Source organism: Weizmannia acidilactici (assembly GCF_008974185.1).
Classification (GTDB): domain Bacteria; phylum Bacillota; class Bacilli; order Bacillales; family Bacillaceae_C; genus Weizmannia; species Weizmannia acidilactici.
The window spans coordinates 1-114269 of sequence record NZ_BKZP01000002.1 but is presented as its reverse complement, the minus strand read 5'-3'; the positions used below and the strand labels follow the sequence as shown (position 1 = coordinate 114269).

Below are 114269 nucleotides of genomic sequence, written 5' to 3'. Positions count from 1 at the left end.
GCGGAAGGGGAGTGAAGATCGCCGAGCCTGACCAGATTTGTTTTATCCGCGGCAATAATGCCTGCGCTGCGAAGCCCGATAAAAGCGATAAATAAACCGATTCCTGCGGTAATTCCCGAACGCAAATTGTCCGGAATCGCCTCGACTAATTTTTCTCGGAATGGGGTGAGCGACAAAATAAAGAAAATGATACCTGCAACAAAAACGGCGCCGAATGCGGTAACATATGTAATACCGCCGTGCGTGCCGACAACGGAATAAGCAAAATACGCATTCAACCCCATGCCCGGTGCTACGGCAATCGGATAATTGGCAGCCAAGGCCATCCATAAAGTGCCGGCAACCGTACCGATAATCGTTGCTATAAATACTTGGTCAAACGGAACGCCGGTGCTGGACAGGACGGCCGGATTAACGACTATAATATACACCATCGTTAAAAAAGTGGTGAAACCCGCAAGAATTTCTGTTCTGGCATCCGTGCCATTTTCTGTCAGATTAAACATATTGAAACCTCCAAAAACACGAACATTTTAAAAACACATTTTCTATAATATTCGTTTCAAATACGCACTGCAACTATTTTCTTTAAAATAAGCCGGAGATTTGAACAAAATGTGAAATATCAGCTGTTATCATAGTTTTTGCAAAACCCTCATTTCAATACCGTCCAATAAAAAAAGAGCAAGCTTTTCGCTCCGCTCTTTTGTTTTATTTGTTAAATTGAATGATCGGAAAGCAGGGTGGACCGCCTGCCTGAACAAAATGGAACCTTATAAAAAGATATTGACAATATGATACACCACGGCTGCTAAAGCGGCTGCAATCGGCAGGGTAATTACCCAGGTGACGATCATTCTTTGTGCGGTATCCCATTTTACACCTTTTATACGATGGGCCGATCCCACCCCGAGAATGGAAGAGGAAATCACATGAGTTGTGCTGACCGGCAAGTGAATGTAAGTCGCGCCGAAAATAACGGCGGCCGAACTCAAATCAGCAGCTACTCCGTTAATCGGGCGGATTTTCATGATGTTTGCACCGACGGTTTTAATGATCCGCCATCCGCCGATTGAGGTGCCTAAGCCCATGGCCAGTGCACAGCCGACCTGAACCCAGAACGGAATGTCGCTTGTTGAGATGTAGTGATTGGTGATCAAAGCCATTGTGATAATCCCCATCGATTTTTGGGCATCGTTCGTCCCGTGGGTGTATGCCTGGAGAGCGGCGGTAAAAATTTGGATAAAACGGAAACGCCGATTCGTTTTGGCAAGGTTCAAGTTTTTAAAAGAACCTTTAAAAATGCTGTATATAATAAATCCGACTGTAAAAGCAAGGATAGGGGAAAAAATTAAAGCTTCAATAATACCGATAAAACCACGAAATTCGATAACATGAAATCCCGCAGAAGCAATCGCCGCTCCGGCAATAGCCCCGATAATGGCATGGGAAGAACTGCTTGGAATACCAAAATACCACGTCACAAGATTCCAAATAATGGCTGCGAGCAGGGCGGACAAAATGACGACCTGACCGTTTGCGAGCGTAAACGGGTTGACGATGCTTTCCGTAATGGTTTTTGCAACCCCGGTAAAAGAAATCGCCCCAAGGAAATTCATTGTAGCCGCAAGGGCAATGGCGAACCGCGGTTTTAGCGCTTTTGTCGAGACGGCGGTAGCAATCGCGTTTGCTGTATCGTGGAATCCGTTAATGAAATCAAATGCAAAAGCAAAAATCACAATTAAGACTGTCAAAACTAAAATGCTATCCATTCGTCAGACTCCTTAAGCATTTTTCATAATAATCGTTTCCAGAATGTTGGCCACTGTCTGGCAATAGTCAGCCACATCTTCCATATTTTCATACAGGTCTTTATATTTGATTAAGCGGATCGGGTCTGATTCATTTTGGAAGAGGTGAATTAAAGATTTTCTTAAAATTTCATCGCAATGGGATTCGTATTCTTTAATTTTGATGGCGTGCGGGCGAACCTTGTCGAGTTTTTTTGTAAATACAATATCAATGGCTTTTTCAATCTCTTCGGCACAATTGCGGATCATTTCGACAAACTCAATCATAAACTCGTCAGCCTTTGTGATGTTATACAGTTCGAATAATCCTGAACATTCTTCAATTCCATCGAGCACATCATCCATGCTGTTCGTTAAAGCAAGCAGGTCTTCACGCTCAATTGGCGTAATAAAGGCATCATTCAATTCCAGAATCATATCGTGGACGTATGTGTCCCCGTTACGCTCGTACTCCTTCATTTTTTCGGTAAAAATTTTTAAATCATCTGTATTCTGAAGTTTATAATCGGCAAAGTAATTGGTGGCTTCCCGGAGGTTTGTCGAAATATGCCCAAGCAGCACAGCAAACTTATCTTTCTTGTTTTTAAATACCATGTTTGAGCCTCCTAATATGCTTTAAATTATCAAACGTCTTTATTTTATCTGATTTCAGGCGAATATAAAAGAAGAATGTCGAAAATAAATAGATGTATCCGGTTCCATTTTGTTTTATTACATTACCCCATTTCAGGAAAAACATGTGGGGGGAAGCTCTTTCGTTGGTGCGGCAAGCCGGCTTCAACCAAGCATGGTCACATTTACCATGCTTTTTTTCTATTTGCATATGTTATTCTAAAAATACACATACGGTGCGTTTTTTGGCATACATAACATAGTGCGTATTTTTTTAAAAGGGTGGGACTGTTGTGAAGGTTGTTTATGCGCCTACGGAAGACCAAATGGATAAGATTGAGGAATTGGTGCAGCATATGTTCACGGAAGTTTTTCCTGATTATTTTTCCGATGAGGAAATCATTGGATTTCAGCGGGATCATGTACTTGCCCTGAACGACCCGGCTGATCAAATCGGAACGTTAAAAGCAGGATACCAGATTATTTCCAGTCTGCAGACGATCATTTCCATATTGGAAACGGATAGCCGTAACCGGGATCTTCATTATGCTAACCTGTTCGAATTTAATAAATTTACCCTTGAACAATACGGCTTGCACTTTCCGTTTTCATACTCCCGGTTTGCCGAAAAGAGAACGGATTCATTCAGTATTTTTAAAAAAGCATACAACCGCCTGCTCGTCTGAAAAAATAATGCCCGGAAGTGCCGAGCATTATTTTTTAACATATTTGCTGAACCACTGCCGGAATTCCTGCTTCGTATGTTCCCCTACGATACGGGCGGCTTCTTTGCCGTCTTTATAGTGCACAATTGTCGGTGTCGCTTTGATTTTATATTCATCCCAGCCGCTTTCAAATTCAGTCAGGTTAAATTCTTTCAAATCGATCCCCATATCTTTTGCAACCGGGGAAACAACTGGGGTTGTCCGTTTGCAGTGCGGGCATGTCGGCATGAAAAAATAGACCGTAACGTCTTTCCCTGCTTTTAAATCGCTTTGCAGCTGCTTCGGCAAAATGATATTTTGGTACAAAGGATTATCCAATTGGTCCCTTGTCGCGGTCGATAATTCGCTGACGCTTTTTGCGCCTGCATACGGGTTATGCTTTTTCTGTTTGTTTTGCTGGTACTTTGTGATGCCTGCAATTCCAGCAAATAATACGATGATGATGGCTAAAAAAAGTATAATTTTTTTCATGATGGCCCTCCTGTCGGCATAATTGAAAAGTATTCATCCGGAAGTTTTTGTCCACTTCCAAACGAGAAGACTTGAGATAAAAATGAGGATAAAAGCGGTTAACGCGAGAAAGGGAATGGTAATGAATCCGAACCAATTGATGTATTCCGCTGTGCACGGGATGCGGCCGCAAGCAGGCAGCCTATCCGAAAAAAAGGAAATTTTTTGCAGGCAGTAATGGTAAAGCGAAACAAACATGCCAATTCCGGATAAAACAGCCGTATACAGGGATAACCGGTAATCTTTTCTGGCAACCGCGATGCCGATCAATACGGTCATCGGGTACATTAAAATGCGCTGGTACCAACATAATTCGCATGGTTCATAACCCTTGATTTCCGAAAAATAGAGGCTCCCGAACATTGCGATCACGGAAACGGCCCAGGCAAAAAACCAAACATTCTCCCTCTGAGTTGCTTTCAAATTTTTGCCTCCTTTTGATAAAATACTTCTTTGTAAATTATAGTATCCAGCCGGGTAAAATGTAAATGAGAAAAGCGAGGGCGCTCGATTATCGGCGTACAGATATTTTAGTCCTCTGACTCAGATAAAGGAAACACGGTGATCTTTTAAGGCGAACCGATGTTGACTGATCGCATGGAAGAGGGAGTAAAATCCGCCAGCTGAGCGCCCGCAGCTGGACAAATAGAAAAGCGGAGGGCGCGCACAGGCCCGCTCTCCGCTTACCATCCATCGGAATGAAACAGGGGATCCGCCCCGCTCCATTTCACCATTTCGTTCGCGTGGTCGATATACCGTAATAAGGCGTATAGACAACTTTCAATCACCGTATAATCACGTGAAAAATGATAAGCATGCAAGACATGCTCGATTTTTTTGGAAAGGAAATCATCCTTCGTCCGCACCATGAGGATCAGCAAATTATCCCATTGGGAACGATGCGTATAATATAAGGCGCGGTCATAGTCAACGGGATTCATCCCGGTTCCCCCTTTCTTATGCATTTGCTTCTGTTTAAGCAAATTTCATAAAGGAGTACCATTAGTGTATGTGTTTTTTTTGTTTTTGCCCGCTGAAAAAGTTGGCTGGCGGAAAATATAAGATTGTTATCATTTGGAACGTATTTTAGGCAAATACATGCTCCGACGCTGATTTTTATAAAACGGCCGCTTAAATATGATTATTGCAAGGAAACGGTTCTTAGAAGCATTGTAAGGGGACACAAAAATGCTTTGGAACGGCCTTTAGATGCATTGCAAGACCATTTGAAAAATTGGTAAAAAGCGGCCGTTTCTGATTGTCTAAATGGTGCTTCCTTTCCGTAAAAAGTTTATCTGTTGATGATCGCGGAATTTGCGGGAATGAAAATTACGTTCACAAAGCTATTTGAAGTAAAAATCCTTTTTTACGTCCTCATGTTTTTTCCTTTTCGTTCATACATTGGAAAAAAGGGTGAACTTTGAAGGGGAGGAAAAATTCATGAATGATCATGAAAGCCTGCAATATGCGATTGAAGAAATTACAGAAATCGCGTCCGGGTTTGGGCTTGATTTTTATCCGATGCGCTACGAAATCTGCCCGGCCGACATCATTTATACATTTGGCGCTTACGGGATGCCGACACGGTTTTCGCATTGGAGTTTCGGCAAACAGTACTACAAAATGAAACTGCAGTACGACCTGGGTTTGAGCAAAATATACGAACTGGTCATCAACTCCAATCCATGTTATGCATTTTTGCTTGATTCCAATACGCTCGTCCAAAATAAATTGATTGTGGCGCATGTACTCGCGCACTGCGATTTCTTTAAAAACAATGTCCGTTTCCAAAATACGAAAAGGGATATGGTAGAAAGCATGGCGGCGACGGCGGAAAGAATCCGGGCTTACGAACTCAAATACGGCAAGAGAGAAGTGGAAAAATTTATCGATGCGGTGCTGGCTATTGAAGAGCACATTGATCCTTCTCTGATACGCCCGAAGCTGAGTTGGACGATGGAAGATGAAGAGGAATGGGAAGAAGAGGAACCAAAGCGGGCGCCGGGACCGTATGAAGAATTATGGGCGCTCGATGAGAAAAAGCCGGAAAAGAAACCGGCGAAAAAAGCCAAAAAGTTCCCGCCACATCCGGAAAAAGATATCGTGCTGTTTATTGAGCAGTACAGCCGGGAACTGACGGAATGGCAGCGTGACATTATGACGATGATCCGCGAAGAAATGCTGTATTTCTGGCCGCAGCTTGAAACGAAAATCATGAACGAAGGCTGGGCATCGTTCTGGCACCAGCGCATTATGCGCGAACTCGATTTGACGACGGACGAGGCGATTGAATATGCCAAATTAAACGCAGGTGTCGTGCAGCCATCAAGGACCGGCATTAACCCGTATTATCTGGGGATCAAAATTTTTGAAGATATTGAAGAACGCTGGAACAACCCAACGGAAGAGATGAAGAAGCGCGGCGTAAAACCGGGGACGGGCCGTGAAAAAATCTTTGAAGTGCGCGAAATTGAATCCGATATTTCATTTTTGCGCAATTATTTGACGAAAGAATTGGTTACGAGGGAAGACATGTATTTGTTCCAGAAACAGGGCAGGGATTATAAAGTGGTCGATAAAGAATGGAAAAATGTCCGCGATCAGCTGGTCAACATGCGCGTTAACGGCGGCTTCCCGTATTTAACCGTAACGGACGGCGATTACCAGAAAAACGGGGAACTATATATCAAGAACTGGTATGAAGGAATTGAACTGGATTTAAAATATTTAGAAAAGGTTTTGCCTTATCTTTACCAGTTGTGGGGAAGAAACGTTCACGTCGAAACGGTTGTGGAAGAAAAACCGATGCTGTTCAGCTATGACGGGAGAAGTGTACAGCGGAAATATTTGTAAAAAAGCATCCCGGGTCATGAGCCAGGAATGCTTTTTCCTTGAGAACGTGTTTAATTTATTGTTTGCGGTACTCCCACGGGTCAAGCGATCCAGGCGAGATCCCGAGGACGCATGGAGCGGATTCCGCAATCATCAAACAGATCCGGCAATAAATCCTCCCTTAAAACCGGAGTTCAATAATCGGTTTGGTAAATTTCCGGATATAATAGCTGCCGAGAAACAGGCAGATGCCGAGGGGAACGGCGATCAGCAGCAGGTAGTTGCCTGCAAGCCATTCAAGGACATTGTCGGAGGCGAATACCTCCATCGTTTTAATGATGAATCCGTGGAGCAAATACACATACAGCGTTCGCTCGCCGATATTGGTCCATTTGTAGCCTTTGCTCGGAATTAAAAGGAAAAATCCAAGAATAACAATAATCGTTAAGCCATACTGCCCAAGCCTAATTAGCCCGTCAAACCAATGTTCCGCGCCCATGCCGGCATAAGAAGTATCGCCAAGGAGCCATGGCACAGCGTCTTTCGGAAAAGAGAATCCGGCGGCCAGCAGCGCGGCACTCAGGATGAAAATACCGATCACCGAGCCATGTGGAATATTTCTGATTTTTTGCAGATGCTGCGGCTCAAGCAAATGCCCTAGGAGAAAATACGGGAAAAAAACGAAAGTCCGGGACAGGCTGAGGTAACTTCCGGCATCATCCCAATATCCGATCCCGATCCCGATTACCGATGCCGCCGCCAAGCCTGCCCAGCGGAATCGGGCAAACAGGTGCAGCAAAAGGTTACAAAAGAACAGGCTGAGCAAAAACCATAATGTCCAGTGCGGTTCTAAGTAATTAAATGTCAGTTTAGATTCTTCCCCCGTACAGTAATAATAAATGGAATAAATGCTTTGGAAAATAAAATACGGGACAAGGATTTTTTTGAACGATTTTAAAAGATGGCCTTTCTTTTTGTATCCTTTTGAAAAATAGCCCGAAATCAAAATAAAAGCGGGCATGTGGAACAGGAAAATAACGGTATACAAAGTAAAAAGAAAATTGTCCTGGCTTTTGAACGGGCTGATCAGATGCCCGAGAACAACAAGATAAATCAAAATAAATTTTGCGTTATCAAAGTAAGAACTTCTTTGTGAAGCGGACATCCTTAACCTCCGTAAAGCATGTTTATTCCGATCAATGAATTACCCTTTTTCCGGTGTAAAGGCCGGTTTATGGGTGTATTATTAGCGATTTACATTATACAATTTTTTTGTTACAGATTTGTAAAAATGATTTTAAGGAATTTTGATAAAGGACAAAGCACATGCAAGGGTGCTGTCAAAAAGTCGGTAGATTGACGTGGGGGCACCCCCTTTCTTTATGTAAGGTAATGTTATCTGAGAATGTTGATGATCGCGAAATTCACTCGCTTTCCGCACGCGTCGCGAGCCTCCTCGCTCCTCTCTCAGCACGAGGGGTCTCGCCTGACTCCAGTATGGGTTAACACGTGGCTTTAAAATTGATGAGTGTGAAGACTGTACAGGCTGTAAAAGAGAGGTGTACGAAAGCAAAAGCCAAAAAGAGCCTTTGGTCTGACGAGGACGCGCAAATTTATGCTCGGAGAAAAATCGAGGTAGAAAGCGTGTTCAGTCATATCGAAGCAATCGGTCGTTCCGCAGATTTTCATTGCGGGTGTTGGCCAAGGTAAACATCGAATTCGTGCTGGTCCCATCGCCCACAACCTTCTGAAGCAGGCGGAAAAGAACCACCTGCTTCAGAAAGAAGATCCGTTTGCATACGGTATATTCGGCCGGATCCACTGAATTCAAATTCCGTTTCCAGCTTTTTGGCTCGTGAACTGTAATGCAGTTAAATCGTTAAAAATTTTTTTTGCCATGACTATGTATCCTTCGGCAGTTAAGTGGATCCCGTCATCGCTGATGAATTCCCTTAAGTTCCCTGCCCCTTTGATCGCGGTGCGGACGTCAATGCTGGGCACACTCAGCTGTTTCATCAATTTTTTCAGGCTGCGGTTATAATTGCCGTGCCAATGCTCAATTCCGCCCGTCATTCCGATCCAATGGCTGATATTCTTGCCGAACCGTGTACTGATGGACTGGTAATAGCGTTTCGGATCAAGAGGGGGCAGCGTCAGCAAAACAGGAGTAATGCCATGATCCTTTATTGCTTTTACAATCTGCTTGATATTGTTGATGTAACGTTCAAGCGGTACAATCGGAACATGCGGTTCATCCGGTCTTTCCACGACTTCGTTCCATTTAAAATTGCAGTCGTTTCCCCCGATGCAGATGAGCACGGCGTCGGGATGCTCGCTGATCACATCTTTATCCAGGCGTTTGATGAGCAGGTCGGAATTGTCATTAAAGACACCTCTATTGACGATTTCCGTATCTTTCTGGGCAAAAAAATGTTGAAGCACCGCAGGATAATTTTCCTTAATGATGCGGAGCCTTCCCCTAATGCATGTTACACCTCTTGTAATACTATCCCCGAAACAGACAATTTTCATATGTGGGCCTCCCTGGAATTCATGTAATCATTCAAAAAATTAGAACGATTTAACCATTTTTATTGTAAACCTGCCCGGGATTTTCGACAAGCCTTTGCGCTGTTTGTCAAATGTCCTCCGCTTTTCTTATTTCAGCCAACCTTTTTTGATAAACCAGTACGTCATGCCGGAGCCGATGAGGAACATGACGATCAGGGTGGCGAAATAGCCGTATTTCCATTTCAGCTCGGGCATGTATTCAAAATTCATACCGTAGACGCCGGCAATAAATGTCAGCGGCATAAAAATGGTGGTAAAAATGGTCAGGATTTTCATAACCCTGTTCGTCTGGTGCGAGTTTAAAGACAAATAACTGTCCCTGATATCAGCCGTAAATTCGCGATTCGATTCGACCATGCCGGAAAGTTTTATTAAGTGGTCATGGATGTCGTGAAAATAAGCCATTTTTTCCTGAATCCCGGGAAGCCGGTGGGAATTCAACATCCGGTAAACTAAATCGGTCATTGGCGTAATCGTATTCCTTAAAACAAGCAAATCATGCCGTGTCGAATAAAGGCTTTCCAGCAAAGCTTCCATCGTTTCGTTCTTGGAATTGTCCTCAATTTCATTCAGGCGGTCTTCGATTTTATATAAATAAGGAAAATAATCATCCACGATTTTATCCAGCACTTCATATAAAATAACCGCCGGCCCCCATCTTTCAAACTGCTCCGTTTTTTCCAGCTTATCCCGTACCTCGCTGATTTCCTTTGATGGCAGGTGGTGGAAGGAAACAACAAAATGGTCCCCTAAAAACATATTCAATTCTTCTTTGTGCAGCTTATGCGGATTAAGGCTTTGGAATACAAAAAAAACATGGTCCTCATAATAGTTCAGTTTCGGCCTCTGTAATTTATGGATGCAGTCTTCAATCGCAAGCGGATGGAAATGAAGCGGTTCGCGCAGTTTTAATATTTCTTCTTCCGACGGCCGGTCAAAATCGATCCAATACCACTTCCAATCGCCTTCCAGAAGTTCCTCAATGCTTTTGGCCATTTTCAGCTCATTTTCTTTTGTCATTGCCATAATATGTATCATGAAAAGACACTTCCTTTTTTCATGGTGTTTGCCGCAAGCACCTGTCAAGCAGGGAGCGGCAAATCAATATTTTACACTATTTTACTATGGCATTGCTTATGCTGCCATCCATAATGAAAGGGCGGATTGCAAAATGAAGCCGGTGATTGGCGTTACATGTAGTGTAAATCACAAGTCACACTATTTGGCGGATGATTATGTGTTGGCCATCCGCTATGCCGGCGGCGTCCCGGTTCTGCTGCCTGTAGGGGGAGAAGAAGACATACCTTTATTATTGTCCAAAGTGGACGGAATTCTGCTTTCGGGAGGAGGGGATATCGATCCGTTTTGGTTTGGGGAAGAGCCGGTGCCCGGACTTGGGGAGATCGAACCGGGGCGGGATGCTTTTGAAATCAAGTTGTGCAGGCAGGTGCTTATAAAAGACATGCCGCTCCTTGCTATCTGCAGGGGGATGCAGGTGTTAACAGTGGCGGCAGGGGGGGATATGTTCCAGGATATTTACAGCCAAATGGATGCCAAGCTGTTGCAGCATAGGCAGCAGGCGGCCCGTACTCATTTGTCCCATACTGTCAAGCTATCGCCCGGCAGCCTGTTGGAAAAACTGGCGGGATGCCACTTTATTAAAGTCAATTCTTTCCATCACCAAGCCGTCCGAACGGTGCCAAAACCGTTTGAAGTTTGCGGCCGAGCGTCTGACGGGATCATTGAAGCTGTGGAAAATTGCGCCGCCCGTTTTGCGATCGGTGTGCAGTGGCATCCGGAAGCGCTGATCGGAAAAAACGACCTTGTGTCAAAAAATATTTTTTCTGCTTTTATCCGTGCCTGCCGTGGGAATTAAACCTATTTCAAATGTAAAAACGCTCATTATATCAAATAATAAAAACATCATTAAATAGAAATAAAAATTAGATGGTATTGAATTTTTTGCATTTTTATTATATAAAAGAAAATATAATGCAAAATTGGAAGCTATAGTACACGTATTTTCCATAAGAAGGTGTTCGCAAATGGCAAGGTACATACTCAAAAGATTGGCTGCCATGGTTGTCACATTATGGGTGATTACGACGCTGACTTTTATTTTAATGCATGCGATCCCTGGTTCGCCTTTTAACCAGGAACGCAATACGTCAGAAGCGGTGCAGCAAAACTTGAAAGCGCAATACCATTTGGATAAGCCGATGTATGTACAGTATTTGTACTACTTAAAGTCGATTGTGCTTTTTGACTTTGGCCCGTCCATTAAGCAACCATCCCAGACAGTGAATGACATGCTTGGCAGAGGGTTTCCTGTTTCGCTTGAGCTTGGCATGACTGCGCTCATTGTTGCCATTTTTTCCGGCATCCTGCTCGGGGTTTTTGCAGCGCTGAAACATAACGGCGTCATTGACTATTTGGCCATGACCTTCGCCGTGCTTGGCATTTCCATACCGAACTTTATCCTTGCGACATTGTTGATCCAGGAGTTTGCCGTCAATTTAAAAATTCTTCCCGCCGCAACATGGACATCCCCATCCCATATGATCCTGCCGACAGCCGCCTTGGCGGTCAGCCCCATGGCCATCATTGCCCGTTTAACAAGGTCCAGCATGCTGGAAGTGCTGACACAGGATTATATGAAAACCGCCCGTGCGAAAGGGCTCTCCCCCGTAAAAATTGTCATCAAACATGCCCTGAGAAATGCGCTGATGCCGGTCGTTACGATTTTGGGGACGCTTGCGGCAAGCATATTGACGGGCAGCTTTGTCATTGAGAAAATATTCGCCATTCCGGGCATGGGAAAATATTTTGTCGAAAGCATTAACAACCGGGATTATCCGGTTATCATGGGGACAACCGTATTTTACAGCATTTTTTTGATCATCATGCTGTTTTTGGTCGATATCGCATACGGAATCCTTGATCCGCGGATTAAATTACATAAAAAAGAGCAATAGGGGGTGGTCGGTATGCAAGCAGCCAATCAAGAAAAAATCCGAACCGCTTCAGAGATTCCCGATGAATGGTTTGTCCCGAAAAAGAAGGACGGCCACATGCAGGAAGCCGTAGTCAGGCCGAGCATTTCTTACTGGCGCGACGTCTGGTATCGGCTCTCGAAAAACAAGCTGGCCATGCTCGGGCTTGCTGTGCTTATTTTTCTCATTATCATGGCGATTTTCGGCCCGATGATTGCGCCGCAAAGTGTAACGAAACTTTCATTAACAAACCAAAATCTTCCGCCTTCAAAAGAGCATTGGTTCGGAACCGATCAGCTCGGGCGCGACATGTTTTCGAGAACATGGTACGGCGCTCGCATTTCGCTGTTTGTCGGCTTTATGGCGGCAATCATCGAATTTTTTATCGGCATCATATACGGGGGAATTGCCGGCTATAAAGGCGGCAGGACCGACCAGATTATGATGAGGATTATTGAGGTGCTGTACGGTCTTCCTTACTTGCTTGTCGTCATTCTGCTGATGGTCGTCATGGGGCCAGGTCTCGGGACCATCATCGTAGCTCTTACGGTAACGGGCTGGGTCGGCATGGCAAGGATTGTGCGGGGCCAGGTTTTGCAAATTAAAAACTATGAATTTGTTATGGCGTCTAGGACATTTGGGACCAAAACTCCGCGGATCATACGCAAACATCTTCTGCCAAATACAATGGGGCCGATCATCGTACAAATGACCTTGACGGTGCCGAGCGCGATTTTTAGCGAAGCCTTCCTCAGCTTTTTAGGATTGGGCGTCCAGGCACCCCATGCGAGCTGGGGCGTAATGGCGGATGACGGTTTGTCGGCCATCTTGACGGGACAGTGGTGGCGCCTGTTTTTCCCTGCCTTCTTTATTTCGCTGACAATGTTTGCCTTTAATGTGCTTGGCGACGGCCTGCAGGATGCGCTCGATCCAAAGCTGAGGAGGTGAGGGATTTGGAAAAGATTTTGGAAGTGGAAGACCTGCAAGTTTCTTTTTCCACCCATGGCGGAACCGTACAGGCCGTGCGCGGGGTCAGTTTTCAATTAAACAAGGGGGAGACGCTGGCGATTGTCGGAGAATCCGGATGCGGCAAAAGCGTGACTTCCCAATCGATTATGCAGCTTCTGCCGGCTTCAAATGTAAAGCGCTTAAGCGGATCCGTACGTTTTAAAGGCACGGATATTTTAAAATACAGTGAAAAGCAAATGCGGAAAATCCGCGGATCCGAAATTTCGATGATTTCCCAAGATCCGATGACAGGGCTGAACCCGACGCTTACGATCGGGAACCAATTGCTTGAAGTGGTAAAGGAGCACCAAAAGCTTTTCCACGAGGAGGCCGTTCAAATGGTGGTGGACATTTTACATACAGTCGGCATCCCAAGCCCGCATGAACGGATGAAACAGTATCCCCATCAATTCAGCGGCGGCATGCGCCAGCGTATTATGATCGCTATGGCATTGATCTGCAACCCGGAAATCATCATTGCGGATGAACCAACAACCGCTTTGGATGTGACTATTCAGGCGCAGATTTTTGAACTGTTTAAGAAAATCCAAAGGGAGACGGGTGTCTCGATCATTTTGATTACCCACGATCTGGGGGTGGTTGCCCAGGTTGCTGACCGCATCGCTGTCATGTATGCCGGAAAAATTGTTGAAACCGGTACGAGGGAAGAAATTTTTTACAATGCTGAGCATCCTTATACGAGAGGCTTGCTGAATTCGGTGCCGAGGCTTGATATGGAAGAAGGGGAGCTCATCCCGATTCCCGGCACGCCGCCCGATTTGTTTGCGCCTCCTCCGGGCTGCCCGTTTACGGCGAGATGCCCGATGGCGATGGAAGTGTGCAGCCGCGTTGAACCTTTCCATTCCAAGAAATCAGCGTCCCATTCTGTTTACTGCTGGCTCCAGGATGAACGGGCGAAATATGCGTTTTTAACTATGGGCGGACGCCTGTAGATGAAATAAATGACCATATATATGCATTTACGGGCAGCCGATGCACCAGACGATCTTCAGGGAGAAAGCTTTCCGTAATGCGGAAAAAGAAAAGGGGGAAAAGTATGAAAAAGTTTTGGGGCATTCTCGCCATGATTGCGCTTGTTGTCTCGCTCGCCGGGTGTACGACAAGCCAATCCAGCTCAAAAAACAGTTCAAGCGGCAATAGCAAAGAAAAGGTATTGAATTTAAACAACGGTGCCGAACCGACTTCATTTGATCCGCCTATCGGGTTTGATTCGGTTTCCTGGAACGCCCTGAATAATTTGATGGAAGGGCTTGTCCGGCTCGGCAAAGACAATAAGCCGCATCCGGCAATCGCAAAAAACTGGGATGTATCAAACGGCGGCAAAACGTATACGTTCCATCTCCGCGAAAACGCAAAATGGTCAAACGGCGACCCGGTCACGGCAGGCGATTTTGAGTACGCATGGAAAAGGCTGCTTGATCCGAAAACCGCATCCCCTGCAGCATTTTTAGGCTATTTTATTGAAGGAGGGGAAGCATACAACACCGGAAAAGGGTCAAAAGATAATGTAAAAGTCGAAGCGTTGGATGATAAAACTTTTGAAGTCACCTTAACAGGTACGCAGGCTTATTTCCTGAACGTCATTGCCAACCCGGCCTTTTTCCCGATTAACGAAAAAGTGGCACAAAAGAATTCGAAATGGTATGCCGAAGCCAAGACATATGTTTCTGACGGCCCGTTTAAGTTATCGGATTGGAAACATGATGACCATTTTACGATGGTGAAGAACGAAAATTACTGGGATGCTAAAAATGTAAAAATTGACAAAATCAACTGGGCCGAGGTTGACGACCCGAATACCGAATACCAAATGTACCAAAACGGCGAACTTGACGTTTCGGATGTACCGTCCGACCTGGCAGAACAACTGTTTAAAGAAGGAAAAGTTAAAGTTGAGGACCAGGCGGGCACATACTTTTACCGTTTTAATGTCACAAAAGAACCGTTCCAGAATAAAAATATCCGGAAAGCATTCGCCATGGCCATCGACCAGAAACAAATCGTCAAATATGTTACGAAAAATAAAGAAAAACCGGCTTACGGCTTTGTTTCTTACGGCTTTACCGAGCCGGACGGCAGCGACTTCAGGAAAAAAGGCGGCAACCTGTACTCCACGAATGTGAAAGAAGCAAAAGCGCTCTTGAAAAAAGGGATGCAGGAAGAAAGCTACACGAAACTTCCGCAAGTGACGCTTACTTACAGCACGGATCCTGTCCATAAAAAAATCGCCGAAACGATCCAGCAAATGCTGAAAGAAAATCTAGGGGTCCATGTAAAGCTAGCCAATATGGAATGGAATGTATTCCAGGACGAACAGAAAAAACTGAAATTCCAATTGTCCCGCAGTTCGTTCCTCGCCGACTACGGGGATCCGATCAACTTCCTGGAAAATTTCCAGACCGGGCATACGATGAATAGAACCGGCTGGAGCGACAAAAAGTATGACCAATTGATAAAAGAAGCGAAAAACGAAACAAACGAAACGAAACGATACGAATTGATGCATGAAGCGGAAAAGATCCTGTTTGACGATATGCCAATTTTCCCATTGTACTTTTATAACCAGGTGTATTTGCAAAATGACAATGTGACCGGCATCGTCCGGCACCCTGTCGGCTATCTTGAGTTGAAATGGGCAGATGTTAAATAAATTAACCGGCATTCAGCGGGGCACCAGGCTTTTCCACGTTGAATGTTTTTAATCATGATTTGCATTTACGAAGTATCCTCTATGCAAGGGGATTTCGCATAAAAAACTTTGTACGGCCATTCAACCTAAATGGGGGGCAAACATGGACGCAAGGCAGGTTTATTTGATCAGTACCGCTGTTGCGACACTTTGGACATCAAAACAATCTCCAGATGAATGGGATGCTGAAGCGCTCCAAAATCCGGCTAATATGAAAAAATGGCTTAGGAACCTCACTGTGGAACAGCGGCTTGAATTTTGGCGTAAAAATAAAATCCAGACGCAGGCGCTTTACGGGCAGAAAGCAGTGGTCCATCAGATAGAAGGGGAATGGGCATACGTTTCGATTCCTGAACAGCCTTCCGTCAAACACTTAGACGGCTACCCCGGCTGGATGCCCCTCCGACAGCTGAAAAGAGCGGAAGGGCCGCTTGCAGGCTCCGGTTTCGCTGCTGTCAACAAGCCGACCTCCCCTTTATACGATGAAAATCAAATGCCTGTATTTGAAGCAAGTTTCCAAACCTGCCTGCCGGTAATGGATGAAAACACGAGCTGGGTAAAAGTCAGGACGGTTTCGGGCACCGGATTTTTCAAAAAAAGTGATGTACAGTTCGGCGGCAGTAGTCCGGGGCAGCAAAACCGGCATATTTTGAAAGCAGGAAAAATGTTTCTCGGCCTTCCGTATTTATGGGGAGGCATGAGTGGATTTGGTTATGACTGCTCGGGATTTTCCTATACGATGGTGAGGGCGGCAACCGGAATGATTATACCGCGGGATGCCTGTGAACAGGCGGAAAGCGGTGAAGATGTCCCACTTGAAAGGATTACGCCGGGGGACCTTTTGTTTTTCGCGCATGAAGAAGGAAAAGGTGCCATCCACCACGTCGGTATTTATGCGGGGGACGGGAAACTGCTCCACTCCCCGAAAACGGGAAAGTCCGTTGAACTGCTGGCACTGGAAGGAACCATTTATGAAAAGGAACTTTGCCGTGCAAGGCGGTACTGGAAATAAAACAGCCGGGATGAAAGGAGTGCACCATGATGGAAAAACTGCTGGAAGTTAAACATGTGAAAAAATATTTTGATATGGGAAAGAAACAATTTTTAAAAGCCGTGGATGATCTCAATTTTGATATTTATAAAGGGGAAACGTTTGGTCTTGTCGGCGAATCCGGGTGCGGGAAATCAACTGCAGGCAGGCTCATCATGGGGATCTATACGCCGACCGGCGGGCAAATCCTCTACAATGGAAAAGACATCCATGCACTGGACGAACATGAAAGTTTCCGAATGAAAAGGAACGTCCAAATGATTTTTCAGGACCCTTATGCTTCCCTGAATCCCCGGGCGACAGTCCGTGAAATTATTGCTGAACCGCTTGAAGTCCACGGCATTTATAAAAATAAACGGGAAGAGCTCGAAAGAATTTATGAATTGCTGAAAGAAGTCGGGCTAAACAAAGAACATGCAAGCCGTTACCCGCATGAATTCAGCGGAGGGCAGCGGCAAAGGATCGGCATTGCTAGGGCGCTGGCGCTTGACCCGGAATTCATCATTTGCGATGAGCCGATTTCCGCACTGGATGTTTCCGTTCAGGCGCAGGTTGTCAACGTATTGAAAAAACTGCAAAGAGACAAAAACTTAACTTACTTATTTATTGCCCATGATTTATCGATGGTCAAGCATATCAGCGACCGGATCGGCGTGATGTACCTCGGCCATCTAGTCGAATTGACGGGGAGCAAAAACTTGTACCGCAAACCGCTTCATCCTTACACCGAAGCGCTGCTGTCGGCGATTCCAATCCCTGATCCGAAAATTGAAGATAAAAGGGAACGGATCATTTTAAAAGGGGAAATCCCGAGCCCGATCAATCCCCCAAGCGGATGCGTGTTCCGGACAAGATGCCCGAAAGCGATGGACATATGTGCAAGTGTGAAACCGCAGTGGCTGGAAGTGGAAGAACTCCATTATGTCGCATGCCACCTTTATGATAGGAAAGGCAAACCGATGGAACGGGTTGAAGGCGCAGCAGTTCCGCGAAAAACTGCCGGCACTGGTTCGCTATTAAGAAATGGAAATTATCAGTAAAACATATAGAATTGGTCGGCGTGGAGAAAGATGCCGGCATTTTTTATGGGAAAAAGTATCGTATGTATGCAGCATAACTGGAAGAAAAGGCTAGATCCATTTATGAGGATCGGCATTTGCTTGCAAGTATGTGAAAATATTGGAGGAAGCGCTCCTTACCTAGAGTCAAAGGGCTTAAGCCCGGGCTTTTTAACTGAGCGCCGGGCCCGCCCATTCTTTATCACTTAGAACATAAAAGCAGAGCCAACAATGATCAGCAGGATAAACAGCACAACGATCAGAGCGAAGTTGTTGTGGCCGTAACCGCCAAATCCGTAGCCGCCGTAACCATAACCGCAGCCCCAGAAGCCCATTTTCTTCACCTCCGTCTTTCCATAATGCATTGTTAATGTATGCGGAAATGCAGTAGGAGGTTTGGACTTATAGCGGAAAGAAACGCAAAAAAGCTTTTGTGTCAAGTTCCTTTCATTTCGGCAGACAAGTCGCCCTATTTTACAACAAGAACTTCCGCGCTTTTAACAAGGCTTTGGCTGACATTTCCGAGAAGCGGGCTTTTTACGCCGATTTTTCCGCTGTTGCCGGCAATAATGTTTACGGATAAAATCACAAATACTTTCGGTAACTTTCCCCTTCAAAATATGATAGTCGGCCTGGATTACGATCACTTCCAAAAATTCTCTGGCATGATGAATCGTTTCTTCGGCATCGTTCATGATGATCTGCTGTGTGGCGTGTATTGCCGCATCAATCGGGTATACCCTTTCATCGAGACCGGGGACGGAAACCGTTGGAGGAACGCTAATATTTTCATCCGGCACCGGAGCTGTTTCTTCGCTTCCCAGATTGACATGGATAACGGTTAATTTAACCCCATTACAGCTAGCACAAATTCTGCAGCCCTTTCCAGCGCTTTTCTGCACCCATCCGAATCATCGTATGCAATGACAATATGCTTGTACATTCACCATCATCCTCTCGTATATGGCTTTCATCACCCTTTTTATTCTTTAACCGAAATTGGCATCAAAAATAACGTTTTTGCGGGAAATGCAAAAAATATCCGCTGTTTTAAGTCGCACTCCACAGATTGCATTGATTTTTCCCTGCATTCATACTATGCTTTTGCATAAGAGCACAAAAAAAGATGCTTGAGTAGGAGTTTTTCAGATTGTGGAAAGATGAGGCAGGATCATAAATGGACAGAATCAAACCTTTTTGGAATATTATAAAAGAATATTGGAAAAAGGCACATATGACCCAGATCGTTATTTTACTGGCCTCCGTCTCGCTGCTTGCCTTTTTGGCTTTTTTTGCTTACTACGCAAAAAGTGCGAATGTCGGGCAGCTGAAAAAAGGGCTCGAGCAGGCAACCATCATCTATGACAAGGATGGGGACGTCGCAAGTAAAATCTCGGCGAATCGCTCGGAAGGAGTCTCCATTAAAAAAATGCCCGAAGATCTTCAAAATGCGATTGTAGCGATTGAAGACCACCGTTTTTACAAACACCACGGTTTTGATATTATCGGCACAATGAGTGCCCTTTTGAAAGATATCAAAGCAGGAGGGGCGGCCGCCGGGGGGAGCACCATCACCCAGCAGTTAACGAAAAATGCGCTCCTTTCCCCGGAACGGACGTTAAAAAGGAAAATACAGGAGCTCTTCTTGGCAATTGAAATTGAAAAACATTATACAAAAAAAGAGATACTGGAAATGTATTTGAACCAGGTGTATTTCGGCGAAGGGGCATGGGGCGTCCAAAAAGCGGCCAATAAATATTTTGGCAAGGACATCCAGGACCTTGATTTATCCGAATCGGCAACATTGGCGGGGCTCGTCAATTCCCCGAGTGCACTGGACCCTTACCACCATTACGACCGCGCCATCCAGCGCCGCAATGTTGTACTTAGCGTAATGAAACAGTACGGAATGATAACCGAAGCAGAGTATAAAGCCGCAAAAAGCGAAAAGCTCGTGCTGAAAGACAAAAAGACCGATGCGCTGAAAGGCAAATACCCGTATTATGTCGATGCGGTTTTGGATGAGGCGATCAATCAGTACGGCCTTACACAGGAAGAGATTTTGACAAGGGGATATAAAATTTATACGGAAATGGACCAAAACATCCAATCTTCTTTAGAAAATGTTTACCAGCAAAATTCACTTTTTCCGGCTGGAAAATCCGACCAAATGATCCAAAGCGGGGCCATTCTTGTTGACCCTAAAACCGGCGGCGTGCGCGGCCTTGTCGGGGGGAGAGGAGAGAAAGTGTTCCGCGGCTTTAACAGGGCGACGCAGCTGAAGCGCCAGCCAGGGTCGATTATGAAGCCGATCACCGTGTATACCCCGGCGCTCGAAGAAGGATATACTCCCGATTCCATGTTAAAAGACAAAGAAATGACGTTTAGGGGCGGCTATGCACCGAAAAACTATAACAACCAGTATTTGGGCGAAGTACCGATGTATGAGGCGGTGGAAAAATCGCTGAACCTTCCGGCTGTATGGCTCCTGAACAAAATCGGTGTGGAAAAGGGATATGAATCGGCCAAAAAATTCGGCATCCCGTTGACAAAAGGTGATAAACAGCTCGGAATTGCGCTCGGGAATATTCAAAATGGCGTATCCCCGGAAGAAATCGCCCAAGCGTACACGACTTTTCCAAATAATGGAAATCGGTCCGATGTACACATCATTAAAAAAATTGTCAGCCCGACAGGACAAGTTATCGTTGAACATAAAGACAAGCAGGAAAGGGTGACTTCGAAAAAAGTTTCCCAGGAAATGACTTCCATGCTGTTGAATGTTGTCGAATCCGGGACGGGCAAAGGCGTGAGCGTGCCGGGATACAAGATTGCCGGCAAGACAGGTTCTACGCAGCTTCCCTTCAGTGGCGCAGAAGGGACAATGGACCAGTGGTTTGCCGGCTACACGCCAAACCTCGTTGGTGTTGTATGGATGGGATATGATAAAACCAACCGCAACCATTATTTGTATGGTTTAAGTGAACAGGGAATCGTGCCGGTTTTTAATGCAGTCATGAATGCCACATTAAAATATACGAAGCCCGGCGATTTCGGCGTGGAATCGATTAACGAGCAAAAGAAAAACGGCAGCCCGCTAAAAGAAAAACTGCAAAATATCGATGAGACGATTAAGGAGCAGGCGGATAAACTAAAAGAAACGATTGAAGAGAACAAAGGCTTCTGGAAAGACGCCGCCGATAAAATCAAGGAGCAGTTAAAAGGCATTTTAGGGCAGTAAACAGGAAACACCTGCACATTTTGGAAGCTTGCAGGTGTTTCTTTGTAAGAATTTATAGTAAAATAGATTTGCAAATACATAATGGCACAGTGGCCGCCATTTTGCAAAAAAGAAAATGAAAGCACATACAGGAGGGGAAGAAAGTGGAATACCGCATTGAAAAAGACACTCTCGGAGAAATGAAGGTACCGGCAGACAAATATTGGGGGGCGCAGACGCAGCGGAGTAAGGAGAACTTCCCGATCGGCGGGGAAAAAATGCCGATGGAAGTGATCCGCGCTTTTGCGCATTTGAAAAAAGCGGCCGCAATCGGCAATAACCGTCTCGGCAAATTGTCGGATGCCAAAAAGGATGCGATTGTGCAGGCGTGCGAAGAAGTGCTGGATGGGAAATTTGACGGCCATTTTCCGCTTGTCGTATGGCAGACGGGTAGCGGCACCCAATCGAACATGAACGTCAATGAAGTTGTTGCAAGACGTGCGAATGAAATTCTTGCGGAACAAAACAGCCAGGAACATGTCCATCCGAACGACGATATCAATATGTCGCAAAGTTCGAACGATACGTTCCCTACCGCAATGCATATTGCCGCCTATCACGAACTGCAAACGAGGCTGCTGCCGCCGCTTGAACAGTTAAAGCAAACACTTATTGAAAAAGAAAAAGCATATATGGAAATCATTAAAATTGGGCGCACCCATCTCCAGGATGCCACTCCGCTTACTTTGGGCCAGGAAATTAGCGGCTGGCGGGCGATGCTGGAGAAAAGCGAACAAATGATCAGAGAAAGCGCCAAACATATTTTGAACTTGGCTATCGGTGGCACTGCCGTCGGTACGGGCATCAATGCCGATCCGACTTTCGGGGACAAAGTTGCTGAAGAATTGGAAAAGCAGACTGGCTACCCATTCCGTTCTTCGGACAATAAATTCCATGCACTTACAAGCCACGATGAGCTTGTCCATGTGCACGGAGCTTTGAAGGGGCTTGCTGCCGACTTGTTGAAAATTGCCAATGACGTGAGATGGCTTGCAAGCGGCCCGAGAAGTGGAATCGGGGAAATCACAATCCCGGCCAATGAACCGGGTAGCTCAATCATGCCGGGAAAAGTCAACCCGACCCAATGTGAAGCGGTAACGATGGTAGCGGTACAAGTATTCGGGAACGATGCCGCGATCGGGTTTGCGGCAAGCCAGGGCAACTTTGAATTAAACGTGTTTAAACCAGTGATCATTTATAACTTTCTGCAATCGGTCCATCTGCTCGGCGATGCGATGAAGTCGTTTGATGAAAGATGCGTCCGCGGCATTGAGCCGAATGTTGAAACGCTACGTGAAAACGTCAACCGTTCGCTCATGCTTGTTACCGCTTTAAACCCGCATATCGGTTATGAAAAAGCGGCGCAAATCGCAAAACTAGCCTTTAAAGAAGGGACCACGTTAAAAGAAGCCGCCATTAAAACGGGTTATGTGACAGAAGAACAGTATGATAAATGGATTGTTCCGGAAAAAATGGTAAATCTGAAACAATAACATCGAAGAAGGGAGGCGCAGGACTCCCTTTTTATCCATTCTTTATTAAGATTGTCAGTGATGGATAGTGCCGCCAAGCTGCTGTTCGGCCATTTGGACAAGGCGTTTCGTAATTTCTCCCCCGACAGACCCGTTCGCGCGGGAAGTTGTATCTGCGCCGAGTTTCACGCCAAATTCCTGCGCAATTTCATATTTCATTTGCTCAAGCGCTTGTTCAGCTCCATCTACTAACAATTGGTTTGAACTATTGTTGTTTGCCATAAGGTGTCATCTCCTCGTTGTATGGTTTATGGTTGGGTCGGCTGGAATTGCACCAGCAAGCGGACTGTTCGCCCGCCACCTTCTCGGTTTAACCCAGCGGGAACTTGTTCTATGTACTATGTATTATGCGGAATTGCGGTGCAGTTATTCTTTTTTCGTACTGGTAAAAATTAGGTACCACCCTTTGAATAAGCTTTTGGTTTTCCGTACATTTTAAAATTGAAACATGGGCTGTTTCCGTGGTTAACAAATATAACACAGCCCCTAAGAATGTCCGGGAATGTTGGTGAACAAGATGAAAATTTGCCTGATATGCAATGGGCTGGGTGAATTGCAGGAGGAGTGTCCGAATTTCCGGAAAGCGCTGGCGGACGGCGGAAAGCTGTATGATTATTTTGATGATTACAGCCCGTATATGGAGATTGATTTGGAAAAGCTTGAGGATGGCGACCCTGCCAGCACAAAAAAAGAAACGTGCGTCCATCTTTACTATTGTGTGCACTGCGGCTATGAAGAAAAGAAAGAAATCGCATATAGAAAAGTTTAAAGCCAGCCGCAATCAGACGGCTGGCTTTTAGGGCATTAACCGATTCTCAATTCAGTTTCAGCATCAAAGAAATGGGATTTATTCATATCAAGACCGAGGGTGATCTCATCGCCGGGTTTAACAATGGTTCTTGAATCAATCCGGGAAATAAAATCTTGGCCGTTAATGTTCGAATAAAGCATCGTTTCGGCGCCGTGCAGTTCGGAAACTTCAATGACAGCACGGATGGAAGCACCCGGGACCGCCTCAATAAAGACAGGTTCGTCGTGAATGTCTTCAGGACGGATGCCGAGAATGACTTCTTTACCGACATAGTCTTTCAAGTGTTTCATTTTGCCTTCGGGAACATCAATTTGAACGGAGCCGTTCAAATGGAATTTGCCGTTATCCATTTTGCCGCGGAAAAAGTTCATGGCCGGTGAACCAATAAAGCCGGCGACAAACAGGTTTGCAGGTGTATCGTATACTTCGCGCGGCGTTCCGACCTGCTGGATGACACCGTCTTTCATGACTACAATTCTTGAGGCCATCGTCATCGCTTCTGTTTGGTCGTGGGTGACATAAATCGTGGTCGTTTGCAGACGCTGATGGAGCCGCGCAATTTCGGCACGCATCTGTACACGCAGTTTCGCGTCCAGGTTGGACAACGGCTCGTCCATCAGGAAGACTTTCGCATCGCGCACAATCGCACGTCCAAGCGCAACCCTTTGCCTTTGCCCGCCTGATAACGCTTTCGGTTTCCGCTTTAAATACTCTTCCAGCCCGAGGATTTTCGCTGCTTCATGTACCCGTTTGTCAATTTCCGCTTTCGGCACTTTACGCAGTTTCAGCCCGAAGGCCATATTATCATAAACGGTCATATGCGGATAAAGTGCATAGTTTTGGAACACCATTGCAATATCCCGGTCTTTCGGCGCCACATCATTGACCTTTTTACCGTCCATGTACAAATCGCCTTTTGAAATTTCTTCAAGCCCTGCGATCATCCTTAACGTCGTTGATTTTCCGCAACCGGATGGCCCGACAAATACGATAAACTCCTTATCCTTAATATGTAAATTAAAGTCGGACACAGCCGTCACGTTATTGTCGTAAATTTTATAAATATGGTCAAGTACCAGTTCAGTCATTGTCAAAAGCCTCCTTCAATTTGTTACCTTTATTATAAAGAAAGCCTTTTCAATAAGTTATGGGCAAGGTGCACAAAATTTTGAAAACATTTTCGGCACCTTGCCCATTTTCTGTTATTGGATTTGCAGGCATGCAAGGTATGCGAGCATGGCGCTTGTAAAATTTTTTAAATTCAGGCCCGATTTTTCTTCAAATTTTTCAATACGGTACTGCAGGGAATTACGGTGGATAAACAGCTGTTTTGCCGTCAGACTGGCATTTGTAAAGTTTTCCAGGTACAGTTTGACCGTTTGCAGCATATCCCGGTCCTCTTTAAAGATTTCAAGCAGTGATTCGAACAGAAGCTTCTTTTCACCTTCAGGCATATGCTCCAGCAAATAAAGGGGAAGCACGGAATGCATCGTATATAGAGCGGGTTTTTTATGACGGCTGAGGGCAAATTCAAAAAGCTGCTGCTCGAGCCGGAAATACGGTTTGATCGTTTTTACTGTCTTAAATTCCCCCAAATACAGCGAAATCGGGATATAAAAATCGCTTTCGAATGCATGGATGGAAGCTTGCAGATCGTCTTCAGCAGCCGCTGTTTGATTTTTTTCTTCAATAATGATGCCCTCACGCTTGTTTATCATGGCAACCGTGACATTGTGCACATACATATTTTTTAAGGCTTCCTGGACTTCGGAACTGTCCGTCACCTCTTTTGCAATGGAAAATTGGGTGATGCGGTACATCGCATTTTCATTTTCAATAGGAGCCTGCGCTTCAGGCAAAAAAAGATATTCATACCATTTGGAAGCCTCTTCGCCAAATAAAGCTTGTTCTTCGTAAAATTTTGGGAAAACCGTTTTAAGAAGAAGCATTTCTTCACGGGTCAGTTCCCCGGGATCGATTCCTATATACTGGTTTTCTTCTTCCAGCCAAAACCAAACCATATGTTTCATCGGTATCGGGGCATCTGCACAGCAGGCGTTCGGATAACGCGCTTTTAATCTTTCCAGCATTTGTCGGATCCCCCTATATCTTGATCGAATATAGTCTATTTTAATCAATTTTTGTAAAACGGGAAATGGTTTCAATCGGGAAGATTGGAAGCAGCCAGAGAACCAGGACAAAAAGGGGCAGGGGAAGAATTCCGGGGGAGAATGGTGCCGGAGCGGTTAATCATCCGGCCCATATCCCGAAAGCATATAAAACAAATCCACAAGTTTTTCCGTTTTTTTCTCTTCTATTTCCGGTTCATCAAATTCCATCGGTTTGGCATTCAATTCAAACAGGTAAAGACTTCCGTCAAGCCCGGGCGCGATATCGGCGGTGAATTCTCCGAAAAAACCGTATGCTTTTGATAAAGCCGTGCCGCATGCCGCAATAAGCGGCGTGATCTCCTTGACAATGCTGGTGTTGGCGCCGGGCGGAAGCGGTGCGGCTTCTCCGCCTTTTGCTGTATGGGTGGTGATCCCCCCGGGGCGGGCCAACCGTATGCCGACGCCTGTCACCTCGTACTGTTTTCCGTTAAAATGGGTGTGGACGCGGTAGTCGTATTTTTTTCCTTCAAGAGGCACAGTCTGCACAGTTTTTTGGGCAAGGTAAGCCTCTTTTTCAAGGAGCTTTCCAATTTCCCACCATACTGCCGCGAAATCAGTAAATTTCCGGCTCGAATAGGGGCATGCGTATTCAAACTGCCCATTTTCATGCTGAATAACGCGCCTGATTCCGTAACCTTGCGAGCGGGCAGCAGGTTTTACATACACATCGCGGTGCTGCTCTAGAAAGCAGTAAAAATGATTCTGATCCGTAACCTGCACCGTTTCCGGAAGAAAAGGGGCAATCTCCGGCTGCTGCAGCAGTGTTTCGTACAAATGATATTTATTTAAAAAATGCGGGTTGAAAAAAGGGATGCCCTTTTGCTTGAGCAGGGCGGAAAACTGAAGAAAACTTTCCGCCAATTCCTCTTCCCGCGAAGAGATGCGGTTGTAGACTGTATCTGGAAGGGGAAAAATGGCACGCAGCCATTTTCCATTTCCTGTATCCCAAAAAAGGCCGTTGATGGTTTCCCCCCGGATGTCTTCCAAGCTGAATAAAAAAGAAAGGCCCCCCGCTTTTTCCTGCAGTTTTTGCTGGATACGGATATAAAAATCCCGGCTGCCTGAAATCACCCCCTTTTGCGATTTTGTAGCCAATATGCCGATAATCGGGCCGGCTGCTTCGCCTTTTAAGACAAGGCGGAAACTGCATTCCCTGTTTAGTTGGCCTGAAAAAGGAAGAAGTTCTTTGTCCTTCCCCCAAAAAAGCGGGGTTTTTTGCCGCCTTGCAAAAATTTTTTTGGAACGGTCAAAATAGACGACTGTCATGGGAACATTTCCCCGGGCGCTTCCACCTGCCGTTCCGTTAAATAAACAGCAAATGATAAGCTCATTTTTCGCGTCAGCAAATCGCATTCCTTCAACGAAGGATTTGAAAAAATAGAGCGGCCGGGCTTTGAATTCGCCTCAAACAGCCACACTTTGCCATCCGTTCCGATCCCAAGGTCAAAACCGATTTCCGCAATGATGCCGTCGATATGTTCATCAATCGCACGCGCCAGTTCCAGCGCCGCTTCCGAAAGCACGTCCCGGTAGTTTTTTCGCTGCTCCTCGTTTTCGGCAATCTCGTCCAGTGTTTTTACTTCACCGCCGTTTTTTATATGAGTCGTCGGGCTTCCCGGGCCGGCCACTTTCGCTGCAACCGCTGTCACATGCCAATTTCCTTCCTCGTCTTTATTCGTATGAATACGGAAATCCACCGGCCGCCCGTTATCGGTGATCAGGAAAATTCCCTGCTGGACGATCAGGCGGTCCCACTGTTTTTTTGAAAAAACATGGTTCATTAGCGTTTCCAAGCGCCCAAATTTTAACAAACGGTTGCAAGTATTGCGGTATCTGCAAAAATACGCCCCGGATGCACGGTCATAAAGAATTTGGTGTACGCCGAGGCCGAGGCTCCCGTTCATTGGCTTAATGTATACCATCCCGTAATCGGCCAGCATCCGCTCAATTTGGTGGAATGATGTAAGGGGGTGGGTTTCCGGCAAATAGCGGCTTGCCCACACGTCCTGGAACAGCTGTTCGTGGATCTCCAGCTTATTGAAAAATCCCGGATTATACCAAGGGATAAAGTATTCTTTCTCCAATTTTTCTTTGACTTCCCGCGAATTTTTCAGTTTCTCGCTTTTCCGGTTCGGCAGTCGGTCATAAATTGCATTTGGAAACGGGACGGTGCGGCTTTCCCAGCCACCTTTTCCGTAAAAAAACCCGTTGATGAACCCCTGCTCCCAATCGATATGCTTTTCCCCAAACAAGAACGGCACGACTCCCGCAGCAGATTGGGCGGACAGCAGCTTTGCAAACATATTACTCCTTGCCCCGGCCGGCCGGGTTTCAAAAGGCGTGAAGCCGGATGTAAAAATACCGACGAGCGGCCCGAGCAATAGCATGTGGTTGCTTTGAAAACAATGGATGTCTGTTAAAAACGCTGGCATGTGCAATTCGTTCGCGAGACCGGTACTGGCGGCAAAAACGGTGCGACCGTTCGGGTGGGGTTCAATTTTTGCCCGCACGATTTTTGAACCGAAAGCTGCTTTGTTTATATTTTTTGGCAAAGCAAGGGTTGAAGGGGTGTAGAGGATTGAGGCGGATTCGTCAAAAAACTCGATTTTATATTTTTTTGCCATTTTTAAGCACCTCATTTCGAATGGAAGACGGCGCGGCCAATTCCGCCCCAGCCTTTTTTACACATTATTTCCCGGCTGGCGCAGTTTGGCTGCTGCCTTCTTTGCCAATGGCTGTTTCCTGTAAAAAGCGGCAGTATGCAAGTGGCGCTTCATACATTTGCCCGAGTTTTTCCGGGTAAAGGAGGCCGATCATTTTTCTTCCCGGTTTTGAATTGATATCCAGTATCCAGATCGACTGGTCATGCGCAATGATGATATCAACGCCAAGTTCGAACAGCGGGTGGAAAGCTTCTTCAAGCGCAAGCGGCAACTGTTTCATTAAGTCGGCAATTCCCTGTTCGATATAGGCATGGTTGAAATATGGTGTCTGCCGCTGCCATGTTTCAAATGTTGAAACCACGGCACCCGCGCTCATGTTCGTCAAAATGCCGTTTTCAACCCCGGTCCGGATGCCCCTTGCCACTTCACGCCAGTGCCCATTTCTATCTTTCTGCAAAAAAACGCGGAGGTCAAACGGCCGGTTTTTCCGGTCGGTATTTCCAAGCTTAGCCTGAATCAAAAAGTTGTGTTTGGAAAGGAGCGTTAAAAGCCAGCTTTCGAAGGTGTCAAGACTGATAAAATCTTTTGAAACAAGGTTCCCGTTTTTCGTCGTTTTAACGGTAATGGCGTCATTCCTTTTTTCGAGGGAATAAACGGCATACCCGTGCGCGCCGTTCGCCGGTTTTAAAATGACGGAAAGGTATTTGTTCAGCTCACGCAACACATCATCGGAACCGGTTGCTTTCACGGTTTCCGGCAAATACGGGGAAATTCTGGAATCAAATTTCAACCGGTCATAAAGGATTCCTTTATTTGGAAGCCCGTAACCTAAAAACGTAATGTCCATCCGTTCTTTCAGCCATGACACGATTTTTTTGGCATCTTTCGAAAACTGGTCTTCGCCGTAAAAACACCGGTCATAAAGGCAGTCGGGAATCGGGAATGCGCCTTCCTTCCATTCGCCGTCTGGTGCATTAAATTTCAGGCCCTTTGCCATCTGCGTTCCGGGGATGACTTCAAGCGGAGAAAATAAATAAAGCTCTACATCATATTTTTGCGAATACTGCGCGATTTGTTCAAAATAATCCTGCTGGCCCGCAGGATCTAGTGTGAGAATGCCAAGTTTATCCGGCATGTGACGTTCTCCTTTCTGTCCACAAAAATAAACAATAATGGTATAGTGCTTTTACAGAAGGGCGGATTCCGCGGGCCGGTCCGAATGCGGATTTCGAAGGCTTGATATTTGCTTCAATGATCCATGGTTTGCCGTTCCTATCAGCCCCGATGTCAATGCCAAGTTCCGCGAAATGCCCGTCTGCATTGGCGTCGATTGTTTTTGCGGCTGCTGCCGCCAATTCATGCATCAATCCCCATACGAACGTCCCTTTTTTATTACCGAAATTGCTAAGCAAAAGCGGCAATGGTTTTACCGCAAGTCCGCCCTGCGAGAGGTTTGATACCATTGCGCTTTCTGCAGCTATTCTTGCAACCGCGGAGATAATGTGCCAATCAGCAGCGCCGCTTTTAAAAGCAAGAAACCGGAAGTCGGTTTTCCTACCGCCAGGGCTGACAAGCGGAATGCCCTGCTGGATCATATAAGGGCGCCGCCCGATCAGCGCTTCCGCTTTCATGGCGGCCTCATCCATGTTTTGCAAAATGATCGGCACGCCATCTTCTTTGAGATTATGCTCGAGGAGAAAACCGCTTTTCATTTTGGCGAGCCGGATGATGCCGCGCCCCTGGCTCCCATTTTCCGGTTTTACGTACAGTTCCCCGAATTCATCGAGCTTTTCGGAAAGCAGGCTTGCTTCATACCGGAACGTTGCGGGCAAAAAAGCTTGTAATAAAGGGTTTGCTTTCAAGCATTCGTAAACTTCCCATTTTGTTAAATAATTTGAGTTAAAAACATCAATTCCCTTTTCTTTCCAATCTGCCGTTTTTTGTTGGAACAGCCGGCTTTTCTCTGTCTGCCTGGCATGGAGACGATTATAAACGATGTCAGGGGCGGGAACATTGCCCTTTAACCATGATGTGCCCGTAAACCGGTATCCTGTGCCGGGACTTGCATTCAAGCCCGCAACATAAAGGCAGCCGCCTTCTTTTTCGACAAACCTGTGCAGTTCTTCGGAAAACGCTTGGATGTTTTCGGAAGGACCATTTTTGCCCGTTTCTGTAAGGACGGCAATGACCGGGCCGAGATGCAGCATGCCTTCGTGAAAAATGGCTTTCATCCGGGTGGGCGGATCCGGGAGCATAAGGCTTCCAAAGTACTCCCGGGAAAGAAGGAGGATGGCGTCTTCCCCAGCTGCTGCTTTTACTTTAACGTCCACCGTTTTCCCGCCGAACCGGAGTGCGAAATGCCCACCATTAGGAATGCGGAGGGATGCCAAAAGCTTTTCCGGCATTTCTGCCGATCCACGTTCACGATCATGCGGCCGGATTTCAATGGTGCATTCCACCGCGGTCCCCTCCCTGTTCCGCAAAGAAGCGTCTGCCATTCTCCGCAAGGATCCGGAACATTTTTGACTTCTTTGGGCTTTTGCTGATATCTTATGATTAGTACTGGAAAAGGGTTCGAAGAAAAAACGCATTTTTGAATACCCTGCCGGAAAAAGGGTATTTTTTCATTGGGCCGGGTTCTTCCGAGATAATTAGTGATTGCAAAATTGGCGAAGGATGGAAAAAGCCCGTACCGCTTTAAGGCGAATCACTGAGCCTTTTATGAAACGAATTCAACAGAATAGGATGGTTGCACATGCATGCATTATTGGAAATCCTTTTTATGGCGGTCGTGGGGGCGGTGATCGGCGGATTTACGAATTATTTGGCCATCAAGATGCTATTTCGGCCGTTTCAGGCGGTTTATATTAAAAAATGGAAGCTTCCGTTTACGCCCGGTTTAATTCCGAAACGCAGGGACGAAATTGCGAGGCAGCTCGGGGAAATGGTCGTCCGCCATTTGGTCACGCCGGAAAGTATTGAAAAAAAGCTGCTGTCGGCGCCGTTTCAAAACGAGACGAAGCAATGGCTGAAGGATGCTTTTTTGCAATGGCTGGATTCAAAATGGACAATTCCGCAAATGGCCGCTTTTTTTAACATTGATCTGCAGGAAGAAAAAGTGAAAAGCTGGATAACAAAAAATATCCGAATCCGGTACGGCCAGGAGAAAAAATCGCTTTTTTCACAAAACCTCTGGGAGCTTTTGCCGGAAGCGGTGGTCGAAAAAGCCGGGAAAAAAATCCCGGATCTGGCCGATTTGATCATTGGCCGGATTTGCGATTACATTTCCAGCTCCCAAGGACACGGAAAAATAGAAGGGATGATCGGCCATTTTCTAGATGACCGCGGCATGATCGGCGCCATGGTAAAAAGGTTCATCGGCAATCTTTCCATCGCGGATAAAATCCAGCCGGAAATCGTCAAGGCGCTGCGGGAACCCGGCACGAAAGCGACAATTGTGGAAATGCTTGAAAAAGAATGGTCCGGTATCAAAGAAAAGCCGATTGGGGAACTCTTGCCGGATCTCCCCGATGAAGAAATCATAGGTTGGCTGGATGAAAAACTTTTTTCGCTTGTCCCTGTTGGGCGTTTATTGGGCATACCGGTACAGGCGTTTGTATCCCGTTATCAGGAAAAAATTTTGGATGAATGGATCCCGAAATTAACGGAAAAAGGGCTGCTCTTTTTAAGCGGAAAGGTCTATCAGATTATCCGGAAACTGCAGGTGGCAGAACTTGTACGACAGGAAGTGGAGTCCTTTCCGCTTGAGCGGCTTGAAATGCTCATTCTCGGCATTACCTCGCGCGAATTTACAATGATTACGTACTTAGGGGTATTATTGGGCGGCCTCATCGGCATCATCCAGGGCATCATTGCGCTGATTGTGTAATCATTTGTAGCAAAACGACGGCAAAACCATACTGTGTATGGAAAGCATGATTGACAGGGGGTTTTTGAGTGCCAGCGAATTTATATGAATATGCTTATATGCTCGAAAAAGGGATCAGAAACAGCGGCGAGTTTGCCACACTGAAGCAGGCGTATGAAAACGTCCAGGCAAATAGCGGGGCAAAGGCGCTATTTGACCATTTCCGCCATCTTCAGCTCAAGCTTCAGGAGAAACAGGTGCAGGGCCTGCCGATCACAGAAGAGGAGGCAAAACAGGCGCAGGCATCCATGGCTGCCGCCCAGGCAAATCCGGCGATTGTGCAGCTGATCAACGCCGAACAGCGGCTGAGCGCCGTTTTGAATGAAATCAATAAAATTTTGGTAAAGCCGATCGAAGAATTGTATGCCGGGAAATAAGGGCAGGCGGAACAAGCGGAAGTTCTATTTTTCCCCCTTCTCTCATACATCTATAAAAGAAGCAGGCTGTTTGAAAGATTTTCTCAAGCGCTTGAGAGCATCTTGAAGAGGGGGAGCATCCATGATCTATAAAATGTTGGCCTTGAATATTGAGGGGACATTGCTGCAGGACAACGGCCGCATCAGCAGAGCGACAAAAGAGGCTATTGAGTATGCGGGCGGAAAAGGTATCGCGGTTACGCTGATCACTTCAAAAAACTTCGCATCGGCCCATCGCATTGCGAAAATGTTGAAGCTGAATTCTTCGCTGATCACGCATCAGGGAGCTTATATTGCAAGCGAACTGGATAAACCAATTTTTGTCAGGAGGATCAGCGAAGAGGTAACCCATGACCTCGTGCGGTTTTTGGAAGGCTTTCAGGCGCAGGTCCGGCTCGTTTCCGAGAGATTTACGCTGTCCAATAAAGTGAGGCAGCCGAATAGATTGATTGGAAGGGTGATTTACCAAACATCCAATCCGTTTTCCTACGCCGAACAATATGTCGATTCTTTGAGCGAGAAATTGGATCAGGCGCCGCTGTCCCCGCCAAAAATAGAAGTGACATTTTTCAATGAACAGGATATTCAAGATGCGAAAAAAGCTATTTCCAATATGTTTGATGAAGTGGACTGCATTGTTTGCGAAAACGGGAAGCTGGATATCGTACCGGCAGGCATTTCCAAGCTCCGCGGCCTTTTATACGTGTGTGACCGCATGAACATCCGCCGTGAAGAGGTCGTTGTCATCGGGTCAGGCCTTGATGATCTGCCGCTGATCGAGTGGGCGGGGCTCGGTGTCGCCATGGGCAATGCACCGGCCACTGTCAAGAACGCTTCTGACTGGGTGACGCGCTCCAATAATGAAAACGGCGTTTCCTATATGGTCAAAGAACATTTCCGAAAACAGCAGCCGATCGAATTTTTAAAAAAACTGAAACTGCTGAAATAGCGAATAAAAATGGAAGGCTGTTTTGCATGAAAACAGCCTTTTTGTTATAAAAATTCAAAAATTTAAATTTCAAAAAAACAATACAATTGTATTGGAAAATGCCGAATATTCCGCTATTCTAGTAATAGGGAAGAAAAAATCAAAGGGAGTGGGATTTCGGTGATTTCAACGTATGAAACGATACAGCTGGAGATAAAAGACGATACAGCCTATCTGCATTTCAATCGTCCGGATTCTTTAAATGCATTGAACACGGAGATGATCAGTGAATTAGCGGACTTATTGAAAGCGATTACTATGAATGATGACATCAAAATTCTAGTCGTTTCAGGAAATGGCCGGGCATTTTCAGCCGGCGGGGATATCAAAGAAATGTTAGCGATGGAGGAAGAAAAAGGCTTTGCGTCTTTTATGGACCAAATTAATGAAGCCGTTTCCATACTGACGGGCATGCCGAAACTCACCATTGCAGCCATTAACGGGCCAGCAGCAGGATTAGGATTAAGCCTTGCGCTTGCGTGCGATTACATTATGAGTGATATGGACAGTAAAATTGCCATGAATTTCATTGGGATCGGCCTTGTGCCGGACGGCGGCGGCCACTACCTGCTGCAGCGCCGGATCGGCCAGAATAAGGCCAAAAAATTGATTTGGGAAGGAAAAGTGATGGCGGCGGAGGAAGCAGCCGAGCTCGGGATCATCGATGAAGCAGTGCCACAGCTGGAGCTTGCGGTTGAGCGGAAGATAGCGGAATGGAAAAAGAAACCGATCCTTGCGATGATCAAAACGAAAAAAATTTATACTGAACTGAACCGTCCGGATTTTAACAAGTCTTTGGAACTGGAAAAACACGGACAATGGAAAATGCGTCAGACGAAAGATCATCTGGAAGGCATCCGGGCTTTCGTTGAAAAAAGAACACCTCAATTCACAGGGGAGTGAAAGCGATGGGCGTATATAAGCTAACTGCCTTTGAACCAACGGGGGAAAAAATTTTGGATGAAGGATTCGAAGCAACAGACGACCGTGAAGCAAAGGAGAAAGGGGAAACACTTTTAAAAGAAAAAGGCGCTTGGGATAAAACGCACCGGTGCACCTCCCCGAAAGGAAAATTAATTTTGTTCCACCGATAAATGTTTTACCCTCCATCCTTTTGAAGTCTATAGAGTCAGAATCCGGAGAGAAGATTATTTTTAGATTCCAGAAGCTCCTTGATGGGGCTTTTTCTCTTGGATTTTCCGCTGAAATCATTTGAAAGAAAAATTGAGATAATTTTGGCCTTAAAATGGAGTATAGTTAAAGAACAAAGGATTATATTGGACAAGAACAGGGGCGAAGTTCTTTCTGGATGAAAAAAGAGGTTTATTTTTAAAAATACTATTTTGACGAAGGAAATTTATTTCCTTGTTATTTTGCTTCAAATTGACACACTCATTTAAAGCTACGTCGATAATTTCTTGTTTTTTGTCTTTTTAATTTGTCTCAGTATCATTTGTAGCTGAACCCTGATATATCTTTGATGGCGATTCCGAACTTCTTCCAAAAAGGATTTCGCTAGCTCACCATCCGTAAAATATCCGGAGACTGTATTGATGTAAGTATCAATTCCTTTTGAACGATCCCGAGTATGCTGCTGATCCTGGATTTTAGGAGCCATCTAAAGCCCGTTTTAGCAACATTTTATCCCAGAACCGGTCCTTTAAAAACCTTTCAAAAACGCTTTGCTGCCATATTGCTTAAAAGGGGCCGCCCCAAAAGCACGTGAATAGGCTTTTGGGACAACCCCTTTCTTACCTGCGTCAGTTGATATGCGCATGCTGCTGCACTTCTTGTTTCGTTTCCGTCCGTCTGTTGGAAAGCCAGCCAAAAACTAAAATCAAAGCCGTTAGTGCGCCCCCGATCGTGTAAGTTACCGGTCCGTGGGAGATGTTGAGCCAATTCAGCAGCTGCTTATCTTTCAGCAGCATTTCCGCAGCCGTCCAAGCGAGGATGCCCGAACCGGCGTAAGCAATCCAGCCGTAACGGTTCATAGCCTTCACAATCATTTTCGACCCGAAAATCATCACCGGGATGCTGATGGCAACGCCGAGCGCGATCATGCCGATATGGCCGTTTGAAGCGCCGGCCAGCGCAACAACGTTATCAAGGCTCATGACCGCATCCGCTACAATAATTGTGCTGATCGCTTTAAGCAATCCGTTTGTAGGCTTGACATGGACATCTTCATCCCCGCCCGCAAGCACTTTGTAAGCGATCCACAGAAGCAGCAGCCCGCCAATGATATTTACATATGGAATTTTCAGCAAAGCCACAATGACCATTGCCAGCAAAATTCTTAAGATGACGGCACCGGCAGTTCCCCAGAAGATCGCTTTATTTTGCTGTTCATGCGGCAATTTCCTTGTGGCCATCGCGATCACAACGGCATTATCGCCGGATAAAACGATGTCGATCATAATAATTTTCAGTAATGCAATGAACGCGCCCGCAGAAACGGCCAAACCGAGTGCAAAAATGGAAACAGGCAATCCAATTCATTCCCTTCAATTTGCGTTCGCAATACAAGTTCATTTGACCTATGTATCTATCATAACATATTCCCGGACAAAAAGTAATAGAATCATACCATTTCATTAAAATGGAATTTTTTGCCGTTCTAATACCTATTGGCAGCTTTTGCGGGCAGGGTGGTGTATTCGAATCCATTTACGCCGGCCGGCACTTATAGTATTCTAGTTGGGAGAGTTTTTTGAAAGTGATTGATGAGAAGGAGTGCGATATACTGTTATGGGCCAATCCTTATTACAAATGAATACCATTTTTATCAGTATTATCATTGAGGCGCTGCCTTTTATTGTACTGGGTGTGTTGATTTCAGCCATCATCCAGATGTTTGTCACCGAGGAAATGATCGCAAAGGTTATGCCTGCCAACCGTTTTTTGTCTATTGCTTTCGGAACGGGGATTGGCGCGCTCTTTCCCGCCTGTGAATGCGGAATTGTCCCGATTACCGAAAGGCTTGTCAGAAAAAATGTTCCGCTTTATGCAGCGATTGCTTTTATGCTGACGGGGCCGATTATTAACCCTGTAGTCATTTTTTCAACGTTTGTCGCATTCGGGGACAGCTGGAAAATGGCGCTGCTCCGGTGCGGTCTGGCGATTTTTACCGCTGTCTTAACAGCAATCGCCATCTCCTACTTATTTAACGAGAATCAGCTGCGGGAATTTGTCGACCAAAAATTGCATCACCACGGGCATCATCATGAGGAACAGCCCCTCCGCTTCCGCGAAAAAATCACGGGCGTCATTGACCATGCCATTGATGAATTTTTCTCCGTCGGCAAATTTCTTGTGTTTGGCGGGTTGATCTCATCGGCGATGCAGACGTTTTTCCGGACGAGCACGCTTCTCCAGCTTGGCCACACAAAAGCGACCGCCATTTTAATTATGATGCTACTTGCTTTTATTATGTCGATCTGCTCAGAAGCGGATGCGTTTATCGCCTCTTCTTTCAACGGCATGTTCGGAACTCCGGCCATTCTTGCTTTTTTAGTATTCGGCGCAATGGTCGATATCAAAAATTTGCTCATGATGCTGCATTCGTTCAAGAAAAAATTTGTTTTTTCAATGATCGGACTGATTATTTTGTTTGTATTCACAGGCACACTAATCTTGTAAGAAGGTGTTGGCAATGCTGCGGTTTATTGTGTTATTCGGTTTCGCCTATTTTTTTATGAAATTGCATGCAACGGGCGATATCAGCAAATATATCAATATGAAATATTCTTACTTGTCTTTTTCGATGATTTTTGCAATGGGTTTTTTAAGCCTGTACCAGCTCGTAAAATGGGTCAAAGCGGGAAACAAGGGGCAGGAAAACAGCCATGTCCATCACCATCATCACGGCCACTTGCATGAACAGGATGAAAATACATGGTACAAAAAAGTGTTTACGTACGGGATGATCCTGATTCCGATTGTGACGGGCATTTTTCTTCCGGTTGCCACTTTAAATTCAACGGTAGTCAAAGCAAAAGGATTCCATTTTTCGATGATCGATAATGACAAGGACCAGTACGCAAACCATCAGATCCTCCGCCCAAACTCAAGCCTTTACTATGACCAGAACCAATATGCGGAAATGGAAAGCTCAGACTTGAAAAAGTACAGCAAACTCAGCCATATTGTCCTTGACGATAACCATTATTTTCACGGACTCGAAACGATTTACAATTATCCGGGCAGCTTTATCGGCAAAAAAGTGACCATCGAAGGCTTTGTGTACCGGACGAAAGATATCAAACCGAATCAGCTGTTTGTGCTTCGTTTCGGCATCATCCACTGCATTGCAGATGCCGGCGTGTACGGGATGCTCGTTGATTTTCCGGATGATATGAAAGGATTGAAGGAAAATACGTGGATCGAGGTAGAAGGACAGCTGGATACAACTTACTACACGCCATTTAAGGAAAATATCCCGTATTTAAAAGTTACAAGTTATAAAAAAATCAATGAGCCGAAAGATCCATATGTTTACCGGCAGTATAATTAACCAGGTTTAGCGGCGCAATGCAATTTTTCGGACATCTATATATTGTATTGCGGCGGCAAACCTTTTATAATGAAAACAGAACATACATTCGAAAGAGCGTGATGGTGTTGAAGTGCATTCGATTTATCCATGCAGCCGACCTGCATCTGGACAGCCCGTTTGCCGGACTCAGGCAGCTTCCGCAGGCGTTGTTTGAACGGGTGAAGAACAGCACATTCCGGGCATTTGAAACACTATGTGATTTGGCGCTTGCAAAAAAGGTGGATTTTTTGCTGATTTGCGGCGATTTATATGATGGGGAAGACCGCAGCCTGAAAGCCCAGATCAGGCTGAGAAAGCAGTTTGAGCGGCTTCAGGAAGCAAATATCACAGTATTTGTGCTTCACGGAAATCATGACCATTTAAGCGGCACCTGGACAAAACTGGACATGCCGGCGAATGTCCGTTTTTTTTCCGCGAATGTGGAAACGAAAAGTTTCACCGCGGAAAATGGGGCGATAGTCCATTTGTACGGCTTTAGTTACCCGAAACGACATGTATTTGAAAAAAAAGTGGATGAATACCGGAAAATTGGGGAAGCCGATTTCCATATCGGCATGTTGCACGGCTATCTTGAAGGCGGGAACAGCTTGCACCAGCCTTACGCCCCTTTTGCACTGCGCGATTTGCTGGAAAAAGGCATGGATTATTGGGCGCTCGGCCATATTCATCAGCGTTTGATCCTCCATGAACATCCTTTTGTCGTTTACCCGGGGAATATCCAGGGAAGAAACCGGAAAGAAACAGGCCCGAAAGGCTGTGCTATTGTCGAAATGGATGAGTTCAGCACAACTGTATCGTTTCTTGAAACGGCCGATATTTTATGGGAAAAACGCACCGTTTCCGCAAAAGGGGTGGAGGATTTTAACGCCCTTTATGCGGCATGCAGGCGCACAATGGAAGAGGCAAGGAAAGATGCGCAAGGTACATTTCTGCAATTGGAGCTTCAAGATGTGGAAAATTTAAATGGAGAAACGCTCGAAAAAACGAAAAACGGTGAACTGATGGAAGTGCTGCAGGAAGGCGAAGAAAGCGAGCAAAACTTTGTCTGGGTCCACCATTTGGAGCTGCCCGATTTATTATCGGCGCCCAAGATGAAGGAATACGAATTTATCCGGCAGGAAATGCAAAAAACCATTGAAGTTTTGCAGGAAGAAGGGGGAACGGTTGAGGAAGCGGTATCCCCCTTGTTCAGCCACGTATATGCAGGACGTTACCTTGACCCTTTCACCGAAGAGGAAAAACGCATGCTTTTGGCAGAAGCGGAATCCGTTGTTTTGAATAAAGTAAGGGGTGGGGCGAAGCAATGAAAATTTTGGAAATCCATATATACGGCTTCGGAAAGCTTGTTGATTTCCATTTAACAGATCTCGGCGCGCTCCAGGTCATCTACGGAGAAAACGAAGCGGGAAAATCGACGCTCATGGCGTTTATCCAGGCCGTTTTGTTCGGTTTCCCTTCAAGGCAGCAGGCCGGACACCGTTATGAACCGAAAACGTCTGTGGCATATGGCGGGCAGCTTGTGTTGGAAACGGAAAAAGGCGGCATTGTCACGGTTGAACGGGTAAGGGGCAAAGCGGCGGGGGAAGTGACCGTCACATTTGCAAACGGGAAAGCGGGCGGCGAGGAGGCGCTTGCCGACGTCTTAAACGGCCTGAACAAGCCGATGTTTCAGTCGATCTATTCTTTTAATCTGCTTGGCCTGCAGGAAATCCGGAAATTAAAAGGCGATGATATTAGCCGCTATTTATTTGCGGCGGGAACGGTCGGGACAGACGCGCTCCTTTCCGCGGAACAGGAGCTGCAGAAAGAGATGGATGCGCTTTTTAAGCCGAACGGGCGGAAACCGGTTTTAAATGCGATGCTGCATGATCTGCGCGCGCGCGAAAAAGAATTGAACGGCTTAAAAGCGCAAAATGGCCGATACGGGGAATTAAAGGTGCGGCAAATGGATTTACAGGAAAAACGAAAAAAAATTGAAACGGAGCTGGAAGAGCTGCGAAGATCGCTGCAGCAAAATGAGCACCTCTTAAAAATGTGGCCGCATTATGTCGAAAGGAAACAAACTGCCCGGAAGCTTGCGGAAATGGGCCCCGTCCGTTTTCCGGCAGACGGGATCCGCCGGCTCGATCAGCTGATGCATGAACGCCGCGCTTCAGCCGGCCGGTTATCCGCAGTGCAGCAGCAAAAAAAGGAACTTATCCAAAAATTAGAAGGGATTAGGCCGAATCCGCTGTTCGACGAGTATGGCGTGCAAATCCAGCAGTTGCTTGATGACTGGCCGCAATTCCGGCAATGGCAGGGGGAAACGGAGCGGCTGGAGTATGAACGCGAATCCTTGGACGGCCAAATCACGCACTTGGCGGCTATGCTGAATCTCACGGAAGAGGAAGCAGCGGAAACGCCGGAGCTTGATTTAAGTATGGCAGCAAAAGAAAAACTGCGCTCCCTTGTCCAGGCATATGAAACCGGCAGCACCTCGCGCCAGGCTTACCTGTCCCAGCTCAATGAATTGGAGGAAAGCATAAAATCCGTTGAGCAGCAATGCGCTCGGCTTGAAAAAGATCTTGTTTCTGAAGAAGCTTTCCGGGCTTTAGCGGAAAAACGGCAGCAGCAAGGAAAAAAAGCGGGTTTGGAAGCTGATTTGGAACGCGACAGGATGCAGCTCCGGAGGCTGAAACAACTGGCCGGTGCTACCGGGAAGCCCCCGTTTCTGGTCTTTATCATGGCGGTATTGTTCCTCTTTGCGGGAGTGTGGAGCCTGGTTAGCGGGCAATACGCCTTTTTAGCCGTCTCCATATTGGCGCTCATATTTTCCGGCTTTTATGCTGCAGGCAGCAGAAACCGAAATCCGTTTAAAAAAGAAATCCTTGAAATGGAGCGCGAAATAGAGGAGAAAGAGAAGGTACTGCAAAACTGGAAAGAAGATGGCGCTTCTCTGATCGAGTATGAACAGCAAAAACAGCTGCGGGAAAATTGGAAACAGCTGATCCTTCAGCTGGAAAAAGACGAACAGCGAGCCCGGCATATTCGGAACCGCCTCAACCATATGGAAACGGAAAACAGGCGCCTGCTGGAAGAGATAGACGCATTTAAGCAAACACTTAAACTGAATGACCGCTTCCAGCCGGGCCAGCTGATGGACGCTTTTGGTTTGCTTTCGGATTTAAGCCAAAAAGTGGTGCAGCGGGCGCGCGTAGAGGAAAAATTGGAGCGCCTGAAAAGCCTCCAGTCTGGATTTGCCAGGTGGATGGAAAAGCTCTGGTCACTGCTACAAGCCGGCTGGCCGCTGACCCAGGAAGGGATTTTGGAGCTGAAAAAAGCATTGTCTGAACATCAGGAGAACAAAATCCTCTACCAGGAATGGAAAAAAAAGTTAACCGAAATGGAAGAACAGGAACAACTTTTTGAAATGGAAACTGCATCCATTGATAAAGAAATGAAAAAATTATTTTCCCTTGCGGATGCTGCAGATGAAGAAGCGTTCCGGAATGCGAGCCTCCTCCACGAAACATACGAAAGCCTCCGCAGCAAATTGGCATTAATGGATCTGCAGTTAAAAGCGGAAGACCTGGAAATGCTGGATGCCGTAAAAGACGAGGCCACTTTAAAGCAGAAACATTTTCACCTTGAGGAAAAAATCTCCGAAATGGAGAAGGCGTTGGACGGAATAAGCAAAGAATCGGCTGAAATTGGTTTTGAAATTAAAAGGCTTGAAGAAGGTGGCACATTCACAGAGAAGCTCCACCAATATTATAGTGCTCTGTCGGATTTCCGGGAAGAAGCGGAAGAATGGGCCAGGCTTTCCGTGGCAAAAAGCCTGCTTGCAAAAATGATGGAAAGGCTGCGTGAAACCCGTTTCCCGCAGGTACTCAAAAAAGCGGAATCTTATATGAATTATTTGACGGACGGCGCATATCGTTCCCTCCATTTAATGGAAGATGGCCAATTTTATGTCAAACGGCGCGACGGCATGCTTTTTTCCGCAAACGAACTGAGCCAGGCAACGGCGGAACAGCTTTATATTGCTTTACGTTTTTCCCTTGCGGAAGCACTTGGGCAGGAATTCCCGTCCCCGATTGTGATTGATGACGGGTTCGTCAACTTTGATTACAACCGGACCGAAAAAATGGCAAGGCTGTTGAAAAAATTAAGCGAAACAAGGCAGGTTCTCCTCTTTACATGCCAAAAGCATATGCTTCATTTTTTTGAAAACGGGCAGGTGAAAAAGCTGGAAAGCAGCCCTTCCGTCGGAAAGCATTACAGTTTGGAATAAAGGCACGATCCGGCTGGATTATGGTATACTCAACTATAAGAAAATGATTTTTAGGGGTTAGATCGGAGGATTGTTTTATGTCAAAAGGGCTTCTCTACTATGAGGTGGGCGAGCAGTTCGATGCTTTTCTTCTTATAAAACATGTGGCAAAAGGCATCGCCAGCAACGGCAAGCCTTTTTTAACACTCATCCTTCAGGACCGAACAGGGGATATCGAAGCCAAACTTTGGGATGCTTCGGAGCAGGATGAGCAAACGTATAAACCCGAAACGATCGTAAAAGTGGCCGGGGATATTTTAAATTACCGCGGCCGGATGCAATTGAAAATCCGGAAAATCCATCCGGCTTCCCCAGACTATGGGGTCCGGATCTCCGATTTTATTGAAACGGCTCCGATGCGGCAGGACGAAATGATGGGGAAGATCACACAGTATATTTTTGAAATGAAAAATCCGAATATCCAAAGGTTGACGAGGCATCTGCTGAAAAAATACCAAAAGCAGTTTCTCGTCTATCCTGCGGCAACGAAAAATCATCATGAATTTGTGTCAGGGCTTGCCTATCATGTTGTCTCGATGCTTGATTTGGCGAAAGCCATTGCCGATCTGTATCCGTCTTTGGATCGTGATTTGCTGTATGCCGGCGTCATTTTGCATGATTTGGGGAAGGTGCAGGAGCTGTCCGGACCGATCTCAACGTCTTACACTGTCGAAGGCAACCTGCTCGGGCATATTTCCATCATGGTAAACGAAATTGCGAAAGCGGCTGAAGAGCTCGGTATCCATGGGGAAGAAGTCATGGTGCTCGAACATATGGTACTGAGCCACCACGGGAAATTGGAGTGGGGCAGCGCAAAACCGCCAATGATAAAAGAAGCGGAAATCCTTCATTATATCGACAATATTGATGCAAAAATGAACATGCTCGACCGCGCCCTCCGGAATGTAAAGCCCGGCGAGTTCTCCGACCGCATTTTTGCGCTCGATAACCGGTCTTTTTACAAGCCGGCATTCCATAAATAGTATTTCTTTTTGGATGCCTTTCAAATAGAAAGGCATTTTTTAGTTGAACAGGCCATAGATTATAGCAGGGACAAACCGAAAGGAAGTGGGAACATGGATTTTCCGATCTGGATTTATTTTGTCGTGGCAGGTATCGTCATATGTGCATTTATGGCCGTGAAAAGTGCAAGGGATGAGCGGGAACAGGAACAGGCATGGATTGAAAAAGAAGGGGAAGTCTTTATCGAACGGATGAAAAAAGAAAAAGAAATGCGGCATGGGGATCCGGAAAAAGCCCATGAAGCATAGGCGCCGCCAAAAAAGCCGCCCATTTTTCGGTGGGGCGGCTTTTTTGGCATATTTAATTGCTGGAAGATGTGGAAGAAGATGAGCTTGTCGTCGTTCCAAGCAGGGAATCAAAAGTATTTTTCAAATCATCATCTTTGACTTTAATGTCAGCAGCTTTTAATTCCTTTTTCAAAGCAGATTGGATTTTTGCCGATGTGACTTTTGATTCTTTATATTTTTGCAGTACTTCTTTTTTCATTTCATTATACGGCTTTTTCTCTTTTTTCCCTGTCACTTGGATAATATGGTAGCCGTAAGAAGTTTTGACAGGGTCGCTGATCTCATTGACCTTCAACTGATAAGCGGCCTTTTCAAAATCGCTGTCCATTTCGCCTGCGCCAAACCAGCCCAGGTCTCCGCCTTTCGAGGCAGTTGCCGTATCGGTCGAGTATTTTTTCGCCAATGTTGCAAAATTCGCACCCTTATCAAGCTGTTTTTTAATGTCTTCCGCTTTGGATTTGCTGGAAACAAGGATATGACGCGCTTTAATTTCCGGCTTAATTTCATTTTTATAATAATCTTTTAATTGCTTTTCTGTCGGGTGGATCGTAGCTTCTGCAGCTTTTTGCTCGAGGAGGCCGACTTTAATGCTTTCACGGAAATCTTTTTCATTTGCATATCCGTACTGCTGAAGTGCCGAATCAAAAGTACTGCCCAATTGGTCTTTTGCCTGGTTTACTTGGTTGTCGATTTCTTTTTTGGAGACTTTATACTTTTTGGACAGCACTTTTTCGATGGTAAGCTGCTGAAGTACCGAAGAACCATATTTATCCTTCATGGCATTATATAATTCATCTTTCGTGACATTTCCGGCATCCGTTTTTACGACTGCGCTGTTGCCGCATGCAGCAAGCCCGAAAACGCTGGCCGCCAAAGTAAGGGATAGAACCCATTTTTTCATACAAGAACAACTCCTATTCATTTTGTCGTGCAAGGGAGACTTACAATCACTACTATATCATAAATTGAAAAAGAAAAGAAATGGATGATTGGGTTTCTTATGCAAATTTAACACGATTATTATTCTTTTTTTATTTTGGCGCTGTTTGTTGAAGATCGCTCGTTTATAGGGACACCTGCGGGGTAAACTCGCGGATGTGCCATGAGCGAAGCGGATTTTGCGACAATCAACATCGTACGCTAACACAGCCGTTATTTTAGATGGGCGTTTGGTTTACTCAAATTGGATGAATGCAGCATAGGATATGCCGAAAGAGAAAAAAGGAGGTATATGAAATGGGTTTTGCATATGGCGGGGGATTTGCCCTTATTGTTGTGCTATTTATTTTGTTGATCGTGGTGGGAGCGTCGTATCTGTAAAATAGAGCCGGAAAAATAGACGTAAGCCCTAACCATTACGGATGCTGATGAATACAATAACTCAGGAAACAAGAGGAGGTGGATCGAATGAGCGGAGGAGCAGTTTACGGAGGCGGATTTGCCTTACTGGTTGTGTTGTTCATTTTGTTGATTATTATTGGTGCATCCTGGGTATGGTAAAAAAATGGGGGCCGGCAGCCTAAGCCGGCCTTTTTCTTTTGTTCCGATGTTGCCATCGCGAAATCCGTGCGCCCCTGATAAAGGCGCCTCCGCTTTTCTATGTATATAGGATGTCAAGGTAGGAAGAAAAGAGTAAAATAGTAATGAGGATGTTGATGGTCCGAAAGACTTCCACTGCCGTTCTTCGGGAATTTCTTTTTTTGTGCATAGATTGCTTGTCAAAATGTTGGTAAAGTATAAAATAAAGAAAGCGTAGCATATAAAAAATACAAGCAAATACATGCCGGTCGGGCCTCCTTCCAAAAAATAGAACCGTTCAGTGAATGGTTGTTCATTTTATTGATAGACGATGCCATCAAAAATATAAACGAGGGAACTGAATGGAAACAATCGATCAAAAATTGGAAAAGTTTGAATTTTACCAATCACTGTTTTTGAAAATGATCGAATCCGATCAAAATGCTTTCTATAAGATGGTCATAGAAAAGCAGCTGGCAAAGCAGGATGTCGAGCAATTTTATAATTTGTGCGAACAGCTGACACGTGAACTGAAAGAAATGAAGGAGGAAAAATTTGTATACTTTTATCCGCTTTTTCAGCAATTTAAAGTTCGCCTGCATGAAAAACTGAAACCGGCGGAAGTGATTGCGGCTTGTTTGCAGCAGGGGTTGTACCCCGAGTTAATGGAAGCGTTGAAACGGAACCTGTAGCCGCAGCGAAAACTTATCAGGAATGGTTCAGTGAAGGTTTTCCAGCACGTCCGTTTCGACGATGTCCTCCAACTCCGTCCGGTAAATGGAATTTTCTACAATATCCATAAAATCTTCCCCGTAAATTTGGCGCACGATTGCTGCCAATTCAATCATATCTGGGAATTTCCCGTACAGCTCATAAAGCGGCATTGTCCCCTGTACAACCGAGCTTTTTTTTGGATTAAACGCTTCCAGAGACTTTAGGAAGATTTCTTTCCCTTTATTTGTCAATTGGATGTAAGTGTTCCGTTTGTCGTTTTCTTTTTTTGAAAATTCGAGTAAGCCGCGTTCCTCCAACTTTTTTGAAAAATTGAAGGCTGTTGATACATGCATGACCCCGAATTTTGCCACATCAGATATGGATGCGCCTTTTAAATGGTATGCAATCCATAAAATATGATGTTCATTGATGTTCAGGTCGAAAGGTTTGATCCATTGCTGCCAATCTTTTTCAATGGTTTTCCAAAGCGCTTTCGACAGCTGTGTAATCCTTTTGCAAAACAGCAAGTACTCGTTGACCGTTAACATTTGTTCCGTCATTTTTTCCATCACCCCTTACACTATATAATAACATTATGCCAGTAAAATAAAAAATAATAAAGATATAATTTGCGAAATTTTTTGAAACAGGGGTGGTAAGAAAAAAGCCCAAAAAGCGCAGCTTTTTGGGCATGAACGAATTATTATGAAGACTTTTGTTGCAACTGTTTCTCCAGGTTTTCAATCGTTTTTTGGATTTCTTTAATCTCGTTCTGCAGGGCATCTTTATTTGGCTCAATACTTCTTTGCCATTCCTTAATGAATTGCTTGATGTCGTCCATCACTTCTGCGACGGCTTTTTTTCCTTCTGTTGACAGCTCCTGGATCGAATCTTTTAATTCTTTCACATTTAGGGCAATTTTCTTCGCAGATTCAATGAAAGCTCCGGAATTATTTATTAAAGCAGCCCTTATTTTTTTCCCTGAAGCGGGTGTTGTCAAAAGGACGGATACGGCGCCTGCCGTTCCCCCGACCAGCAATCCGTATATGAGACTGGCTTTTTTCAAAATAAGCACCTCCCTGTGAATTTGCTCTTTCATTATATGATAAAAGGTTTGCAGCCCTTTTGCAAAATCCTGTTTACTATTTACCCGCGCCCTGTACATGTTAACCCAAAAAATGGCATATAGTATAATAGTCCAGACAGGGAAAAGGGGAGTCTCAATGGGACGTGTTTCATTCTGTTTTTTTCTGATCGGCGCCATCCTTTTAGCCGCAATGGCCCGCCATGTGCAAATATACCAAAAAAGAAGAATCTATCCGCCAAGGAAGTTGGTGAGGCAAAGAATCGCCTTTTTTGGCGGTGCGGGGATCGTATGCTTTTTGCTTGCTGTTCTTTTACTTCTGTTTTGAATCCAGTATAAAAAACCGCCGGAAAGACCGGCGGCCATTTTTCCACGCTTTACATGCTGTGTACGATATCTGTGCGTTTGACAACGGTAGAAACAATCGGATAAAGGATAAACATCACGACAGCGTTCAATGCGGCTGCAGGCAAAACGACAGTGCCGAACAAAATGGCGAAAGACCCCGGCAGCCCAACAAGGAAATAAGCCGAACCTAAAAATGCCGTTCCGGAAATAATCGTGCCAACAGCCGTCAAAACAACGAGTATCGGCAACCTTTTCGACAATTTGCCGGATGCAGCCAGCAAGCCGTAAAAAGCAAACGATGTGATCAGCTTATCAATCATGTTCGGGAAAAAACCGCCTGGAAAACTTGATGTTAATCCGGCAATGATCCCGGTCACGGCACCGAGCAAAAGAACATATTTTTTCTCTCTAAATAAAATAATGCCGATAAACATCATCGTGAGCATCATATCGGGCTTCATCCCGAACACGAAACCCGGTATCACTGTGTGCAAAACCGCACCAATCCCAACAAGCAATGCCAAGCTGACAAGCGATTTTGTTTTCATTTGCCTCATCTCTCCTCATCTCTTCTCGTCAATTGGCTTTCCCGGCGTGCCCTCATGGCCGGCGGCGAAAGATTACCATTATTATATCATGTTTCCGGAAGAGTTGTGAATGTTTTTCACAAATTCGCTGATTGTCTATCCCGTAAAAAAAATCCTGCAGTGTGGCAGGAGTTCATTTCATATTTTCTCTGCAATGGCGGAAGCAATTTGCTGGAGGTCTTCCTGGGAGTAATCTTTTTCATGTGTTTTCCAGACTGCCCCGAAGCCGTCGCCTTTCCCATATCTTGGAATGAGGTGCATATGGTAATGGAATACGGACTGGCCGGCAATCTCGCCGTTATTGTTCAATACATTGAGCCCATCCGGCTGAAATGCCGCTTTTAAAGCGTTGGCCACCAGCGGAACGGATTCAAAAAAATTACGGGCAATTTCCGGTGTCAGTTCGTAAATATTTTCTTTATGTTTTTTAGGGACAATGAGCGTATGGCCTTTTGTCACTTGGCTGATGTCAAGGAAAGCATACACATGCTCATTCTCATATACTTTTGCGCTTGGGATCTCACCGTTCACAATTTTACAAAAAATGCACATTCCCATCAACCTTTCCATTTTTTTGATTTCATTATAACGGATAGAAAGGTGAAAGGAAAGAAAACGGGACGGAATCCGTATTGGTCCGTCCCGCTTGCAGGGTTTTTTACAGGTATATTGCCGAAAAGCGCCTTTGATCAACCCATCATTTACGATGAAAGTGGTTGATAATGGGCTTTCTCAACTCTTTCCAACGCTATCATCCCCTTATCGGGTTAAAGTTTAAAGTGCTTTTGCCTTTAAACCATGATGATCTGCCGCAAACACCTTTCGATTTGAATGGGTGCCTGGAAATGGTTTACTGGCTTACCTTAAGCATTTCGTACCGGTCTTTGACAACCACCCCGATTTGCTTATTGATTTCCCCTGCATTTATAGAATGGGCAGAATTCCGGAATCTATGCATGCTGGAGCGAAAATTTTACGGGCGGAATTTCTGATTACATTCAGTCCGGCCGGCATTCATGGTACAATAACGGTACGGGTACAGAACTATGGACAAAAGGGGTTCTTGAAATGGCACTATTGGAAGTTCAATCATTAACGGGAGGCTATACAAAAAAGCCTGTCATACAAGATGTTTCATTTACGGTGGAAGCCGGCAAGCTGATCGGCTTAATCGGCTTGAACGGCGCAGGAAAAAGTACGACGATCAAGCATATTATCGGCCTGATGGAACCGAAAAAAGGCCAAATCACAATCAACGGGAAAACATTAAAATCGGATCCGGATGCTTACCGGAAACAGTTTTCATACATACCGGAAACCCCGATCCTGTACGACGAGCTGACATTGGAGGAACATTTGAAACTTACCGCAATGGCGTACGGTATCGATGAAAAAACATACGGTGAAAGAACGGAGACCTTGTTGAAGGAGTTCCGCCTGCATAAAAAACTCGGCTGGTTCCCGGCAAATTTTTCAAAAGGAATGAAGCAAAAGGTCATGATTATGTGCGCCTTTTTGGTTGAGCCAAGCCTGTATATCATTGACGAACCTTTTCTTGGTTTGGATCCGCTCGGCATCCGATCGCTGCTCAATTTAATGAATACGATGAAAAAAAAGGACGCAGGCATATTGATGTCTACGCATATTTTGGCAACGGCGGAACGGTATTGCGACGGATTTATCATTTTACATAACGGAAAGATCCGCGCAAAAGGGACGCTATCACAACTGCAGGAGCAATTCGGCATGCCTGGTGCGACATTGGATGATTTGTACATCCGGCTGACAAAGGATGATGAAGATGAACGGAATTGACCACCTTTGGAAAGAACGGTTTGCGTCGTATTTAAAAGAGCTCAGGCGCTACAGCCGGTATATTTTTAACGACCATCTTCTATTTGTGCTCATTTTCGGGCTTGGGGCCGCTGCTTTTTATTACAGCCGCTGGGTCCGGCATCTTGAACCCGATTTCCCCGCCGCACTTGTGATGGGCGTAGTGCTCGGGCTTGTTTTGGCGGCCAGCCCTGTCCATACTTTGCTAAAAGAAGCGGACCAAGTGTTCTTGATCCCGATGGAAATGCGGATGCGCCCCTTTTTCCGGAAGGCCATCCTGTTCAGCTTCAGCATCCAGGCGTATGTGTTGCTTTTTGCGCTTGCTGCCCTGATGCCGATGTATGCCAAAGTGACGGGTCGAGGATTCGGCAGTTTTTTCGGCCTGCTCGTGATGCTGTTCGTTTTAAAAATATGGAACCTGCTTTTGGTTTGGTACGTATTAAAACTGACGGATGCTTCCGTCCCTGTTTGGGATTGGATTGTCCGGTTTGCCTGCAGCGCCGCGTTTGTTTTTCTTGTTGTAAAATGCGCCCCTGTCTGGCTGGTCGGGATATTGGCTGCTGTGATGATCGTTTTGTTCGCATATTTTTACAGGCTGGCAAAAAACCGGACGCTGAGGTGGGATGTGCTGATCGAACGTGAACAGAGAAGAATGATGGGTTTTTACCGGTTTGCGAATTTGTTCACAGACGTGCCGGAACTGAAAGCGCAGGTAAAACGGTGCAAATGGCTTGATCCGCTCCTTGGCGGCATCCATTACGGGCAGGAACACGCTTACCAATATTTGTTTGCGCGGACATTCCTCCGAACAAGCCAATATTTCGGACTTTATGTGCGGCTGACGACAATCGGGGCGGTATTGCTGTTTTTCAGTCATGAACGTTTACTGGCGTTATCCCTTGCGGTTGTGTTTATATACTTGACCGCATTCCAAATGATTCCCATGATCGGCTACCATGATTTAAAAATTTGGCTTCAGCTTTATCCGGTCCACACTCGCTTAAAAAAAGCCTCTTTTCTCCGATTGCTGTCGGTTTGCCTGTATGTGCAGACGGTAGTGTTTGCGGCGGCTTCCGCTTTAAACGGCTTATGGATGAACGGGTTGCTCGTCCTCGCTGCAGGGGCCGTGTTTACGTGGTTGCTTATTGTCTGGTATGTTCCGGGAAAAATCCGGAAAACATGAAATACACAGTAAAGGAGTGGTTTCATGGAATATGAAAAGGAAGCCCGCCAGGAATTGGAAGAGTGGAGACGGAAAATCACGAAGCGTTCCGGGATATTGAGCCGGGCTGCAAAAGGTGCACAATTGAAAATCAACAATTGGATCCCGGATAAAGTGCAAGCCGTGATCACGGAAGGCATCAGGAAAATGGTGCAGGGCGCTTTATATAGTTCCGAATTTTTAACGAAAAGCGGTATGACCGCTCATTTGCCGCTCAAGGAAAAAGAAACACTGATCTGGGAAAAACTCGAACGTTATAAAAAACTGGCGTCCGCGGAAGGTGCGGGAACTGGGGCGGGTGGTTTTTTCCTCGGCTTGGCCGATTTTCCGCTGCTGTTGTCCATCAAGATGAAATTTTTGTTTGACACGGCTGCCATCCACGGGTTTGACACGGATACGCCGGAAGAACGCTCCTTTATTTTGCACGTCTTCCAGCTTGCGTTTTCAAGCGATGCACACCGGAAAAAGATGCTCGGGGTGGTTGAGAACTGGGAAGAGCATCCCGTCCTTCCTGAAGAAATTGATTGGAAAGTGCTGCAGCAAGAGTACCGTGACTATCTCGACTTTGTCAAAATGCTGCAGCTTGTGCCCGGCATCGGCGCTGCGGTCGGGGCGTACGCGAACTATAATTTGCTTCATCATCTCGGGGAAACGGCTTTGAACGCCTACCGGATCAGGTATTTTTCGGATAAAAAAAGAGCGCAGGCTTTTTGAACCGCCTGCTCCCTTTTTTACGCATTTTGATACTGGATGGCTGCAGTGCCCAATGTTTTTGCCGCAATCAACATTGCTTTTTCATTGATGTCAAAACGGGGATGGTGGTGCGGGTAAGCCGGGTCCGCTTTTTCCGGATCCGCCCCAGTGAAGAAAAAGGCCCCTTTTACATGCTGCAAATAATAGGCAAAATCTTCCCCAATCATGGACGCGTCAATTTCTTCGACTTTTTTTACTTCAGGAATTTGTTTCGCGCATTCCGCCAAAAATTCCGTCTCCGCATCGTGGTTTACAACCGGCGGGTAGCCGCGGAAATATTCGTAGTCGTATTTGCAATCGGCTGTCAGGCATGTTCCTTTGACGATCCGCTCAATTTCTTTTTCCACGCTGTCCCTTACTTCTTCGTCAAATGTCCGGACTGTCCCTGTGATTTTCGCCGTATCGGCAATGACATTGAATGCATCTCCGGATTCAAACGTACCAATTGTTAGTACGGCCGATTGGACCGGATTGATGCGCCGGCTGACAACTTGCTGGAGATTGGTGACAAGCTGCGCCCCGATTACGACGGCGTCTTTTGATAGATGCGGCTGCGCGCCGTGCCCGCCATGGCCATGGATCATGATTTCAAAACGATCGGCTGCTGCCATGAATGGCCCTTTTCGGTACTGGATATGTCCGGTCGGAGCCGTTGCCCATAAATGTGTGCCGAAAACCGCATCAACCCCGTCGAGGCAGCCGTCTTCGATCATTGCTTTCGCCCCGCCCGGCGCAAATTCTTCGGCATGCTGGTGAATGAATACAAACTCACCTTGCAGTTCATCTTTCAATTCGTGGATCGCTTTGGCAAGGATCAGAAGCGTCGCGGTGTGCCCGTCATGCCCGCATGCATGCATCACACCCGGCACTTGCGATTTATACGGTACGTCATTTTCTTCCTGGATCGGAAGTGCATCAAAATCGGCACGCAGTGCAATTGTTTTTCCGGGTTTGGCGCCTTTCACACGGGCGACGATGCCGTTTCCTCCGACATGCTCGCGCACCCCAATGCCTAGTTTTTTGTAAAAATCAGCAATATAGCGGGCCGTTTCCACTTCTTTAAAAGATAATTCCGGATGCATGTGGAGATATCTCCTTACTTCCACCATTTCCGGGTATAGGGCCTCAAGCTTTTTATGTAAATTTTCTAATGGCATCCAAACTCCCCCTAAGATAATGTTTTTACTATTATATCATGGATTTTTCCTTTTAAAAGAAAGCGGCGCAGGGGATGCGGCCGCTTTTTGGGGTTCAGATGAGGAAAATGGCAACAATGGTGGTCACAACAAGGCCGATGATGACCGGGATCAAATTGCGCCGCGCGAGTTCAAATGGATCGACGTTGCAGATCGCCGCCGCCGGGATCAGCGCCCACGGAATAATGGTTCCGCCGCCGACATAAATGGCGGCAACTTGCCCGAGTGCCGTCAAGGTTGCTGCGCCGGAGCCGATCGCATGGGAAAACAGATTTGCAATCGAACCGGCGAGTGAAATCCCTGAAAACCCGGATCCATCAAGGCCGGTAATGACGCCGACTCCAGCAACTGTTAATGCGCCGATTTTTTTTGAGATTGGCATAACTGCCGCCAGAGCGCCGCCGAGGTCATTGACAATACCTTGGGAAGCTTTCGGTAGTTCGGCACCTATCATCGTGTGGAAGCCATCCCCGCCAAGATAGAAAAATGCAGCAATCGGGATCACAGGTCCGAATACTTGGAAACCGAATTGCAGGCCATCGATCAAATATTTCGTAACGTTTTCCAGACCGTTTTTGTGGGAACCGGTAAGGGCGATCAAGAGCAAAATGATGATCGACGTGCCGCCGACCAGTGCCGTAGCCGCATCCCCCTGTAATTTGAAGACGGCCATTGCGGTGATGTCGAGAATAAATAACACCGGGATGAGTACGGCGAAAAAATTTCTGTAGGCGGGCTTGAGCCGGAATTCTTTGGTGCCGGATGAAGCGGAGGCGTGTGCTGCAGTTTGGATTGCGGCAGGAAGCACACCTTTTTTTATGTCGCGTTTTAACAGCATGAAGGCGGTAATGGTTGTGACGGCGCCCATGACGATGACTAATGGGATGCTTGCTTCGATAACGGATGATACCGGGAGCCCAGCGCCGTCCGCCGTTAGTTTCGGCGCGCCCTGGATGACGTAGTCGCCGGAAAGCGCGATGCCGTGGCCGAACAAGTTCATGGCAACAGCTGCGCCGATTGCCGGCAGCCCGACCCGCAATGCAACCGGCAGCAGCACGGCCCCCATAAGTGCAACAGCAGGGGAAGGCCAAAAGAAAGTTGAGATCACAAACATCAATAGCCCGATCACCCAGAAAGCGAGGTTTGGCCCTTTGATGAGTTTGGCAAACGGGGCGACCATCACATCATTGATGCCGGTATCAAGCAGGCTTTTGCTCATCGAAACGATAATCGATATAACAAGAATAATCGGCAGTAATTCTTTAATGGCAAACACAAAACTGGTGAAAACCCCGCTGACTGATGCGGAAAAAGAACCGGTCGCAATGAAAGCAATCACAAAAATTCCGGCAATGCAAATAATGGACGTATCCTTTTTCAACACCATCATGCGAATAATAAGAACAATAAAGGTTAAATACACCCAGTGAATAATCGTCAAATCAATGCCCATCTCCATACCTCCTTCTTTAATGCAAGGTATGCGGAGGCATAGGATAGGTGACTGTCCCGGATTGCAGTTATCCGTTTGATTTCTTTTTTGTTTCGCTAGGTAATTCCCGATAAGCATTCCTATATGCTCTGTAAAAATAAGTTTTATTTGTAAAACCAACTTCCTGGATAATACTGCTGATTGAATGATTGGTCGTTTCCAGCAACATTTTGGCACGATTGAGGCGTTGTTTTGTTACGAGCTCAGTGAAAGTTAATCCGGTTTTCTCTTTCACCAAATTACTTAAGTAATTTTTATTATAGCCCAATTTCTCTGCCGCTTTCTTTAAGGTTATGTTTTTATAGTCCTTCTCAATAAGCTCGAGAAAGGCAATAATATTTTCATTACTTGGATAAGAGAGACGTGGATCAGAAAATTCAAGATTATAATTGCGAATCAATTCAGTAAAGAGAATTGGGAGATAAAGGCTGGTTATTTCTCCCGAAAAATCTTTTGGGAAAAAGTACTCTAAAAAAATTTGATGAAGAATATGTTGAACATGCGGTATCTTTCCAACGTGAAAAATCAGGTAATTGTTCTGGTTTTGGACTCCGCTAAAAGAATTTAAAAGAAATTCGAATAATAAACTCCTGCTTTTTTTCACGCTATTTAACCATTTAATACTGATATTGCTATTTCTAAATAAGATATTAATTAAAATATCTTTTTCGCCCAGTGCTTTTATTTCATGGGTTGTACCTACATCCATCAGCAATAAATCACCTTTATTTAGTGTTTCTTCATTCCCGTTAATAATTTGGTTATACGAACCGGAAAACATGTAATTCATTTCAAAAAAGCCATGGGAGTGGGAAGGGTAATCTGCAAAGCGGTTATGCTTGCTAATATAAATATCTTTGTTAGCAAAAAAATACTGATCCAAAAATTTTACCTTCTCACCTTTTTGAATGGTTGAATATGACGGAATATCCTGAATATGGGTTGCGTTCAATTTTTGAAGTTTTTCGATTGGGGTCAATTCAAATAAATACTCCGATATTTTATTTAACTCTGTTTCTGGCATAAGCTCGTCTCCTGTATATTTGTTACAATCATCTGGTTCAATGACATTGTACCATATTTGCGTAAAGTGTTTAATAATAAATGTAATCGCTTACCAATAGCTTTAAATAATGATAAAGGAGGTAATCATCTTGGAAAGCGCAAACAAAAATACGGTAGACATCAGTGAACCATCTTCCAGGAATTGGAAAGCAACAATAGCTGTTTCTTTAACAAATTATCTTGACTCGGGCAGTATTGTTGCTGGCGCAAGCGGATTAACGTTGTGGGCGAAAGATCTGAACTTAAGCAGTTTAGCTGTCGGTATACTGGGGGCTGTCAGCGCCAATGCATTTGGTTCTGCAGTCGGGGCGCTATTCGGCGGGCGTTTGGCAGATAAATATGGGCGCAAGTTTATATACACGTATAATTTGCTCGCCTATATGCTAGGTGTTTTAATAATAATGTTTTCCATTAACTTTCCGATGCTTTTGGCCGGCTTTTTAATTACCGGTATTGCGGTAGGTGTCGGGGTACCGGCATCTTGGACGTATATTTCTGAGATATCAGATTCTACGAACCGCGCAAAACATATTGGTGTTTCGCAGTTTGCCTGGTCGTGCGGGCCTGCCATTATTTTCACTTTAGGTGTACTCTTATCCCCGCTTAGTTTAATGGGTAATAGGATTATCTTTGGATCACTCTTTGTAGTTGCCTTTATCGCTTGGAATCTCCAACGTAAATTAAATGAATCGGCTCTTTGGGAACAACAGCGCAAGATGGAGCAAGAAGCCACTGCAAAAGGAGCTAAAAAACGTCATCCATACAGAGAATTGTTTTCGAATGCCATCAATGTCAAAGCAGTTCTGTTTTTAGTTGGTGTATATATGTTTTGGAATTTGGTAGCAGGCGCAATGGGATTCTTTATGCCTTACGTTTATTCGACAGTCGGGGGACTAACCAATACGCAGGCAAACTTGCTTCAAGCTGTATTGTGGGTATTAACCGCTTTAGCCACATATTTCCTTTTCGTTCCGCTTGGTGATAGAGTTAATCAAAGAGCCTTATATTTTGCGGGTGCGGCATTAGCGGCATTGTCCTGGATCATTTTAACATTTGCAGGTATGAACTGGGTAGCACTTTGGGCCTTTGTAGCCACTTGGGGAATTTCCGCCGGAATTGGTGCACAAGCTTTCTACGCGCTTTGGGCAACAGAATTGTTTCCGACAAAATACCGCGGCGGGGCGCAAGGTGTCATGTTCTTTATCGTACGTGGAAGCGCTGGCATTTGGTCGATTATTTTCCCAACGATTTTGAACTCTTTAGGATTTAAAGTTGCCGGTACGGTAATGATCATCCTTTTAATAGTTTCACTGTTGATTGGTGTGATTTGGACACCAAATACAAGAGGAAAAACTTTACAACAAATTACTGAAGAACGCTACGGAAAATCCTTTGATTTGTAATAGATGTAAATTTGATACAAAATTGGAGGCTGAATTGAATGGTTAGATTAGGTTCAATTATGTATCTCAAAAAAGAATATTATGACGAATATAAAAAACGCCATGACCAGCTTTGGCCGGAAATGAAAGAAGCGTTAAAGGCGCATGGTGCTTCCAATTATTCTATCTTTCTCAATGAAGATAACGGTGAACTATTTGCATATGTGGAAGTAGAAGATCCGGAACTTTACGGCAAAATGGGAGAAACGGAAGCCTGCAAAAAATGGTGGGCATATATGGATCCATTAATGGAGACAAATCCGGACAACAGCCCGGTCACCAAGGAGTTAAAGGAAGTCTTTCATTTAGATTAAGAGAATTTGTTTAATTTTAATATAAAGTGAGGATGATCATAATGTTAAAAGAAAGCTTTGTAACAAAACATTACAAATTGGCAAAAGAACGGTATGCAGCTGTCGGTGTTGATACCGACAAAGTATTGCAGGATCTTCAAAACATAAAAATATCCCTTCATTGCTGGCAAGGAGATGATGTAGCCGGATTTATGCATCCTGGTCAAGCGTTAACTGGAGGAATTTCTGTAAGCGGTAACTATCCGGGCAAGGCCACGAATCCAACAGAGTTAAGGGCAGACTTGGATGAAGCACTCAGCCTGATACCTGGTAAGCATAAGGTAAACCTACATGCGATTTATACAGATACAGATGAAAAAGTAGATCTCGATACTATTGAACCCCGCCATTTTTCATCCTGGGTCCAATGGGCAAAAGAGCACGGGCTTGGGCTCGATTTTAACCCTACTCTCTTTTCGCATCCAATGTCCGAAAGTGGTTTTACATTAAGCAGCCCGGATAAAACGGTCCGTGATTTTTGGATTGAACATTGCAAGCGCAGTCGTAAAATTTCGGAGTACTTTGGAAAAGAGCTTGGACAGCAATGTGTTAACAATATCTGGATTCCTGATGGGATGAAGGACAATCCGATTGATAAGATGGCGCCAAGAGAACGCTTAAAAGAAGCTTTGGATGAAATATTAAGTGAAAAAATTGACCAGAAATATACGATAGAAGCTGTAGAAGGGAAGTTGTTCGGAACAGGAGTTGAATCGTATACGGTTGGTTCCCATGAATTTTATATGCTTTATGCATTGACGCATGATTTGCTCTGGACAATAGATGCAGGCCATTTCCATCCAACAGAAGATGTGTCTGATAAATTTAGCGCCTATCTGCTGTTTGGAAAAGGATTGATGCTTCACGTCAGCAGGCCGGTTAGATGGGATAGCGACCATGTTGTGATCATGAACGATGAACTAATACGGATTACTCGTACGCTTGTTCGGGAAAATTTGCTGGATAAAGTAAACATTGGCCTGGATTTCTTTGACGCAACGATAAACAGGATTGCCGCATGGGTAATCGGAGCAAGAAATACGCTAAAAGCAATTATGATAGGAATGCTGGCACCGATTGATGAATTGAAAAAAGCGGAGCTTGAATTTGACTTTACAAAACGTTTAGCGTTAACAGAAGAACTAAAATCATTCCCATTTGGGGCAGTTTGGGACTATTTCTGCTTGAAAAACAATGTTCCTGTCGGAGAAGATTGGCTCGAAGAAGTCCGTAAATATGAAAATCGGATTCTGCCAGAAAGACAAGTTGATCAAACAGCACATTAAATCTTCCTTTGAAAAGGGAATTCAGGTCGGATAGCTTTCATTGTTACGGAAGCAAATTCAGAATTAAGCGTTTAGAGTGTAGTTTTTCCCTTGTGAAAAACTACACTTTTTCTATAGGGTATGATCACAGTACGGAATCGATAAAATAAAAGATAAAGTTTTTATGATCAACAAATCCCGGCTGCCGGTTCGGGCAAGCCGGGGTTTGTTGATCATGATGCTTCTTTATCCTGTGGCACAACATACTCTTTAGTAAATGCCGGGGCATTGTATGTGCTTTTGTTTGTGCCGATGTCGGTGAGATCGAGGCTGTGGACAAGCAAATAATCAATAGAGCGTTTCCATCTTCCAAAAGAATCTTCATCTTTCCACCCTGTAACCGCAATATAAGTGTCCCCTTTCACAGGGCGGAGAAGCCGGAATGCCGCGAAACCGGGCTTGTGTTCGATAACCGGGGTGTTTTTTTTGAAGTTGAATTCGTATACTGGTTTCCCTTCATCAGGAATAGGGAGATGGGTAAAAATAAAGAATATTCCGTCTCCTAAATCTCCGGCAGTGGCAGCCAGTTTATAATGTCTCGGTGTGGTGAAAACTGTTTTTCCTTCCGTTTCGTGCACTAACAGGGCATGTTCAGGGTTTTGCATGAGTACCATTTTCTCATTTGGGTATTTTTCTTTTATCTTTAATAAATAATCATAGGTGCCCGTTGTGATATAAATATTCATATCGATCACCCCTCTCTACTCTTAGTTTATACTATTCACTGCGGCCATTCAATGAAACATATGATAAAGTTCTGAATCTGCAAAATCGGACAGAATTCGGCAATTTTATGAAAGTTGGAAAGGCTTCCTACACATTTTTTGCCAAAAAGATTATAGTAAAAAATGGTTCCATGCATTTTTAGTTAAAATAGTTTTTATTTGAAAAGAATTATTTTAAAATGAATAGTGACTGTGTGGCATGAGGAGGATATGCATTTGAATAAAAAGATCAAAAACGATTCGCTATTAAAAGCAGCAAGAGGTGAAAAAACCGGCCACGTTCCGGTCTGGTATATGCGGCAGGCGGGAAGGTCGCAGCCGGAGTACCGAAAATTAAAAGAAAAATATTCTCTCTTTGATATCACGCACCAGCCGGAAATATGCGCATATGTGACGAGGCTCCCGGTGGAAAACTACGATGTGGATGCCGCAATTCTTTATAAAGATATCATGACCCCGCTCCCTGCCCTTGGTGTTGATGTAGAAATTCTGGCAGGAAAAGGGCCTGTCATACATAACCCGATTTCTTCTTTAAAGGATGTTGAAAAATTGGGGGAGCTCCAACCGGAAGAAGATATTCCATATGTTTTAAAGACGATTAAGCTTTTAACGGAGGAACAATTGACAGTTCCGCTGATCGGGTTTTCCGGCGCGCCATTTACTTTGTCAAGCTATATGATTGAAGGCGGCCCGTCGAAAGACTACAGAAAGACAAAAGCATTTATGTATACCGAGCCGAAAGCATGGTTTGCACTGATGGAAAAACTTGCCGACATGATCATAGTTTACGTAAAAGCGCAAATTAAAGCGGGGGCAAGCGCGATCCAAATTTTTGATTCATGGGTCGGTACCTTAAACGCGGAAGATTACCGCTTCTATATAAAACCAGTGATGGAGCGGATTTTTTCCGAACTGCGTGAAGAAAACGCTCCTTTGATTATGTTCGGCGTCGGGGCGAGCCATTTGGCGCTTGAATGGAACAGTCTGCCGCTTGATGTCGTTGGGCTTGACTGGCGGATGTCGATCGGACAGGCGCGCGCGCTCGGCGTGACGAAAGCCATCCAGGGAAATTTGGATCCAGCAGTGCTCTTGGCCCCGTGGGAAGTCATTGAACAGAAAGCGGCGGCCATTCTGGATGAAGGGATGAAGCATCCCGGCTATATTTTTAATCTCGGGCACGGTGTTTTTCCGGATGTCCGTCCGGAAACATTAAAAAGATTAACCGCATTTATTCATGAGTACAGCGAAAGAAAGAAACTGGAGGAATAATCATGACAAAGAAAAAAATCGGATTGCTCGTTATGGCGTACGGTACGCCATATAAAGAAGACGATATCGAACGGTACTATACCCATATCCGGCATGGCAGAAGGCCGACGGATGAGATGCTCGAAGACTTAAAGTACAGATATAAAGCGATCGGGGGGCTGTCTCCGCTTGCAAAAACGACAGAAAAGCAGGCTTATGCGCTTGAGGCGAGGCTGAACGGATTGCAGGACCAATTAGAATTTAAAGTGTATATCGGGTTAAAACATATCGAACCTTTTATTGAGGATACAGTTGCCAAAATGCACGAAGACGGTATTGAAGAATCCGTTTCCATCGTGCTTGCGCCGCATTATTCCGTATTCAGCGTCAAGTCGTATAATACAAGAGCGAAAGAAACGGCCGAAAAATTAGGCGGACCGGCTATCCATTCGATTGAAAGCTGGTATGATGAGCCGAAATTTATTCAATTTTGGGCAGACCAATTAAAGAAAACTTATGCTACAATGAGTGAAGAAGAGCGGGAAGCGTCATGCTTAATTGTATCGGCGCACAGTCTTCCTGAAAAAATTTTACAGTACGGCGACCCGTATCCGTACCAGATCCAAAAAACAGCGGAACTGATTGCGGAGGCGGCCGGCATCCAACATTATGCCATCGGCTGGCAGAGCGCCGGCAATACGCCGGATCCATGGCTCGGTCCGGATGTGCAGGATCTAACAAGGGATCTTTTCGAAAAGCATCATTATAAAGCTTTCGTTTATGCCCCGGTCGGATTTGTTGCCGAACATCTGGAAGTTTTATACGATAATGATTATGAGTGCAAAACCGTTTGCAAGGCGGTCGGTACAGCCTATTATCGTCCGGAAATGCCGAACGACAACCCGGCATTTATCGATGCATTGGCTGATGTTGTGCTGAAACAGGCTGAGAAATGGATGCATCCAGCCCGGAAATTTTAGTGCGATCCGCCCGTCATCATGACGGCTGCCTGGCGGCGGTTTACCATACATGATTCGACATTATTGCCAAAGAAGGTGCTGATGATGGCCGAGAACAGAAAAAAAATAGCCGTTCTTGGCGGAGGAATTACCGGCTTAACGGCTGCATATTATTTGCAGTATTTGATACAACACCAAAATCTGCCACTTGACGTGATTTTGCTGGAAAAGGGGCGCCGGCTTGGCGGAAAAATCCAGACAATCCGCAGGGACGGGTATATCGTCGAACGGGGTCCTGATTCTTTTTTAGCGAGAAAAAAAAGCGCCCTCCGGCTTGTGCAGGATCTCGGGCTGGAGTCTGAACTGGTTTCCAATGCGACAGGTAAATCTTATATTATTTTAAACCAGCAATTGCATCCGGTTCCAAAAGGCTCGGTAATGGGCATCCCGACGAAGCTCACGCCTTTTTTTGCGTCGGGGCTGTTTTCGGTTACCGGCAAAATCAGGGCGCTTGCCGATTTTGTCCTGCCGCGCAGAAAAATGGATAATGACCAGTCGATCGGCGATTTTGTACGTTACCGGCTCGGGGAAGAAGTGCTTGAAAATCTCGTTGAGCCGCTATTGTTCGGGGTTTACGCAGGAGATGTCGATGAACTGAGCGTACTCTCGACGCAGCCGCAGTTTTTCGAAGCTGTACGGAAACATCGCAGCCTTATCCTTGGCATGAAAAAAGAAACTTCTGGGTTTGCGGCTGATTCGAGGCCGACTCAAAAGAAAGGAGCTTTTTTTACCTTCAAGAACGGCCTTGAGACATTGGTGGAAGCTCTCGAGGAAAAAATCGGCGCTGATACCGTGATGAAAGGCGTCACGGTGGATACGGTCGAAAAGAATATAAATGAAGGCGGTTATACGATTGAGCTGACAAACGGCAGCCGTATTTCGGCGGATTATATTATATCGGGGTTGCCGCATTTTGCCTTGCCCCATATTTTTTCAAAGTATCCTTTTTTTGGACCGCTGCAAACGGTGCCGTCCACTTCGGTTGCCACGGTGTCCATGTCGTTTCCGGAAGCTGCGGTGAAAAAAGACATTGACGGGACAGGATTTGTTGTGGCGAGAAACAGCGACTATACCATTACCGCCTGCACCTGGACGCATAAAAAATGGCCGCACGCCGCACCACATGGGAAAGCTCTGCTGCGCTGCTATATCGGGCGCACGGCGGAAGCTGCGGTTGTGGATCTGGCGGATGACCGGATTCAAAAAATCGTCTTGGAAGACTTGGGCAAAATTATGGAAATTGCGGCAGAACCCGAGTTTACCATCGTTTCCCGCTGGAAATACGCCATGCCGCAATATACTGTTGGCCATAAAGACAGGATAGAAAAGATTTTAAAACAGGCAAAAAAAGAACTCCCGGGCATTTCGTTTGCTGGAAGTTCCTTTCATGGAATCGGCCTGCCTGACTGCATATCGCAAGGCAGGTCTGCAGTGGTAGAGATGCTTCGGTATTTCCAGTACCAAGAAGAATTTTAAAGTTCTTTATTATCGAATGCCCTTTTGTATATCGATCAGCAAGCTTTTAAAGTGGTGGGATGCTGTCTCGGCAAGAACCCGCCGCTTTTATTTTTTCGGCCGTGTATATTCCGTTTTATCGGGTTAAACATTCTTGATATAACAGCCGAAATATGGTAAAGTAACTTTTGTTATTAAAGTTGACCAAAAAAACTATAATAGTCATATGGTTTTAAGGAGGTGGAAATGTTGGAAGTGGACCGCAGAATGCAAATTTTAAATGCCTCAACGAAAGCTTTTTCACAATACGGCTACAAAGCAACTACGATGGATCTCATTGCAAAAATGGCAAATGTAGGAAAAGGCACGATTTACAACTTTTTTCGGAACAAAGAGGAACTGTTTAATGAGATTATCTCGCGTTTAATTGATGAAATGCAGCAGGTCGCGGAAGAAGCGATGGATCAACAGGCTTCATTTTATGCCAATCTCCATTCCGCCCTGTTCAGCATCCTTGAGTTCCGGAGATCACACCAGCTGACGCTCAAGCTGTTTGAAGAACAAAAAGAAATGGGCACGCCGGCGGTCAATGAAATGATTGAAAAGATTGAGGAAAAAATTATCGCTTATATTAAGGAACTTCTAGAACGTGCAATAGGAGCCGGAAAAATCAAACCGTGCAACCCAGAACTAACCGCTTTCGTGATGTTCAAACTTTATGTCGCCATTATTTTCGATTGGGAAAAGCACCACGAATCTTTGACGAAAGAAGAAATTGCGGAAGTGTTTGAGCTGTATTTGTTAAAAGGGCTGCAAAACTGACACTCCAGGCAAACAAAAGTTCTAAAGGAGGTTTTCAGATGGACGGTTTATGGTTCGCGGAAATACGCAAGATTTTGCATTCGCCAAAAAGGTTAATTGAAACGGCTGCCATTATACTTGTGCCGATTTTGTACGCGGGCATGTTTATTTGGTCTTTTTGGGATCCTTATGGAAGCCTCGAAAAATTGCCAGTTGCCGTTGTCAATGAAGACAAAGGGGCAACAATGAACGGAGAACATTTGGCCCTTGGGGATAAGCTGGTTGATCATCTTAAGAAGAAAGACAGCCTTGATTTCCATTTTGTCAGCAAAGCAACGGCTGAAAAAGAAATGAAAAACAATAAATATTATATGATTATTGAGATTCCAGGGGATTTCTCAAAAAATGCAACAACCCTGCTTGATCAAAATCCGAAAAAATTGCAGTTAAATTATGTTCAAAACCAGGCCATGAATTATACTTCTTCTAAAATTGAAGAATCAGCGATGAATAAAATTAAGTCCAGCGTGGCGGAACAAGTCACCAAAACGTATGCCGAAGAAGTATTCAGCAAAATAAAAGATATGGCAAACGGATACAAAACTGCAAGCAAAGGGGCAAAAAATCTTTCAGAAGGAAGCGGGAAGCTGGAAGATGGCGCGGTCATTTTAAGAAAAGGGACGCAATCGCTGTTTAACGGCGCCATTGCCCTCAATAAAGGGATCGGCCGGGTGCACAGCGGCGCTTCCGATTTAAATCAGGGGGCTTTAAAATTATATGACGGCGCTCTTGACTTAAACGAAGGCGTAAGCCAGGCCAACAGTGGGGCGGTTGCCATGAAAAACAACCTGGCTAAACTCGCGGCCAGCTCGGTTACATTTTCGAACGGGCTTTCGGATGCAAAATCAGGCGCGGATCGGCTTGCGTCCGGATCAAAAAGCTTGGCATCGGGTTTAAATCAATTGTCTTCGGCAAGCGGACAATTATTGTCGGCTTCCAAGCAGCTGCAGTCAGGTGCGGACCAGGTTGCAAGCGGGAGCTCAGAACTCAAAGAAGGCATAAATGTAGCAAATCAAAATTTGCCAGCTATCATCAGCGTAACAGAAAAAGTACAGCAGGGATTTGCCCAGCTGCAAACGGCGCTGCCGGGGCAAATATCTTCTGCGGTAACAAGCCAAATGAACAGCAGTTTGGGCACGCTGGAAACACAACTCAGCGAGAATCTTGCTGAACAAATAGTCACTGAGCAACAACAGCAGGCACAGCAATTGCTGAGCCAACTGAAACAGGTTTTGCCGGAAAATGTATATCTTCAGGTAGCTTCCCAAGTGAAGAGCAATATTCCGGATAAGAAAACCGTGCAGGATGAAATCAGTAAAAATATTGCTTCTGTCATAAGTTCCGGACAGCAGCAGTCTGCCTCAAGCCTCGAGAGCCAGATCGCAGCGGCTATTGCACCAAAATTTAATCCATTAAACAACGGGCTTTCCAGCATTGCAAGCGGACAAAAGCAGCTGCAAACCGGCATCAGCCAGCTTTCAAAAGGGGTAGAAACGCTGAACTCCGGCGCAGAGAAGCTGGCAAGCGGGGAAAACGAATATGTGAAAAACGAAACAACATTTAACGAAAAGCTGCAAGAAGCAGCATCCGGTGCGGGCAGTATCCAATCCGGTGCAGCCGAGCTTGCATCGGGCCTCGGAAAGCTTGACAGCGGTTCCGGGCAGCTCGTCAACGGTACACAGCAATTGGCGGCCGGATCGGACGCGCTTGCTGACGGTACTGGGAAACTGGTGAGCGGATCAAATGCACTTGCCAATGGTACGAAATCGCTGGCGGACGGATCGAGTGTCCTGGTGAAAGGAACTTCCCAACTCCTGAATGGTTCCGGCAATTTGGCAAGCGGAAGCAAACAATTGAAAGACGGTGCGGCTAACCTGGCCTCCGGTACGGATCAATTAAATAATGGGGCCGACAAACTCAGCAGCAAATTGGGGGATGCAGCCGATCAGACAGGAAAACTCCACCCGACTGATGCAACTTACAATATGATGAGCAGTCCGGTCAATCTAAACCAGCATGCCTATACGAAAGTGCCAAACTACGGGACTGGCCTAGCGCCATATTTCCTTTCGCTCGGTTTGTTCGTCGGCGGATTATTATTGACCATTATTTACAATGTGAAAGATCCGGCTATCCTTCCAAAAAACGGTGTGACATGGTTCCTTGGAAAATTCGGCGTAATGGTATTGGTCGGCGTCCTGCAGTCGCTTTTGGCCGATTTCATTATTCTGGAACTGATAAAGGTACATGTGCAAAGTGTACCGCTGTTTATTGCCGCGACGATCGCGACAAGTTTGACCTTTATGGCGATCATCCATTTTCTGGTCGCTGCTTTTGCTAATCCGGGCCGGTACATTGCGGTCATTATCCTGATTTTACAATTAACGTCAAGTGCCGGAACCTTCCCGCTTGAGTTGATTCCAAAAGCGCTCCGGGCAGTCCATTATGCGGTGCCGATGACCTATTCGTTGCAAATGTTTAAAGCAGTCATTTCAAGCGGTGATTTCAGCTATATGTGGTATAATTTCTACATGCTTTCCATTTATTTTGCAAGCTTTGTATTCCTTTCGCTTCTTGTTTTTGTGGTGAGGTTCAAACGCTATAACGGCATGCTGGAAATGGAAGGATCAAACGACCCGATTTAATGAGAGATTGATAAAGTGATAGAAAAGCGGCGGGATGCCATTACGGCAATGCCTGCTGCTTTTTTTGTGTGAAAAAAAGTCCCGAAAGTGTGCAAAAAGACCTTTTTTCATGTAATGGTTGCGAGCAAGACGATTATGGATGTTATATTTGTTATTGAAGTTATGAAAAAAATCACAAACTTAGTCATCCTTCCAAAATAATGTTCAATTTTTCACAAACTTGTCGTGAAAGGGCATACAATTTGTTTACCGGGGGCTTATAATAAAAATAAGAGGACAAATATTGGGAAAGGGTGAGAAGGATGGTTTATGAGCAATTGGCAAAGGAACTGGTGCAATTGGTCGGCGGTGAAGAGAATATCCAGGCTGTTGTCCACTGTGCGACAAGGCTGAGATTTAAGTTAAATGATCCCGCTAAGGCAAAAAAGGACGCAATTGAAGAACTGGACGATGTGATCGAGGTGGCATCGGGCGGCGGACGCTTCCAAATCGTGATTGGCGGCAATGTTGACGGGGTGTACAAAAAAATTTTAAAATTAATCCAAATCAGCCGTTCGGAAGGGAACTTATGGAATAGGATCATTGATACGGCCACTTCCATTTTTGTACCGTTTTTGGGCGTATTGGCAGGCGCAGGGATTTTAAAAGGGATTTTGCTGATTTGCGTTTCTTTACACTGGATTTCACAATCAAGCGGTACCTATGTGATTTGGTATGCGGCTTCAGACAGTTTGTTTTACTTTTTACCTATTTTGATAGCGATTACAAGCGCGCGAAAATTTGATGCCAATCCGTTCGTGGCGGTCTCGTTGGCCGGGGCAATGCTGTATCCTTCCATTACAGGGGCAGTTCAGGCAGGGAATGACTTCACTTTTCTTCATATCCCGGTCGTATTTGTGAATTACTCCACAAGTGTTGTTCCGATCCTGCTTTCGGTATGGAGCATGAGTGTATTAGAAAAATTTTTAAACCGTCATATCCCGGCATCAGTAAAAAATTTTATGGTGCCGCTGCTATTGTTGATGGTCATGGTTCCTTCCGTTCTGCTTTTATTTGGCACGATTGGCAATGGGATCGGCAAAGCTTTGACGGAAGGGTACCTCTATATCTATCACGGGAGCGCATTATTGGCAGGCGCAATGATCGGCGCATTTTGGCAGATGTTTGCCATTTTCGGCGTGCACTGGGAATTTGTGCCGGTTTCATTAAATAATATTGCTGTTTTTCACCGGGATACATTGACTGCGCTTATTGCACCGGCCGTATTGGCACAGGCGGGCGCAGCTTTGGGTGTGTTTTTGAAAACGGAAAAGGCCGAGGTGAAAGCAATTGCCGGACCGGCAGCGCTTTCAGGTTTTTTTGGCATTACAGAGCCTGCCGTCTTCGGGGTTACGCTGCGCTTTAAAAAACCGTTTGTTATTGGGGCAGCTGCAGGCGCAATCGGCGGGGCAATTACCGGTGTTGCAGGCAGCGCCGCAAATACGAGCATGCTACCGGGCCTTGCGACATTACCTGCGTTTTATGGAAAAGGGTTTTCGGGATTTTTGATCGGAACTTTGGCCGCTTTTATTCTGGCTATGATCTTAACTTATTTTTTTGGTTATAAAGACGCATCGGAAGAAAAGTTGGAAGAACCGGCCATTATTGAAGGAATCCAGCTGGGGAATCCGGAAGAAAAACCCGCTCCGTACGAGGAAAGGGAAGTCATCGCAAGCCCGTTAAAAGGGGAAACGATCCCGCTCGAACAAGTCAGTGACCCTGCATTTGCGTCGGGGATGCTCGGCAAAGGGCTTTGCATTAAACCTTCAGTCGGTAAGCTGTACGCCCCGATCAGCGGAACTGTTACAACGGTTTTCCCAAGCGGCCATGCGATCGGCATTACATCAAAAGGCGGCGCCGAAATCCTGATCCATATCGGAATTGATACCGTCCAACTCGAAGGCAAGTATTACCATGTCCATGTGAAAAAAGGCCAGACAGTTGAAAAAGGTGAACTTTTAATTGAATTTGAGATTAACAAAATCCGGGAAGCCGGATACGATTTAACTTCACCGATCGTCATTACCAACTCGGATATTTATTTGGATGTGCTGGAAACCGATAAAAAAAGCGTTGATGTCAATGACCGGTTGATTACGATTGTGGTGTGAAGAAACAGGAGTAAAGCCCCAAATGTCTGGATTTTGCTCCCTGTTTTAAGCTCTTTGTTTTCGTCAAATTTGCCATAAAGGAATTGATTTTCATGATATAGCAGAAAATAGAGCGATGCTAAAAAATAATATCCACCTGCTGCTCTTTGAAATAACGGAGCCACTCATTGCTTGGTTTCTCGTCTGTTACCACAAAATCAACAGCAGAAACATCAACAAAATTTACAAAAGCAATTTTGTCAAATTTGGTGTGGTCCGCCAGCAGGATGACTTTGCTTGCCTGCTGGAGCATTTGCTTTTTTACGTTGCTTTCTGCTTCATTTGAATCGGTAATGCCGTGGGTCATGGAAATCCCTTTGCAGCTGAATAGAGCAACATCAACATTATAATGACGTACTGCATTTTCGGCGAGGGACCCGACAAGGGAATTGGACCTCTTTCGTAAAGTTCCGCCTGTGGAGATTAAATTAATATTTGACTGGGAAAGTTCGCTTAAAGCAATGGCCGAATTCGTTAAGACAACCAGCCCTTCCTTTGAATGGTTCAGTTCTTTTAACCCTTCCAGCACGGTGGAACTGGCGTCAGCAACAACCGTATTCCCGTCTGAAATAAGCGGATGCAATTTGCCGGCGATGTTTTGTTTTGCTTCTATATTGGCGGTAAATCTTGTCTGGTATGGCAAATCTTCATTGGTGTGGAGATTCAACACGGCTCCTCCATATGTCCTGCTTACAATTCCCTCTTTCTCCAGTTTCTCAAGGTCACGCCTGATTGTTTCCTCTGTCACTTGAAACTCTTTTGCCAAGTTGGCAACATAAACTTTTTTTTCTCTATAAAGTGTATTAAGAATCTTATCCCTGCGTTCAAAAGCTAACATATCCACTACTCCATTCAAACCGTTTGAAGATACGATAAATTTGTATAAGTAATTTTAGCAAAAATCATCCCAATACTAAAGAAAAATAATCCAACAAAAAACAAAAAAATATCAAATTTAATTATTTGTTTTATATTGATTTCTGGTAGATTAAGAGTTAATATGATGTTGAATAAGGAAGGGATTTCATTGGATAAAAGGAAGGTGGACTCGGTGAGTTACATCGCAGTCGATATCGGGGCATCTAGCGGCCGGCTCATTTTGGGAGAAATCAATAATGGAAAATTAGAAATGCAAGAAATCAGCCGTTTTGCAAATGGATTTACAAATCAAAACGGCACAAGCTTTTGGGATGTAGACCATCTGCTAAACCAAATATTATTAGGGTTGCAAAAAGCCAAATCAATGGGATATGAACATTGTACAGTAGGGATAGATACTTGGGCAGTAGATTATGTTTTAGTCGGCAGCAATGGAAAGCGGTTGCGTGAAGCGGTTTCCTATCGTGATGCGCGGACGAAACAAACGATTCAAAAAATGGAAAAATTCATTCCGAAAAAAACCATTTATGAAAAAACCGGCATACAATTTCAACCGTTTAATACGATTTACCAATTATACGAAGAAGACAAAAAACTTTTGGATGAAACGGACAAAATTTTATTGATTCCTGACTACTTAGGTTATTGTTTAACAGGGGTTGCGGTAACGGAAGAAACAAACGGTTCAACAACCCAGTTATTGAATATCCACAAACATGATTTTGATGAAGAACTGTTAGGTTTGATCGGTGTAAAAAAATCACAGTTTGCTAAATTAACTGAACCTGGAACCATTCTTGGTCTGCTAAAAAAAGACTGGTTTCCTGAATTTGATTTACCGGATGCCGAGATTGTAACAGTTGCAACTCATGATACCGCTTCAGCTGTAGTCGGCACGCCTGGCGAAGGGGAGAACTGGGCGTATCTAAGCAGCGGAACGTGGTCGCTGCTTGGGATAGAAACGGATATCCCGGTTGTCAGCCGGCAGGCACTCGAAGAAAATTATACGAATGAATGGGGCGCTTTTAAAACGATCCGCTTCTTAAAGAATATTATGGGCATGTGGCTCATTCAGGAAGTAAGGAGAATTTTGCCGAAAAATTATACATTCCCTGAGTTTGTGGAAGAAGCAAAAAAAGTTAGTGGATTTAAGCAAGTTGTCAATTTTAATGATGAGCGTTTTTTAAACCCGGAAAATATGGTCGAAGAAATCCAACAATACTGCAGGGAAACAAACCAGGTAGTTCCGGAATCCGCAGGTGAACTTGCCAATTGTATTTATAATAACCTTGCGATTCTGTATTCAATCGCGCTTGACGAGCTTGAACAAATTACCGGAAATAAGATTGACAGGCTGCATATTGTTGGAGGCGGTTCTAACAATGAGTGGCTGAACCAGTTGACTGCCGATTTAAGCGGGAGAAACGTTTATGCAGGGCCGGGCGAAGCCACCGCTGTCGGAAATCTTCTCATGCAGATGATTGCCACTGGGCGATTAAAAGATTTAAAAGAAGCTAGGGCGCTTGTTAGAGAATCAATTGATCTTAAAATGTATCGCCCAAAGGTTATTGACCGGAAAACAATTGTTCTGAAATACAAAAAGGCTGTTAATAGCATGATGGCAGCAAAATAAACTTTATCAGGCAATAAAATTATGAAAAATCAAAATGAAATCAGGTGTATGAAAATGGCATTACAATTGGATATTTTATCATCAGGTTTTGTACAAGAAATGATGAAAACGACCGCCAATCTGTACCGGCTTGGCTGGGATGAACGGAACGGCGGAAATATCAGCTATCTTTTAAAAGAAGAAGAAGTTGCGCCGTATCTCGACTTAAACGCTGTCATCCGGACGATCCCGGTGAAGTTTGACGCAAGTGCGCTTGCAGGGAAATACTTTATTGTAACCGGGTCGGGCAAATATTTTAAAAATGTGATCGATGCTCCTGCAGTGAACCTCGGGGTGATCCGGGTGGCGCAGGACGGGAAAAATGTCGAGTTGCTTTGGGGGCTGGAAGGAGGCGGGGTGCCGACAAGCGAGCTGCCGGCGCACTTTATGACCCATATTGCAAGGCTTGCAGTGGATCAGGAACAAAGGATTGTCATCCACACACATGCGACGCACCTTTTGGCGATGACATTCACGCATCCGCTCGATGAAAAAGCTTTTACACGTACGCTTTGGCAAATGTGCACGGAATGTCTCGTCGTTTTCCCTGAAGGGGTCGGGATTATTCCTTGGATTGTTCCGGGCACAAACGAAATCGGCGAAGCCACTGCAGCCAAAATGCACGACTGCCGTCTCGTCATCTGGCCGCATCACGGCATTTACGGAGCCGGCCGCGACATGGATGAAACATTCGGACTGATTGAAACGGCCGAGAAAGCGGCACAGGTTTACACTTATGTACAGGCGCAGGGCGGTGTGAAACAAACGATTACCGACCGGCAGTTGAAAGACTTGGCAGATGCGTTTGGCGTCGCGCCAAGGGCAGGTTTTCTCGAAGTGTAATATGAAATAGAATGGCACGAACTGCTCCGTGCCATTCTCTACCCAAATACATGTGAATTCATTCACGAGGAGGAAAAAGAAAATGGCAAACAGAATCATCTTAAACGAAACATCTTACCACGGTGCGGGGGCAATCGGGCATATTCCGGAAGAAGTGAAAAAAAAGAGGGTACAAAAAAGCGCTGATTGTCACCGATGCAGATCTCGTCAAATTCGGGGTCGTGAAAAAAATTACCTATCTGCTCGATGAAAACGGGCTTGCCTACGAAATTTTCGACCGAACGGTGCCGAATCCGACTATTGCGGTTGTAAAAGCAGGCGTGGAAGCATACAAAAAAGCGGGAGCGGATTATATCATCGCAATCGGCGGCGGTTCTCCGATCGATACTTCAAAAGGAATCGACATCATTATCACAAACCTGGAACATGCCGATGTGTTGAGCCTTGAAGGCGATCCGGGCACGAAAAATCCTTCGGCGCCGATCTTGGCCGTCCCGACCACTTCCGGCACCGCCGCGGAAGTTACGATTAACTACGTCATCACAGATGAAAATAACCACCGCAAATTCGTCTGCGTTGATGCGCACGATATTCCGGTTGTGGCGTTTGTGGACAGCGATATGATGATGTCGATGCCAAAAGGCTTGTGCGCATCAACCGGCATGGACGCCTTGACGCATGCGATCGAAGGCTATATTACAAAAGGCGCATGGGAACTGACAGATATGATGCACATTAAAGCGATCGAAATCATCGGCCGTTCGCTGCGCGCGTCGGTTACAGGGGATAAAAAAGCCCGCGAAGACATGGCGCTCGCCCAATATATTGCCGGCATGGGCTTCTCGAATGTCGGGCTCGGCCTCGTCCACGGCATGGCGCACCCGCTCAGTGCCTGGTACAATGCGCCGCACGGAGTTGCCTGTGCCACTTTACTGCCGACGATTTTAAAATACAACGCGGCATATACCGGTGAAAAATACAGAGACATTGCCAAAGCCCTCGGTGTAAAAGGCGTAGAATCGATGAGCCTTGAGGAAGCAAAGGAAGCGGCAGTCGAAGCCGTTGCTTGGCTTGGAAAAGACATCGGCATCCCGCAGTCGCTCGATGAACTCGGCGTCAAGAAAGAAGATATCCCGAACATTACAAAAGACGCATTCGCAGATGTTTGCACGGGCGGAAACCCGCGGGATACAAGCGTGGAAGAAATTGAAGCGTTGTACAAATCATTGCTGCACGGCTCTGTTGTCACAGCATGATGCTGATAAAGGAATGGGTCCCTTGAAAAAGATGGGGGTCCATTCTTTTCTTTTATAACATATGAAAAATTCGCTTTCATCGTGATTATCTCTGATAATATAAATGTGCGGCTGCTTCCATTTCCAATATTCGCGGGTATCATTTTTGACAAAAGTTTGTTATGCGTTGTTCGTTTTTATAAATCATTCTTGTTGTTGACTAGGTCATCATTTTCGTATCACAACCATCAAATATCAAGTTTTTTACTTAAAATTTCATACCGTCCCCGGTATTTTTGGCAGCAATCGTTCCATTTATTTTATTCAGGATATAACAGAGATGAAATGCACTTATTTAAAAAAAGCAGCGAGCTTAGATTGTTGACAGCTCACTGCTTTTTTCAACCACCCTTTATTTCGACTGGAAAATTTCTGGCTTCACTTTGATCATTCTTACCTGCTTTTCGCCCGGCTGATACTGAGCTCCGGCTGTTTGCATGCGGCAGGGAACAAGGTCAGCAACGAACCGGCAACAATCAGGATGATTCCTGCGGCAATAGCCGGTGTAATGGGTTCTTTTAAGAAAATCAAGGCAAGAATCGGTGCCAGTGCAGGTTTAATAAAGAACACCATCGATGCTATGGATGCGCTCGTTTCGTCCATGGCAAGGAAATAAAATGCAAATCCAAGCCCTGTTACAAAAATGCCGATATAAATCAGGATCGGTAGCGTGCCCCACGTAATATCGTGGAATACCGGCACATTCGCAAATACGTCAAGGCCGAAACTTCTGAGCCAGCCGGCAACAGAGCCGATTTTAGAAACCAAAACCAACACAAGCGTTTCAATGCTTCCAGTGAAAAAGCTCAGGCAGGTTAAAATGACTCCGTCACAATTAAACTGCTGGCTGCCTTTTCTTCCGACAACGCTGTAGAGGGCAAAAGTTACAGCCGAAAGAAGCGCATATGTGATGCCAAACGGGCTCTGAAGCTCCAATGGATTAACAATACATAAGATACCTGCCAGGCTGATTGCCAATGCCGCCAAAGTCCGTTTTGTAAGCTGTTCTTTTAAAAGGAAATGCGCGAGTGGAATGACAAAAAGCGGATTGCAGCTGAATAATATTGCAACGGTTGACGCTTTTGTATAAACAATCGCCAATTGGTAAAACGTCATGCTGATGACAACGCAGAGAAAACCTGTAACAACAAAAAACATGAAGTTTTCTTTTGTGAGTTTAAAGTTGTTTTTCTTCATATGCTGAACCGCTAAAGGCGATAAGATAACAGCACCAATAAAAAAGCGCAACAAGTTCAATTGGACCGGATTGAATGTACCGGCAACCAATTTAATGGCGATTTCCATCGTGCTGAACAACACAGCTGACAAAATAATGTACAAATACCCTTTTTTCATTCCCATTACCTCGATGTTGTTAGATTGATAGTTACCCGGTCATCTGATGATAAGTCAAATAGGCGAGACTGGTTTCCCATATTTTTTACAAACTGCAACAATTTTTATTATAGCGCAGCCATTTTAATAAGAAAAAGAACGGTTATGTGAACATATGAACTTATACGCTTTTGCTTGCCGATAAATCCGTTTACTTTGCCTTATTGCGAAATGATTCTCCTGATTTCAGGAGTTTTCTCGATATTTCAATATACGAAATAAAAACTTGCCAAGGATTAAAAAATAAAAAGGGGCGAGTCACCGCAGCCCCTTTATATCTTTTAAAATCTCCTGTGCATCAAAGTCCTCATTCCCGTCGTAATCTTTCGCGAGCTCGCCGTTTTTGTTGACCAGGTAAAAGCGGGTGCCGTGGACAATCTGGTCGTTCCCGTCCGATTTGGCGACCGGATTTTTAAAGTTTTTCATCGCAAATTGCTCAATTTTTTTCTGAGAGTAGCCGGTAAGGAAATTCCATATCGAAAAATCACTGTTAAAATTTTTGCCAAATTGTTTCAGCTTTTCAGGTGTATCCACTTCCGGATCAACGCTGAATGAGACAAGTTCCACATCTTTATAACCCGCTTTTTTTATCGCATCCTGCAGTTCACTCATATGCATTGTCATCGGCGGGCAAACGGTTTTGCAACTCGTGAAAATAAAGTCGGCTACCCACACTTTTCCTTTTAAATCATTCAAGCCAAATTTTTTCCCGTCCTGGTTTGCAAATCGGAAATTATCGACCGGATCCCCTTTTGACGCACACGAAACCAATGTCGGAAGCAACAGCGCAAGCAAAAGGCAAACGGCAAAACTTCTTTTCAATCGAATTCCCCCTCAAATGGTCCTTTACGAATGTAAGCGTTTTTGGTTAAGATCATTATAACATGTATTTTTTTATGAAACTTGCAAATAGAAAAAAGAGGGGATGGAAAAGATGGGGAGAGGCTGGCGTACGGCGTTATTGGCAGTGGCATTGGCAATTGCCCTTGCCGCGTGTGGAAAACAGCAGGAAACCGCAACGGTCAAACCAGTACAAGTGAGGTTAGTTGTGCCTAAACAAGTGGAAGCCGATGCAAGCATTCCGTTAAAAGCGGTTGTGACACAAGGAAAAGAAAAAGTAAACGATGCCGATGAAGTGATGTTTGAAATTTGGCGGGACGGGGAGGAAAAAAACAGCCAAATGCTGAAAGCGCACAATGGGAAAAACGGCATCTATACCGCAAAAATGCAAATAAAAAGGGCCGGCACTTATACAGTACAGGTCCATGTAACAGCACGGAATATGCATGTGATGCCAAAAACGAAAATAGCAGTAAAATAAAAGCAATCGGGCAGCTTTTTTCAGGTTTTCTGTAATTTTTGCGGGAGCCAGGTTTAAAGCGCCCTTATTTTTTATTCATGGCTTTTAACATGCCGGCAGTTGCAGCTAGTATTGCCGTAGCATTCGGATTGCTCCTCGATTTTTTCGCCGCATTCCACACAATATTTGTTAGGAAGATTTTTGAAAAAGTCCAGCACATTTTGCACCACAATCAACAGCTTCTTTTTGTTATATAACTAATGTTTATATTTTGTATTGTATTATAACAGTTTCGTAAAGTCAATAACAGAATGATCATTTTTTAGAGAATTAGGACCCAATCCCTAAAATTGCCCGTGAAATGGCCATGTTTTATAATGGGTAGGAAGGGATTTCATTTGGAACCAAACATACGGGAGGGCGACGCCATGCTGTTTATCGATAACCAGGGCATTACCGATCCGCGCATCAATTTGGCGATTGAAGAATATGCCTTGAAAAATCTGGATATTAATGAAACTTATTTGCTTTTTTACATAAACAGGCCGTCGATCATCATCGGCCGTAACCAAAACACGATTGAAGAAATCAATACCGATTATGTGGAGAAAAACGGCGTCATCGTCGTGCGCCGGCTTTCCGGCGGCGGCGCTGTTTACCATGATCTCGGCAATATCAATTTCAGCTTCATTACTAAAGACGACGGTGAAAGCTTTAGCAATTTCCGCAAATTTACCGACCCGGTTGTGCAGGCGCTGCGTAAACTCGGCGTGAATGCGGAATTGAGCGGCCGCAATGATATTCAGGTTGGGGACAAAAAGATATCGGGGAATGCGCAGTTTTCCACAAACGGGCGCATGTTCAGCCACGGCACGCTTATGCTCAATTCCGAACTTGATAAAGTCGTCCAGGCTTTAAAAGTTAAACAAGAAAAAATCGAATCGAAAGGCATTAAATCGGTCCGACGCCGTGTTGCCAATATTTCCGACTTTTTGGAAGAGCCGATTTCAATGCCGGAATTCAGGCAATTATTGTTAGAAAGCATTTTTGGCGGCAAAGACATTTCAGAATATAAACTGACCGGAAAAGATTGGGAAAAAATCCACCAAATTTCGGAAGAACGCTACCAAAAATGGGAGTGGAACTACGGGAAATCGCCGAAATTCAATCTCCAGCGATCAAAACGCTTCCCGGCCGGCTCCATTGACGTGCGTCTTGACGTCAACAAAGGCATGATCGAAAACTGCAAAATTTACGGGGATTTTTTCGGCATTGGCGACGTGAGGGACATTGAAAACCGGCTGTCCGGCCGCCGCTATGAACGATCGAGCATCGAAGAAGCATTGAAAGGAATTGACATCAAACATTATTTCGGAAACATTGAAAAAGAAGATTTTATCAGCCTTGTGTATTAAAAAGATTAAAATTCCCAAGCTGCGTCCGGCAGCTTGGGAATTTGTGTTGAAATATTAAAATTGTTTTTATATAATGAAAAGGGTAATGAATGGCTGTTCACTCAGAAAGGGGAGGGAGAAATGAATTTACCGTCAAGTTTAAAAAACACGGCGTGTAAAAACATGGACAAGACAGCTTATTACTTTATGGATAAGCCGGTGACTTACGGGGAGCTGGATGCGGCGGTTTCGAAATTTGCAAACGGGCTGAAAAAACTCGGCCTGGAAAAAGGGGATCATATCGCATTACTGCTTGGCAACTCACCTCAATTTATCATTGCCTTGTACGGGGCAATGCGGGCGGGCATCTCAACGATACCGGTCAATCCGATCTACACGCCGAATGAAATCCAATACATATTGGAGAACGGTGATGTAAAAGCTGTTGTGGCGCTTGATATGTTCGTGCCGTTCGTGGATGCCGTCGATGCGCATTTACCGAAAGTGGAGCACTACATTATTTGCGAAACCGGCCCGGCACAGACAAGAACGGAATATACGCATCCAAAATTGAAATCGTTTTCGCGAATTTTGGAAGAAAGCTTCCCTGTAGCTGAAGAAGTGCCGCTGGATGATGACGATACGGCGGTTATTTTGTATACATCGGGGACAACCGGAAAGCCAAAAGGGGCCATGCTTACGCATAAAAATTTGTATTCGAACGCCAGCGATATCGGTGAATATTTAAGAATGAGCAGCCGTGACCGTGTGATTACGGCTTTGCCGATGTTTCATGTATTTTGCCTCTCCGTAGCCGTCAATGCGCCGCTCATCAGCGGGGCAACGCTTTTGATTTTGCCGAAATTCAGCCCGAAAGAAGTGTTCCGCGTTGCGAAAAAATACGAAGCAACGATATTTGCGGGTGTGCCGACGATGTACAACTACTTATACCAATACGAAGCCGGGACCCCGAAAGATTTTGCAACGCTCAGGCTGTGCATATCGGGCGGGGCATCGATGCCGGTGGCACTATTGAAAAATTTTGAGAAAAAATTCAATGTACTCATTTCTGAAGGGTACGGCCTTTCGGAAGCTTCTCCGGTAACATGCTTCAATCCTCTTGACCGGCCGCGGAAACCCGGATCAATCGGCACGAATATCGTCCACGTTGAAAATAAAGTCGTGGATGAACTTGGGAATGAAGTGCCAGTCGGGGAAGTCGGGGAGCTCGTTGTACGCGGGCCGAACGTGATGAAAGGTTACTATAAAATGCCGGAAGAAACGGCAGCCACGATCCGGAACGGCTGGCTGTACACTGGAGATTTGGCGAGAATGGATGAAGACGGTTATTTTTATATCGTTGATCGCAAGAAAGATATGGTCATTGTCGGCGGGTTCAATGTATACCCGCGGGAAGTGGAAGAAGTGCTGTACGACCATCCGGATGTGGTCGAAGCCGCTGCAGTGGGTATTCCGGATCCGAATCAGGGCGAGGTCGTAAAAGTTTTTGTCGTGTCCAAAAACGAATCTCTGACAGAAGAGGAATTGCTTGGCTACTGCAGGGAGCGGCTTGCCAAATATAAAGTGCCGCAAGAAATTGAGTTTTTGGACGAACTCCCGAAAAATACAACCGGGAAAATTTTACGCAGGTCGCTGAAAGAACAGGTCCTAAAGAAACAATCGAGCAAATCGTGACAAAGGAAACCCGCCGGAAAGCTTTCACCGGCGAGTTTCCTTTTTTGAATTGAATCTGCAGCTTTCCACATCTTGTAAGAAAAACTTGCAAGGCGTATAATATGAAAATATGAGAATATTAATAATTTTGTTGTATACATGTTTGGTAGAGGAGGTACAATGTTGGAAGCATCCATTGCAGAAGGGAAAACAAGCAGCTTTAAGCTCGGCCTGCAGGCGGGGTCCAGCATTGCGATCGGATATTTCCCGATTGCGCTGACGTTCGGCCTGCTGTCAAAAACAACCGGGCTGTCCTTGCTGGAAACCTTGCTGATGAGCCTGATCGTGTACGCCGGGGCCAGCCAGTATATGGGCTTAAGCTTAATCGCTGCGGGAACAAGCCCGTTTGTCATTATCCTGACAACTTTTGTCGTCAATATCCGCCATTTTCTCATGACAGCCGCTTTAAGCCGGAAAGTGGAAGAACAAAGCAAATTCAAGCGCGGATTGTTTGCCTTTGGGATTACCGATGAAACATTTTCAGTGCTCGCGACAAGAAAAGGGAAATTTCCGCTTGGATACGGGTTTGGCGTCACTTCGATCGCATATGCCAGCTGGGTTATCAATTCCGGAATCGGTTACGTGATTGGCGCGAACCTGCCGCAGTTTTTGCAGGCGAGCATGACGGTGGCGTTGTATGCAATGTTTATCGGCCTTCTTGTCCCTTCCTTGAAAAGAAATGTGAAAGTATTGTTCCTTGCCGCCATTTCCGCCGGCTTTAATAGCATTTTTATCGGCTTTCATGTGATGGAAGAGGGATGGTCGATTATCACATCCACACTTTTATCCGCAGTCTTGATCGAAATTACGGAAACATACAAACGGAAAAAGCGGGTGGAAGAAAGATGAACACTATTATTCTCGTCATCATTGGAATGGGGCTTGTAACGTATTTGCCGCGGATGCTGCCGTTTGTCCTTTTGCAAAACAAAACGCTGCCGCCGTTTTTGGAAGGCGTTTTAAAAAATGTCCCGTATGCGATTTTGGGCGCGCTGATTTTTCCAAAGGTGTTTTTGATCCAAAAAGACCCGCTGTTTGGAACGATCGGAGCCGGCACCGCAATTATTCTTGCTTTGACCGGTGCCAATGTCATTATTGTGGTGCTTGGGGCGATTGCCGTATTGAGTTTTTATTCTTTTATGTTTTAGGGCACATTAAAAAATGGCTGTTCTAAATGCCTTTTTCCTGCGTTACATATATAGTGAAGGACAAGGAGGGAGTGCATATTTATTGAAAACGAAATGGGCATTGCGGGCAATAGCCGGATATGTGCTGTTCGGTCTTTTGATGTACTGGTATCTATTTCGTTTTGCAAATACCGCGATTCCGGAGCAGTACAGGGGAACGGCCGCAGATCCCGCAATTTTTATGAACAGCCGTGAACTGTATTTAAGCGAAGCATATTCGAAAATCCGGAACCTGCTTTTTTTCCTGTCTGCCCCGTATGAATGGCTTTTTTATTTTTTGGTTCTCGCGCTCGGCATCTCGAAAATGTTTGAAAAGTGGGCCGCTGAAGTTTCACGCTTCCGCGTCATTCAAACAGCGGTTTATCTCTTTTGGTTTTCCATTGCATCTTTTTTGTTTACATTCCCGATGAGTTTCCTGTCCTACCGTTTTTCAAAGGTATATCACATTTCCACCCAGACGTTTACCGGGTGGATGAAAGATGAAGTCACCGATTTTTGGGTAAATTTCGTGATCATGTTTGCCGTTTTCGCTGTCCTCTATGCGCTCATGAAAAAGTACCGGTATAAATGGTGGATTCCTGCCTGGCTATTGTCGATTCCGTATACGGTTTTTATGATGTTTATCCAGCCGGTTGTAATCGATCCTTTGTATAATGATTTTTATCCTTTGAAAGACAAGGCGCTGGAAGCAAAAATCCTAGCGCTCGCGTCGAAAGCACATATTCCGGCGGATCATGTATATGAAGTCAATATGTCAGAAAAAACAAATGCCTTAAATGCCTATGTCACAGGGATCGGCGCCAATTCAAGGATCGTACTCTGGGATACGACCCTCAACCGTTTGAACGATAAAGAGATTTTATTTGTGATGGCACATGAGATGGGGCATTATGTGGAAAAACATATTTATTTCGGCACGGCGGGTTATATTTTGATGATGCTTATCGGGTTGTGGCTGAATGCGAAAATCATGAACGCCATTGCTAGCCGGAAAGGAAGCGGCCGATGGATGACGGGAATTTCGAATATCAGTTCGCTTCCCCTGTTCTTGTTGATTTCCTCGGTTTTGCTGTTTGCGTCAAGTCCGCTTGTGAATTGGGGATCACGGTATGAGGAACTCCGTGCGGACCGCTATGCCGTCAAAATGACCCACGATCCTAAATCCGGCATCCAAACGTTCCAAATCTTAACGAAGGCGGGACTAAGTGAAGTCAATCCGCCGCTTCTTGTAAAAATATTCCGCTACGATCACCCGACGATGCTGGAGCGAATCCGCATGCTGGAAGGGGAAAAATAAAACCTGACTATGAAAAAAGCAGTGTGCGCCAGTTTGCAAGGCGCCCGCTGCTTTTTTGGATTTAACGGCTATTTGAGCAAAAGAAAAGGGCGGTGCAAACCGGTTTTGACCGCTTTGCCGCAGCCCGAATCATCCGAATTGTAAATTGATTTTTTTGAGTTCATTCGTTAGCTCCATGAACTGCTCTTTGTCCCGGAGATCAAGTACATGGTCGATTTGTTCCAGCAGTTTCTCTTTTTGTTTGTTCAACATGATCTCATTTAGCAGCATGTCAGTATAAATGTGTTCCACGAATTTTTCCATTTGGATCTGGGTCATCGCACTTTCTTTTGGCAGGTCAGAATAAGATTTTTTGTTCTCCATGTATGATCACCCTTTTCGCTTTTTTTTATTATATAGAGTTTTCAAACGAAAATCAATCAAAAAAATTTGCCTTTTCTGAAACAATGAATTGGAAAAAAATACGCATTTTTTGAAAAAAATACTAGAAATTGAGGAATTTTGTACTATAATAGAGTTATGAATAATGCTATTGGGGGGAAGATGTTTGCAACTGAAAGAGTATGAAATTTGTCCGTATACTATGGCGATTATTCCTTACAGTGATGGAAGTGAGGCTGGTTCAAAAGTTCTCGAAGTCAATCAGGAAATTTATGTGCAGGACAGTCCTTTAGAAATTGTTAAAATAAGTTGTGAAAATTTTGGAAGCAACTTTGAAGGAAGAAAAAATTCAACGAAACGCTTAATTAATGTCCGCCATAAACCGCCCATAATTATAGATCCCCATACATCCACAATACTTTTTCCAACTAAATCGCCAACTAAGCCGGATTGTATCTGGCTGGTTTCCAGGCATATCAAAGACCATTACCCTGAAGAGGGGGGGAAAACAAAAATCATTTTTTCCAACAACCAAACGTTTATTTTGCCGATTAGCCACGGCTCATTTTTGAACCAGTATCACAATGCGGCATCATTGCAGGTTGCTTATGAAGCTAAAATCAGGCGGGCAAGATTGCTTTTTTTAAAGCAACAAGGGTTTAAGGTGTTTGAGGATTTTGGGGATCACGGGCTGTATTGGTTTTAGGCGGCAGGCAGGGAAGGTCTCCCTGCCTTTTTGTTCGATAAAGTGAATACTTTGGACAGGAAATTGATCTGGTTACAAAAGGAAAATTGAAGTGGAAAATCGAAATTTACTTATGAATCGTTAAAGAAAGGAACGATCGCCGTTTGGAGAGGAAAAAGATTTATATGCGCTGTACTCCATCGTCCGCAGCTTGCAAGCAAACAGCTAAAAGGTGCTGTTTGTCAGACACATATTGGCGAAAGCAGTATGAATCCATTTCAAATATTTTTTACGTGCAATCGGGAACCCGGAAAAACCGGCATTGGACATAGGAAGCAACTGGAATGACTTTACCAGCTGGAGCCCCGAAATACCGTGAGTTCACCAGACCAAAAATAAAAGTGGGAGTCGATTGAAAATAATACATCGGTGATATGGTACACTAAAAGCGAATTGAAAATGGAGGAGTACAAGAAGAATATGAACCTGGAACTGCTCAAAGATTGGCTAACGATGGAAAACTTCATGCAGCTAATGACCCAATACCGTTCTTTCGGGCCTATTTTAGGGACGGGGCTGCTCGTTTTGGAGGCTTTTCTACCCTTTTTGCCCATGGTGCTGATTGTCATGGCAAATGCCAACGCATTTGGGCTTTGGCTAGGGTTTCTCTTATCATGGTTCGGGGCATGCACGGGGGCTTTTCTTGTATTCCTCTCCGTAAGAAAGTACGGGCAGAGCCGTTTTCTTGCTTTTTTAAAGACACACCGCCATGTGAAAAAACTGATGGATTGGCTTGACCGCCACGGGTTTGCGCCGCTTTTTGTGCTGCTCTGTTTTCCTTTCACCCCCTCGGCTGTCGTTAATATCGTGGCAGGCCTTTCCGCGATCCGCTGGTTCCAATATTTATTGGCTGTATTTGCCGGCAAAATGATCACCATTTTCATCATCAGCTTTATTGGGCATGATATTGCATCGCTTTTGAAACAGCCGCTTCGTACGGGAATTGTGCTGCTGGCCATCGCCGTGTTATGGTTTGTCGGGAAAAGAGTGGAAGCCCGGTTGAGCCGAAAAATAAAAATGGAACAAAATCAAAGTTGATTCGTATACAGGGGAAAGCGATTTTGAATGGAGGTATGGAAATGAACAACCATGATATTGATTTCAAACTGTATGGGGACGACATGCAGTTTGTCGAAGTGGAACTGGACCCGCAGGAAACGGTCATTGCCGAAGCGGGTAGCTTGATGATGATGGAAGACGGCATCCGGATGGAAACGATCTTTGGCGACGGATCGGGCAGCCAGAGCGGCTTAATGGGGAAATTGTTCTCGGCCGGAAAAAGACTAATTACCGGTGAAAGCTTATTTATGACCGCTTTTACGAATGAAGCCTACGATAAGAAGCATGTCGCTTTTGCGGCGCCTTACCCGGGCAAAATCGTGCCGATGGATTTAAGTGAACACGACGGGAAGATAATTTGCCAAAAAGATGCCTTTTTGGCTGCAGCAAAAGGGGTCTCGGTTGGTATCGAATTCCAGCGGAAAATCGGCACCGGGTTTTTTGGTGGCGAAGGCTTTATCATGCAGAAGCTTGAAGGGGACGGCCTTGCCTTTATCCATGCAGGCGGCACGATCCAAAAGCGTGAACTGGCACCCGGGGAAACATTAAGGGTTGATACAGGTTGCCTTGTAGCCATGACAAGAACCGTTGATTATGATATTGAATTTGTTAAAGGAATTAAAACTGCATTGTTCGGCGGCGAAGGGCTGTTCTTTGCCACATTGCGCGGCCCGGGGGCGGTTTGGGTGCAGTCCCTCCCTTTTAGCCGTCTCGCAAGCCGTGTGTTTGCGGCAATGCCGCAGTTCGGCGGTTCCAGGGATGAAGGCAGCATAGCAAAAGGGCTGTTTGATCTGTTTGACGGGGATTAAAAGGGTGCGTTTTTAATGCGGCACCGCAGCTTAAAAAGGGACTTTCCCGAAGGCGGCGGTACCTTATTTTTGTGCATTGTGGTTCGTATAGCGCGCCCCGAACCGGAGTAGCACAAAAAACTTGATTAAGCCGTAAATATGATTTAAAATAAAAGAACAAATGTTCTAATTTTGGTTGCGGTTTCCGTGTGTTTACGCCATTCGGCAAATGGAAGCGTGTTATGAAGAAATTGGAATGATCGGATAGAAGGAAGTGAAACGAGTGTCCCTTCGATTTATTATCGGCCGTCCCGGGACGGGGAAGACGGAATTCATCCACCGCGAAATCAGACAGAAACTGCTTGAAAATCCATCCGGCTCCCCCTTGATTTATCTTGTTCCGGAGCAGATGACATTTTTGTCGGAAACACGGCTTGCACATGCCCCGGATCTGGGCGGCATGATCCGTGCCCAGGTGTACAGCTTTACGCGCCTTGCATGGAAAATATTGCAAGAAGTTGGCGGCATCAGCCGCAGCCACGTTTCTAGTTCAGGTTTAAATATGCTCATTCGGAAAATATTAGAAGATAAAAAGGAAGAACTGTCCGTGTTTGGACGGGCGGCGGATAAGGCCGGATTTATTGACCATGTTGAGCAGATATTGACAGAATTTAAACGTTCCTGTGTTACACCGGAGCAGCTTTTAGAGCAGCGGGAAGAACTCGGGAAAGAAGGAAAAGGGGAAGTTCTGTCGGATAAGCTGCATGACTTAGAAATCGTGTACAGCGCCTATGAACAAAAATTGGAAGGCAAATACATTGATTCGGAAGATTACTTGCGCCTGCTTGCTTCTGCGATCGCGCATTCCCGCTATTTGCAGCAGGCGGAAATTTATATTGACGGTTTCCACACTTTTACCCCCCAGGAATATTTGGTCATCACGGAACTTTTGAAAACTTGCCGCCGCGTCACGGTCGCTCTGGCAACGGACAGGGCGTTCCGAAGGGCCCGCCCCGATGATTTGTACCTGTTCCGGATGCCGGGGGAAGCATATGCGTCCATTTATGAACTGGCGCTTTCAGGCCAGGTTGACATGGAAGAAGATGTTGTGCTCCATGAGCCGGTCCGGTTCGGGCATGAAAGCCTGCGCTTTTTACAGTCCAGCTTTGAAGAACTGCCGTTTCCATCTTTTTTGGATGAAAGCAGGGTGGAAATTTGGCAGGCAAATAACAGGCGGGCGGAAATTGAGGGGATTGCCCGTGCGATCCGGGATGCTGTCATGCAAAACTGGTGCCGCTACCGGGATATCGCCCTCCTTGTCCGCAACGGAGATGCCTACCAGGAGTTAATCGAAACGGTTTTTTATGATTATGAGGTGCCGTATTTTATTGACCGGAAACGGCCGATGCTCAATCATCCGCTAATTGAGCTGGTCCGCTCCACTTTGGAAATTATCCGGGGAAACTGGCGCTATGAACCCGTTTTCCGGGCGGTAAAAACAGACCTATTGTTTCCGCTTGGGGAAAACATCCATAGGCTGCGTGAAAAAATGGATCGGCTTGAAAACTATGTCCTTGCTTATGGGATCCAGGGGGAACGATGGACGGGCAGAAAAAGATGGGAGTACAGGCGCATCAGGGGCCTTGAGCTGGAAAATCTGCCGCAAACCGACGAAGAAAGAAAAATTGAACAGGAAATCAATGAGCTGCGGTTGTTGATCACAGCGCCGGTTTTGCGCCTATCGCGGCGGCTGAAGCGGGCTAAGACAGGGCGTGCGCTGTGCGAAGCGCTGTATCTTTATTTGGAAGAGTTGGAGATTCCAAGAAAACTGGAAAATTTACGGCTAATTAAGGAAGAAGAAGGGGATCTTGTCGCCGCCAGGGAACATGACCAGGCCTGGAATGAAGTGATGGGCCTTTTGGACCAGTTCGTGGAAATTTTTGGCGATGACCCTGCAGATCTAAAGAAATTTTCGTCCATTATCGAAACGGGGCTTGAGTCTTTGAAATTTTCGATCGTCCCGCCTGCCTTGGATCAAGTGTTGGTGGCCGATTTGGAACAGTCGCGCCTTTCGGATGTAAAACTGGCATTTATTATCGGGGTGAATGATGGCGTGATGCCGGCCAAAATAACCGAAGAGGGGATCCTAAATGATGAGGAACGCGAATATTTGCTGTTGAAAGGCATGGAGATCACACCGGGAAGCAAAGTGCGTCTTTTGGATGAAGAATTTATTTTTTACCGTGCGCTGACGACGCCTTCGGAAAGGCTTGTCCTATCTTATCCTCTTGCCGATGAAGAAGGGAAGGCGCTGCTTGCGTCCCCTTATATCAAACGGATGCAGGATATGTTCCCGTCACATGGTGGGGGATTATGGGTGAATGATCCGGCCGAACTGCAAGATGATCAGCAAATCGCATATATTTCCCATCCGGCGGCTGCCGTTGCTTTTGTCACTTCCCAGTTGCAGCTGAAGAAAAGGGGCTATCCAATGGCCAGTTTTTGGTGGGATGCTTATAACTTCTATATTGGAAACCCGGAATGGAAAAATGGGGCCGCCCATGCTTTTTCAAGTTTGTTTTATCAAAACAAGGCGCGCAAACTGTCCGAAAAAACGAGCCGAGAATTGTACGGAGACCATATTTTAGCCAGTGTGTCGAGAATGGAGCAGTTTTTCGTCTGTCCGTTTTCACATTTTGCGACATACGGGCTGAAACTCCGCGAGCGCGAAGTCTTCCGCCTTGATGCCCCGAATATCGGCGACCTTTTCCACGGGGCGCTGAAATGGATTTCCGATAAACTGCAGCAGGAAGGCATTCCGTGGTCCAAAATCAGCAAGAAGCAAAGCATGGAATTGGCAAAAGCGGCGGTGGACGATCTGGCGCCGAAACTACAGCACCAAATATTGCTGAGTACGAAACGCTACCAATATATTAAAAAGAAACTGGAGCAGGTTGTTGGAAGGGCGTCCTATATTTTAAGCGTGCATGCCCAAAGGAGCGGCTTCGAACCGGTTGCGATGGAACTTGCCTTCGGACCGAAAAAAGAGCTGCCGCCGCTGTCGTTTACGCTGAAAAACGGGGTGAAAATGGAGCTGCAGGGCCGGATCGACCGCGTCGATAAAGTGGAGAATGAAAACGGCGTTTACGTAAGGGTGATCGATTACAAATCAAGCGCACACAAGTTCGATTTAACGGATGTCTATTACGGGCTAGACTTGCAGGTGCTCACTTATTTGGATATCATCATGACTTACTCCCGTCAGCTGATTGGAAAAGAAAGCCTTCCGGCGGGCGTGCTGTATTTCCATCTTCACGATCCGCTCATTTCTGCGGATAAGATTTTAACCATAGAAGAAATCGAAGAAAAAATTTTAAAAGATTTCCGGATGCGGGGGTTGATGCTGGACAGTCCGGAAGTCATTTCACTCATGGATAAGACGCTTGAGTCGGGAAACAGCGCAATCGTAGCGGCAGGCCTGAAAAAAGACGGAAAATTAACCGCCCGTTCCGAAGTCGCCAGCAAAGAAGATTTCGAAACGATCCGCAAATATGTGCGCCATATTTATATGAAAGCCGGCAATGCGATCATGTCCGGCGCCACCGATATCGCGCCGTATAAAATCAAAAAACAGGCAGCATGCGCGGTTTGCCCGTTCCGGTCGGTATGCCAGTTCGACCAGTCGATGGAAGAAAATCGTTACCGGATCATCACCCCACAAAAACAGGAAGAAATTCTGGAAATAATGCGAAAGGAGAGTGAAAAAGATGAAAACAGCTATTCCTGCTAAACCGGCCGGTGCGTTATGGACGGACGACCAGTGGAAAGCCGTCATGGCAAAAGGGCAGGATATTCTAGTGGCGGCTGCGGCCGGATCCGGGAAAACGGCGGTGCTTGTTGAAAGGATTATCCAAAAACTATTGGACGAAGAAGATCCGCTTGATATTGATGAACTGTTGGTTGTTACCTTTACGAATGCCGCTGCCGCCGAAATGCGTCATCGGATCGGGGAAGCAATTGAAGCTGCTATCAGCAGCAGGCCGGACTCCCGCCATTTACGGAAGCAGTTGAGTCTGCTGAATAAAGCTTCCATTTCCACGCTCCACTCTTTCTGCCTCGAAGTGATCCGGAAATACTATTATTTGATTGACATTGATCCGGGTTTCCGGATTGCGGATGACACGGAAGCGGAACTTTTGCGCGATGAAGTGTTGGATGATTTGTTTGAAGCTGAATACGGGAAAGAGGATAATGATGCCTTTTACCGTGTGGTCGACACGTTTTCAAATGATCGGAGCGACGAACAGCTCCAACATTTGATCCGGAGGCTGTACGATTTTTCCCGTTCCCACCCGGATCCTTCCGGATGGCTGGATAAAATGGTGGAAATGTACGCTGTGGGGGATCGGGCGGAGTTGGATGCCCTTCCGTTTATGGCGCCTGTGAAAGAAGATATCCGCCTTCAGCTGCAGGCGGCCAAAGAAATGCTGGAAGAAGCGTATGAGCTCTCCAAACAGCCGGGCGGTCCGGCACCCAGAGCGGAAAATTATCTGGATGATGTGGCGGTTGTGGACAGGCTGCTTTCCGCAAGCACCGGCCCATGGCAAAATCTTTATGAAAAAATGAATACATGGACGTTTACCCGCGCAAAAATGTGCAAAGGGGACGACTATGAGGAGGAGCTTGTACAGGCTGCCGATGATTTGCGGAAATCGGCAAAAAAGATCCTTGAAGGGTTGAAAAAAGACTTTTTCACAAGAAAGCCCGAATCGTTCCTGAATGATATGAAAGAGATGCAGCCGGTCATTGCTACGCTTGCAGAACTTGTGAAAAAATTTTCCACTGCTTATGCGAACGTAAAGGCGGAAAAGGGGCTGGCCGATTTTTCGGATTTGGAGCATTTTTGCCTTGAGATTTTAACAACCAAAAACGAAAACGGAGGATGGGTGCCTTCTGAAGCGGCAAAAGCATACCAGGCCCAATTTAAAGAAGTGCTGATTGACGAGTACCAGGACGTCAACATGGTGCAGGAAACGATTATAAGGCTGGTGACAAGGGGCTCGGGTTATGACGGCAATCTCTTTATGGTAGGCGATGTAAAACAAAGCATTTACCGATTCCGCCTTGCGGAACCGAACTTGTTTTTGTCAAAATACCAGGCTTTTGACTCTAAAGGAGAGCACACGGGGCTTCGCATTGATTTGTCAAAAAATTTCCGCAGTCGGAAAGAAATTTTGGACGGTACGAATTTTATTTTTAAACAAATTATGGGCGTGCATGTCGGTGAGATGGAATACGATGAACAGGCTGCACTTGTAAAAGGCGCATCTTATCCTGAAGGGGATTTTCCGATTGAAGTCGCAATTATTGACCAGGCGGATGAAGAAGCAGGGGAAGATGATGCAGCCGATATGGATGAAGATGTGATGGATAAGGCCGAATTGGAGCAGTCCCAGCTGGAATCGCGTTACCTTGCCCGGACAATTCAAAAACTGATCCAGGAAAAACAGCCGGTTTATAATCCGAAGACCGGAACTTTCCGGCCGATCCAGTACAAAGATATCGTGATCCTGATGCGTTCGATGACGTGGGCTCCGGAAATGGTGGAAGAATTTAAGCAGGCGGGCATTCCGCTGTACGCCGAACTTTCGACAGGCTATTTCGATGCTACTGAAGTTGCGGTGATGCTTTCCCTTTTAAAAGTGATAGACAACCCGTACCAGGACATTCCGCTGGCAGTTGTACTCCGTTCTCCGATTGTCGGGCTTAATGAAGAGGAACTTGCACGCATTCGCATCCACGCAAAGCGCGGGCCGTATTATGAAGCGGTGAAAAAATTTATTTCAGATCGACCGGAACCGGAAGAAGAAGAAGTACACGAGAAAGTTTCAAAATTTGCGGAGAAACTGTCAGAATGGCGCTCCGTTGCAAGGCAGGGGGATTTGTCCTCATTAATTTGGCAGCTGTACCGTGGAACGAAATTTTATGATTTTGTCGGCGGACTACCGGGCGGAAAACAGCGGCAGGCAAATTTGCGCGCTTTATATGACCGGGCGCGCCAGTATGAAGAAACGTCCTTCAGGGGATTGTTCCGGTTTTTGCGGTTTATCGAAAGGATGCAGGAGCGAGGGGACGACTTGGGCACAGCACGGGCGTTAAGCGAGCAAGAAGATGTTGTCCGGTTGATGACAATCCATGCAAGCAAAGGGCTTGAGTTTCCAGTTGTTTTTGTGGCCGGCCTGAACAGGAAATTTAATATGCGGGATATTAACCAGGCTTTTCTGTTTGATAAAGATTTCGGGTTCGCCTGCAAGTACATCAGCCCGCAAAAGCGCATCATCTATCCTTCTTTGCCGCACCTCGCCTTTAAAAGGAAGAAAAAACTGGAGATGCTTGCGGAAGAAATGCGTGTGCTCTATGTCGCTTTAACTAGGGCAAAGGAAAAACTGTATTTGGTCGGAACCGTAAAAAATTTGAAAAGCAGGCTGGAAAAATGGAAAAAGGTTCAGAAACAGCAGAGTTGGCTGATCAAAGACCATTTGCGGGCTTCGGCAAATTCGTATTTAGACTGGATCGGGCCGGCACTTGCAAGGCATGAAGATGCAGAAGAATTATTTACAGAAGATATGTTAACCGGAAAATTAACGCTCAAGGATCCTTCCCGCTGGAACATCACGCTTATCCCGAAAGAACAGTTCGGGGACCCGGATGGGGAGGAAACAGAACCGGAAGAGGACTGGCAGCATCTGGTCAAAGCCGGCCTTCCCGTTGCGGCGCATTCCGAATGGAAAGAATCCGTTTTCGAGCACTTAAGCTGGCGTTACAAGAATGAGACCGCAACGCTCCGGCGCGCCAAACAATCAGTTTCGGAATTGAAGCGGATGAACGAAGAGCGTGACGAAACGAACGGCACCCAATTGATCCCCCGCACGCAGAAACATGTGTTTGACCGGCCGCGTTTTATGCAGGAAAAATCAATCACCCCGGCCGAGCGGGGAACCGCTATGCATATGGTGATGCAGCATATTCCATTGGATGCACCCCCGACTTATGCATCTGTGGAAGAACTGATTGATGACATGATCAAACGGGAGCTGCTGACGGAAGAACAGGCGGATGCGATTGCGGTTGAACAGCTTGTCCACTTTTTTGAAACAGAGATTGGCGAGACCATCCTGCAGGCGGAAAAAGTCATGCGGGAGATGCCGTTCAGTTTGTCCCTTCCTGCATCTGAAATCTACCGGGATAAGGCGCTGGCGGAAGAGCGTGTGCTAGTCCAGGGCATTTTTGATTGCGTGGTGGAGGAAAAGGACGGATTAATATTGCTTGATTTCAAGTCGGACCGTATCCAGGAGAGGTTTAAAGGCGGATTTGAAGAAGCCGAGCCCGTCCTGCGCAAACGGTATGAAATCCAGCTTACACTATACGGCAGGGCGCTGGAAACGATTCTAAAACGAAAGGTTAAAGCAAAATACCTGTATTTCTTTAACGGCGGGCATGTTATCAAAGTTCATTAAGACGGGCGGGCACGCCTTCACCTTAATATTTTCAAGGTGAAGGGCCCACCGCCTAATTGTTTCCGGCTGAAGGCTGGTCGACAACACTGCCGCTGAAGGTGTTGTTTGCGCTGAGCGCGTTGTTTGTAATGATAAAAGCGGAAGTCGAGAGAGAACCGGAGCCGCTTGTTGTTTTTGAACTTGTTTTTGGGGAAATAACGGCAGTGTCGCCAAAATGGACAATGCCGCTTCCAACGTTAAAAATCTGCAACGGGCCTACGATAGCCGGCATTTTGATCACCTGCTTTATGGTTTTATTCTGATGTGCCCCTGCTTTCCTGTTTGACGGCAACTGTCCGCGGGCCACCTGTTCCGTTTTGCTTGAGGAGAAACGGATCAAGCTGGCGGACATGATGGATTCTTGATTCAAGGGCAATATCTTTTATATTTCCGATTTGCATAACGGTCGAAGTTGACATTCCGATAATGTCGATGCTTCCCACTTTTATGGCTGGATCTTCATGGTAGCGCTGTATTTCAATTTGTTCCGATAGCGGCGGAATTGGAATGATCTGTCTGAAAACCGCAAATGTTTCAAACGGTGCTTCGAATCCGTAATACAATTCCTGCTGTCTTTGAAACGCGAGTACCGCGGATGACATCTGAATTTTGCTTGAGTCGCCGATTATAACGTTCGATCCGAAAATGACCGTTTTGATCCGAAGCTGATCGACGATAGAGTGTCTGATCATTGGCTTATCCCCTCGGCACAAACGGAACAAGCGGGCTGATAATGAGGGATTCGGCAGGCGTATCGAATGTCGCGGCCTGCTGTATCGTATCTGCATCCCCAACCAGAAAAACAGAGGCGCTCGAAATGCCGATAATTTGGACATATTCCACGTGGATTTCACGGTTGACGACGTTAAGTTCCATTTGCAGCACCCCCGTTCATTTGCGGCGGAAGTTTTGAAATAAAAACATGGACAGCATGTTCCATATCCGCCTTGATTTGCTGTAATACTTTATCAAAAAGTTCTCTATCATCGGCACCCGGGGCATTCAGCTGGTTGATGTAATAATCAATCCGCTGCGGAATTTGGTTTTTTAGATCATTTTTTATAAAATTATGATATTCTTGATTTAGCTGGACTTTTAATTGGCGTTCACTGTCCGTAATAGCCTTTGGCAGTTCTGCCTCCACATATTCCAGTAGCCTTTCGGAAAGCGCCTGCTTTAAGGCGCTGCGCTTGTCATCCTGAAAATCGATCCCGCCTTTTGCTGCGGGGATGGCCATATCATCGATTTGGCTGAGATCTGCCGGATTGACGCCGATGTTTAGCGTGCCGTCCAGATTTTCAATTTTCAACTGGTCAAATGCATATTCAATTCTGTCCACATGGATGGGCGGTCTCTCTTTCAGCATCTTGATTTCCTGTATCAGGCCGGCCAGTGCTTTTTCCATTTGCGCCAGTTTCGCTTCCTGGTATTGAAAATATTGGTACAGTTGCCGGAGTTCGGAGTATAGGTCAGACATGACAAAACCTCCTTCTATCTTGAACTTGCTGCGGCAGCGCCGGAATGCATCGGAACGGTGACATTTGGATAGGCTTGTTCCGCTGCGGTTGCTGACGGGGCCGGTGCTGAAAAATTGCCGGTATTGTACAGGTACGATGCCGGCTTGATGATACCGGAAGTACCGATTTGAAGGACCGAGGAATTCGTAATGCCGCCGATTTTGATCATGCGGATGTTGATGCTTTGCTGTACGTAAATATTCATGTCATTCACCCGTTATAAATTGAGATAGTTTCCTTGATCAATTGTGTCAAAGTCATAGGTATTCGTGTTCGATTGGACGTTTGTAATGTTAAGGTTTTCACCTGTATTAAAAGATCCTGCGCCTGCAAATGTTTTTGAAGTCGCTATCGGCTGAATAAGAAATACATCCCCGACATTAAAGACGCCACTGGATCCAATATTGATAATCTGGACGGCGCCGACAAAACCTGGCATGGCCCGCACATCCTTCCGTAAGGTGGTAACGGCCCTGCTGGAAATGAGGCCTTTTCATGCTTTATTGTATGAGGGAACCGGCAAAAGGTGAAACATCCGCTAAAGTTCACGGAAACGAAGGAAAAGGAGAGATGCAATGGCTGATTGGATGCCACTACCCGCAAAAGAACGAAAATTCGCATTAGACGTGCTGCGGGGGATTTCGCTGTTGGGAATTTTTGTGGTAAATATGCTCTCGTTTGAATTTCCTTATCTTTATATTAATCCGTACGACTGGTTCAAGGCTGGGGATCAGACTGTGGCAGCATGGATTCAAGTGTTTTTCCAATCCAGCTTTTATCCGGTTTTTTCCTTACTTTTCGGTTACGGGCTCATGTTCCAGAAACAGCGGGCGGAAAAGGCTGGGGCAAATTTTTTTCGTTTTGCTTTCCGGCGTTTAACCGTACTGCTCGTTTTCAGCCTTGTCCATGCGTTTTTGATTTGGTCGGGGGATATTTTAGCTGCTTATGCGGTATTTGGCATGATTCTCCTGCCCTTTTTGAAGCTGGACGGAAAAGTCTTAATCTATGCGGGTGCTGTACTATTTTTCGTCCCGCATCTACTGTCCAGCCTTTATTTAATGGTGATGGCGCTGGAATTTCCAAACACCTCCGTCCTGTATGCTGATTTGAAAAACGTCACGGATTCGCTCCAGGTGTATGGGAGTGGAAGTTATATGGATATCACGAAAAGGAGATTTTTGGACTGGTACCATGTGTACGGCCCGCCCGGCGGATGGAATGCATTTTTTTCCATTTTTCCGCTCATGATGGCCGGAGCGGGGATTTGCGGGGAAAATTGGCTGCAGGATGGGCGTATCACAATGAAAAAATGGCTGCTGTTTTTTTTCGTCTGTTTTGCTTCCGGCCTGTTCTGCAAACTACTGCCGATACTGGCAGCGGCAAATGTCCCGTTTATGTATATCCAGCAAACAATTGGTGGAACTATTTTAAGCGGTGCTTATATCGCGCTCGTGATGCTGGCGGTACAGCTGCCCCATGCCAAACTTTTTCTGAATCCGGTTGCAAAGGCAGGAAGGATGCCTCTTTCCATTTATATCGGCCAGTCAGTGATTGGCACCATGATCTTTTATGCATACGGTTTGGGGCTGTATGGCAAGCTTTCTGTTACAGTCGGAATGGGGCTTACAGTTTTGATCTATCTCATACAGATGATGTTGGCCGATATGTGGCTGCTCCGTTTCCGGTACGGGCCGCTGGAATGGATTTGGAGAATTTTAAGTTATGGAAAGAAACCGTAAAATTGTGAGGTGTTTTGAAATGAAATTTATCAGTTTTGTTTGGGAAGGTAAGGAACAATACGGCGCTGTTTATGATGAAGAAAAGATTTTAAACTTATCCGTTTTGGGTGCAGGTTTTCCGGATTCATTGCTTAACGGCATCCGGATGGGGGAGGCGTTTACGACACTTGTTGAACAAACGCTGGAAAAACCGGAAGCAGATTTGGGCAATGCGTTCGTTCCGCTCAATGGGATCCGCTACCTTGCGCCAATCCCGCACCCTGTAAGAAACATCATGTGCGTCGGAAAAAATTACCGTGAACATGCGATTGAAATGGGTAGCGCAGCTGATATTCCGGAACATGTGATTGTTTTTACGAAAGCAACGACAACCGTAAACGCCCATGAGGCTCCGGTCGATTCTTACAGCGGCATTACACAGGAACTGGATTATGAAGGGGAACTGGCGGTTGTGATTGGCAAAAAAGGGAGGCGTATTGCGAAAGAAGATGCGCTTTCCCATGTATTCGGGTATACCGTGCTGAATGACATTACTGCAAGGGACTTTCAGCGCATGCACAAGCAGTATTTTATCGGGAAAAGCCTGGACGGTTCATGCCCAATCGGCCCGTGGATCGTCCATCGTTCAGAGATTGAAAATCCGAATGCCCTTCGGATTGAAACAAAAGTAAACGGCAAAGTCCGCCAGCAGTCCAATACGTCCCGTTTCATTTTCCCGGTTGAAGAAATTATATCCGAATTATCAAAGGGGATGACGCTGGAACCGGGGGACATCGTCGCAACTGGCACTCCAGCCGGCGTAGGGAACGGCTTCAAGCCGCCGCGCTTTTTAAAACCGGGTGATAAAATTGAAATTACGGTTGAAAAGGTAGGAACTTTGCGAAACGTCATCAAATAAAGTAAGATAAAGGCATGGAACAATAGAAAAAAAGGAGCAGATCCGTCCATGTTAACCCGAACAGACACCCATGTTACGACGTGGGTAATTGCGATCATACTTTTTATCGTAGCATTGTTTCTCCATAAGGCAGGAAAAGAAAAAGGTTTTAAAATTGTCCAAATGATTTTGAGGCTGTTGTACATACTGGTCATCGTTACAGGAGCGCTTTTATTTTTCCACAACCAAAGCCTCGACCCCGCGTTGTATGGCGTAAAACTGCTTGGTGGTATTCTTGTGATCGGTATGATGGAAATGATTTTGCTGCGCCTTGCCAAAGGGAAAAACACAGGGGTATTTTGGGTGTTATTCATTGTCTTTTTCATCGGCGTGTTATATTTGGGGCTGAGGCTGCCAATAGGCTGGCACCCTTTTATGTAAAAAATGCGGAAGGCAAGGAACAAGCTTGCCTTCTTTTTTAATGAACCCTTTTTAGGAACATGCGCCCGCCTATGTTCAATGTGCATTCAAACCATTCGGCCATATTTTCCCCAAACCTGAATGGTGATGGACCGATAAAATGCATTCCCCGTTGTTAAACAGCATCAAATTCACGCCCTGTTTTTTCGGAGCCTGCGAGAAATGACAACGTATTGTGGCAATAGATGCAGTCATAGATGGAAAATCCCGACTCATTTAAAAACTAAATGAAGCGGCAGAACATGTCATCATCCCATTCTTCCAGCCGTACTTCCAATGAAAAGTTAAGCGGCTTGCGAATCTGTATATATGTTCTGTCTGTGAGGAAAAGATTTTCACCCTCCAAGAGGATCCTGCCGTGGTCTGCTAAAATCCCTTTTTCCACTGGCCGCCGTGGAATTCGATTTCCTGGTCAAGATAATCGTCCAACATTGACGCTTCATCGCACTCATCGTCAAAAAATACCCATTCATCATTCAGCTTCTCCGCTGTGCCGGTTAAAAAAGCGCGGGATTGGGATTCAATAATTTTCAACCTTTGCAGTTTGCCCATCGCTGTCTTCCTTCCCGCTTGTTTGGATTTCTTTATATGTTTTAGACAAGGGGAAGGAATTTCATACATCTTCGGCCGGCGGAACCCAAAAATAAAAGCCGGAAAACAGGAGTGCCCTTTTTCCGGCTTGTTGATTATCCGTTTACGATTGTGCCGCCGTTTACGTGGATCATTTGCCCGGTGACATAGCTTGAATCGTCGGAAGCTAAATACACGTAGGCCGGGGCTAGTTCGGACGGCTGGCCAGGTCGTTTCATCGGGGTATCGGAACCGAATTTCGCCACCTGTCCAGCCGTAAAGGTGGACGGGATAAGTGGCGTCCAAATCGGCCCCGGCGCAACGCCATTTACGCGGATCCCCTTTGAGACGAGCGAAACCGACAGCGAGCGCGTAAAAGCAACGATTGCCCCTTTGGTGGACGAGTAATCAATCAATTGTGGATTTCCTTTATAGGCTGTAATGGATGCCGTATTAATAATCGAGCTGCCTTTTTTTAAGTGGGGAAGCGCCGCTTTCACCATAAAAAATTGGGAGAAAATATTTGTACGGAACGTTTTTTCCAACTGTTCTTCCGTAATGCCAAGGATGCTTTCCTGCGGGTGCTGTTCGGCGGCATTGTTCACCAAAATGTCCAGTTTGCCGAACGTGCTGACGGTTTTTTCGACAGCATCCCGGCAGTGCTGTTCATTCCCGATATCGCCCGGAATGACTAAGCATTTGCGGCCTTCCTTTTCCACCAGTTCTTTTGTTTGTTTGGCATCTTCATTTTCATCCAAATAGCAGATGGCAACATGTGCGCCTTCCTTTGCGAAATATATGGCAATCGATTTTCCGATACCGCTGTCCCCGCCAGTGATGAGCGCAATTTTACCGTCCAGTTTGCCGCTGCCCCGGTAGCTGCCTTTTACATTTTCCGGTTGCGGGTACATTTTGCTTTCAACGCCTGGCTGCCTGTTTTGGTGCTGGGCCGGCATGGTTCGCTTGGAGGTACTTTGTTCGTTTGCCAATATGGATCACTCCTCGTTTTGTAATGGGAAAAAGTCAGGATTCATCATTAGTTTTTTACCCAATCAATAATTCTATTTATCGGCCCGGCCGCATGAAAAAAAGAAGCGGGGCATACCCCGCTTCCCGCAAAAAACATGGATTTTACCGGTAGTTGACAAATTGCACATCAATCGGAAGATCTGCTTCGCGGATTGCCGCAATGACTTTTTGCAGATCGTCGCGGCTTTTCCCGGTCACGCGGATCTGGTCGTCCTGCACCTGGCTTTTCACCTTTAATCCGCTGTTTTTAATAATCGTGTTGATTTTTTTCGCATTTTCTTTATCAATGCCCTGCAGCAGTTTGGCGCGCTGGCGGACAGTGCCTCCAGATGCATTTTCCAGTTTGCCGTATTCGAGATTTTTGATCGGTACGCCGCGCTTAATCAATTTGCCAAGGAGCACGTCTTTCAATTGGTTCATTTTAAACTCATCATCCGATATGAGGACAAGTTCATCCTTCTCCAGCTTAATATCGCTTTTGTTCCCTTTGAAATCGTACCGGTTTTGGATTTCCTTCATTGCAATTTGGACGGCGTTTTGCACTTCCGATAAATCGACTTTTGAAACAATATCGAATGAACTTTCTTTCGCCATGTCAACACTCCTTAAAAAGCTGCGTTAACTCTTATTATAATGGAAGCCTTAGACATTCCACAACCTATTGTATTTCTGATACATAAAAAACAAGGGGATCCCCCTTGCCTTATAAATGGTCGGTTTTTTTTGAATACTGGTGTTTTCCGGCTTTACGTTCCTTTTCCGCCTGCAAGTTTTTTTCGTGGCGAAGCGCATTGTTGTCGCGCGCTTTTTTGTCGTTATCGGAAGTACGTGACATAAAGGCAACTCCTTTCGAAACAAAAATAAATATCCCGAACCTAAGTTTCCCCGTCTCCCGGCAGCGCTATACACTTAAGGCAGCTTGTTTAGGAAAAAGACGGCCAATGTGCCGGGCCCGGCATGTGAGCCGATGACAGAACCGATCGTATTGATTAAAAAATGCCTTGTTCCAAAGCGCGCTTCGATCAGCTGCCTCATTTCTTCCGCTGCCGCTTCGTCATCACCGTGGGAGATGCCGATCAGCTGATGTTCCAGGTCAACGCCGCGTTCTTCCATGATATCAAGCATTCGCTGGAGCAATTTTTTGCGTCCGCGGATTTTTTCAATCGGGATAAGTTTTCCGTCTTCCACATCCAATATCGGCTTAATATTTAAAAGCCCGCCAAGAAATGCGCCTGCTTTAGACAGACGTCCGCCCCTGGCAAGAAACTCCAGATCAGCAACCGTAAAAATATGTTCCATATGTTTGCTGCGAAATTTAGCATCCCGGATAATTTCCTCTTTATCAGCGCCGTTTTCCCGCAGGTCAACTGCCGACTTTACCACCAGGCCATAGCCGATCGATGCGCATTTTGTATCCAAGATCGTTAAGTCCAAATCCGGGTACGCCTCTTTTACCTGGCCGGCGATCATCACGGCTGTCTGGTATGTACCGGAAAGCTCGGACGAGAATGCTAGATAAATGCCGGAATCCCCTGATTTGGCCAAATCGGTAAAAAGTTTTTCAAAATACTTTGGTGTTGGCTGGGAAGTTTTTGTTTCCGCGCCTTCACGGATGGAACGGAACACGTCCTTTGGATTAATGTCAACCAAGTCGTTGTAAGCTTTATCGTTCACATAAACCGTTAATGGAATCAGCGATACGTGATTTTCTTTGAAAAAAGACAGCGGCAGGTCGCATGCGCTGTCCGCGTAAATTTGAATACCCATTGTTTTCACCTTCACAATCCATAAGTTCTAGCTTTAGTTTACATATTTTCGCTGGATTGTACAATTTTTCCGATCAGCCGTGAGAAATTTGTAAAAAATAACTTATACTAAAACGTAAAACTGGTTTTAAGTTGCTTTGGAGGACCGGATGGGGTAAACCGCCCTGTAAAGTGGTATAGTGGAATCAGAAAAGGAGTGTCAGGTCATGCTTTGGAAAAAAGTGGGCATGTTATGGCTGATGTTTGCTGTTATCATGGCCATTCCGGGCGCGGCAAAAGGAGAGGGAAAAATGGTTCCGGATTTTTCTGTAGAAGCCGTTCAAAAGGGCTGCAACGTCGAAATACGTCTAACCGCGGCAAATCGTACAGAAGAGGAAATGCATTTGGAGTTCCCTACAAGCAAGTTGTACGATTTTACGATTTATGATGAAACAGGGAAGCCGGTGTACACGTTTGGAAAAGGAAAATTTTATCTGCAGGCCTTCCAGCATCTCACATTAAAAAAAGGCGAACGGAAAACATGGGTTGAAAATTGGAAAGGGGGGGCGGGGACGTACACGGTAAAAGCCGTTCTGCTTTCTTCGAAAATAAACGGGAAATCTGGCGGGCATGTGCAAACGGAACTGCAGTTTACGATCCATAAGAAATAGCTGCCGAAGCCGGCAGCTATTCCAATTTTCCGAGTTCGTCCTGCATTTCGCGCAACTGCACCTTTTCAGCAAGTGTAGAGTTGGCGTATGCGCTGGATAAGGCGTTTTTCGCTTTTTGGATCGTTTCGGTTTTCTCTTCATCAGTTCCCTTGGCGGCCGTTTCTTTCGCCAGTTCGACAAATTGCCTTGCCTGCCTGAATAATCGGTTGGCCATTACAGGAGGCTCCCCGATACAGCATCTTCCCGGCTCCTGTTTGTTTCTGCTTCGACCAATGTGGAGTAATATGGGAACCTTTCATCATGCTTTTTTACTGCATCTTTTCCCTGCTGGACAAATCGTTTCGATTTGCTGCTTCTGCCCAAACGAAACACCGCCTTTTATGCTCGTAAGGGTACGCGGGGTACAATCCCGCGCCCGCTTATAGTATAGGAACATCGGGCCGGGATTATGCGCTTTCCCCTTTTTTCGACTTCAAATTCAGCGCTTCCTCCAAAAATACGCCGATGCCGTCTTCCGTATTGGAGAGGGTCGTTTCGTCCGCAATATTTTTCAAGGCAGGGATGGCATTGCCCATCGCAATCCCGATGCCGGCGTACTCGATCAATTCCATGTCATTGTCTTCATCCCCGAAAGCAATGATCCGTTCTTTCGGGATGCCGTATGAGTCGGCAACTTTTTTGACGCCGACTGCTTTATTCAGCCCGGCCCTGATGATCTCAATAATATGCCATGGCGCCCCCCAACGCCTATGGTCGACGACTTCCGCATGGACATCGCTTAAATATTTGCGTATTTCCGGAACATCTTCCTTTGCGGCGTGGATGAGCATGGAGGTCGGCTCGTCTTTCAGAAAACTGATCAAATTTCCGGTCGTTACATTCGGGTCACCGATCCGGAAAATTTCAAGCAACTTTTCGTCATGGTAATGCAAATACACATCATCTTTTACTTCGGCAACAATATTATAAAGCCGGAAATCGCCGCATGTTTCCACGATCGATTTCACCACCTCAAGCGGCATCGGCTCGTGGTAGATGCCCCAGCTCCTGTTTTTCGGGTGGTGGATAAAAGCGCCGTTGAAATTGACAATCGGCGTATCGAGCTCCAGTTCGTTATAATACGGCTGGCTTGAACGGAAAGGGCGGCCTGTGGATATCATGACAATGTGGCCTTCTGCTTTTGCCTTTTTCAGAACGGATTTCGTTTTCGGGGAAATGGTTTTCTCATCATTTAACAGTGTACCATCCAGATCCAAAGCAATTAAATAAGGTTGCGGCATCGCATTTGCTCCTTTTTGAAATGATAGTCAATATACATGCAATTTCACGATAATTAACTATACTAAACAATATAGCATTTTTCCTGCAAACGTACAGAGCGGGATGTTAAAATGATGTAAAGAATTTTTATTTTTATATTGAATGCAATTTTGTTATGATAAGAATACGGAGGAGGTTGAAAACCATGGATGAGTCATTAAAAGAGAATATTATGGGCGCGCTTGAACAGGTGATTGACCCTGAAATCGGTATAGATATTGTAAATCTTGGGCTTGTATATGATCTTGAGCTTGACGAAAAAGGGTGCCTGACAGTCACGATGACACTGACGGCAATTGGCTGCCCGTTGGCGAGCATTATTGTTGACCAGGTCCAAATGGCTGTACAGGATATTCCGGAAGTCAAGGATACCCATGTCAACATAGTATGGGATCCGCCATGGACAAAAGACCGTATGTCCCGCTACGCAAAAATTGCGCTCGGGATCAACTGAAGAATATTGATGCGGACGGCCTTTTTCTGGCCGTTTTTTTATGGGCGCAAGAGAGCGAATATCTCCATGACAGAATCCATGGCAAAAAAATGCGCTCATGCTTTGGCGAGGCGCTGTCCAAACTAATGCTGACAATCAAAAAGGAGGGCATTTCTTTGGGACAAAGCAATCGGTTTCATCCTGGAAGCAAAGCGCCGAATAACGGGGTATATGTGGAAGTCGGCGAAAACGGCGATCCGGTCGTAAACCCGAAAAGCATCCACCTCCATAAAGGAGACCGGTTTCCGGAAACATCAAATGATGAACGCCATTGGACGCGGAAACGGAAACCTTAAAAAAACGGGGAATCTCCCCGTTTTTTTGATGTCGCTTTCTGAAAAGGTTCCTTAAGTAGCATGAGATTTGCGGGAAGCTTGGGGTGAAAGCGTGCGGCGGAACCGGGACATGGGAAATGGGGGAGGTTCGCCGTGTGTTCAGGGCGAAATTTTAGCAAAAATCCAACAGAAAAATTTAACAGGGACTTGGAAAAAGGTAAAATAAGGATAACGGAGGTGAAAATATGGATATCAACCGCATGACGGTTACGGTCCAGGAAGGTTTGGCGGGGGCCCAGCAGATGGCCGCTGAAAAGCACCATCCGGAAATGGATACCGCCCATTTATGGAAAGTGCTGCTGGAAAAGCCCGACAGCCTGCTTTTAACGATATACAAAGGAGCCGGTATCGTACAAGAAGAAATGGCCAGGACAATTGATGAGGCGCTTTTGAAAAAGCCGGAAGTGGCTGGGCAAAGTGCAGCACCGTATTTGTCTTCATCGCTTTTGGAATTGTTCCGTCTGGCAGAGAAGGAAATGCACTCGTTTCAGGATGAGTATATTTCAGTGGAACATTTGGCGCTCGCTTTGATGGACTTGGAGCACGATGACATTTCCCGCTTTTTAAAGCGCAGGCGGATTACGAAAGAAAAACTTTTGCAGGTAATCAAAAAAGTAAGGGGGAATCAAAGGGTGGCCTCGCAAAACCCGGAAGCAACCTATAACGTTTTAAAAAAATATGGGGTGAACCTTGTTGAAGCCGTTAAAGAAGGCAAGGTGGACCCAGTCATCGGCCGGGATGCGGAAATCCGGAATGTGATCCGGATCTTGTCGCGCAAAACGAAAAACAATCCTGTCTTGATCGGGGAGCCTGGCGTCGGGAAAACGGCGATCGTCGAAGGGCTTGCGCAGCGGATTGTCCGCAAAGACGTCCCGGAAGGTTTAAAAGATAAAACCATTTTTTCTCTGGATATCGGGGCGCTTGTTGCAGGCGCGAAGTTCAGGGGGGAATTTGAAGAACGATTAAAGGCGGTGCTGCAGGAAATCAAAAAAAGCAACGGACAGATTTTGCTTTTCATCGATGAGCTGCATACGATTGTCGGTGCCGGTAAGACGGAAGGGGCGATGGATGCCGGCAATATGCTGAAGCCGATGCTGGCCCGCGGCGAGCTGCATTGCATCGGGGCAACAACGCTTAATGAATACCGGCAGTATATTGAAAAAGATGCCGCCCTTGAGCGCCGGTTCCAGCAGGTGCTTGTCCAGGAGCCGGATGTGGAGGATACCATTTCGATTTTACGGGGATTAAAGGAACGCTTTGAAATCCATCATGGCGTCCGCATCCATGATAAAGCGCTTGTCGCGGCCGCAACATTATCAAATCGCTACATTACCGACCGTTTTTTGCCGGATAAAGCGATTGATTTGGTGGATGAAGCATGCGCAAACATCCGCGTCGAAATGGATTCAATGCCAAGCGAACTTGATGAAGTGACGAGACGACTCATGCAGCTTGAAATTGAAGAAGCCGCCCTGCAAAAGGAGACGGATGATGCGAGCAAAGAACGGCTGGGTATATTGCGGAAAGAACTCGCTGATTTGAAAGAAGAAGTGGACACGATGCGCGCCAAATGGCAGTCCGAAAAAGCGGATCTGCAGAAAGTCCAAGAGAAACGTGAACTACTGGAAAAATACCGGCGCGACCTGCAAGAAGCCGAAAATCAGTATGATTTGAATAAAGCCGCTGAGCTGCGGCACGGAAAAATCCCTGCTGTTGAAAAAGAACTAAAGCAGCTGGAAAAGCAAATGGCCGAAAATGAAGGAAAGACAAGGCTGCTGCGGGAAGAAGTCACGGAAGAAGAAATTGCCAATATTGTGGCGCGCTGGACAGGCATTCCGGTGGCAAAAATTGTGGAAGGCGAGCGGGAAAAACTATTGAAACTGGAAAGCATCCTGCATGAGCGGGTGATCGGCCAGGATGAAGCTGTCCGCCTTGTGAGCGATGCTGTCCTCAGGGCGCGTGCTGGTATGAAAGACCCGAACCGCCCGATCGGCTCCTTTATCTTTCTCGGACCGACCGGCGTCGGGAAAACTGAACTCGCAAAAGCGCTCGCACAGCATTTATTCGATGACGAAAACCATATGGTCCGGATCGACATGAGCGAGTATATGGAAAAATATTCCGTATCCCGTCTGATCGGCGCGCCTCCGGGATATGTCGGCTATGAAGAAGGCGGGCAGTTAACAGAAGCGGTCAGACGGAAACCGTATTCTGTCATTCTGCTTGATGAAATTGAAAAAGCCCATCCGGAAGTGTTCAACATCCTCCTGCAGGTACTCGACGACGGCCGGATTACCGACTCGCAGGGGAGAACAGTCGATTTTAAAAATGCGATCATTATTATGACATCCAATATTGGTTCTTCTTATCTGCTTGATATAAAGGGCGGGGAAATCGACGAAGACACGAAAAATGCAGTCATGGCGCAGCTGCGCGCCTCATTCCGTCCAGAATTTTTAAACAGAATTGACGATATTATTTTATTTAAGCCGCTCAGCATGGACGATATGATGGGCATTGTCGATAAATTAATGAAAGAACTGGCCGGCCGCCTAAGAGAGCAGTTAATCCGGCTCTCGCTTTCCGATGACGCGAAAAAATGGATCGCCGAATCGGCCTATGACCCTGTATACGGCGCAAGGCCGCTGAAACGCTTTATCCAGCACCAAATCGAGACAAAACTGGCAAAAGAAATTATCTCGGGAACGGTACGCCCAAATGAAATTGTAAGGATCGATGTGAAAAACGGGCAGCTTACGATTACGGCCGAAAATCTGAAGCCTTAAACTTAAACAATCCGGCGCTGCCCGAATCAGGCAGCGCCGGATAGATTTTATTCTTCCGCTTTTACATGTTTTGGCAACGCTGCATTGACAATCAAAACCGCAGCTGTAATGACAAGCGACATGATGGCCATCGTTTTTACATGGTATGTAGAATTTGTGATGGCGCTTCCGACATATCCAAGCATCTCGGTTAGCAAAAATACCCAAAAGATTGTAAAAATGTATTTCATGATTTTCACCCCAAATTCAAATGGACTCCTATGCAATGTCTCCTTTTATCATATCACAGCGCAATAAATTGTAAAGAGGCAGATATTTGCCCGTTGCCATCTAAAAACACCGTCGACGGCAATGAATCTTTATAGCCGAGTCCGCATAAGCTTAAAAATAAATGTTCATGGAGGGTTCCTATGGATCAAGTGCTTGTCCTCGGCGCCCTGCAATTTGCCGGATTTGAACTGTGCAAGGCGCTGCTTGATGCTGGATATCCGGTTATGGCAGCTGATAGTAAAGCGTCCGGCGGCATAGATGGGGAAAAATGGATGGAAATCGGCAGAAATGCGAATGCCATTTATCAGCCAACCAGCGAGCTTTCGGTTGAAAGTGATTTTACTTGCTGCCTGCCGGTTTACGACTATTATGTCCAAAACGCCCGGGAGGATTTGCAAACTGTCTGTTCTTGCTTAGGAAATTTTTCCAACAGGATGGAACGTTTGGCGCTAATCCTCCCAAACCATTTGGCGGAAAGCACGGAAAAAGCGGGCTGGATTCCCCGGAGCTTAACCGATTATATAGAAACCATGACCTTTTTTGTCCCGACTTTGTACGGCCCCGGACAGCCAAGCCGGATGGCATTTTCACAAATGATAAACGGAAATCTTGATCCGGATCTGCAATACGATGATCGTGATGCGTTATACGCCGGTGATGCAGCTAAAGCAATTGTGCAAGTGCTGGAAAAAGGACGAACCGGGAAAACTTTTTATTTGAAAAGCCCGGATGGAAACGGATGGGAGCCCGTTGCCCGCTTTTTGGCCAAAGATGGCTATGGCAGCCGCCCGCTTCCGGAAAACAGGCTTGTTTCCGTCCGGGAGATGGAAGGCATAACGGTCCAGCCGTCGATTTCATATAAAGAGGCCATCTCAAAGCAAATGGCATATATGGGAAAGAATATTAAAACAAGTAATTAATCCCCTTTTCCGATATTGGAAAGAAGTTTTTCAACGATAGGGGCCATTTTTCGGAACAAAGGCTTCAACTCATCAATTGCCTCAAACAGCTTATCAGCATTCTCCAACAGTGCTTCGATATCAATGTTTTGGAAAAATGGATGGTTAAATAAACTGCCGGCTATTCCATCTTCTATTTTTTCATCGGTGCTTTCTGGCAATTGCACCTGGTTCCTGCGTGGAAAAAACATTTGGTCAAAAGGATGGACTTTTTTGTGTTCACCCATTTTCTCACTCCCTTTCGGCTTCTTTTTATTGTCTGAAATCCGGGCGTCTTTTCTACTACAGCATATGACGAAAAAACGGTTTCGACCGCGCCATTGGCCCATCCGCAATAGAACACTGGCCGGGGGTGACAAGAAAACACCGCTTTGATATAATTAGGAGCAGGTCATAATAATAACTATAAGAATCATTCGTATATGATAAACTTTGACTATTTTAATTTGGAAAGAAGGAATACGAAATGAATGCTGGCATTATCGGTGTTGGGAAGTATAATCCTGAAAAGGTTTTGACAAACTTTGATTTTGAAAAAATGATGGATACGTCCGATGAATGGATCCGGACAAGGACGGGGATTGTAGAGCGCAGGATCGCGCCGGATGAAATCGAGACGTCTGATATGGCCTATGAAGCGGCTGTAAAATCGATAAAAAATGCAGGCATTTCCCCTGAAGAAATTGATTTAATCCTTGTAGCGACCATTACGCCGGACCAGCCGTTCCCGACCGTTTCGAATATTTTGCAGGACCGCCTTGGCGCGAAGAAGGCAGCGGCGATGGACTTAAGCGCGGCATGCTCCGGATTTATGTACGCCATGGCGACAGCCAAGCAATTTATTGAGACGAATACGTATAAATATGTTTTAATTGTAGGTGTTGAAAAATTATCCAAAATCACGAACTGGGAAGACCGCAGTACGGCTGTGCTTTTTGGCGACGGGGCAGGTGCCGCCGTCATCGGTCCGGTTTCGGAAGGAAGGGGCATTCTTGCTTTTGAACTCGGTTCGGACGGCTCCGGCGGCAAATATTTGTATGAAGATAAAAACGGGCATATTGTCATGAACGGCCGCGAAGTATTTAAGTTTGCCGTCCGCCAAATGGGAGAATCGAGCCTGCGCGTGATTGAAAAGGCCGGGGTGAAAAAAGAGGATGTAAATTTCTTAATCCCGCACCAGGCAAATATCCGTATCATGGAATCAGCGAGGGAAAGGCTTGGCCTGCCTGTTGAAAAAATGTCGAAAACGATCCATAAATACGGAAATACTTCCGCTGCTTCCATTCCGATCTCATTAGTGGATGAACTGGAAGAAGGCAAGATCAAAGATGACGATCTTGTTTTGATGGTCGGGTTTGGAGGCGGATTGACATGGGGTGCTGTACTGGTAAGATGGGGGAAATAACCCCCGCTTTGGCACAGCAGCCTTTCAAAGCTGTAAAATTTTGACGGATTTATCGCATGATACTTAAACATTACCGGTCTTCTTGTACCTGGAAAAGGAGATGGAAAAATGGAAAACAGAAGAGTGGTTGTCACTGGAATTGGGGCTGTTACACCGGTCGGAAATGATGCGCGGACAGCCTGGCAGAACGTAGTAAACGGAAAGTCCGGGATCGGGCCGCTGACAAGGCTGAATGCGGACCAGTTTCCGGCAAAAGTGGCTGCTGAAGTGAAAGATTTTAATATTGAAGAGTTTATTGAGCGCAAAGAAGCACGCAAAATGGACCGCTTTACGCATTATGCCGTCGCATCCGCGATAATGGCGGTAAAAGATGCGAACCTTACGATTAACGAGGAAAACGCAACCCGTGTCGGCGTCTGGATCGGATCCGGGATCGGCGGCATGGAAACGTACGAAAACCAGTTTGAAATCTTCCAAAAACGCGGATACCGGCGTGTGAGCCCGTTTTTTGTCCCGATGATGATCCCGGATATGGCGGCTGGGCAGGTCTCCATTTTACTCGGCGCAAAAGGCATCAATTCCTGTACCGTAACCGCCTGTGCAACGGGAACGAACTCGATCGGCGATGCATTTAAGGTCATCCAGCGTGGAGACTGCGACGTGATGATTACCGGCGGCGCAGAAGCACCGATTACAAATATGTCGCTGGCGGGATTTTGCGCAAACACCGCGCTCTCGACCAATCCGGACCCGAATACGGCAAGCCGCCCGTTTGACTTAAACCGCGACGGGTTTGTCATTGGAGAAGGCGCCGGGATTGTGGTGCTCGAAGAATTGGAACATGCGAAAAAGCGCGGGGCAAAAATTTATGCGGAAGTCATCGGCTACGGGGCAACCGGCGATGCATACCATATTACGGCGCCAGCTCCAGGCGGGGAAGGCGGCGCGCGTGCAATGAAAATGGCGCTTGACGACGCAGGGATCACCCCAAGCGAAGTCGGCTATATTAATGCCCACGGCACAAGTACGCAGTATAATGATAAATATGAAACGATGGCTATAAAAGAAGTTTTTGGCGACCATGCTTATAAACTTGCCATAAGCTCGACAAAATCCATGACCGGGCATCTGCTCGGCGCAGCGGGGGGGATTGAAGCTATCTTTACCGTACTGGCAATCAACGAAGGTATCCTACCGCCGACGATCAATATTGAAGCGCCGGACCCGGAATGCGATTTGGATTACGTGCCGGATGAATCCCGCAAGCAGGAAGTCAAAGTGGCGCTCAGCAACTCGCTCGGATTCGGCGGCCATAACGCGACACTGGCATTTAAAAAATACGAAGATTAACCTTCGTCTTTTATAAAGAACGTCAAGGGGCTGTCCCAAGAGCCGGTAGGCCGGCCCGGGGCACTCCTTTTTTTATGCAATCGGGAAAGTTTTAGTTATTTCAAAATGTGCTTTAAATCTGATCAATAAAACGCGTTCCCCGCTAATACAATAGAAGCAAACAGAAGGGGGGGCGTTATGGGCGTCATACGTACAGACAGGTGGATGGAGGAAGATTTTGGAAGGCCGGAAGTGTTTTGCAAAAACATCAAACAGGCCGGAAAAGACGTGAAAGATTTTTACCGGTACTTGCAAAGCTTCGGCATGTACCGGCCTTCAGGACAGTCGAAACAGACTTTTCTATCGTTGAAAGAAAAGAATGCGTGGGAAAAAATCGCGGCACTTAAAGCAAAGTATCAAAAGCTGTGGAAAGGGCCGGACCCGGATATTTATATATTCCCGATCCGTGCGGGAAACGGATTCGGGTTCCGAAAAAGCAGGGGAAAATCAGGCGTCACGCTGCCGGATGCCGTTTTCCTGTTCTTGGGGCCGGTACGGGACGAAAAAGAATGGGAGGCACTTTTGATCCATGAATACCATCATGCTGCGCGCATGTCCCGGCTGAAACAGCCGCTTATGGAATATACGTTGCTCGATTCTCTTGTATTTGAAGGCCTGGCGGAACATGCCGTGCTCGAATACTTAGGGGAGGAATATATTTCAGGAACGTCCAGGCTGTATACGGGCAGGCAGAAGATGCAGGCGTGGCACCGATTTTTTGCGGAAAACCTTGAAAGGAAAAAAAGCGAGAAAATCCACGATGACCTGCTTTTCGGGAGAAGGTACGTGCCAAACATGATGGGGTATGCGCTCGGGTATTTCCTCATAGAAGAATTTAAGAATACACATGCTTTTTCTACTGCAAAATGCATAGGCCTCGCATCCGAAACATTCCTTACAAAAAATTTTAAATAGGGGGTTGCCTGCTGAAAGATATAGTGCCGGCAGCTTCCCCCATCTTCCTTTTTGGCGGCGGCATAGGAATAATTTAACTGCTCCCTGCCTATACTGAATGACAAATAGAGTTTACGGGGGGTTATCAATGCTGTATCTTCACGATGTATGGGTCAACTGGTTCGAGGGGGAGGAAAACGGATATAATGTCTGCCCTTTTCATGAATGGCGCCGGGATGATGTCATTGAACTGCTTGACCAGGTCCCTCTTTTATATGTGGACACGCTTCTTTATGATTACATTGAAAATGATTTGGCGGAATTGCCGCAGACGTTGCTGAACGATGTTTATCAAAAAGGGATATTGCGCAAAAACCATGAAAGGATCCAGCTTGATTATTGTTTTGTCGTAACGGATGGCAAGGGAATATTGGCTGTCGATACGATCGGCTATACGCTGCCGATCCGGAAAAGCAGGCTTATCCCGCGGCAGGAACAGCTTGTGTATGATATGATAGTGGGACATGAGCCGGTTTCTTACCATTTTGAAAAAAACGCCAAACCGAAAGAATACCATATTTTATCCCCTTCACCGGAATGCATGCAGGGGCTGACGAGAAGGGAAAGGCAGTTAAAGCAGCTGCTGTTTATGGCCCTTGACCAGCTTTATTCTTCTAAGAATACGGCGGAAGTGCGGTATTGGTATACTGAATGGTCGCCGGAAAAATATGAACAAATTCAATTTATGGATTTTGATCTTGTGTGGGAGCGGCTTTATGAGGAAACAAAAACAGGGTGGTCTGAAAAACACGAGCAGTTGTGCGAAAACTTGATAAAAGGACAACCGTTCTTTGAAAAACTTTGGGAACTTGAACACAATGAAAAAAGCGAACTCATGTAAAAACGAGTTGCGTACTAAATCGCAACTCGTTTTTTGCATTGGTTCAGTGGCGTTTTTTCCTGCCGAGCCCCATTGCATTTTCCATTTTCTTCAGCATTTTTCCTGCCACAATATTAGCTTTTTCCGCGCCTTCATCCAAAATGCGGTCCAATTCCTCCGATTCAATCAGTTCGTAATAACGGTGCTGGATCGGGGCAAGCGCATCATTGATTACATCCACAAGGTCAGCTTTAAATGCCCCGTAACCGACCCCCTCGTATTTCCTTTCCAATTCTTCAATGGACAGGCCGCTGAAGTTGGAGTAGATAACGAGCAGATTGGAGATGCCTGGTTTGTTTACCTTATCATATCTCACGACGCCGTCCGAATCGGTAACGGCGCTTTTAATTTTTTTATCGACCAGTTTCGGGTCATCAAGAAGTGAAATAAAGGCTTTCTTATTCGGATCGGATTTACTCATTTTTTTTGTCGGATCCTGCAGGGACATGATCCGTGCGCCTGATTCAGAGAGCTTGATGTCAGGCAATGTAAAAATTTCCAAATACCGTTTATTAAATCTTTCCGCCAAATCCCTCGTCAATTCCAAATGCTGTTTCTGGTCTTCACCGACCGGCACAAGATCTGTGCTGTATAGCAGGATATCAGCAGCCATCAGCGGCGGGTATGTCAATAGGCCGGCCGATACGCCTTCTTTTCCTGCCGATTTGTCTTTAAACTGCGTCATCCTTTCCAATTCTCCGATATAGGAAACGCACTGCAGCATCCATCCGGCCTGGGCATGTGCCGGTACTTCTGATTGGATAAACAGCGTTGCTTTCTTCGGATCAATGCCGACAGCGACATAAAAAGCGGCAAGGCTTCGGATGTTTTTGCGCAACGCAAGCCGATCCTGCGGCACGGTGATGGCATGCTGGTCCACAATGCAAAAATAGCAATTAAAACTGTCCTGCAGTTCAACAAACTGCTTCATTGCGCCAAGATAGTTGCCGATATGGATCGTTCCGCTCGGCTGGATGCCTGAAAAAATGGTTCTCATTTTGCTTTTTCCTCCTAAGACATGCTGAAATTTTTCCATAAAAATAAAAAACCATTCATCCAAATAGGGACGAATGGGATAGATCCGCGGTGCCACCCTAAGTGCCCTTTACGCCGGGCCGCTTAGTTCCAAAAAATTGGGGCCTTGTTAACGCAAGGCAAACGCCGGAAACTAATAGGGTAAAATATCCGTTCATCCCCGGAGCTCGAAAGCCCATTCCATCTGCCCGGCATGTTTGTTCCCACCAACCACAAACTCTCTAAAATGCCCTGGCAAATGTACTATTCTTTCTCATCGCTTTTCACGTACCGCCACCATTATAATCAAATTAAGCAAAAAAGTCAAAATGCGAAATCTTTACGAACTTTGCAGAAAAAGGGCAATTGCCATGAAAATCATCATCACAACGCCGGTTAAAAACGGCATTTGCACGTGAATCGAGACCAGTTTGGACAGCGGACGGACTTCTCCGTCAAATCTGGACGACAGTCGCTGGAAACCGTAGAAAAAAGCATCAAAAAAACCTGTACGGAGCATAAAAACCGACAAGGAAAAAAAGATCAAGAGCGCCCCGATTGTAAAAGATGTATTAATATAACAAAGCAGGTCGATCCGCTTATAAAACGTGAAAGAACAGATGAAAACAAGCAACTGGGAAGACAAAAACCAATAGACAAGCTTTTTAAACATATGCTCACCTTTCAGCAACAAGCATTTTCGTCCATTATACAGGAACACAACAAAATAGAAAACTACCAGACATGTCGAAACATATTTATAAGTTAAATTAAATTTATTTCAAGAAATAAAAAAATTAAAAATGTCACGCATACCGTAAATTATGTTGCATAAATGTTTAAAGAAGGAAAGATAAAGGAAAAGCCTGCGCAAAAAAATATTAGAAATCAGTTGTTCATAAGGGACTTGGTAAAAAATTTAGCAAAGAATATTTAAATGAGTGAATTTCAAAATTCCAAGTCCTTGTGTCCAAAGGTTTTCAAAACATAAAAAAGGAAGTACCTCCCCAAGTCTTGTATAACGGTAATTAACGAAAAAAACAAAAAAGACTGGAGGGACACTCCCTGTGACCATTATACGACAAATGAGTTTATTTGGCATCCAGGAATTATACGAAATGGAACCTACCCATCGTTACGATGCCATTATTTCAGCTATAAATCTTAATAAAATCTGCCATTCAGTAACCAAGAAGTCCCATCTTGGTGCACCTGAAGAATTAAACTATGCCGCCATGATTATTTCAGTTTTCGTCCGTTATGTTGAACGAATCCCAACCGTTAAGGATCTTGTGAAACGTTTAAATGAAGACATTACCTTCAAGCTAAACTGCGGTTTTCTTGTATCGGACAATACGCCTTCTGAATCCTCTTATTCCTGGCTTACGAT

At 45.6% G+C, this 114269-nt stretch carries 118 protein-coding genes, 1 pseudogene and 1 other annotated feature (1 of these 120 running past the window's edge); of the genes and pseudogenes, 66 read left to right on the top strand and 53 right to left on the bottom strand.

All coding sequences use genetic code 11. The annotated features are described in order from the left end of the window. The 3 genes from BpJC4_RS01580 to BpJC4_RS01570 all read right to left on the bottom strand — a co-directional run. Nucleotides 1–506: the beginning of an NCS2 family permease gene (locus BpJC4_RS01580; RefSeq protein ID WP_151680170.1), read on the bottom strand. 793 nt of this gene lie to the left of the window's left edge; only the first 506 of its 1299 coding nucleotides appear in the window; it begins with the start codon at nt 504–506; the stop codon falls past the left edge of the window. A gap of 267 nt (nt 507–773) precedes the next feature. Then, the gene (locus tag BpJC4_RS01575; RefSeq protein ID WP_151680169.1) at nt 774–1772 is read right to left on the bottom strand and encodes an inorganic phosphate transporter; all 999 of its coding nucleotides are present in this window, start codon (nt 1770–1772) and stop codon (nt 774–776) included. A gap of 12 nt (nt 1773–1784) precedes the next feature. Further along, on the bottom strand, nt 1785–2405 hold the full coding sequence (locus BpJC4_RS01570; protein WP_151680168.1) for a DUF47 domain-containing protein: 621 nt from the start codon (nt 2403–2405) through the stop codon (nt 1785–1787). Nucleotides 2406–2716: 311 nt separating this feature from the next. On the opposite strand from BpJC4_RS01570, the gene BpJC4_RS01565 reads away from it, so the two are divergent. Next, on the top strand, nt 2717–3109 hold the full coding sequence (locus tag BpJC4_RS01565) for a YhcU family protein (RefSeq protein WP_151697453.1): 393 nt from the start codon (nt 2717–2719) through the stop codon (nt 3107–3109). A gap of 27 nt (nt 3110–3136) precedes the next feature. On the opposite strand, the gene BpJC4_RS01560 is transcribed toward BpJC4_RS01565, so the two are convergent. The 3 genes from BpJC4_RS01560 to BpJC4_RS01550 form a co-directional block, all read right to left on the bottom strand. Then, on the bottom strand, nt 3137–3619 hold the full coding sequence (locus BpJC4_RS01560; RefSeq protein WP_151697452.1) for a thioredoxin family protein: 483 nt from the start codon (nt 3617–3619) through the stop codon (nt 3137–3139). A 33-nt stretch (nt 3620–3652) separates the two neighbouring features. Continuing rightward, on the bottom strand, nt 3653–4081 hold the full coding sequence (locus BpJC4_RS01555) for a disulfide oxidoreductase (protein WP_151697451.1): 429 nt from the start codon (nt 4079–4081) through the stop codon (nt 3653–3655). A 260-nt stretch (nt 4082–4341) separates the two neighbouring features. Then, nucleotides 4342–4599 (bottom strand): YhdB family protein, encoded by a 258-nt coding sequence (locus BpJC4_RS01550; protein ID WP_151680164.1) that lies wholly within the window; start codon nt 4597–4599, stop codon nt 4342–4344. Nucleotides 4600–5098: 499 nt separating this feature from the next. On the opposite strand from BpJC4_RS01550, the gene BpJC4_RS01545 reads away from it, so the two are divergent. After that, the gene (locus BpJC4_RS01545; RefSeq protein WP_151680163.1) at nt 5099–6511 is read left to right on the top strand and encodes a SpoVR family protein; all 1413 of its coding nucleotides are present in this window, start codon (nt 5099–5101) and stop codon (nt 6509–6511) included. A gap of 160 nt (nt 6512–6671) precedes the next feature. On the opposite strand, the gene BpJC4_RS01540 is transcribed toward BpJC4_RS01545, so the two are convergent. The 3 genes from BpJC4_RS01540 to corA all read right to left on the bottom strand — a co-directional run bounded on the left by BpJC4_RS01540 (nt 6672) and on the right by corA (nt 10099). Further along, nucleotides 6672–7655, bottom strand: coding sequence for an acyltransferase family protein (locus tag BpJC4_RS01540; protein ID WP_151697450.1), 984 nt, complete (start codon nt 7653–7655; stop codon nt 6672–6674). A 662-nt stretch (nt 7656–8317) separates the two neighbouring features. Next, nucleotides 8318–9022, bottom strand: a complete 705-nt coding sequence (locus BpJC4_RS01535; RefSeq protein WP_151680161.1) for an SGNH/GDSL hydrolase family protein — start codon at nt 9020–9022, stop codon at nt 8318–8320. A 126-nt stretch (nt 9023–9148) separates the two neighbouring features. After that, entirely contained in the window at nt 9149–10099 is a 951-nt protein-coding gene (gene corA, locus BpJC4_RS01530; protein ID WP_151680160.1) for a magnesium/cobalt transporter CorA, read from the bottom strand. 133 nt (nt 10100–10232) lie between these two features. Between corA and BpJC4_RS01525 the strand changes: the two genes are divergently transcribed. The 7 genes from BpJC4_RS01525 (at nt 10233) to BpJC4_RS01495 (ending at nt 17863) form a co-directional block, all read left to right on the top strand. Next, nucleotides 10233–10937 carry a gamma-glutamyl-gamma-aminobutyrate hydrolase family protein gene (locus BpJC4_RS01525; RefSeq protein ID WP_151680159.1) on the top strand — a complete coding sequence of 235 codons (705 nt, stop codon included), beginning with the start codon at nt 10233–10235 and terminating at the stop codon, nt 10935–10937. Nucleotides 10938–11106: 169 nt separating this feature from the next. Continuing rightward, nucleotides 11107–12036, top strand: coding sequence for an ABC transporter permease (locus BpJC4_RS01520; RefSeq protein ID WP_151680158.1), 930 nt, complete (start codon nt 11107–11109; stop codon nt 12034–12036). A gap of 12 nt (nt 12037–12048) precedes the next feature. Continuing rightward, the gene (locus tag BpJC4_RS01515) at nt 12049–13002 is read left to right on the top strand and encodes an ABC transporter permease (protein ID WP_151680157.1); all 954 of its coding nucleotides are present in this window, start codon (nt 12049–12051) and stop codon (nt 13000–13002) included. 5 nt (nt 13003–13007) lie between these two features. Further along, complete coding sequence (locus tag BpJC4_RS01510) at nt 13008–14015, top strand: ABC transporter ATP-binding protein (RefSeq protein ID WP_151680156.1); 1008 nt, start codon at nt 13008–13010, stop codon at nt 14013–14015. 104 nt (nt 14016–14119) lie between these two features. After that, nucleotides 14120–15733: a peptide ABC transporter substrate-binding protein gene (locus BpJC4_RS01505; protein WP_151680155.1), complete on the top strand. Its 1614-nt coding sequence runs from the start codon at nt 14120–14122 to the stop codon at nt 15731–15733. A 142-nt stretch (nt 15734–15875) separates the two neighbouring features. Next, nucleotides 15876–16784 (top strand): C40 family peptidase, encoded by a 909-nt coding sequence (locus BpJC4_RS01500; RefSeq protein ID WP_151680154.1) that lies wholly within the window; start codon nt 15876–15878, stop codon nt 16782–16784. A gap of 26 nt (nt 16785–16810) precedes the next feature. Then, nucleotides 16811–17863 carry an ABC transporter ATP-binding protein gene (locus BpJC4_RS01495; RefSeq protein ID WP_253693540.1) on the top strand — a complete coding sequence of 351 codons (1053 nt, stop codon included), beginning with the start codon at nt 16811–16813 and terminating at the stop codon, nt 17861–17863. A 224-nt stretch (nt 17864–18087) separates the two neighbouring features. Here the strand turns inward: BpJC4_RS01495 and BpJC4_RS01490 are convergent, their stop codons facing one another. Next, nucleotides 18088–18216, bottom strand: coding sequence for a YjcZ family sporulation protein (locus BpJC4_RS01490; protein WP_151680153.1), 129 nt, complete (start codon nt 18214–18216; stop codon nt 18088–18090). Nucleotides 18217–18722: 506 nt separating this feature from the next. Then, nucleotides 18723–18824, bottom strand: a complete 102-nt coding sequence (locus BpJC4_RS16435) for a universal stress protein (RefSeq protein ID WP_253693537.1) — start codon at nt 18822–18824, stop codon at nt 18723–18725. 234 nt (nt 18825–19058) lie between these two features. Between BpJC4_RS16435 and BpJC4_RS01480 the strand changes: the two genes are divergently transcribed. Both BpJC4_RS01480 and fumC read left to right on the top strand, forming a co-directional pair. After that, the gene (locus BpJC4_RS01480) at nt 19059–21122 is read left to right on the top strand and encodes a transglycosylase domain-containing protein (protein ID WP_151680152.1); all 2064 of its coding nucleotides are present in this window, start codon (nt 19059–19061) and stop codon (nt 21120–21122) included. A gap of 143 nt (nt 21123–21265) precedes the next feature. Further along, nucleotides 21266–22654, top strand: a complete 1389-nt coding sequence (gene fumC / locus BpJC4_RS01475; RefSeq protein ID WP_151680151.1) for a class II fumarate hydratase — start codon at nt 21266–21268, stop codon at nt 22652–22654. A gap of 54 nt (nt 22655–22708) precedes the next feature. Here fumC and BpJC4_RS01470 read toward each other — a convergent pair whose 3' ends face one another. After that, the gene (locus tag BpJC4_RS01470; RefSeq protein ID WP_151680150.1) at nt 22709–22915 is read right to left on the bottom strand and encodes an alpha/beta-type small acid-soluble spore protein; all 207 of its coding nucleotides are present in this window, start codon (nt 22913–22915) and stop codon (nt 22709–22711) included. A 280-nt stretch (nt 22916–23195) separates the two neighbouring features. Here BpJC4_RS01470 and BpJC4_RS01465 point away from each other — a divergent pair, with 280 nt between their 5' ends. Next, entirely contained in the window at nt 23196–23462 is a 267-nt protein-coding gene (locus BpJC4_RS01465; protein WP_253724279.1) for a hypothetical protein, read from the top strand. Between the two features lie 35 nt (nt 23463–23497). Here BpJC4_RS01465 and BpJC4_RS01460 read toward each other — a convergent pair whose 3' ends face one another. The 6 genes from BpJC4_RS01460 to BpJC4_RS01435 all read right to left on the bottom strand — a co-directional run bounded on the left by BpJC4_RS01460 (nt 23498) and on the right by BpJC4_RS01435 (nt 30797). Then, nucleotides 23498–24592: an ABC transporter ATP-binding protein gene (locus BpJC4_RS01460; protein ID WP_151680149.1), complete on the bottom strand. Its 1095-nt coding sequence runs from the start codon at nt 24590–24592 to the stop codon at nt 23498–23500. Between the two features lie 114 nt (nt 24593–24706). After that, entirely contained in the window at nt 24707–25594 is an 888-nt protein-coding gene (locus BpJC4_RS01455; RefSeq protein ID WP_151680148.1) for a PucR family transcriptional regulator, read from the bottom strand. Between the two features lie 156 nt (nt 25595–25750). Beyond that, on the bottom strand, nt 25751–26941 hold the full coding sequence (locus BpJC4_RS01450; protein WP_151697449.1) for a YheC/YheD family endospore coat-associated protein: 1191 nt from the start codon (nt 26939–26941) through the stop codon (nt 25751–25753). Further along, a complete protein-coding gene (locus tag BpJC4_RS01445) occupies nt 26938–28299 on the bottom strand; it encodes a YheC/YheD family endospore coat-associated protein (RefSeq protein WP_151680146.1) in 1362 nt (453 codons plus the stop codon). The genes BpJC4_RS01450 and BpJC4_RS01445 overlap by 4 nt, the downstream gene beginning before the upstream one ends. A gap of 64 nt (nt 28300–28363) precedes the next feature. After that, entirely contained in the window at nt 28364–29473 is a 1110-nt protein-coding gene (locus BpJC4_RS01440; RefSeq protein WP_151697448.1) for a YheC/YheD family endospore coat-associated protein, read from the bottom strand. Further along, nucleotides 29463–30797, bottom strand: a complete 1335-nt coding sequence (locus BpJC4_RS01435) for a YheC/YheD family endospore coat-associated protein (RefSeq protein WP_253724278.1) — start codon at nt 30795–30797, stop codon at nt 29463–29465. The genes BpJC4_RS01440 and BpJC4_RS01435 overlap by 11 nt, the downstream gene beginning before the upstream one ends. A gap of 296 nt (nt 30798–31093) precedes the next feature. Between BpJC4_RS01435 and BpJC4_RS01430 the strand changes: the two genes are divergently transcribed. The 5 genes from BpJC4_RS01430 (at nt 31094) to BpJC4_RS01410 (ending at nt 34764) form a co-directional block, all read left to right on the top strand. Beyond that, the gene (locus tag BpJC4_RS01430; protein ID WP_151697446.1) at nt 31094–32227 is read left to right on the top strand and encodes a DUF445 domain-containing protein; all 1134 of its coding nucleotides are present in this window, start codon (nt 31094–31096) and stop codon (nt 32225–32227) included. Nucleotides 32228–32295: 68 nt separating this feature from the next. Then, on the top strand, nt 32296–32643 hold the full coding sequence (locus tag BpJC4_RS01425) for a YlbF/YmcA family competence regulator (RefSeq protein WP_151697445.1): 348 nt from the start codon (nt 32296–32298) through the stop codon (nt 32641–32643). Between the two features lie 121 nt (nt 32644–32764). After that, entirely contained in the window at nt 32765–33631 is an 867-nt protein-coding gene (locus BpJC4_RS01420; protein WP_151680142.1) for a Cof-type HAD-IIB family hydrolase, read from the top strand. A 159-nt stretch (nt 33632–33790) separates the two neighbouring features. Further along, nucleotides 33791–34573, top strand: a complete 783-nt coding sequence (locus BpJC4_RS01415) for an enoyl-CoA hydratase (protein WP_151697444.1) — start codon at nt 33791–33793, stop codon at nt 34571–34573. Between the two features lie 5 nt (nt 34574–34578). Next, nucleotides 34579–34764 (top strand): YhzD family protein, encoded by a 186-nt coding sequence (locus BpJC4_RS01410; protein WP_151680140.1) that lies wholly within the window; start codon nt 34579–34581, stop codon nt 34762–34764. Nucleotides 34765–35430: 666 nt separating this feature from the next. On the opposite strand, the gene BpJC4_RS01405 is transcribed toward BpJC4_RS01410, so the two are convergent. Further along, entirely contained in the window at nt 35431–36159 is a 729-nt protein-coding gene (locus tag BpJC4_RS01405; RefSeq protein WP_151680139.1) for a TerC family protein, read from the bottom strand. A gap of 259 nt (nt 36160–36418) precedes the next feature. Here BpJC4_RS01405 and BpJC4_RS01400 point away from each other — a divergent pair, with 259 nt between their 5' ends. The 6 genes from BpJC4_RS01400 (at nt 36419) to BpJC4_RS01375 (ending at nt 43808) form a co-directional block, all read left to right on the top strand. Beyond that, on the top strand, nt 36419–37309 hold the full coding sequence (locus tag BpJC4_RS01400; protein ID WP_151680138.1) for a permease: 891 nt from the start codon (nt 36419–36421) through the stop codon (nt 37307–37309). A gap of 13 nt (nt 37310–37322) precedes the next feature. Next, nucleotides 37323–38183, top strand: coding sequence for a TIGR03943 family putative permease subunit (locus BpJC4_RS01395; RefSeq protein ID WP_151680137.1), 861 nt, complete (start codon nt 37323–37325; stop codon nt 38181–38183). 101 nt (nt 38184–38284) lie between these two features. Then, nucleotides 38285–39532 (top strand): metallophosphoesterase family protein, encoded by a 1248-nt coding sequence (locus BpJC4_RS01390; RefSeq protein WP_253718610.1) that lies wholly within the window; start codon nt 38285–38287, stop codon nt 39530–39532. Further along, the gene (locus BpJC4_RS01385; protein ID WP_151697442.1) at nt 39529–42498 is read left to right on the top strand and encodes an ATP-binding protein; all 2970 of its coding nucleotides are present in this window, start codon (nt 39529–39531) and stop codon (nt 42496–42498) included. The genes BpJC4_RS01390 and BpJC4_RS01385 overlap by 4 nt, the downstream gene beginning before the upstream one ends. Before the next feature lie 77 nt (nt 42499–42575). Further along, a complete protein-coding gene (gene yhaM / locus BpJC4_RS01380; RefSeq protein ID WP_151697441.1) occupies nt 42576–43520 on the top strand; it encodes a 3'-5' exoribonuclease YhaM in 945 nt (314 codons plus the stop codon). Between the two features lie 93 nt (nt 43521–43613). Further along, a complete protein-coding gene (locus BpJC4_RS01375) occupies nt 43614–43808 on the top strand; it encodes a sporulation YhaL family protein (RefSeq protein WP_151680133.1) in 195 nt (64 codons plus the stop codon). Between the two features lie 52 nt (nt 43809–43860). Here the strand turns inward: BpJC4_RS01375 and BpJC4_RS01370 are convergent, their stop codons facing one another. Next, the gene (locus tag BpJC4_RS01370) at nt 43861–44748 is read right to left on the bottom strand and encodes a peptidylprolyl isomerase (RefSeq protein WP_151680132.1); all 888 of its coding nucleotides are present in this window, start codon (nt 44746–44748) and stop codon (nt 43861–43863) included. Nucleotides 44749–45083: 335 nt separating this feature from the next. Between BpJC4_RS01370 and BpJC4_RS01365 the strand changes: the two genes are divergently transcribed. Both BpJC4_RS01365 and BpJC4_RS01360 read left to right on the top strand, forming a co-directional pair. Further along, a complete protein-coding gene (locus tag BpJC4_RS01365; RefSeq protein WP_151680194.1) occupies nt 45084–45167 on the top strand; it encodes a YjcZ family sporulation protein in 84 nt (27 codons plus the stop codon). Nucleotides 45168–45254: 87 nt separating this feature from the next. Beyond that, on the top strand, nt 45255–45347 hold the full coding sequence (locus tag BpJC4_RS01360; RefSeq protein ID WP_151680131.1) for a YjcZ family sporulation protein: 93 nt from the start codon (nt 45255–45257) through the stop codon (nt 45345–45347). A gap of 97 nt (nt 45348–45444) precedes the next feature. On the opposite strand, the pseudogene BpJC4_RS17020 reads toward BpJC4_RS01360, so the two are convergent. Further along, a pseudogene (locus BpJC4_RS17020) lies at nt 45445–45629 on the bottom strand (hypothetical protein). A 98-nt stretch (nt 45630–45727) separates the two neighbouring features. On the opposite strand from BpJC4_RS17020, the gene BpJC4_RS01355 reads away from it, so the two are divergent. Beyond that, nucleotides 45728–46057: a DUF1878 family protein gene (locus BpJC4_RS01355; RefSeq protein WP_151697440.1), complete on the top strand. Its 330-nt coding sequence runs from the start codon at nt 45728–45730 to the stop codon at nt 46055–46057. A gap of 27 nt (nt 46058–46084) precedes the next feature. Here BpJC4_RS01355 and BpJC4_RS01350 read toward each other — a convergent pair whose 3' ends face one another. Beyond that, a complete protein-coding gene (locus tag BpJC4_RS01350; RefSeq protein WP_371862188.1) occupies nt 46085–46648 on the bottom strand; it encodes an HTH-type transcriptional regulator Hpr in 564 nt (187 codons plus the stop codon). A gap of 134 nt (nt 46649–46782) precedes the next feature. Beyond that, nucleotides 46783–47154, bottom strand: coding sequence for a YtxH domain-containing protein (locus BpJC4_RS01345; RefSeq protein ID WP_253693531.1), 372 nt, complete (start codon nt 47152–47154; stop codon nt 46783–46785). Nucleotides 47155–47242: 88 nt separating this feature from the next. On the opposite strand from BpJC4_RS01345, the gene yhzF reads away from it, so the two are divergent. After that, nucleotides 47243–47491, top strand: coding sequence for a membrane protein YhzF (gene yhzF / locus BpJC4_RS17300; RefSeq protein WP_503827268.1), 249 nt, complete (start codon nt 47243–47245; stop codon nt 47489–47491). A gap of 49 nt (nt 47492–47540) precedes the next feature. On the opposite strand, the gene BpJC4_RS01335 is transcribed toward yhzF, so the two are convergent. Further along, a complete protein-coding gene (locus tag BpJC4_RS01335; protein ID WP_151681930.1) occupies nt 47541–48059 on the bottom strand; it encodes a tryptophan transporter in 519 nt (172 codons plus the stop codon). Between the two features lie 177 nt (nt 48060–48236). Then, nucleotides 48237–48656, bottom strand: a complete 420-nt coding sequence (locus BpJC4_RS01330) for an HIT family protein (RefSeq protein WP_302466616.1) — start codon at nt 48654–48656, stop codon at nt 48237–48239. A gap of 510 nt (nt 48657–49166) precedes the next feature. Here BpJC4_RS01330 and BpJC4_RS01325 point away from each other — a divergent pair. The 3 genes from BpJC4_RS01325 to BpJC4_RS01315 are packed head-to-tail and all read left to right on the top strand — an operon-like array spanning nt 49167 to nt 51867. Then, the gene (locus tag BpJC4_RS01325; RefSeq protein ID WP_151681932.1) at nt 49167–49913 is read left to right on the top strand and encodes an ABC transporter ATP-binding protein; all 747 of its coding nucleotides are present in this window, start codon (nt 49167–49169) and stop codon (nt 49911–49913) included. Continuing rightward, nucleotides 49900–51114, top strand: a complete 1215-nt coding sequence (locus BpJC4_RS01320) for an ABC transporter permease (RefSeq protein ID WP_151697439.1) — start codon at nt 49900–49902, stop codon at nt 51112–51114. Before BpJC4_RS01325 ends, BpJC4_RS01320 begins: the two co-directional genes overlap by 14 nt. A 24-nt stretch (nt 51115–51138) precedes the next feature. Then, complete coding sequence (locus BpJC4_RS01315) at nt 51139–51867, top strand: EcsC family protein (protein WP_151697438.1); 729 nt, start codon at nt 51139–51141, stop codon at nt 51865–51867. 17 nt (nt 51868–51884) lie between these two features. Here the strand turns inward: BpJC4_RS01315 and BpJC4_RS01310 are convergent, their stop codons facing one another. The 3 genes from BpJC4_RS01310 to BpJC4_RS01300 form a co-directional block, all read right to left on the bottom strand. Continuing rightward, entirely contained in the window at nt 51885–53063 is a 1179-nt protein-coding gene (locus BpJC4_RS01310; protein WP_151697437.1) for a M20 family metallopeptidase, read from the bottom strand. A 94-nt stretch (nt 53064–53157) separates the two neighbouring features. Then, the gene (locus BpJC4_RS01305) at nt 53158–54555 is read right to left on the bottom strand and encodes a hypothetical protein (protein WP_151681936.1); all 1398 of its coding nucleotides are present in this window, start codon (nt 54553–54555) and stop codon (nt 53158–53160) included. Between the two features lie 67 nt (nt 54556–54622). Beyond that, nucleotides 54623–55618 (bottom strand): helix-turn-helix domain-containing protein, encoded by a 996-nt coding sequence (locus BpJC4_RS01300; protein ID WP_151697436.1) that lies wholly within the window; start codon nt 55616–55618, stop codon nt 54623–54625. Nucleotides 55619–55778: 160 nt separating this feature from the next. Between BpJC4_RS01300 and BpJC4_RS01295 the strand changes: the two genes are divergently transcribed. Genes BpJC4_RS01295 through BpJC4_RS01285 form a run of 3 tightly spaced genes read left to right on the top strand, consistent with a single transcriptional unit; the run spans nt 55779 to nt 58740 of the window. After that, nucleotides 55779–57062 carry an MFS transporter gene (locus BpJC4_RS01295; protein ID WP_371862189.1) on the top strand — a complete coding sequence of 428 codons (1284 nt, stop codon included), beginning with the start codon at nt 55779–55781 and terminating at the stop codon, nt 57060–57062. A gap of 38 nt (nt 57063–57100) precedes the next feature. Next, on the top strand, nt 57101–57415 hold the full coding sequence (gene rhaM, locus BpJC4_RS01290) for an L-rhamnose mutarotase (RefSeq protein ID WP_151681705.1): 315 nt from the start codon (nt 57101–57103) through the stop codon (nt 57413–57415). A gap of 41 nt (nt 57416–57456) precedes the next feature. Next, nucleotides 57457–58740 carry an L-rhamnose isomerase gene (locus tag BpJC4_RS01285; protein WP_151681706.1) on the top strand — a complete coding sequence of 428 codons (1284 nt, stop codon included), beginning with the start codon at nt 57457–57459 and terminating at the stop codon, nt 58738–58740. A 212-nt stretch (nt 58741–58952) separates the two neighbouring features. Here BpJC4_RS01285 and BpJC4_RS01280 read toward each other — a convergent pair whose 3' ends face one another. Next, nucleotides 58953–59465, bottom strand: a complete 513-nt coding sequence (locus tag BpJC4_RS01280; RefSeq protein ID WP_151681707.1) for an antibiotic biosynthesis monooxygenase family protein — start codon at nt 59463–59465, stop codon at nt 58953–58955. Between the two features lie 249 nt (nt 59466–59714). Here BpJC4_RS01280 and hemE point away from each other — a divergent pair, with 249 nt between their 5' ends. From hemE to BpJC4_RS01250, 6 genes are all read left to right on the top strand, one after another. Beyond that, nucleotides 59715–60773: a uroporphyrinogen decarboxylase gene (gene hemE / locus BpJC4_RS01275; RefSeq protein ID WP_151681708.1), complete on the top strand. Its 1059-nt coding sequence runs from the start codon at nt 59715–59717 to the stop codon at nt 60771–60773. Between the two features lie 2 nt (nt 60774–60775). Then, nucleotides 60776–61732 carry a ferrochelatase gene (hemH, locus tag BpJC4_RS01270; RefSeq protein ID WP_151681709.1) on the top strand — a complete coding sequence of 319 codons (957 nt, stop codon included), beginning with the start codon at nt 60776–60778 and terminating at the stop codon, nt 61730–61732. Nucleotides 61733–61816: 84 nt separating this feature from the next. Next, on the top strand, nt 61817–63247 hold the full coding sequence (hemY, locus tag BpJC4_RS01265) for a protoporphyrinogen oxidase (RefSeq protein WP_151681710.1): 1431 nt from the start codon (nt 61817–61819) through the stop codon (nt 63245–63247). A gap of 228 nt (nt 63248–63475) precedes the next feature. Then, nucleotides 63476–64048, top strand: coding sequence for a TetR/AcrR family transcriptional regulator (locus BpJC4_RS01260; RefSeq protein ID WP_151681720.1), 573 nt, complete (start codon nt 63476–63478; stop codon nt 64046–64048). 38 nt (nt 64049–64086) lie between these two features. Next, nucleotides 64087–66732, top strand: a complete 2646-nt coding sequence (locus tag BpJC4_RS01255) for a YhgE/Pip domain-containing protein (RefSeq protein WP_151681711.1) — start codon at nt 64087–64089, stop codon at nt 66730–66732. A 302-nt stretch (nt 66733–67034) separates the two neighbouring features. Next, a complete protein-coding gene (locus BpJC4_RS01250; RefSeq protein ID WP_151681712.1) occupies nt 67035–68882 on the top strand; it encodes a beta-glucoside-specific PTS transporter subunit IIABC in 1848 nt (615 codons plus the stop codon). 118 nt (nt 68883–69000) lie between these two features. On the opposite strand, the gene BpJC4_RS01245 is transcribed toward BpJC4_RS01250, so the two are convergent. Then, nucleotides 69001–69759 (bottom strand): DeoR/GlpR family DNA-binding transcription regulator, encoded by a 759-nt coding sequence (locus BpJC4_RS01245; protein WP_151681713.1) that lies wholly within the window; start codon nt 69757–69759, stop codon nt 69001–69003. A 213-nt stretch (nt 69760–69972) separates the two neighbouring features. Here BpJC4_RS01245 and rhaB point away from each other — a divergent pair, with 213 nt between their 5' ends. From rhaB to fucO, 3 genes are all read left to right on the top strand, one after another. After that, on the top strand, nt 69973–71433 hold the full coding sequence (gene rhaB / locus BpJC4_RS01240; RefSeq protein ID WP_151681714.1) for a rhamnulokinase: 1461 nt from the start codon (nt 69973–69975) through the stop codon (nt 71431–71433). Between the two features lie 54 nt (nt 71434–71487). After that, nucleotides 71488–72315, top strand: coding sequence for a rhamnulose-1-phosphate aldolase (gene rhaD / locus BpJC4_RS01235; RefSeq protein ID WP_151697434.1), 828 nt, complete (start codon nt 71488–71490; stop codon nt 72313–72315). 182 nt (nt 72316–72497) lie between these two features. Continuing rightward, entirely contained in the window at nt 72498–73571 is a 1074-nt protein-coding gene (gene fucO, locus BpJC4_RS01230; protein ID WP_308689567.1) for a lactaldehyde reductase, read from the top strand. Between the two features lie 432 nt (nt 73572–74003). On the opposite strand, the gene BpJC4_RS01225 is transcribed toward fucO, so the two are convergent. Beyond that, nucleotides 74004–74972 carry a DMT family transporter gene (locus tag BpJC4_RS01225; RefSeq protein ID WP_151697433.1) on the bottom strand — a complete coding sequence of 323 codons (969 nt, stop codon included), beginning with the start codon at nt 74970–74972 and terminating at the stop codon, nt 74004–74006. A 291-nt stretch (nt 74973–75263) separates the two neighbouring features. Continuing rightward, a complete protein-coding gene (locus BpJC4_RS01220) occupies nt 75264–75827 on the bottom strand; it encodes an SCO family protein (protein WP_151681717.1) in 564 nt (187 codons plus the stop codon). 112 nt (nt 75828–75939) lie between these two features. Between BpJC4_RS01220 and BpJC4_RS01215 the strand changes: the two genes are divergently transcribed. Then, nucleotides 75940–76326: a FixH family protein gene (locus BpJC4_RS01215; protein WP_151681718.1), complete on the top strand. Its 387-nt coding sequence runs from the start codon at nt 75940–75942 to the stop codon at nt 76324–76326. 71 nt (nt 76327–76397) lie between these two features. On the opposite strand, the gene yhfH is transcribed toward BpJC4_RS01215, so the two are convergent. Continuing rightward, nucleotides 76398–76535, bottom strand: a complete 138-nt coding sequence (gene yhfH / locus BpJC4_RS01210; protein ID WP_151697432.1) for a protein YhfH — start codon at nt 76533–76535, stop codon at nt 76398–76400. Nucleotides 76536–76733: 198 nt separating this feature from the next. On the opposite strand from yhfH, the gene lplA reads away from it, so the two are divergent. From lplA to BpJC4_RS01185, 5 genes are all read left to right on the top strand, one after another. Further along, a complete protein-coding gene (gene lplA / locus BpJC4_RS01205) occupies nt 76734–77720 on the top strand; it encodes a lipoate--protein ligase (RefSeq protein WP_151679778.1) in 987 nt (328 codons plus the stop codon). 120 nt (nt 77721–77840) lie between these two features. Beyond that, entirely contained in the window at nt 77841–79394 is a 1554-nt protein-coding gene (locus BpJC4_RS01200; RefSeq protein ID WP_151679777.1) for a fatty acid--CoA ligase family protein, read from the top strand. Between the two features lie 159 nt (nt 79395–79553). Continuing rightward, entirely contained in the window at nt 79554–80282 is a 729-nt protein-coding gene (locus BpJC4_RS01195; protein ID WP_151697431.1) for an AzlC family ABC transporter permease, read from the top strand. After that, complete coding sequence (locus BpJC4_RS01190; protein ID WP_151679775.1) at nt 80279–80581, top strand: AzlD domain-containing protein; 303 nt, start codon at nt 80279–80281, stop codon at nt 80579–80581. The genes BpJC4_RS01195 and BpJC4_RS01190 overlap by 4 nt, the downstream gene beginning before the upstream one ends. A gap of 82 nt (nt 80582–80663) precedes the next feature. Next, complete coding sequence (locus BpJC4_RS01185) at nt 80664–81917, top strand: M48 family metallopeptidase (RefSeq protein ID WP_151697430.1); 1254 nt, start codon at nt 80664–80666, stop codon at nt 81915–81917. Between the two features lie 129 nt (nt 81918–82046). Here BpJC4_RS01185 and BpJC4_RS01180 read toward each other — a convergent pair whose 3' ends face one another. Continuing rightward, nucleotides 82047–82280, bottom strand: a complete 234-nt coding sequence (locus tag BpJC4_RS01180) for an IDEAL domain-containing protein (protein WP_151679773.1) — start codon at nt 82278–82280, stop codon at nt 82047–82049. A 184-nt stretch (nt 82281–82464) separates the two neighbouring features. Here BpJC4_RS01180 and BpJC4_RS01175 point away from each other — a divergent pair, with 184 nt between their 5' ends. The 5 genes from BpJC4_RS01175 to addA all read left to right on the top strand — a co-directional run bounded on the left by BpJC4_RS01175 (nt 82465) and on the right by addA (nt 92407). Then, entirely contained in the window at nt 82465–83004 is a 540-nt protein-coding gene (locus BpJC4_RS01175; RefSeq protein WP_151679772.1) for a competence protein ComK, read from the top strand. A gap of 459 nt (nt 83005–83463) precedes the next feature. Then, complete coding sequence (locus BpJC4_RS01170; protein ID WP_151679771.1) at nt 83464–84081, top strand: TVP38/TMEM64 family protein; 618 nt, start codon at nt 83464–83466, stop codon at nt 84079–84081. 41 nt (nt 84082–84122) lie between these two features. Continuing rightward, nucleotides 84123–84911, top strand: a complete 789-nt coding sequence (locus BpJC4_RS01165) for a TIGR00266 family protein (RefSeq protein WP_151679770.1) — start codon at nt 84123–84125, stop codon at nt 84909–84911. Nucleotides 84912–85173: 262 nt separating this feature from the next. Continuing rightward, a complete protein-coding gene (gene addB / locus BpJC4_RS01160) occupies nt 85174–88680 on the top strand; it encodes a helicase-exonuclease AddAB subunit AddB (RefSeq protein ID WP_151679769.1) in 3507 nt (1168 codons plus the stop codon). Further along, nucleotides 88658–92407, top strand: a complete 3750-nt coding sequence (addA, locus tag BpJC4_RS01155) for a helicase-exonuclease AddAB subunit AddA (protein ID WP_151679768.1) — start codon at nt 88658–88660, stop codon at nt 92405–92407. Before addB ends, addA begins: the two co-directional genes overlap by 23 nt. 52 nt (nt 92408–92459) lie before the next feature. Here addA and BpJC4_RS01150 read toward each other — a convergent pair whose 3' ends face one another. Genes BpJC4_RS01150 through BpJC4_RS01125 form a run of 6 tightly spaced genes read right to left on the bottom strand, consistent with a single transcriptional unit; the run spans nt 92460 to nt 94402 of the window. Continuing rightward, nucleotides 92460–92678 carry a spore germination protein gene (locus BpJC4_RS01150; RefSeq protein WP_151679767.1) on the bottom strand — a complete coding sequence of 73 codons (219 nt, stop codon included), beginning with the start codon at nt 92676–92678 and terminating at the stop codon, nt 92460–92462. Nucleotides 92679–92700: 22 nt separating this feature from the next. Continuing rightward, complete coding sequence (locus BpJC4_RS01145; protein ID WP_151679766.1) at nt 92701–93138, bottom strand: spore germination protein GerPE; 438 nt, start codon at nt 93136–93138, stop codon at nt 92701–92703. Nucleotides 93139–93142: 4 nt separating this feature from the next. Further along, nucleotides 93143–93322 (bottom strand): spore germination protein GerPD, encoded by a 180-nt coding sequence (locus BpJC4_RS01140; RefSeq protein WP_151679765.1) that lies wholly within the window; start codon nt 93320–93322, stop codon nt 93143–93145. Beyond that, nucleotides 93312–93923 (bottom strand): spore germination protein GerPC, encoded by a 612-nt coding sequence (gerPC, locus tag BpJC4_RS01135; RefSeq protein ID WP_151679764.1) that lies wholly within the window; start codon nt 93921–93923, stop codon nt 93312–93314. Before gerPC ends, BpJC4_RS01140 begins: the two co-directional genes overlap by 11 nt. A 14-nt stretch (nt 93924–93937) precedes the next feature. Continuing rightward, the gene (locus BpJC4_RS01130; RefSeq protein WP_151679763.1) at nt 93938–94168 is read right to left on the bottom strand and encodes a spore germination protein GerPB; all 231 of its coding nucleotides are present in this window, start codon (nt 94166–94168) and stop codon (nt 93938–93940) included. 12 nt (nt 94169–94180) lie between these two features. Next, on the bottom strand, nt 94181–94402 hold the full coding sequence (locus BpJC4_RS01125) for a spore germination protein (protein WP_151679762.1): 222 nt from the start codon (nt 94400–94402) through the stop codon (nt 94181–94183). 136 nt (nt 94403–94538) lie between these two features. Between BpJC4_RS01125 and BpJC4_RS01120 the strand changes: the two genes are divergently transcribed. From BpJC4_RS01120 to BpJC4_RS01110, 3 genes are read left to right on the top strand one after another with little or no spacing between them, the layout of a single operon-like run. Continuing rightward, nucleotides 94539–95702, top strand: coding sequence for a DUF418 domain-containing protein (locus BpJC4_RS01120; protein WP_151679761.1), 1164 nt, complete (start codon nt 94539–94541; stop codon nt 95700–95702). Nucleotides 95703–95721: 19 nt separating this feature from the next. Then, nucleotides 95722–96600, top strand: a complete 879-nt coding sequence (locus BpJC4_RS01115; protein WP_151679760.1) for a fumarylacetoacetate hydrolase family protein — start codon at nt 95722–95724, stop codon at nt 96598–96600. Between the two features lie 48 nt (nt 96601–96648). Further along, nucleotides 96649–97020 (top strand): YisL family protein, encoded by a 372-nt coding sequence (locus BpJC4_RS01110; protein ID WP_151679759.1) that lies wholly within the window; start codon nt 96649–96651, stop codon nt 97018–97020. Between the two features lie 154 nt (nt 97021–97174). On the opposite strand, the gene BpJC4_RS17295 is transcribed toward BpJC4_RS01110, so the two are convergent. From BpJC4_RS17295 to BpJC4_RS01085, 6 genes are all read right to left on the bottom strand, one after another. Beyond that, nucleotides 97175–97246 (bottom strand): hypothetical protein, encoded by a 72-nt coding sequence (locus tag BpJC4_RS17295; RefSeq protein WP_253718627.1) that lies wholly within the window; start codon nt 97244–97246, stop codon nt 97175–97177. Nucleotides 97247–97425: 179 nt separating this feature from the next. Beyond that, nucleotides 97426–97611, bottom strand: a complete 186-nt coding sequence (locus BpJC4_RS17290) for a DUF2777 family protein (protein WP_253718626.1) — start codon at nt 97609–97611, stop codon at nt 97426–97428. Nucleotides 97612–97745: 134 nt separating this feature from the next. Continuing rightward, the gene (locus BpJC4_RS01100) at nt 97746–98618 is read right to left on the bottom strand and encodes an SDR family oxidoreductase (protein WP_151679758.1); all 873 of its coding nucleotides are present in this window, start codon (nt 98616–98618) and stop codon (nt 97746–97748) included. Between the two features lie 142 nt (nt 98619–98760). After that, complete coding sequence (locus BpJC4_RS01095) at nt 98761–99252, bottom strand: YajQ family cyclic di-GMP-binding protein (protein ID WP_151679757.1); 492 nt, start codon at nt 99250–99252, stop codon at nt 98761–98763. Between the two features lie 109 nt (nt 99253–99361). Then, the gene (locus BpJC4_RS01090) at nt 99362–99493 is read right to left on the bottom strand and encodes a DUF3941 domain-containing protein (RefSeq protein ID WP_151679756.1); all 132 of its coding nucleotides are present in this window, start codon (nt 99491–99493) and stop codon (nt 99362–99364) included. 74 nt (nt 99494–99567) lie between these two features. Beyond that, entirely contained in the window at nt 99568–100425 is an 858-nt protein-coding gene (locus BpJC4_RS01085) for a DegV family protein (protein ID WP_151679755.1), read from the bottom strand. Between the two features lie 205 nt (nt 100426–100630). On the opposite strand from BpJC4_RS01085, the gene BpJC4_RS01080 reads away from it, so the two are divergent. Then, entirely contained in the window at nt 100631–101074 is a 444-nt protein-coding gene (locus BpJC4_RS01080) for a BsuPI-related putative proteinase inhibitor (RefSeq protein ID WP_151679754.1), read from the top strand. A 16-nt stretch (nt 101075–101090) separates the two neighbouring features. Here BpJC4_RS01080 and BpJC4_RS01075 read toward each other — a convergent pair whose 3' ends face one another. From BpJC4_RS01075 to BpJC4_RS01070, 3 genes are all read right to left on the bottom strand, one after another. Further along, nucleotides 101091–101288, bottom strand: a complete 198-nt coding sequence (locus BpJC4_RS01075; RefSeq protein ID WP_151679753.1) for a DUF3813 domain-containing protein — start codon at nt 101286–101288, stop codon at nt 101091–101093. Then, nucleotides 101288–101437 (bottom strand): hypothetical protein, encoded by a 150-nt coding sequence (locus BpJC4_RS16005; protein ID WP_172967525.1) that lies wholly within the window; start codon nt 101435–101437, stop codon nt 101288–101290. The genes BpJC4_RS01075 and BpJC4_RS16005 overlap by 1 nt, the downstream gene beginning before the upstream one ends. An 83-nt stretch (nt 101438–101520) precedes the next feature. Next, nucleotides 101521–102354 carry a Cof-type HAD-IIB family hydrolase gene (locus BpJC4_RS01070; protein ID WP_151679752.1) on the bottom strand — a complete coding sequence of 278 codons (834 nt, stop codon included), beginning with the start codon at nt 102352–102354 and terminating at the stop codon, nt 101521–101523. Between the two features lie 185 nt (nt 102355–102539). On the opposite strand from BpJC4_RS01070, the gene BpJC4_RS01065 reads away from it, so the two are divergent. From BpJC4_RS01065 to clpB, 3 genes are all read left to right on the top strand, one after another. After that, nucleotides 102540–102848 (top strand): metal-sulfur cluster assembly factor, encoded by a 309-nt coding sequence (locus BpJC4_RS01065; RefSeq protein ID WP_151679751.1) that lies wholly within the window; start codon nt 102540–102542, stop codon nt 102846–102848. A 155-nt stretch (nt 102849–103003) separates the two neighbouring features. Continuing rightward, complete coding sequence (locus BpJC4_RS01060) at nt 103004–103183, top strand: YjzC family protein (RefSeq protein ID WP_151679750.1); 180 nt, start codon at nt 103004–103006, stop codon at nt 103181–103183. Nucleotides 103184–103407: 224 nt separating this feature from the next. Further along, nucleotides 103408–106008 carry an ATP-dependent chaperone ClpB gene (gene clpB, locus BpJC4_RS01055; protein ID WP_151679749.1) on the top strand — a complete coding sequence of 867 codons (2601 nt, stop codon included), beginning with the start codon at nt 103408–103410 and terminating at the stop codon, nt 106006–106008. A gap of 47 nt (nt 106009–106055) precedes the next feature. Here the strand turns inward: clpB and BpJC4_RS01050 are convergent, their stop codons facing one another. Further along, nucleotides 106056–106238, bottom strand: a complete 183-nt coding sequence (locus tag BpJC4_RS01050; RefSeq protein ID WP_151679748.1) for a YjzD family protein — start codon at nt 106236–106238, stop codon at nt 106056–106058. A 180-nt stretch (nt 106239–106418) separates the two neighbouring features. Here BpJC4_RS01050 and BpJC4_RS01045 point away from each other — a divergent pair, with 180 nt between their 5' ends. Beyond that, on the top strand, nt 106419–107198 hold the full coding sequence (locus BpJC4_RS01045) for an NAD-dependent epimerase/dehydratase family protein (protein ID WP_151679747.1): 780 nt from the start codon (nt 106419–106421) through the stop codon (nt 107196–107198). On the opposite strand, the gene BpJC4_RS01040 is transcribed toward BpJC4_RS01045, so the two are convergent. Beyond that, nucleotides 107195–107464 carry a hypothetical protein gene (locus BpJC4_RS01040; protein ID WP_151679746.1) on the bottom strand — a complete coding sequence of 90 codons (270 nt, stop codon included), beginning with the start codon at nt 107462–107464 and terminating at the stop codon, nt 107195–107197. The two genes, BpJC4_RS01045 and BpJC4_RS01040, sit on opposite strands and share 4 nt — an antisense overlap. Before the next feature lie 239 nt (nt 107465–107703). Here BpJC4_RS01040 and BpJC4_RS01035 point away from each other — a divergent pair, with 239 nt between their 5' ends. From BpJC4_RS01035 to BpJC4_RS01020, 4 genes are all read left to right on the top strand, one after another. Then, entirely contained in the window at nt 107704–108642 is a 939-nt protein-coding gene (locus BpJC4_RS01035; RefSeq protein ID WP_151679745.1) for a beta-ketoacyl-ACP synthase III, read from the top strand. 108 nt (nt 108643–108750) lie between these two features. After that, the gene (gene fabF, locus BpJC4_RS01030) at nt 108751–109992 is read left to right on the top strand and encodes a beta-ketoacyl-ACP synthase II (protein ID WP_151679744.1); all 1242 of its coding nucleotides are present in this window, start codon (nt 108751–108753) and stop codon (nt 109990–109992) included. Nucleotides 109993–110169: 177 nt separating this feature from the next. After that, nucleotides 110170–110946 (top strand): DUF2268 domain-containing putative Zn-dependent protease, encoded by a 777-nt coding sequence (locus BpJC4_RS01025; protein ID WP_151697429.1) that lies wholly within the window; start codon nt 110170–110172, stop codon nt 110944–110946. 127 nt (nt 110947–111073) lie between these two features. Beyond that, on the top strand, nt 111074–111826 hold the full coding sequence (locus tag BpJC4_RS01020; RefSeq protein WP_151679742.1) for a YjbA family protein: 753 nt from the start codon (nt 111074–111076) through the stop codon (nt 111824–111826). A 43-nt stretch (nt 111827–111869) separates the two neighbouring features. Here the strand turns inward: BpJC4_RS01020 and trpS are convergent, their stop codons facing one another. Beyond that, nucleotides 111870–112862: a tryptophan--tRNA ligase gene (gene trpS, locus BpJC4_RS01015; RefSeq protein ID WP_151679741.1), complete on the bottom strand. Its 993-nt coding sequence runs from the start codon at nt 112860–112862 to the stop codon at nt 111870–111872. 62 nt (nt 112863–112924) lie between these two features. After that, nucleotides 112925–113166: a binding site (T-box leader), on the bottom strand. Nucleotides 113167–113219: 53 nt separating this feature from the next. Then, a complete protein-coding gene (locus tag BpJC4_RS01010; protein ID WP_151679740.1) occupies nt 113220–113552 on the bottom strand; it encodes a DUF3899 domain-containing protein in 333 nt (110 codons plus the stop codon). Between the two features lie 394 nt (nt 113553–113946). Here BpJC4_RS01010 and BpJC4_RS01005 point away from each other — a divergent pair. Next, nucleotides 113947–114269, top strand: a 323-nt coding sequence (locus tag BpJC4_RS01005; protein WP_172968340.1) for a transposase, incomplete at its 3' end; no start/stop codon positions are given.

Coding starts and splice junctions, on each gene's coding strand:
- BpJC4_RS01040 (WP_151679746.1), bottom strand. CDS start 107,464: ATGGGTGAACACAAAAAAGTCCATCCTTTTGACCAAATGTTTTTTCCA.
- BpJC4_RS01490 (WP_151680153.1), bottom strand. CDS start 18,216: ATGGGCTTCTGGGGCTGCGGTTATGGTTACGGCGGCTACGGATTTGGC.
- BpJC4_RS01495 (WP_253693540.1), top strand. CDS start 16,811: ATGATGGAAAAACTGCTGGAAGTTAAACATGTGAAAAAATATTTTGAT.
- BpJC4_RS01375 (WP_151680133.1), top strand. CDS start 43,614: ATGGATTTTCCGATCTGGATTTATTTTGTCGTGGCAGGTATCGTCATA.
- yhzF (WP_503827268.1), top strand. CDS start 47,243: ATGTTAACCCAAAAAATGGCATATAGTATAATAGTCCAGACAGGGAAA.
- BpJC4_RS01170 (WP_151679771.1), top strand. CDS start 83,464: ATGAACCTGGAACTGCTCAAAGATTGGCTAACGATGGAAAACTTCATG.
- BpJC4_RS01110 (WP_151679759.1), top strand. CDS start 96,649: ATGTTAACCCGAACAGACACCCATGTTACGACGTGGGTAATTGCGATC.
- BpJC4_RS01010 (WP_151679740.1), bottom strand. CDS start 113,552: ATGTTTAAAAAGCTTGTCTATTGGTTTTTGTCTTCCCAGTTGCTTGTT.
- BpJC4_RS01065 (WP_151679751.1), top strand. CDS start 102,540: ATGGATGAGTCATTAAAAGAGAATATTATGGGCGCGCTTGAACAGGTG.
- BpJC4_RS01310 (WP_151697437.1), bottom strand. CDS start 53,063: ATGCCATTAGAAAATTTACATAAAAAGCTTGAGGCCCTATACCCGGAA.
- BpJC4_RS01450 (WP_151697449.1), bottom strand. CDS start 26,941: ATGACAGTCGTCTATTTTGACCGTTCCAAAAAAATTTTTGCAAGGCGG.
- BpJC4_RS01325 (WP_151681932.1), top strand. CDS start 49,167: ATGGCACTATTGGAAGTTCAATCATTAACGGGAGGCTATACAAAAAAG.
- BpJC4_RS01125 (WP_151679762.1), bottom strand. CDS start 94,402: ATGCCAGGTTTTGTCGGCGCCGTCCAGATTATCAATATTGGATCCAGT.
- BpJC4_RS01400 (WP_151680138.1), top strand. CDS start 36,419: ATGGGCCAATCCTTATTACAAATGAATACCATTTTTATCAGTATTATC.
- BpJC4_RS16435 (WP_253693537.1), bottom strand. CDS start 18,824: ATGTACAAGCATATTGTCATTGCATACGATGATTCGGATGGGTGCAGA.
- trpS (WP_151679741.1), bottom strand. CDS start 112,862: ATGAGAACCATTTTTTCAGGCATCCAGCCGAGCGGAACGATCCATATC.
- BpJC4_RS01370 (WP_151680132.1), bottom strand. CDS start 44,748: ATGAAAAAATGGGTTCTATCCCTTACTTTGGCGGCCAGCGTTTTCGGG.
- BpJC4_RS01035 (WP_151679745.1), top strand. CDS start 107,704: ATGAATGCTGGCATTATCGGTGTTGGGAAGTATAATCCTGAAAAGGTT.
- BpJC4_RS01145 (WP_151679766.1), bottom strand. CDS start 93,138: ATGATCAGACACTCTATCGTCGATCAGCTTCGGATCAAAACGGTCATT.
- hemE (WP_151681708.1), top strand. CDS start 59,715: ATGCATTTGAATAAAAAGATCAAAAACGATTCGCTATTAAAAGCAGCA.
- BpJC4_RS01300 (WP_151697436.1), bottom strand. CDS start 55,618: ATGCCAGAAACAGAGTTAAATAAAATATCGGAGTATTTATTTGAATTG.
- corA (WP_151680160.1), bottom strand. CDS start 10,099: ATGATACATATTATGGCAATGACAAAAGAAAATGAGCTGAAAATGGCC.
- BpJC4_RS01545 (WP_151680163.1), top strand. CDS start 5,099: ATGAATGATCATGAAAGCCTGCAATATGCGATTGAAGAAATTACAGAA.
- BpJC4_RS01455 (WP_151680148.1), bottom strand. CDS start 25,594: ATGCTGGAAAGATTAAAAGCGCGTTATCCGAACGCCTGCTGTGCAGAT.
- BpJC4_RS01250 (WP_151681712.1), top strand. CDS start 67,035: ATGGTTTATGAGCAATTGGCAAAGGAACTGGTGCAATTGGTCGGCGGT.
- BpJC4_RS01280 (WP_151681707.1), bottom strand. CDS start 59,465: ATGAATATTTATATCACAACGGGCACCTATGATTATTTATTAAAGATA.
- BpJC4_RS01195 (WP_151697431.1), top strand. CDS start 79,554: ATGTTGGAAGCATCCATTGCAGAAGGGAAAACAAGCAGCTTTAAGCTC.
- clpB (WP_151679749.1), top strand. CDS start 103,408: ATGGATATCAACCGCATGACGGTTACGGTCCAGGAAGGTTTGGCGGGG.
- BpJC4_RS01420 (WP_151680142.1), top strand. CDS start 32,765: ATGATCTATAAAATGTTGGCCTTGAATATTGAGGGGACATTGCTGCAG.
- BpJC4_RS01535 (WP_151680161.1), bottom strand. CDS start 9,022: ATGAAAATTGTCTGTTTCGGGGATAGTATTACAAGAGGTGTAACATGC.
- BpJC4_RS01090 (WP_151679756.1), bottom strand. CDS start 99,493: ATGTCACGTACTTCCGATAACGACAAAAAAGCGCGCGACAACAATGCG.
- BpJC4_RS01540 (WP_151697450.1), bottom strand. CDS start 7,655: ATGTCCGCTTCACAAAGAAGTTCTTACTTTGATAACGCAAAATTTATT.
- BpJC4_RS17290 (WP_253718626.1), bottom strand. CDS start 97,611: ATGGGCAAACTGCAAAGGTTGAAAATTATTGAATCCCAATCCCGCGCT.
- BpJC4_RS01385 (WP_151697442.1), top strand. CDS start 39,529: ATGAAAATTTTGGAAATCCATATATACGGCTTCGGAAAGCTTGTTGAT.
- BpJC4_RS01255 (WP_151681711.1), top strand. CDS start 64,087: ATGGACGGTTTATGGTTCGCGGAAATACGCAAGATTTTGCATTCGCCA.
- hemY (WP_151681710.1), top strand. CDS start 61,817: ATGGCCGAGAACAGAAAAAAAATAGCCGTTCTTGGCGGAGGAATTACC.
- BpJC4_RS01550 (WP_151680164.1), bottom strand. CDS start 4,599: ATGAATCCCGTTGACTATGACCGCGCCTTATATTATACGCATCGTTCC.
- BpJC4_RS01215 (WP_151681718.1), top strand. CDS start 75,940: ATGGGGAGAGGCTGGCGTACGGCGTTATTGGCAGTGGCATTGGCAATT.
- BpJC4_RS01075 (WP_151679753.1), bottom strand. CDS start 101,288: ATGGCCAACCGATTATTCAGGCAGGCAAGGCAATTTGTCGAACTGGCG.
- BpJC4_RS01480 (WP_151680152.1), top strand. CDS start 19,059: ATGGACAGAATCAAACCTTTTTGGAATATTATAAAAGAATATTGGAAA.
- yhaM (WP_151697441.1), top strand. CDS start 42,576: ATGTCAAAAGGGCTTCTCTACTATGAGGTGGGCGAGCAGTTCGATGCT.
- rhaD (WP_151697434.1), top strand. CDS start 71,488: ATGGCATTACAATTGGATATTTTATCATCAGGTTTTGTACAAGAAATG.
- BpJC4_RS01440 (WP_151697448.1), bottom strand. CDS start 29,473: ATGCCGGATAAACTTGGCATTCTCACACTAGATCCTGCGGGCCAGCAG.
- BpJC4_RS01165 (WP_151679770.1), top strand. CDS start 84,123: ATGAACAACCATGATATTGATTTCAAACTGTATGGGGACGACATGCAG.
- BpJC4_RS01320 (WP_151697439.1), top strand. CDS start 49,900: ATGAACGGAATTGACCACCTTTGGAAAGAACGGTTTGCGTCGTATTTA.
- BpJC4_RS01515 (WP_151680157.1), top strand. CDS start 12,049: ATGCAAGCAGCCAATCAAGAAAAAATCCGAACCGCTTCAGAGATTCCC.
- BpJC4_RS01180 (WP_151679773.1), bottom strand. CDS start 82,280: ATGGAGAACAAAAAATCTTATTCTGACCTGCCAAAAGAAAGTGCGATG.
- gerPC (WP_151679764.1), bottom strand. CDS start 93,923: ATGTCTGACCTATACTCCGAACTCCGGCAACTGTACCAATATTTTCAA.
- BpJC4_RS01395 (WP_151680137.1), top strand. CDS start 37,323: ATGCTGCGGTTTATTGTGTTATTCGGTTTCGCCTATTTTTTTATGAAA.
- BpJC4_RS01130 (WP_151679763.1), bottom strand. CDS start 94,168: ATGAATATTTACGTACAGCAAAGCATCAACATCCGCATGATCAAAATC.
- fabF (WP_151679744.1), top strand. CDS start 108,751: ATGGAAAACAGAAGAGTGGTTGTCACTGGAATTGGGGCTGTTACACCG.
- BpJC4_RS01505 (WP_151680155.1), top strand. CDS start 14,120: ATGAAAAAGTTTTGGGGCATTCTCGCCATGATTGCGCTTGTTGTCTCG.
- BpJC4_RS01315 (WP_151697438.1), top strand. CDS start 51,139: ATGGAATATGAAAAGGAAGCCCGCCAGGAATTGGAAGAGTGGAGACGG.
- BpJC4_RS01465 (WP_253724279.1), top strand. CDS start 23,196: ATGTTGGTGAACAAGATGAAAATTTGCCTGATATGCAATGGGCTGGGT.
- hemH (WP_151681709.1), top strand. CDS start 60,776: ATGACAAAGAAAAAAATCGGATTGCTCGTTATGGCGTACGGTACGCCA.
- BpJC4_RS01390 (WP_253718610.1), top strand. CDS start 38,285: ATGGTGTTGAAGTGCATTCGATTTATCCATGCAGCCGACCTGCATCTG.
- BpJC4_RS01500 (WP_151680154.1), top strand. CDS start 15,876: ATGGACGCAAGGCAGGTTTATTTGATCAGTACCGCTGTTGCGACACTT.
- BpJC4_RS01330 (WP_302466616.1), bottom strand. CDS start 48,656: ATGGGAATGTGCATTTTTTGTAAAATTGTGAACGGTGAGATCCCAAGC.
- BpJC4_RS01445 (WP_151680146.1), bottom strand. CDS start 28,299: ATGGCAAAAAAATATAAAATCGAGTTTTTTGACGAATCCGCCTCAATC.
- BpJC4_RS01140 (WP_151679765.1), bottom strand. CDS start 93,322: ATGGAACTTAACGTCGTCAACCGTGAAATCCACGTGGAATATGTCCAA.
- BpJC4_RS01335 (WP_151681930.1), bottom strand. CDS start 48,059: ATGAAAACAAAATCGCTTGTCAGCTTGGCATTGCTTGTTGGGATTGGT.
- BpJC4_RS01020 (WP_151679742.1), top strand. CDS start 111,074: ATGCTGTATCTTCACGATGTATGGGTCAACTGGTTCGAGGGGGAGGAA.
- BpJC4_RS01570 (WP_151680168.1), bottom strand. CDS start 2,405: ATGGTATTTAAAAACAAGAAAGATAAGTTTGCTGTGCTGCTTGGGCAT.
- BpJC4_RS01150 (WP_151679767.1), bottom strand. CDS start 92,678: ATGCCGGCTATCGTAGGCCCGTTGCAGATTTTTAACGTTGGAAGCGGC.
- BpJC4_RS01525 (WP_151680159.1), top strand. CDS start 10,233: ATGAAGCCGGTGATTGGCGTTACATGTAGTGTAAATCACAAGTCACAC.
- BpJC4_RS01470 (WP_151680150.1), bottom strand. CDS start 22,915: ATGGCAAACAACAATAGTTCAAACCAATTGTTAGTAGATGGAGCTGAA.
- BpJC4_RS01430 (WP_151697446.1), top strand. CDS start 31,094: ATGCATGCATTATTGGAAATCCTTTTTATGGCGGTCGTGGGGGCGGTG.
- BpJC4_RS01520 (WP_151680158.1), top strand. CDS start 11,107: ATGGCAAGGTACATACTCAAAAGATTGGCTGCCATGGTTGTCACATTA.
- rhaM (WP_151681705.1), top strand. CDS start 57,101: ATGGTTAGATTAGGTTCAATTATGTATCTCAAAAAAGAATATTATGAC.
- BpJC4_RS01190 (WP_151679775.1), top strand. CDS start 80,279: ATGAACACTATTATTCTCGTCATCATTGGAATGGGGCTTGTAACGTAT.
- BpJC4_RS01025 (WP_151697429.1), top strand. CDS start 110,170: ATGGGCGTCATACGTACAGACAGGTGGATGGAGGAAGATTTTGGAAGG.
- BpJC4_RS01355 (WP_151697440.1), top strand. CDS start 45,728: ATGGAAACAATCGATCAAAAATTGGAAAAGTTTGAATTTTACCAATCA.
- BpJC4_RS01070 (WP_151679752.1), bottom strand. CDS start 102,354: ATGCCGCAACCTTATTTAATTGCTTTGGATCTGGATGGTACACTGTTA.
- BpJC4_RS01245 (WP_151681713.1), bottom strand. CDS start 69,759: ATGTTAGCTTTTGAACGCAGGGATAAGATTCTTAATACACTTTATAGA.
- BpJC4_RS01120 (WP_151679761.1), top strand. CDS start 94,539: ATGGCTGATTGGATGCCACTACCCGCAAAAGAACGAAAATTCGCATTA.
- BpJC4_RS01460 (WP_151680149.1), bottom strand. CDS start 24,592: ATGACTGAACTGGTACTTGACCATATTTATAAAATTTACGACAATAAC.
- BpJC4_RS01050 (WP_151679748.1), bottom strand. CDS start 106,238: ATGAAATACATTTTTACAATCTTTTGGGTATTTTTGCTAACCGAGATG.
- BpJC4_RS01575 (WP_151680169.1), bottom strand. CDS start 1,772: ATGGATAGCATTTTAGTTTTGACAGTCTTAATTGTGATTTTTGCTTTT.
- BpJC4_RS01225 (WP_151697433.1), bottom strand. CDS start 74,972: ATGGGAATGAAAAAAGGGTATTTGTACATTATTTTGTCAGCTGTGTTG.
- BpJC4_RS01045 (WP_151679747.1), top strand. CDS start 106,419: ATGGATCAAGTGCTTGTCCTCGGCGCCCTGCAATTTGCCGGATTTGAA.
- BpJC4_RS01350 (WP_371862188.1), bottom strand. CDS start 46,648: ATGGAAAAAATGACGGAACAAATGTTAACGGTCAACGAGTACTTGCTG.
- addA (WP_151679768.1), top strand. CDS start 88,658: ATGAAAACAGCTATTCCTGCTAAACCGGCCGGTGCGTTATGGACGGAC.
- BpJC4_RS01200 (WP_151679777.1), top strand. CDS start 77,841: ATGAATTTACCGTCAAGTTTAAAAAACACGGCGTGTAAAAACATGGAC.
- BpJC4_RS01305 (WP_151681936.1), bottom strand. CDS start 54,555: ATGGGCATTGATTTGACGATTATTCACTGGGTGTATTTAACCTTTATT.
- BpJC4_RS01115 (WP_151679760.1), top strand. CDS start 95,722: ATGAAATTTATCAGTTTTGTTTGGGAAGGTAAGGAACAATACGGCGCT.
- BpJC4_RS01095 (WP_151679757.1), bottom strand. CDS start 99,252: ATGGCGAAAGAAAGTTCATTCGATATTGTTTCAAAAGTCGATTTATCG.
- BpJC4_RS01365 (WP_151680194.1), top strand. CDS start 45,084: ATGGGTTTTGCATATGGCGGGGGATTTGCCCTTATTGTTGTGCTATTT.
- BpJC4_RS01085 (WP_151679755.1), bottom strand. CDS start 100,425: ATGGGTATTCAAATTTACGCGGACAGCGCATGCGACCTGCCGCTGTCT.
- lplA (WP_151679778.1), top strand. CDS start 76,734: ATGCTGTTTATCGATAACCAGGGCATTACCGATCCGCGCATCAATTTG.
- BpJC4_RS01560 (WP_151697452.1), bottom strand. CDS start 3,619: ATGAAAAAAATTATACTTTTTTTAGCCATCATCATCGTATTATTTGCT.
- BpJC4_RS01360 (WP_151680131.1), top strand. CDS start 45,255: ATGAGCGGAGGAGCAGTTTACGGAGGCGGATTTGCCTTACTGGTTGTG.
- BpJC4_RS01285 (WP_151681706.1), top strand. CDS start 57,457: ATGTTAAAAGAAAGCTTTGTAACAAAACATTACAAATTGGCAAAAGAA.
- BpJC4_RS01410 (WP_151680140.1), top strand. CDS start 34,579: ATGGGCGTATATAAGCTAACTGCCTTTGAACCAACGGGGGAAAAAATT.
- BpJC4_RS01080 (WP_151679754.1), top strand. CDS start 100,631: ATGCTTTGGAAAAAAGTGGGCATGTTATGGCTGATGTTTGCTGTTATC.